This is a genomic window from Isoptericola sp. NPDC060185 (genome assembly GCF_042728595.1).
GTDB lineage: Bacteria > Actinomycetota > Actinomycetes > Actinomycetales > Cellulomonadaceae > Isoptericola.
On the sequence record NZ_JBHWYY010000003.1, the window covers coordinates 1 to 110,991 of the forward strand.

General features: G+C 74.7%; 110 protein-coding genes, 1 pseudogene and 1 riboswitch (1 of these 112 only partly in view). Of the genes and pseudogenes, 44 read left to right on the top strand and 67 right to left on the bottom strand.

All coding sequences use genetic code 11. The features are described from left to right. Positions 1-60: 60 nt before the first annotated feature. Complete coding sequence (locus tag ACFWDO_RS01580; RefSeq protein WP_380320475.1) at positions 61-3,669, bottom strand: ATP-binding cassette domain-containing protein; 3,609 nt, start codon at positions 3,667-3,669, stop codon at positions 61-63. A 50-nt stretch (positions 3,670-3,719) separates the two neighbouring features. Beyond that, entirely contained in the window at positions 3,720-4,709 is a 990-nt protein-coding gene (locus ACFWDO_RS01585) for a malate dehydrogenase (protein ID WP_380320472.1), read from the bottom strand. A 244-nt stretch (positions 4,710-4,953) separates the two neighbouring features. On the opposite strand from ACFWDO_RS01585, the gene ACFWDO_RS01590 reads away from it, so the two are divergent. Next, positions 4,954-5,982 carry an MIP/aquaporin family protein gene (locus ACFWDO_RS01590; RefSeq protein ID WP_380320469.1) on the top strand — a complete coding sequence of 343 codons (1,029 nt, stop codon included), beginning with the start codon at positions 4,954-4,956 and terminating at the stop codon, positions 5,980-5,982. A gap of 102 nt (positions 5,983-6,084) precedes the next feature. Here the strand turns inward: ACFWDO_RS01590 and ACFWDO_RS01595 are convergent, their stop codons facing one another. Beyond that, on the bottom strand, positions 6,085-6,438 hold the full coding sequence (locus ACFWDO_RS01595; protein ID WP_380320466.1) for a DUF3017 domain-containing protein: 354 nt from the start codon (positions 6,436-6,438) through the stop codon (positions 6,085-6,087). Between the two features lie 73 nt (positions 6,439-6,511). Between ACFWDO_RS01595 and ACFWDO_RS01600 the strand changes: the two genes are divergently transcribed. Then, positions 6,512-7,810 carry an NAD(P)/FAD-dependent oxidoreductase gene (locus ACFWDO_RS01600; protein WP_380320463.1) on the top strand — a complete coding sequence of 433 codons (1,299 nt, stop codon included), beginning with the start codon at positions 6,512-6,514 and terminating at the stop codon, positions 7,808-7,810. A gap of 76 nt (positions 7,811-7,886) precedes the next feature. Here the strand turns inward: ACFWDO_RS01600 and purH are convergent, their stop codons facing one another. Both purH and ACFWDO_RS01610 read right to left on the bottom strand, forming a co-directional pair. Then, positions 7,887-9,521 carry a bifunctional phosphoribosylaminoimidazolecarboxamide formyltransferase/IMP cyclohydrolase gene (gene purH, locus ACFWDO_RS01605; RefSeq protein ID WP_380320460.1) on the bottom strand — a complete coding sequence of 545 codons (1,635 nt, stop codon included), beginning with the start codon at positions 9,519-9,521 and terminating at the stop codon, positions 7,887-7,889. A gap of 175 nt (positions 9,522-9,696) precedes the next feature. Further along, positions 9,697-10,269, bottom strand: coding sequence for a TetR family transcriptional regulator (locus tag ACFWDO_RS01610; RefSeq protein ID WP_380320457.1), 573 nt, complete (start codon positions 10,267-10,269; stop codon positions 9,697-9,699). A gap of 93 nt (positions 10,270-10,362) precedes the next feature. On the opposite strand from ACFWDO_RS01610, the gene ACFWDO_RS01615 reads away from it, so the two are divergent. Next, the gene (locus ACFWDO_RS01615; protein WP_380320454.1) at positions 10,363-11,385 is read left to right on the top strand and encodes an SDR family NAD(P)-dependent oxidoreductase; all 1,023 of its coding nucleotides are present in this window, start codon (positions 10,363-10,365) and stop codon (positions 11,383-11,385) included. Positions 11,386-11,449: 64 nt separating this feature from the next. Here ACFWDO_RS01615 and ACFWDO_RS01620 read toward each other — a convergent pair whose 3' ends face one another. After that, the gene (locus tag ACFWDO_RS01620; protein ID WP_380320451.1) at positions 11,450-12,775 is read right to left on the bottom strand and encodes an MFS transporter; all 1,326 of its coding nucleotides are present in this window, start codon (positions 12,773-12,775) and stop codon (positions 11,450-11,452) included. Between the two features lie 84 nt (positions 12,776-12,859). Between ACFWDO_RS01620 and ACFWDO_RS01625 the strand changes: the two genes are divergently transcribed. Further along, on the top strand, positions 12,860-13,447 hold the full coding sequence (locus ACFWDO_RS01625; protein WP_380320448.1) for an ArsR/SmtB family transcription factor: 588 nt from the start codon (positions 12,860-12,862) through the stop codon (positions 13,445-13,447). A gap of 9 nt (positions 13,448-13,456) precedes the next feature. Here ACFWDO_RS01625 and purN read toward each other — a convergent pair whose 3' ends face one another. From purN to sucC, 4 genes are all read right to left on the bottom strand, one after another. Beyond that, complete coding sequence (purN, locus tag ACFWDO_RS01630) at positions 13,457-14,113, bottom strand: phosphoribosylglycinamide formyltransferase (RefSeq protein ID WP_380320445.1); 657 nt, start codon at positions 14,111-14,113, stop codon at positions 13,457-13,459. 23 nt (positions 14,114-14,136) lie between these two features. Further along, positions 14,137-15,393: a DUF6350 family protein gene (locus ACFWDO_RS01635; RefSeq protein ID WP_380320442.1), complete on the bottom strand. Its 1,257-nt coding sequence runs from the start codon at positions 15,391-15,393 to the stop codon at positions 14,137-14,139. Between the two features lie 124 nt (positions 15,394-15,517). After that, positions 15,518-16,414 (bottom strand): succinate--CoA ligase subunit alpha, encoded by an 897-nt coding sequence (gene sucD / locus ACFWDO_RS01640; RefSeq protein WP_380320439.1) that lies wholly within the window; start codon positions 16,412-16,414, stop codon positions 15,518-15,520. Between the two features lie 38 nt (positions 16,415-16,452). After that, positions 16,453-17,622, bottom strand: coding sequence for an ADP-forming succinate--CoA ligase subunit beta (sucC, locus tag ACFWDO_RS01645; RefSeq protein ID WP_380320436.1), 1,170 nt, complete (start codon positions 17,620-17,622; stop codon positions 16,453-16,455). A gap of 279 nt (positions 17,623-17,901) precedes the next feature. Between sucC and ACFWDO_RS01650 the strand changes: the two genes are divergently transcribed. Together ACFWDO_RS01650 and ACFWDO_RS01655 are read left to right on the top strand one after the other, a co-directional pair. Next, entirely contained in the window at positions 17,902-18,111 is a 210-nt protein-coding gene (locus tag ACFWDO_RS01650; protein WP_380320433.1) for an RNA polymerase subunit sigma-70, read from the top strand. Continuing rightward, positions 18,111-18,662, top strand: coding sequence for a Clp protease N-terminal domain-containing protein (locus tag ACFWDO_RS01655; RefSeq protein WP_380320430.1), 552 nt, complete (start codon positions 18,111-18,113; stop codon positions 18,660-18,662). Before ACFWDO_RS01650 ends, ACFWDO_RS01655 begins: the two co-directional genes overlap by 1 nt. Positions 18,663-18,670: 8 nt before the next feature. Here ACFWDO_RS01655 and ACFWDO_RS01660 read toward each other — a convergent pair whose 3' ends face one another. The 3 genes from ACFWDO_RS01660 to ACFWDO_RS01670 form a co-directional block, all read right to left on the bottom strand. Continuing rightward, positions 18,671-19,249, bottom strand: coding sequence for a hypothetical protein (locus ACFWDO_RS01660; protein ID WP_380320427.1), 579 nt, complete (start codon positions 19,247-19,249; stop codon positions 18,671-18,673). A 51-nt stretch (positions 19,250-19,300) separates the two neighbouring features. Further along, complete coding sequence (locus ACFWDO_RS01665; RefSeq protein ID WP_380320424.1) at positions 19,301-22,018, bottom strand: UvrD-helicase domain-containing protein; 2,718 nt, start codon at positions 22,016-22,018, stop codon at positions 19,301-19,303. A 94-nt stretch (positions 22,019-22,112) separates the two neighbouring features. Continuing rightward, on the bottom strand, positions 22,113-22,610 hold the full coding sequence (locus tag ACFWDO_RS01670; RefSeq protein ID WP_380320421.1) for a GNAT family N-acetyltransferase: 498 nt from the start codon (positions 22,608-22,610) through the stop codon (positions 22,113-22,115). Positions 22,611-22,731: 121 nt separating this feature from the next. Between ACFWDO_RS01670 and ACFWDO_RS01675 the strand changes: the two genes are divergently transcribed. The 4 genes from ACFWDO_RS01675 (at position 22,732) to ACFWDO_RS01690 (ending at position 28,437) form a co-directional block, all read left to right on the top strand. Then, positions 22,732-23,121 carry a VOC family protein gene (locus ACFWDO_RS01675; RefSeq protein ID WP_380320418.1) on the top strand — a complete coding sequence of 130 codons (390 nt, stop codon included), beginning with the start codon at positions 22,732-22,734 and terminating at the stop codon, positions 23,119-23,121. 106 nt (positions 23,122-23,227) lie between these two features. Next, positions 23,228-24,973, top strand: a complete 1,746-nt coding sequence (locus ACFWDO_RS01680; protein ID WP_380346767.1) for a DUF222 domain-containing protein — start codon at positions 23,228-23,230, stop codon at positions 24,971-24,973. A gap of 203 nt (positions 24,974-25,176) precedes the next feature. Beyond that, positions 25,177-28,089 carry an AAA family ATPase gene (locus tag ACFWDO_RS01685; RefSeq protein WP_380323732.1) on the top strand — a complete coding sequence of 971 codons (2,913 nt, stop codon included), beginning with the start codon at positions 25,177-25,179 and terminating at the stop codon, positions 28,087-28,089. A 57-nt stretch (positions 28,090-28,146) separates the two neighbouring features. Next, positions 28,147-28,437, top strand: coding sequence for a hypothetical protein (locus tag ACFWDO_RS01690; protein ID WP_380323729.1), 291 nt, complete (start codon positions 28,147-28,149; stop codon positions 28,435-28,437). A 70-nt stretch (positions 28,438-28,507) separates the two neighbouring features. Here ACFWDO_RS01690 and ACFWDO_RS01695 read toward each other — a convergent pair whose 3' ends face one another. Continuing rightward, positions 28,508-28,990, bottom strand: a complete 483-nt coding sequence (locus ACFWDO_RS01695) for a DUF456 domain-containing protein (protein ID WP_380323726.1) — start codon at positions 28,988-28,990, stop codon at positions 28,508-28,510. Positions 28,991-29,012: 22 nt separating this feature from the next. After that, the gene (locus tag ACFWDO_RS01700) at positions 29,013-29,384 is read right to left on the bottom strand and encodes a hypothetical protein (protein WP_380323723.1); all 372 of its coding nucleotides are present in this window, start codon (positions 29,382-29,384) and stop codon (positions 29,013-29,015) included. Positions 29,385-29,621: 237 nt separating this feature from the next. On the opposite strand from ACFWDO_RS01700, the gene ACFWDO_RS01705 reads away from it, so the two are divergent. From ACFWDO_RS01705 to ACFWDO_RS01725, 5 genes are read left to right on the top strand one after another with little or no spacing between them, the layout of a single operon-like run. Then, entirely contained in the window at positions 29,622-29,750 is a 129-nt protein-coding gene (locus ACFWDO_RS01705; protein WP_380346769.1) for a hypothetical protein, read from the top strand. Positions 29,751-29,802: 52 nt separating this feature from the next. Next, on the top strand, positions 29,803-31,557 hold the full coding sequence (locus ACFWDO_RS01710) for a nitrite/sulfite reductase (RefSeq protein ID WP_380323720.1): 1,755 nt from the start codon (positions 29,803-29,805) through the stop codon (positions 31,555-31,557). Continuing rightward, the gene (locus tag ACFWDO_RS01715) at positions 31,554-32,405 is read left to right on the top strand and encodes a phosphoadenylyl-sulfate reductase (RefSeq protein WP_380323717.1); all 852 of its coding nucleotides are present in this window, start codon (positions 31,554-31,556) and stop codon (positions 32,403-32,405) included. Before ACFWDO_RS01710 ends, ACFWDO_RS01715 begins: the two co-directional genes overlap by 4 nt. Positions 32,406-32,422: 17 nt before the next feature. Continuing rightward, positions 32,423-33,736 carry a uroporphyrinogen-III C-methyltransferase gene (gene cobA, locus ACFWDO_RS01720; protein ID WP_380323714.1) on the top strand — a complete coding sequence of 438 codons (1,314 nt, stop codon included), beginning with the start codon at positions 32,423-32,425 and terminating at the stop codon, positions 33,734-33,736. Between the two features lie 56 nt (positions 33,737-33,792). Continuing rightward, positions 33,793-34,539 carry a sirohydrochlorin chelatase gene (locus ACFWDO_RS01725; RefSeq protein ID WP_380323711.1) on the top strand — a complete coding sequence of 249 codons (747 nt, stop codon included), beginning with the start codon at positions 33,793-33,795 and terminating at the stop codon, positions 34,537-34,539. Here the strand turns inward: ACFWDO_RS01725 and ACFWDO_RS01730 are convergent. Both ACFWDO_RS01730 and ACFWDO_RS01735 read right to left on the bottom strand, forming a co-directional pair. Then, complete coding sequence (locus ACFWDO_RS01730) at positions 34,505-35,191, bottom strand: LuxR C-terminal-related transcriptional regulator (RefSeq protein ID WP_380323708.1); 687 nt, start codon at positions 35,189-35,191, stop codon at positions 34,505-34,507. The genes ACFWDO_RS01725 and ACFWDO_RS01730 overlap by 35 nt on opposite strands. Next, positions 35,188-36,471 carry a PspC domain-containing protein gene (locus tag ACFWDO_RS01735; protein WP_380323705.1) on the bottom strand — a complete coding sequence of 428 codons (1,284 nt, stop codon included), beginning with the start codon at positions 36,469-36,471 and terminating at the stop codon, positions 35,188-35,190. The genes ACFWDO_RS01730 and ACFWDO_RS01735 overlap by 4 nt, the downstream gene beginning before the upstream one ends. A gap of 137 nt (positions 36,472-36,608) precedes the next feature. Here ACFWDO_RS01735 and ACFWDO_RS01740 point away from each other — a divergent pair, with 137 nt between their 5' ends. Then, a complete protein-coding gene (locus tag ACFWDO_RS01740; protein ID WP_380323702.1) occupies positions 36,609-38,114 on the top strand; it encodes a PspC domain-containing protein in 1,506 nt (501 codons plus the stop codon). After that, entirely contained in the window at positions 38,111-38,689 is a 579-nt protein-coding gene (locus ACFWDO_RS01745; protein WP_380323699.1) for a hypothetical protein, read from the top strand. Before ACFWDO_RS01740 ends, ACFWDO_RS01745 begins: the two co-directional genes overlap by 4 nt. A 101-nt stretch (positions 38,690-38,790) precedes the next feature. Here ACFWDO_RS01745 and ACFWDO_RS01750 read toward each other — a convergent pair whose 3' ends face one another. Continuing rightward, positions 38,791-39,576 carry a hypothetical protein gene (locus ACFWDO_RS01750; protein ID WP_380317534.1) on the bottom strand — a complete coding sequence of 262 codons (786 nt, stop codon included), beginning with the start codon at positions 39,574-39,576 and terminating at the stop codon, positions 38,791-38,793. Between the two features lie 134 nt (positions 39,577-39,710). On the opposite strand from ACFWDO_RS01750, the gene ACFWDO_RS01755 reads away from it, so the two are divergent. Both ACFWDO_RS01755 and ACFWDO_RS01760 read left to right on the top strand, forming a co-directional pair. After that, positions 39,711-40,883, top strand: a complete 1,173-nt coding sequence (locus tag ACFWDO_RS01755) for a glycosyltransferase family 4 protein (protein ID WP_380317537.1) — start codon at positions 39,711-39,713, stop codon at positions 40,881-40,883. A gap of 127 nt (positions 40,884-41,010) precedes the next feature. Then, positions 41,011-41,562, top strand: coding sequence for a hypothetical protein (locus tag ACFWDO_RS01760; protein ID WP_380317540.1), 552 nt, complete (start codon positions 41,011-41,013; stop codon positions 41,560-41,562). 72 nt (positions 41,563-41,634) lie between these two features. Here ACFWDO_RS01760 and guaA read toward each other — a convergent pair whose 3' ends face one another. The 4 genes from guaA to thiE all read right to left on the bottom strand — a co-directional run bounded on the left by guaA (position 41,635) and on the right by thiE (position 45,389). Next, on the bottom strand, positions 41,635-43,215 hold the full coding sequence (gene guaA, locus ACFWDO_RS01765; protein ID WP_380317543.1) for a glutamine-hydrolyzing GMP synthase: 1,581 nt from the start codon (positions 43,213-43,215) through the stop codon (positions 41,635-41,637). 49 nt (positions 43,216-43,264) lie between these two features. Further along, complete coding sequence (locus ACFWDO_RS01770) at positions 43,265-43,939, bottom strand: OmpA family protein (RefSeq protein WP_380317546.1); 675 nt, start codon at positions 43,937-43,939, stop codon at positions 43,265-43,267. Then, positions 43,936-44,604, bottom strand: a complete 669-nt coding sequence (locus ACFWDO_RS01775; RefSeq protein ID WP_380317549.1) for a hypothetical protein — start codon at positions 44,602-44,604, stop codon at positions 43,936-43,938. The genes ACFWDO_RS01770 and ACFWDO_RS01775 overlap by 4 nt, the downstream gene beginning before the upstream one ends. A 137-nt stretch (positions 44,605-44,741) precedes the next feature. Then, the gene (thiE, locus tag ACFWDO_RS01780) at positions 44,742-45,389 is read right to left on the bottom strand and encodes a thiamine phosphate synthase (protein ID WP_380317626.1); all 648 of its coding nucleotides are present in this window, start codon (positions 45,387-45,389) and stop codon (positions 44,742-44,744) included. 22 nt (positions 45,390-45,411) lie between these two features. After that, positions 45,412-45,514, top strand: a riboswitch (TPP riboswitch). On the opposite strand from thiE, the gene thiO reads away from it, so the two are divergent. The 3 genes from thiO (at position 45,504) to ACFWDO_RS01795 (ending at position 47,838) form a co-directional block, all read left to right on the top strand. Then, a complete protein-coding gene (gene thiO / locus ACFWDO_RS01785; RefSeq protein WP_380317551.1) occupies positions 45,504-46,739 on the top strand; it encodes a glycine oxidase ThiO in 1,236 nt (411 codons plus the stop codon). It overlaps the preceding riboswitch by 11 nt. Then, positions 46,736-46,981 carry a sulfur carrier protein ThiS gene (gene thiS, locus ACFWDO_RS01790; RefSeq protein WP_380317554.1) on the top strand — a complete coding sequence of 82 codons (246 nt, stop codon included), beginning with the start codon at positions 46,736-46,738 and terminating at the stop codon, positions 46,979-46,981. The genes thiO and thiS overlap by 4 nt, the downstream gene beginning before the upstream one ends. A 20-nt stretch (positions 46,982-47,001) precedes the next feature. Beyond that, positions 47,002-47,838, top strand: coding sequence for a thiazole synthase (locus tag ACFWDO_RS01795; protein ID WP_380317557.1), 837 nt, complete (start codon positions 47,002-47,004; stop codon positions 47,836-47,838). Between the two features lie 124 nt (positions 47,839-47,962). On the opposite strand, the gene ACFWDO_RS01800 is transcribed toward ACFWDO_RS01795, so the two are convergent. Together ACFWDO_RS01800 and ACFWDO_RS01805 are read right to left on the bottom strand one after the other, a co-directional pair. Beyond that, positions 47,963-49,180: a ThiF family adenylyltransferase gene (locus tag ACFWDO_RS01800; RefSeq protein ID WP_380317560.1), complete on the bottom strand. Its 1,218-nt coding sequence runs from the start codon at positions 49,178-49,180 to the stop codon at positions 47,963-47,965. Continuing rightward, positions 49,177-49,572 carry a DUF3817 domain-containing protein gene (locus tag ACFWDO_RS01805; protein WP_380317563.1) on the bottom strand — a complete coding sequence of 132 codons (396 nt, stop codon included), beginning with the start codon at positions 49,570-49,572 and terminating at the stop codon, positions 49,177-49,179. The genes ACFWDO_RS01800 and ACFWDO_RS01805 overlap by 4 nt, the downstream gene beginning before the upstream one ends. A gap of 58 nt (positions 49,573-49,630) precedes the next feature. Here ACFWDO_RS01805 and ACFWDO_RS01810 point away from each other — a divergent pair, with 58 nt between their 5' ends. Continuing rightward, complete coding sequence (locus tag ACFWDO_RS01810; RefSeq protein WP_380317629.1) at positions 49,631-51,445, top strand: ABC transporter ATP-binding protein; 1,815 nt, start codon at positions 49,631-49,633, stop codon at positions 51,443-51,445. Continuing rightward, on the top strand, positions 51,442-53,223 hold the full coding sequence (locus ACFWDO_RS01815) for an ABC transporter ATP-binding protein (protein WP_380317566.1): 1,782 nt from the start codon (positions 51,442-51,444) through the stop codon (positions 53,221-53,223). Before ACFWDO_RS01810 ends, ACFWDO_RS01815 begins: the two co-directional genes overlap by 4 nt. A gap of 63 nt (positions 53,224-53,286) precedes the next feature. Here the strand turns inward: ACFWDO_RS01815 and ACFWDO_RS01820 are convergent, their stop codons facing one another. Next, positions 53,287-53,898, bottom strand: a complete 612-nt coding sequence (locus tag ACFWDO_RS01820) for a GyrI-like domain-containing protein (RefSeq protein ID WP_380317569.1) — start codon at positions 53,896-53,898, stop codon at positions 53,287-53,289. 23 nt (positions 53,899-53,921) lie between these two features. Further along, positions 53,922-54,821, bottom strand: a complete 900-nt coding sequence (locus tag ACFWDO_RS01825) for an SURF1 family protein (protein ID WP_380317572.1) — start codon at positions 54,819-54,821, stop codon at positions 53,922-53,924. Between the two features lie 170 nt (positions 54,822-54,991). Between ACFWDO_RS01825 and ACFWDO_RS01830 the strand changes: the two genes are divergently transcribed. Genes ACFWDO_RS01830 through ACFWDO_RS01840 form a run of 3 tightly spaced genes read left to right on the top strand, consistent with a single transcriptional unit; the run spans position 54,992 to position 60,893 of the window. Next, positions 54,992-57,487 carry a phosphoketolase gene (locus ACFWDO_RS01830; RefSeq protein ID WP_380317575.1) on the top strand — a complete coding sequence of 832 codons (2,496 nt, stop codon included), beginning with the start codon at positions 54,992-54,994 and terminating at the stop codon, positions 57,485-57,487. Further along, entirely contained in the window at positions 57,484-59,625 is a 2,142-nt protein-coding gene (gene pta, locus ACFWDO_RS01835; protein WP_380317578.1) for a phosphate acetyltransferase, read from the top strand. The genes ACFWDO_RS01830 and pta overlap by 4 nt, the downstream gene beginning before the upstream one ends. Further along, the gene (locus ACFWDO_RS01840) at positions 59,622-60,893 is read left to right on the top strand and encodes an acetate/propionate family kinase (protein WP_380317581.1); all 1,272 of its coding nucleotides are present in this window, start codon (positions 59,622-59,624) and stop codon (positions 60,891-60,893) included. The genes pta and ACFWDO_RS01840 overlap by 4 nt, the downstream gene beginning before the upstream one ends. Before the next feature lie 3 nt (positions 60,894-60,896). On the opposite strand, the gene ACFWDO_RS01845 is transcribed toward ACFWDO_RS01840, so the two are convergent. Beyond that, the gene (locus tag ACFWDO_RS01845; protein ID WP_380317584.1) at positions 60,897-61,415 is read right to left on the bottom strand and encodes a gluconokinase; all 519 of its coding nucleotides are present in this window, start codon (positions 61,413-61,415) and stop codon (positions 60,897-60,899) included. Positions 61,416-61,492: 77 nt separating this feature from the next. Here ACFWDO_RS01845 and ACFWDO_RS01850 point away from each other — a divergent pair, with 77 nt between their 5' ends. The 3 genes from ACFWDO_RS01850 to ACFWDO_RS01860 are packed head-to-tail and all read left to right on the top strand — an operon-like array spanning position 61,493 to position 64,425. Further along, positions 61,493-62,833: a carboxylesterase family protein gene (locus ACFWDO_RS01850; RefSeq protein ID WP_380317587.1), complete on the top strand. Its 1,341-nt coding sequence runs from the start codon at positions 61,493-61,495 to the stop codon at positions 62,831-62,833. Beyond that, a complete protein-coding gene (locus tag ACFWDO_RS01855) occupies positions 62,830-63,768 on the top strand; it encodes a DUF4031 domain-containing protein (RefSeq protein ID WP_380317590.1) in 939 nt (312 codons plus the stop codon). The genes ACFWDO_RS01850 and ACFWDO_RS01855 overlap by 4 nt, the downstream gene beginning before the upstream one ends. 9 nt (positions 63,769-63,777) lie before the next feature. After that, a complete protein-coding gene (locus tag ACFWDO_RS01860; RefSeq protein ID WP_380317593.1) occupies positions 63,778-64,425 on the top strand; it encodes a vancomycin high temperature exclusion protein in 648 nt (215 codons plus the stop codon). Here the strand turns inward: ACFWDO_RS01860 and ACFWDO_RS01865 are convergent. The 3 genes from ACFWDO_RS01865 to ACFWDO_RS01875 all read right to left on the bottom strand — a co-directional run bounded on the left by ACFWDO_RS01865 (position 64,422) and on the right by ACFWDO_RS01875 (position 67,703). After that, positions 64,422-66,044, bottom strand: coding sequence for a succinic semialdehyde dehydrogenase (locus tag ACFWDO_RS01865; protein ID WP_380317596.1), 1,623 nt, complete (start codon positions 66,042-66,044; stop codon positions 64,422-64,424). The genes ACFWDO_RS01860 and ACFWDO_RS01865 overlap by 4 nt on opposite strands. 70 nt (positions 66,045-66,114) lie before the next feature. Next, the gene (locus tag ACFWDO_RS01870) at positions 66,115-66,582 is read right to left on the bottom strand and encodes a GNAT family acetyltransferase (protein ID WP_380317599.1); all 468 of its coding nucleotides are present in this window, start codon (positions 66,580-66,582) and stop codon (positions 66,115-66,117) included. Further along, a complete protein-coding gene (locus ACFWDO_RS01875) occupies positions 66,579-67,703 on the bottom strand; it encodes a GuaB3 family IMP dehydrogenase-related protein (protein WP_380317602.1) in 1,125 nt (374 codons plus the stop codon). Before ACFWDO_RS01875 ends, ACFWDO_RS01870 begins: the two co-directional genes overlap by 4 nt. Before the next feature lie 54 nt (positions 67,704-67,757). Between ACFWDO_RS01875 and ACFWDO_RS01880 the strand changes: the two genes are divergently transcribed. Continuing rightward, a complete protein-coding gene (locus ACFWDO_RS01880) occupies positions 67,758-68,525 on the top strand; it encodes an exonuclease domain-containing protein (protein ID WP_380317605.1) in 768 nt (255 codons plus the stop codon). Positions 68,526-68,635: 110 nt separating this feature from the next. Beyond that, positions 68,636-70,171, top strand: a complete 1,536-nt coding sequence (locus tag ACFWDO_RS01885; RefSeq protein WP_380317608.1) for a helix-turn-helix domain-containing protein — start codon at positions 68,636-68,638, stop codon at positions 70,169-70,171. Between the two features lie 70 nt (positions 70,172-70,241). On the opposite strand, the gene ACFWDO_RS01890 is transcribed toward ACFWDO_RS01885, so the two are convergent. Next, on the bottom strand, positions 70,242-70,880 hold the full coding sequence (locus ACFWDO_RS01890) for a Rid family hydrolase (protein WP_380317611.1): 639 nt from the start codon (positions 70,878-70,880) through the stop codon (positions 70,242-70,244). Between the two features lie 242 nt (positions 70,881-71,122). On the opposite strand from ACFWDO_RS01890, the gene ACFWDO_RS01895 reads away from it, so the two are divergent. Next, a complete protein-coding gene (locus ACFWDO_RS01895; protein ID WP_380317614.1) occupies positions 71,123-72,748 on the top strand; it encodes a flavin monoamine oxidase family protein in 1,626 nt (541 codons plus the stop codon). Positions 72,749-72,854: 106 nt separating this feature from the next. Here ACFWDO_RS01895 and guaB read toward each other — a convergent pair whose 3' ends face one another. Together guaB and ACFWDO_RS01905 are read right to left on the bottom strand one after the other, a co-directional pair. Further along, on the bottom strand, positions 72,855-74,372 hold the full coding sequence (gene guaB, locus ACFWDO_RS01900) for an IMP dehydrogenase (protein ID WP_380317618.1): 1,518 nt from the start codon (positions 74,370-74,372) through the stop codon (positions 72,855-72,857). A 97-nt stretch (positions 74,373-74,469) separates the two neighbouring features. Beyond that, positions 74,470-75,594 (bottom strand): MerR family transcriptional regulator, encoded by a 1,125-nt coding sequence (locus ACFWDO_RS01905; protein WP_380317621.1) that lies wholly within the window; start codon positions 75,592-75,594, stop codon positions 74,470-74,472. A gap of 203 nt (positions 75,595-75,797) precedes the next feature. On the opposite strand from ACFWDO_RS01905, the gene ACFWDO_RS01910 reads away from it, so the two are divergent. Beyond that, positions 75,798-76,088 carry a WhiB family transcriptional regulator gene (locus ACFWDO_RS01910; RefSeq protein WP_380317624.1) on the top strand — a complete coding sequence of 97 codons (291 nt, stop codon included), beginning with the start codon at positions 75,798-75,800 and terminating at the stop codon, positions 76,086-76,088. Positions 76,089-76,145: 57 nt separating this feature from the next. Here ACFWDO_RS01910 and groES read toward each other — a convergent pair whose 3' ends face one another. Then, positions 76,146-76,442, bottom strand: coding sequence for a co-chaperone GroES (gene groES / locus ACFWDO_RS01915; RefSeq protein ID WP_079572552.1), 297 nt, complete (start codon positions 76,440-76,442; stop codon positions 76,146-76,148). Positions 76,443-76,662: 220 nt separating this feature from the next. Here groES and ACFWDO_RS01920 point away from each other — a divergent pair, with 220 nt between their 5' ends. Then, positions 76,663-77,886: an SAM-dependent methyltransferase gene (locus tag ACFWDO_RS01920; protein WP_380319418.1), complete on the top strand. Its 1,224-nt coding sequence runs from the start codon at positions 76,663-76,665 to the stop codon at positions 77,884-77,886. A gap of 69 nt (positions 77,887-77,955) precedes the next feature. Next, the gene (locus tag ACFWDO_RS01925; protein ID WP_380319415.1) at positions 77,956-79,107 is read left to right on the top strand and encodes a glutamate--cysteine ligase; all 1,152 of its coding nucleotides are present in this window, start codon (positions 77,956-77,958) and stop codon (positions 79,105-79,107) included. Positions 79,108-79,170: 63 nt separating this feature from the next. Here ACFWDO_RS01925 and ACFWDO_RS01930 read toward each other — a convergent pair whose 3' ends face one another. The 3 genes from ACFWDO_RS01930 to tsaD form a co-directional block, all read right to left on the bottom strand. Then, on the bottom strand, positions 79,171-79,830 hold the full coding sequence (locus ACFWDO_RS01930; protein ID WP_380319412.1) for a maleylpyruvate isomerase N-terminal domain-containing protein: 660 nt from the start codon (positions 79,828-79,830) through the stop codon (positions 79,171-79,173). A 92-nt stretch (positions 79,831-79,922) separates the two neighbouring features. Then, a complete protein-coding gene (locus ACFWDO_RS01935) occupies positions 79,923-80,876 on the bottom strand; it encodes a class I SAM-dependent methyltransferase (protein ID WP_380319409.1) in 954 nt (317 codons plus the stop codon). An 85-nt stretch (positions 80,877-80,961) separates the two neighbouring features. Continuing rightward, the gene (gene tsaD / locus ACFWDO_RS01940; protein ID WP_380319406.1) at positions 80,962-82,023 is read right to left on the bottom strand and encodes a tRNA (adenosine(37)-N6)-threonylcarbamoyltransferase complex transferase subunit TsaD; all 1,062 of its coding nucleotides are present in this window, start codon (positions 82,021-82,023) and stop codon (positions 80,962-80,964) included. A gap of 99 nt (positions 82,024-82,122) precedes the next feature. Between tsaD and ACFWDO_RS01945 the strand changes: the two genes are divergently transcribed. After that, complete coding sequence (locus tag ACFWDO_RS01945) at positions 82,123-82,746, top strand: malonic semialdehyde reductase (protein ID WP_380319403.1); 624 nt, start codon at positions 82,123-82,125, stop codon at positions 82,744-82,746. Positions 82,747-82,827: 81 nt separating this feature from the next. Here ACFWDO_RS01945 and ACFWDO_RS01950 read toward each other — a convergent pair whose 3' ends face one another. The 6 genes from ACFWDO_RS01950 to ACFWDO_RS01975 are packed head-to-tail and all read right to left on the bottom strand — an operon-like array spanning position 82,828 to position 88,001. Beyond that, positions 82,828-83,733, bottom strand: a complete 906-nt coding sequence (locus ACFWDO_RS01950; RefSeq protein WP_380319400.1) for a sulfurtransferase — start codon at positions 83,731-83,733, stop codon at positions 82,828-82,830. Next, a complete protein-coding gene (gene rimI / locus ACFWDO_RS01955; RefSeq protein ID WP_380319427.1) occupies positions 83,730-84,251 on the bottom strand; it encodes a ribosomal protein S18-alanine N-acetyltransferase in 522 nt (173 codons plus the stop codon). The genes ACFWDO_RS01950 and rimI overlap by 4 nt, the downstream gene beginning before the upstream one ends. 56 nt (positions 84,252-84,307) lie before the next feature. Then, positions 84,308-85,042: a tRNA (adenosine(37)-N6)-threonylcarbamoyltransferase complex dimerization subunit type 1 TsaB gene (gene tsaB / locus ACFWDO_RS01960; RefSeq protein WP_380319397.1), complete on the bottom strand. Its 735-nt coding sequence runs from the start codon at positions 85,040-85,042 to the stop codon at positions 84,308-84,310. A gap of 54 nt (positions 85,043-85,096) precedes the next feature. Continuing rightward, the gene (gene tsaE / locus ACFWDO_RS01965; protein ID WP_380319394.1) at positions 85,097-85,648 is read right to left on the bottom strand and encodes a tRNA (adenosine(37)-N6)-threonylcarbamoyltransferase complex ATPase subunit type 1 TsaE; all 552 of its coding nucleotides are present in this window, start codon (positions 85,646-85,648) and stop codon (positions 85,097-85,099) included. Then, complete coding sequence (gene alr / locus ACFWDO_RS01970) at positions 85,645-86,955, bottom strand: alanine racemase (protein ID WP_380319391.1); 1,311 nt, start codon at positions 86,953-86,955, stop codon at positions 85,645-85,647. Before alr ends, tsaE begins: the two co-directional genes overlap by 4 nt. A gap of 14 nt (positions 86,956-86,969) precedes the next feature. Next, positions 86,970-88,001, bottom strand: a complete 1,032-nt coding sequence (locus tag ACFWDO_RS01975) for a pseudouridine synthase (protein WP_380319388.1) — start codon at positions 87,999-88,001, stop codon at positions 86,970-86,972. A 33-nt stretch (positions 88,002-88,034) separates the two neighbouring features. Here ACFWDO_RS01975 and ACFWDO_RS01980 point away from each other — a divergent pair, with 33 nt between their 5' ends. Then, positions 88,035-88,517 carry a glutathione peroxidase gene (locus ACFWDO_RS01980; RefSeq protein ID WP_380319385.1) on the top strand — a complete coding sequence of 161 codons (483 nt, stop codon included), beginning with the start codon at positions 88,035-88,037 and terminating at the stop codon, positions 88,515-88,517. Here the strand turns inward: ACFWDO_RS01980 and ACFWDO_RS01985 are convergent. Next, the gene (locus ACFWDO_RS01985) at positions 88,514-89,080 is read right to left on the bottom strand and encodes a MarR family winged helix-turn-helix transcriptional regulator (protein WP_380319382.1); all 567 of its coding nucleotides are present in this window, start codon (positions 89,078-89,080) and stop codon (positions 88,514-88,516) included. The two genes, ACFWDO_RS01980 and ACFWDO_RS01985, sit on opposite strands and share 4 nt — an antisense overlap. 50 nt (positions 89,081-89,130) lie before the next feature. Between ACFWDO_RS01985 and ACFWDO_RS01990 the strand changes: the two genes are divergently transcribed. Continuing rightward, positions 89,131-89,856, top strand: a complete 726-nt coding sequence (locus ACFWDO_RS01990) for an SDR family NAD(P)-dependent oxidoreductase (protein WP_380319379.1) — start codon at positions 89,131-89,133, stop codon at positions 89,854-89,856. On the opposite strand, the gene ACFWDO_RS01995 is transcribed toward ACFWDO_RS01990, so the two are convergent. Together ACFWDO_RS01995 and ACFWDO_RS02000 are read right to left on the bottom strand one after the other, a co-directional pair. Then, the gene (locus tag ACFWDO_RS01995) at positions 89,843-90,490 is read right to left on the bottom strand and encodes an acetyltransferase (RefSeq protein ID WP_380319376.1); all 648 of its coding nucleotides are present in this window, start codon (positions 90,488-90,490) and stop codon (positions 89,843-89,845) included. The genes ACFWDO_RS01990 and ACFWDO_RS01995 overlap by 14 nt on opposite strands. Before the next feature lie 34 nt (positions 90,491-90,524). Further along, the gene (locus ACFWDO_RS02000) at positions 90,525-92,093 is read right to left on the bottom strand and encodes a bifunctional ADP-dependent NAD(P)H-hydrate dehydratase/NAD(P)H-hydrate epimerase (protein WP_380319373.1); all 1,569 of its coding nucleotides are present in this window, start codon (positions 92,091-92,093) and stop codon (positions 90,525-90,527) included. Between the two features lie 69 nt (positions 92,094-92,162). Between ACFWDO_RS02000 and ACFWDO_RS02005 the strand changes: the two genes are divergently transcribed. Together ACFWDO_RS02005 and ACFWDO_RS02010 are read left to right on the top strand one after the other, a co-directional pair. Beyond that, on the top strand, positions 92,163-93,218 hold the full coding sequence (locus ACFWDO_RS02005) for an LLM class F420-dependent oxidoreductase (protein ID WP_380319370.1): 1,056 nt from the start codon (positions 92,163-92,165) through the stop codon (positions 93,216-93,218). A gap of 3 nt (positions 93,219-93,221) precedes the next feature. Continuing rightward, positions 93,222-94,055, top strand: coding sequence for an alpha/beta fold hydrolase (locus ACFWDO_RS02010; protein WP_380319367.1), 834 nt, complete (start codon positions 93,222-93,224; stop codon positions 94,053-94,055). Positions 94,056-94,061: 6 nt separating this feature from the next. Here ACFWDO_RS02010 and ACFWDO_RS02015 read toward each other — a convergent pair whose 3' ends face one another. Next, the gene (locus ACFWDO_RS02015; protein WP_380319364.1) at positions 94,062-94,412 is read right to left on the bottom strand and encodes a holo-ACP synthase; all 351 of its coding nucleotides are present in this window, start codon (positions 94,410-94,412) and stop codon (positions 94,062-94,064) included. Between the two features lie 40 nt (positions 94,413-94,452). After that, a complete protein-coding gene (locus ACFWDO_RS02020) occupies positions 94,453-94,800 on the bottom strand; it encodes a pyrophosphatase (protein WP_380319361.1) in 348 nt (115 codons plus the stop codon). Between the two features lie 149 nt (positions 94,801-94,949). Here ACFWDO_RS02020 and coaA point away from each other — a divergent pair, with 149 nt between their 5' ends. Then, entirely contained in the window at positions 94,950-95,909 is a 960-nt protein-coding gene (gene coaA, locus ACFWDO_RS02025; RefSeq protein ID WP_380319424.1) for a type I pantothenate kinase, read from the top strand. 24 nt (positions 95,910-95,933) lie between these two features. Here the strand turns inward: coaA and ACFWDO_RS02030 are convergent, their stop codons facing one another. The 5 genes from ACFWDO_RS02030 to rplM all read right to left on the bottom strand — a co-directional run bounded on the left by ACFWDO_RS02030 (position 95,934) and on the right by rplM (position 99,948). Beyond that, positions 95,934-96,614, bottom strand: coding sequence for a DedA family protein (locus ACFWDO_RS02030; protein WP_380319358.1), 681 nt, complete (start codon positions 96,612-96,614; stop codon positions 95,934-95,936). Positions 96,615-96,757: 143 nt separating this feature from the next. Next, positions 96,758-97,459 (bottom strand): peptide deformylase, encoded by a 702-nt coding sequence (locus ACFWDO_RS02035; protein ID WP_380319355.1) that lies wholly within the window; start codon positions 97,457-97,459, stop codon positions 96,758-96,760. After that, positions 97,456-98,820, bottom strand: coding sequence for a phosphoglucosamine mutase (gene glmM, locus ACFWDO_RS02040; RefSeq protein WP_380319421.1), 1,365 nt, complete (start codon positions 98,818-98,820; stop codon positions 97,456-97,458). Before glmM ends, ACFWDO_RS02035 begins: the two co-directional genes overlap by 4 nt. Positions 98,821-98,977: 157 nt before the next feature. After that, positions 98,978-99,466 (bottom strand): 30S ribosomal protein S9, encoded by a 489-nt coding sequence (gene rpsI, locus ACFWDO_RS02045; protein ID WP_380319352.1) that lies wholly within the window; start codon positions 99,464-99,466, stop codon positions 98,978-98,980. Between the two features lie 32 nt (positions 99,467-99,498). Then, a complete protein-coding gene (gene rplM, locus ACFWDO_RS02050; protein WP_380319349.1) occupies positions 99,499-99,948 on the bottom strand; it encodes a 50S ribosomal protein L13 in 450 nt (149 codons plus the stop codon). A gap of 257 nt (positions 99,949-100,205) precedes the next feature. On the opposite strand from rplM, the gene ACFWDO_RS02055 reads away from it, so the two are divergent. Continuing rightward, positions 100,206-100,619, top strand: a complete 414-nt coding sequence (locus ACFWDO_RS02055) for a DUF5709 domain-containing protein (protein WP_380319346.1) — start codon at positions 100,206-100,208, stop codon at positions 100,617-100,619. Between the two features lie 10 nt (positions 100,620-100,629). Here the strand turns inward: ACFWDO_RS02055 and truA are convergent, their stop codons facing one another. Further along, positions 100,630-101,559, bottom strand: a complete 930-nt coding sequence (truA, locus tag ACFWDO_RS02060) for a tRNA pseudouridine(38-40) synthase TruA (RefSeq protein WP_380319343.1) — start codon at positions 101,557-101,559, stop codon at positions 100,630-100,632. Between the two features lie 30 nt (positions 101,560-101,589). Here truA and ACFWDO_RS02065 point away from each other — a divergent pair, with 30 nt between their 5' ends. Further along, a complete protein-coding gene (locus tag ACFWDO_RS02065) occupies positions 101,590-102,402 on the top strand; it encodes an ROK family protein (protein ID WP_380319340.1) in 813 nt (270 codons plus the stop codon). A gap of 96 nt (positions 102,403-102,498) precedes the next feature. Here ACFWDO_RS02065 and ACFWDO_RS02070 read toward each other — a convergent pair. The 13 genes and pseudogenes from ACFWDO_RS02070 to rpsE all read right to left on the bottom strand — a co-directional run. Then, positions 102,499-103,131, bottom strand: a pseudogene (locus tag ACFWDO_RS02070) (alpha/beta fold hydrolase); the annotation flags it as partial. Positions 103,132-103,237: 106 nt separating this feature from the next. After that, complete coding sequence (gene rplQ, locus ACFWDO_RS02075; protein WP_380327141.1) at positions 103,238-103,759, bottom strand: 50S ribosomal protein L17; 522 nt, start codon at positions 103,757-103,759, stop codon at positions 103,238-103,240. A 76-nt stretch (positions 103,760-103,835) separates the two neighbouring features. Then, positions 103,836-104,852: a DNA-directed RNA polymerase subunit alpha gene (locus ACFWDO_RS02080; protein ID WP_380243303.1), complete on the bottom strand. Its 1,017-nt coding sequence runs from the start codon at positions 104,850-104,852 to the stop codon at positions 103,836-103,838. Positions 104,853-105,014: 162 nt separating this feature from the next. Then, positions 105,015-105,419, bottom strand: a complete 405-nt coding sequence (rpsK, locus tag ACFWDO_RS02085) for a 30S ribosomal protein S11 (protein WP_380321664.1) — start codon at positions 105,417-105,419, stop codon at positions 105,015-105,017. Between the two features lie 74 nt (positions 105,420-105,493). Continuing rightward, positions 105,494-105,868 carry a 30S ribosomal protein S13 gene (rpsM, locus tag ACFWDO_RS02090; RefSeq protein WP_380321661.1) on the bottom strand — a complete coding sequence of 125 codons (375 nt, stop codon included), beginning with the start codon at positions 105,866-105,868 and terminating at the stop codon, positions 105,494-105,496. A gap of 189 nt (positions 105,869-106,057) precedes the next feature. Next, the gene (gene rpmJ / locus ACFWDO_RS02095) at positions 106,058-106,171 is read right to left on the bottom strand and encodes a 50S ribosomal protein L36 (RefSeq protein WP_009740505.1); all 114 of its coding nucleotides are present in this window, start codon (positions 106,169-106,171) and stop codon (positions 106,058-106,060) included. A gap of 71 nt (positions 106,172-106,242) precedes the next feature. Next, a complete protein-coding gene (gene infA / locus ACFWDO_RS02100; protein WP_012867920.1) occupies positions 106,243-106,464 on the bottom strand; it encodes a translation initiation factor IF-1 in 222 nt (73 codons plus the stop codon). A 254-nt stretch (positions 106,465-106,718) separates the two neighbouring features. After that, positions 106,719-107,603: a type I methionyl aminopeptidase gene (gene map, locus ACFWDO_RS02105; protein ID WP_380321658.1), complete on the bottom strand. Its 885-nt coding sequence runs from the start codon at positions 107,601-107,603 to the stop codon at positions 106,719-106,721. 13 nt (positions 107,604-107,616) lie between these two features. Next, positions 107,617-108,174 carry an adenylate kinase gene (locus ACFWDO_RS02110; protein WP_380321667.1) on the bottom strand — a complete coding sequence of 186 codons (558 nt, stop codon included), beginning with the start codon at positions 108,172-108,174 and terminating at the stop codon, positions 107,617-107,619. A gap of 101 nt (positions 108,175-108,275) precedes the next feature. Continuing rightward, positions 108,276-109,574, bottom strand: coding sequence for a preprotein translocase subunit SecY (gene secY, locus ACFWDO_RS02115; RefSeq protein ID WP_380321655.1), 1,299 nt, complete (start codon positions 109,572-109,574; stop codon positions 108,276-108,278). Positions 109,575-109,877: 303 nt separating this feature from the next. Next, the gene (gene rplO / locus ACFWDO_RS02120; RefSeq protein WP_380321652.1) at positions 109,878-110,342 is read right to left on the bottom strand and encodes a 50S ribosomal protein L15; all 465 of its coding nucleotides are present in this window, start codon (positions 110,340-110,342) and stop codon (positions 109,878-109,880) included. Positions 110,343-110,344: 2 nt separating this feature from the next. Continuing rightward, complete coding sequence (rpmD, locus tag ACFWDO_RS02125) at positions 110,345-110,527, bottom strand: 50S ribosomal protein L30 (RefSeq protein ID WP_079573239.1); 183 nt, start codon at positions 110,525-110,527, stop codon at positions 110,345-110,347. Continuing rightward, a protein-coding gene (gene rpsE, locus ACFWDO_RS02130) for a 30S ribosomal protein S5 (protein ID WP_380321649.1) crosses the window boundary here: on the bottom strand, positions 110,527-110,991 show its 3' portion. The gene runs 207 nt beyond the window's last position; only the last 465 of its 672 coding nucleotides appear in the window; the start codon falls outside the window, past its right edge; it ends in the stop codon at positions 110,527-110,529. The genes rpmD and rpsE overlap by 1 nt, the downstream gene beginning before the upstream one ends.

Here is a 110,991-nt window from a genome sequence, read left to right on the forward strand (position 1 = left end):
GTTTGGCCCTGTTCGCACCGCGAAACAGGGCCAAACGTCCGCTCACAACACCGTCCCGGGTCAGCCGGCCAGGTGCCCCCACCGCGGTGCGAGCTCGTGCCACGGCCCGACCTCCGCGACCTCGCCGTCGGCGAGGACGACGACGCGGTCCGCGCGCGACAGGGCCGCGCGCTTCGACGTCGCGCCCACCACCGTGGTGCCCCGCTCGCGCAGCGACGCCCACAGCTCGATCTCGGTGGTGGCGTCGAGGGCGGACGAGACGTCGTCGGCGAGCAGCAGCTCGGCGTCGGTCGCGAGCGCGCGGGCGAGCGCCAGTCGCTGCACCTGCCCGCCCGACAGCCGCACCCCGCGGTGCCCGACCAGCGCGTCCGGGCCGCCGGCCTCCGCGACGTCCTGCCCCAGGCGCGCGGCCGCGACCGGCCCGTCGACGTCCCGCTCGTGGTCCAGGCGCACGTTCTCGGTGAAGGTGCCCGAGAGCACCCGCGGCACCTGCGCGACGTGGGCCACCTGCCCGGGGCGCAGGAACGTCTGGGCGTCGGCGACATCCTGCCCGTTCCAGCGGATGGTCCCCGTGTGCTCCATGAGGCCGCTCAGCGCCGACAGCAGGCTCGACTTGCCCGACCCCACCTGCCCGAGCAGCAGCACGAGCTCGCCGCGCCGCACCTCCAGGTCGACGTCGGACACCCCGATGGTGCCGTCGTCGTGCACGGCCGTGACGCCCTCGAGGCGCAGCCGCTCCAGCGCCCGGCGCGGTCCCGGCGCCGGCAGCGGCGCCTCGCCCGTGAGCAGGTCGACGCCGGCCGGCAGGTCCATGAGGTCCGTGCCCGCCGCGAAGCGGCCCGTGGCGCGCTGCCACGACCGGGTGCCCGGCGCCTCCGTGACGACCGCACCCGCGACCACGCCGAACCAGCCGAACCCGTTCACCGCGTTCGCGACCAGCAGCGCCGTCGCGAGCCCCCACGTGCCGGTGAGCAGGCCCGCCCACGCGGCGACGACGCCGAGCTGCACCATGATCATCGGCACCCCGTCGAGCGCGGCCTGCACCCGGTGCTCGAAGATCGCGGCGCGCACGCGCCCGCCGTCCACGTGCCGCAGGTGCGCGTGCACCTCGGGCGTGCGCGCGGCGAGCTTCACCGTGCGCGCGGAGTCGAGCGTCGAGACCAGGGCGCGGCCGAAGCGGGCGCGCGCCGCCGACGACCGGGTGGCCGAGCGGCCCGCGATGGGGCGGCCGATCGCCGACGCCGCGGCCGAGACGACCATGACGGCGAGCAGCACGCCGCCCGCGAGCCACGACCCGGACAGCAGCGCCGTCACGCCGGCGATGACGAGGCCGTTGACGAAGTCGACCCAGCGGTCCGCGTACCGCACGAACCGGTCCGCGTCCATCGACCGGGCCACGACCTCGCCGGGCGGGGTGGCACGCAGCCGCTCCTGGCGCGTCTGGCCGGCCATGACCGCCATCCGCACGCGCAGCAGCACCTCCACCCACCAGCGCGGGTACACGAACAGCGCCCAGGCGAGGGCGAGCGGCGCGACGACGAGCAGCACGGCGAACGACACCATGAGCACGGTGGGGAAGCCGTCGTCGAGCCCCTCGACCGCCTGCCCCCACAGGAACCCGGTGAGCGCGCCCTGCGCGGAGACGAGGCTGGCCACGAGGAACAGCAGCGCACCGACGACGCCCCACGCGGGCCGCACGAACAGCGCGTGCAGCACGCCGCGCGCGAGGCTCGGCCCCTCGCCGGGGTCGGCGAGGTCCGGCGCCGCGCCCCGGCGGCGCTTGCCGCCCACGTGGTGCTCGGCCCCGTGCCCGGCCCCCTGCTCGACCTGCTGCTCGGCGGCCTCCGGGGTCGCCCCCGGCGCGGCCTCGTGCGCGGTGAGCGCCGCGGCCACCTCCTCGGCGGCCCCGGCGCTCGCCACGGGCGCCTCGGCGGCGTCGCTCGCCAGGAGCAGGTCGCGGTAGGGGCCGTCCTCGCGCGCGAGCCGGGCCCGCGGGCCCTGCTGCACGACGCGCCCGTGGTCGAGCGCCGCGAGCAGGTCCGCCCGCTCGATGGTGGTGAGCCGGTGGGCGACGAGCACGCCCGTGCGGCCGGCGAGCAGCCGCTCCGACGCAGCGACGACGCGCGCCTCGGTGAGCGGGTCCATGCGCGCGGTCGCCTCGTCGAGCACGACCACCTGGACGTCGCGGACCAGCAGACGGGCGAACGCGACGAGCTGCTCCTCCCCCGCCGACAGCGAGGTGCCGCCCGGCCCGAGCAGCGTGTCCAGCCCGTCGGGCAGGCCGGACACCCAGGCGTCCAGGCGCAGCTCGCGCACGGCCGCCTCGATGTCGTCGCGCGGGACGTCGGCGAACAGGGCGATGTTCTCGGCCAGGGTGCCGGCGAGGATCTCGGTGCGCTGCGTCACGACGCCCACCGCGGCGCGCAGCTTCTGCAGGTCGAGGTCGCGGACGTCCACGCCGCCCAGGAGCACTGTGCCGGGCTCCGGCTCGACGGCGCGCGACAGCAGCGACGCGAGCGTCGACTTGCCCGACCCGGTGCGCCCGACGAGCGCCACCGTCTGGCCCGCCGGGACGTGCAGGTTCACGCCCTGCAGCGCGAAGGTGCCCTCGGCGTAGGAGAAGTGCAGGTCGCGCAGCTCGATGCCGACGGGGCCCTCGGGCAGGTCGCGCCCGCCCGTGGGCTCGGGCTCGACGCCGAGCATCTGCTTGATGCGCGTGATCGCGCCCAGGCCCTCCTGGATGTCCGGCAGGTGGTGGATGAGGTTGTCCACCTGGCCCACGAACATGGCCGTCACGAGGAACAGCGTGACGAGCTCCTGGACGGCGAGGGCGCCACCGGAGGCCAGGGCCGCGCCGGCCACGGCCACGCCGGCGAGCAGGGACGCCAGCACCAGCCCGGCGCGCCGCAGCATCCGCGACTCGACCGTCACCACGTCGCGGAACTTGCGGTGCACGTCCGCCGAGCGCTGCGCCAGGCGGCGGATCGCGAACGGCTGACCGAGGCTCGTGCGCAGGTCGTCGCGGGCGGCGACCGACTCCTCGAACGCGGCCGCGTGGTCGGTCCAGGCCGCCTCCTCGGTCACCTTGCGGCGGGCGATCTCGCCCAGCATCGGCCGCACGAGGAGCCCGGCCAGCGCGCCGAGCACGGGGAACAGCACCCACGCGGGCCACCAGGTGATGCCCGCGACCACGTACATGGGCACGACGCCCACGACGGTGCGGCCCGCGCCCCACAGCTGCCGGCGCACCAGCGTGCCGACGGCGTGCGTGTCGTCGTCGACGCGGTCGAGCACCTCGCCCACCGCCTGCTCCGTGAGCGTGGCGAGGGGCTGGTGCAGCGCGGCGGTGAGCAGGTCGCCGCGCAGGCGGCCCTCGGCCCGGTCGACGACGCCCGCCCACACGACCTGCCCGGCCGTGTCGAACAGGGCGGCGCCCACCACGCAGAGGGTCAGCAGCAGGAGCAGGCCACCCGTCGGGTCCTCCGCGAGGCGGCCCGCGACGACCGTGCCGAGCGCGGCGCCCACCGCCCCGAGCGTGAGCGCGACCAGCGCGACCGCGGCGACGGGGCCGCGCAGGCGGCGCCAGTCGAGACGACGGGACGGGTCGTCCGGGGTGGGGGCGGCGGTGGGGCTGGCGTGGTCCGCGCGCGCGGCAGGGGCGTCGATCATGGCCCGGAAATCCTACGTGGGCCCACCGACGCCCCGCCCGTGATTTTCGGCTAGATCAGCCCCAGCGCCCGCACCGCGTCCCGCTCCTCCGCGAGCTCCGCCACGCTGGCGGTCATCCGCTCCCGGGAGAAGTCGTCGAGCTCGAGGCCCTCGACGACCTCCCAGGCGCCGCCCGACGACGTCACCGGGAACGACGACACGAGGCCCTCGGGCACGCCGTACTGCCCCGTCGACCACAGGCCGGCGCTGGTCCAGTCGCCGGCGGGCGTGCCCAGCACCCAGTCGTGCACGTGGTCGATCGCCGCGTTCGCCGCCGACGCGGCCGACGACGCGCCCCGCGCGTCGATGATCGCCGCACCGCGCTTGGCGACCGTCGGGATGAAGTCGTCCGTCAGCCAGAGCCGGTCCTCGTCCGCGTACCGGGAGCCGGGGGTGCCGGCCACGTCGGCGCGGAACACGTCCGGGTACTGGCTGGCCGAGTGGTTGCCCCAGATCGTGACCCGGCGCACCTGCGACACCGGCACGTCGGCCCGCTTCGCGAGCTGCGACAGGGCGCGGTTGTGGTCCAGGCGCGTCATCGCCGTGAACCGGTCCTTCGGCACGTCGGGCGCGTTCGACGCCGCGATCAGCGCGTTCGTGTTCGCCGGGTTGCCCACCACGAGCACCCGCACGTCGTCCGCCGCACCCGCGTTAATGGCCCGGCCCTGCGGCCCGAAGATGCCGCCGTTCGCCTCGAGCAGGTCCGCCCGCTCCATGCCCGGGCCGCGGGGCCGCGCGCCCACCAGCAGGGCGATGTTGGTGCCCGCGAAGCCGGCCGTCGGGTCGTCGTGGATGTCGATCCCGTCGAGCAGCGGGAAGGCGCAGTCGTCGAGCTCCATGGCCGTGCCCTCGGCCGCCTTCACCGCCTGCGGGATCTCCAGCAGCCGCAGCCGCACGGGGGTGTCGGGGCCGAGCATCGCGCCCGACGCGATCCGGAAGAGCAGCGCGTACCCGATCTGGCCCGCCGCCCCGGTGACGGTGACGTTCACTGGTGTGGTCATGCCCCCACTCTGGCGCAGCCCGGCTCCCGGGTCGACCGGCACGCCGACCGCCGTGGCGGAACGCGACCTGGGACGACGCGCGGTACGGTGCGAGCAGCGCCACCGTCGGCCCGCGCTCAGCAACCGTTCAGACCACGGTGGAAGCATGCCCGCGCTGCCGGCCTGCGAGGTCGGTCACGCACGACCGGCCCTCCGAGCGGGGGGCGAACCGAGACGCCCGTCTCCCGAACAGAGAAGGACCCTCATGTCCCAGGACATCGCCGCCGAGGGCGGTACGGCTTCGGTCGAGGTCGACACCGCGGCCGCGCCCGTCGAGCACGGCCTGTTCCAGCGCCTCGCCGCCGAGGCGTTCGGCACGTTCGTGCTGGTGCTCGGCATCGTCGGCACCGCCACGTTCAACGCCGTGAACAACAACCAGATCCTTCCCGTGGCGCTCGCGGCCGCGCTCCTCCTCATGGGCGCGATCGCGGCGGTCGGCGCCGTGTCCGGCGGCCACTTCAACCCGGCGGTGACGCTCGGCGCGGCGCTCGCTGGCCGCACCCCGTGGCGCGACCTCGCGCCGTACTGGGTGGCGCAGCTCGTCGGCGGCACCGCCGCCGCCGCGGTCGTGTTCTCCCTCGTCCCGACCGGGTACCCGGCCCTCGTGGGCGCCGAGGACAAGGCCGGCGTCCTCGCGGGGACGGCCAACGGCTTCGGCAGCCACTCGCCGCTGGCGAACCTCACCGCGGCGTCGGGCAGCCCCGTCCAGTTCTCGCAGTGGTCGGCGATCCTCGTCGAGGTGATCGTCACCGCCGTCTTCGTCGGGATCATCCTCGCCGTGACGAGCAAGCGCTCGAAGTCCGCCTTCGCCCCCGCCGTCATCGGCCTGGCCCTCGGCGCCCTGATCATCGTCGCCTGGCCGGTCACCAACGCGTCGCTCAACCCGGCGCGGTCGTTCGCCTCGGCCGTGTTCGCCGGCGGGTGGACCTGGGGCCAGCTGTGGGTCTTCGTCGTCGCCCCGCTGGTCGGCGCGGCGCTCGCCGCGCTGTTCGTCCGCGCGTTCCAGCCGGTGCCAGCCGTCGCGCTGACCGAGTTCGAGTACGCGGCCGTGACCGTCGAGGAGCGCACCGAGGAGGCCGACACCGCGCGGACCGGCGCCGAGCACGACGTCGTCGACGACGGCGCCCTCCCGGCCGTTCCCGAGGCCGAAGCCGAGGAGCGCGCGGCCGACGCCTCGGACGCCGCACAGGACGCGTCGGGCGACGAGCCGAAGGGCGACGCACCCCGCGCCTGACCCGGCTCAGCACGGCACGAGGGCCGGCATCCCCGCGGGGTGCCGGCCCTCGTCCTGTCCAGCGTCCCGTCCAGACGGGTCGTCGTGCCGGCGGGGCGCCGCTCAGCTCAGGCCGGGCGCGGTGACCGCGAGGACGCCGATCACGACCGCCGCCGCCCAGCACAGGAAGACGTCGAAGCCGCGGCTGCGCACGACGAGGCCGACCGGCCCGGTCCGGGAGGTGGCCCGCCACGTGCCCGCGACGGCCAGCGTGAGGGCGATCACGCCGACCCCGAGGCGGGCGCCGACCAGCACGCCGAGCAGCACGGCCAGGACGATCCCGCTCAGCACCGTGACGATCGCGCGCTCCGGGCCGGGCACGGCGCGGGCGGCCTCCTCGTGCTCGGCCTCCACGGAGTGCCAGGTGGGCGCGGGCTTGCGCCCTCCGGGAGGGTCGGGCAGTGCACGGGGATCCACGGCAGACGAGCCTACCGTCGTCGGGAGGGCGCCCGTCCCTGGTGCCCGTCCCACCCGGGTTACGGTGAGCAACGTGCCCGAGCCCACGACCCCCACCTCCCAGCCCGTCCCCCGGCCCCGCACGGTCGTCGTGGTCGGCGCGGGCCTCGCGGGAGCGCAGACGGTCGCGGCGCTGCGCGCGCACGGCTTCGACGGCCGCGTCACCCTGCTCGGCGCGGAGGGCGTGCCGCCCTACGACCGCCCGCCGCTGTCCAAGGAGCTCCTCACGCGCCCCGAGCCCGTCTGGCTGAGCGCGGACCTCGGCGTCGACGTCGAGACGCTCGCCGACGACGTCCGCCTGGCGGAGCCCGCGCGGGCGCTGGAGACCGGTCCGGACGGCGTGGTCGTCGTGACGGGCGCCGACCGCGTCGAGGCCGACGCCGTCGTGCTGGCCATGGGCTCGGTGCCCGTGGTGCCGCCCGGCTTCGACGCCTCCGCCCTGCTGCACACGGCGGCCGACGCCGAGCGGCTGCGGTCGGCGCTGCGCCCGGGCCTGCGGCTCGTCATCGTGGGGGCGGGCTGGATCGGGGCCGAGCTCGCGGGCGTGGCCGCCGGGGCGGGCGCCGACGTCACGGTGCTCGAGGCCGCGGACGCGCCCCTGTCCCGCCAGCTCGGCCGCGAGATCGGCGCGCGCCTCGCGGGCTGGTACGACGACGCGGGGGTCCACCTGCGCACCGGGTCCGCGGTGGCTGCCGTCGACGACACCGGGGTGCGCCTGGCCGGCGGCGAGCACGTCCCGGCGGACCTCGTGCTCACCGCCGTCGGGGCCCGCCCCGCGACGGGCTGGCTCGCGGGCGCGCTGCCGCTGGACCCGCGGGGCGCGCTGGAGGTGGACGCCGACGGCCGCGTCCCCGGCCACCCGCGGGTGTGGGCGGTCGGGGACGTCGCCTCGCGCGCGCACCCGGTGTTCGGCACGGTGCCCGGCGGGCACTGGTCGGCCGCCCTGCACGACCCGGACCCGACCGTCCGCGCCCTGCTCGGCATCGAGGGCGCCGGTGGCGACCACGGCGCCGGCCACGCGCCGTACGTCTTCTCCCAGCAGCTCGGCCACGACCTGGCCCTGCTCGGGCTGCCCGCCGAGGGCTCCCCCGTGGTGCTGCGGGGCGCCCCCGGCGAGGGCCCGTGGGCGGCGCTCTACCTGGACCCGGCGGAGGCCCCGGACGTCGACGGCCCGCTCGACGGCGTCGCGACCGTCCGCGCCGTGCTGCTCGTCGACTCCCCGCGCGACGTCGGCGGCGTGCGCCGTCTCATGAGCCGCGGCGAGCCGCTCCGGCTCGACCTGGCGCGCGCCCTCGACCCCGCCGTCCGGCTCAAGGCCGCCGTCGCCCCCTGACGCCGAATAGGCGGTTGACACCGTTGTGGGGCGTCGACGCGCCCCATCACGGTGTCAACCGCCTGTTCGGCACTCCTCAGTGCGCGAAGTGGCGCGTGCCGGTGAGGTACATCGTGACGCCGGCGGCCTGCGCGGCCTCGATCACCTCGGCGTCGCGGATGGAGCCGCCCGGCTGCACGACGGCGCGCACGCCGGCGTCGAGCAGCACCTGCAGGCCGTCGGCGAAGGGGAAGAACGCGTCGGACGCGGCGACGGAGCCGCGCGCCCGCTCGACCGGGCCGGACTCGCCCTCGGCGAGCGTGTTGGCCCGCTCGACGGACAGGCGGCAGGAGTCCACGCGGTTGACCTGGCCCATGCCGATGCCGACGGCGGCACCCCGGTCGGCGAGCAGGATGGCGTTCGACTTCGCCGCGCGCACCGACCGCCACGCGAAGGCCAGGTCGGCGAGGGTGGCCTCGTCGGCGGCCTCGCCCGCGGCGAGGGTCCACGATGCGGGGTCGTCGCCCTCGGCCTGGAACCGGTCGACCTCCTGGACCAGCATGCCGCCGGAGATCGGGCGGTTCTCGGCGACGGCGTGCGGCGGGGTGTCGACGACGAGCAGCCGCACGTTCTTCTTCTTCTGGAGGATCTCGAGCGCCTCGGGCTCGAAGCCCGGTGCGACGACGACCTCGGTGAAGATCGGCGCGATCCCCTCGGCCGCGGCCCGGGTGATGACGCGGTTGGCCGCGATGACGCCGCCGTACGCCGAGACCGGGTCGGTGGCGTGCGCGCGGGCGTGCGCCTGCGCGATGTCCTCGCCGACGGCGATGCCGCAGGGGTTGGCGTGCTTGATGATCGCGACCGCCGGGCCCTCGTGGTCGTGCGCGGCGCGCCACGCGGCGTCGGCGTCGACGTAGTTGTTGTAGCTCATCGCCTTGCCATGCAGCTGCGCGGCCTGGGCGAGGCCGGTGGCGCCGTCGGTCCGCGTGTACAGGGCGGCCTTCTGGTGCGGGTTCTCGCCGTAGCGCAGCACCTCCGCACGCTCGAAGGCGGCGCCGGTGACGTCGGGCATGTGCGACTCGAGCGCGACCGCGTCGGGCGCGTACGAGCTGGCGAACCAGGAGGCGACCGCGACGTCGTACTGCGCGGTGTGCGCGAACGCGGCGGCGGCGAGGCGCTTGCGCTGCGCGAAGGTGAAGCCGCCGCCCTGCACGGCCGCGACGACGTCGTCGTAGCGTGCCGGGTCGACGACGACGGCCACGCTCGGGTGGTTCTTGGCCGCGGCGCGGACCATGGACGGGCCGCCGATGTCGATCTGCTCGACGACCTCGTCGGGGCCGGCGCCGGACGCGACGGTCGCCGCGAACGGGTAGAGGTTCACCACGACCAGCTCGAACGTCTCGATGCCGAGGTCGGCGAGCTGGGCGAGGTGGTCGGCCTTGCGGGTGTCGGCGAGGATGCCGGCGTGCACGCGCGGGTGCAGCGTCTTGACGCGACCCTCGAGGCACTCCGGGAAGCCGGTGAGCTCCTCGACTCGCGTGACAGGGATGCCGGCGTCGGCGATCTTCGAGGCCGTGGAGCCGGTCGAGACGAGCTCCACGCCCGCGGCGTGCAGGGCGGTGGCGAGCTCGGTCAGGCCGGTCTTGTCGTAGACGCTGAGCAGCGCGCGGCGCACGGGGCGCTGGGCGTCGTCGGCGAGCTGGACGTCGGGAGCGGTGGGGGCGCCGGTCATGAAGGTCTCCTCGAAAGTCGTCTCTCAAGGACCCTGGCACCCAGGCGGGCGGCGCGCACAGCGGGTCGATCTGGGGGTGGCCGCTCCCCGGTGGTGACCCACCCTCGCCAGTCACGGCCGGGGGCGAGTCTATCGAACGCCGTCGGGCCGAGTCACCGCGGGGTCACGGCGGCGGTCACGGCAGCGCCACCTCGACGCCGAGCAGCCGCCAGGCCCGCGACGCCATGGGCCCGCGCTCGGCCGCGGGGCGCCGGGTGAGCGCCCCGGCCACGAGCTCGACGCCGAGCATGAGGTCCTCGACCGTGGACCCCGCGGGCACGTGCCCGGCCGCGAGCGCCGCCTCGAGACGCTCGGCGAGCACGGCGGCGACGCGGTCGCGCAGCTCGAGCATGCGCCCCGGGCGGTCCTCGACCAGCAGGTCGACCACCCCGACGGACTCGATCGCGTGCCGCGTCACGAGGCCGAGGAGCTCCGGCAGCGCGGCGCCGTCCGCCGACGACCGCTCCAGCGCGACGACGTTCTCCTCGACGACGGCGGCGACGAGCGAGACGCGGTCCGGGAAGTGCCGGTAGAGGCTGCCCTGCCCGACGCCGGCACGGCGCGCGACCGCGCTCAGCGGGGCCGCGGTGCCGGACTCGGCGAACACGGCGTGCGCCGCCGCCACCAGCGCCGCACGGTTGCGCGCGGCGGCCGCGGGCCCGGGGTTGCTCCGGGCGGACGGGCGGGGCTTGCTCGGGTCGGTGGGCACCGGAATAGACTAACAACCGGACAGTGTTGTCCGGATAGGTCGTCGAGAGGCGGCGCACCAGCCCGCGAGGGAACGTCCAGCAAGGAGAGCACCATGGCCCTGTCCGCATCCTCGACCGTCGGCGAGTGGCTCGACCACCCCGTCGGAGGCCGCATCATCGGCGCCGTCCTGGAGCAGGCCGGCGCGTCCGCCGAGGCCCTCGCCCCGGCCCGGAGCCTGCCCCTCAAGCAGCTCGTCACCCTGTCGAACGGCCAGTTCCCCGCGGAGATGGTCGACGGCCTCGTCGCCGCCTATCGCGAGCAGGCGCCGGACGACGCCGACGCCCCCGAGCGGACCGGCTCCCCCGCCCCCGCACCCTGGGCCGAGCAGGTCACCCCGGGCCGCTTCGCCGGGCAGACGGTGATCGTCACGGGCGCCGCGTCCGGCATCGGCCGCGCCGTCGCGTCCCGGGTGGCGCGCGAGGGCGGGCGCGTCGTCGCCGTCGACCTGGCGAAGGAGAAGCTGGACGAGCTCGCCGCGTCGCTCCCCGGCGGGGACGTCGTGTCCGTCGCGGGCGACATCACCTCCCCCGCGTCCGTCGAGGAGATCGTCCGCGCCGCGGGCGACCGCGTCGACGCCCTCGCCAACGTCGCCGGGATCATGGACGACATGGGCGCGGTGCACGAGCTCACCGACGCGATGTGGGAGCGCGTGATGCGCGTGAACGTCGACGGCACGATGCGCCTCATGCGCGCCGTCCTGCCCGGGATGCTCGACGCCGGCCGCGGCCGCATCGTCAACGTCGCCTCCGAGGCGGGGCTGCGAGGGTCCGCCGCGGGCGCCGCGTACACCGCCTCCAAGCACGCCGTCGTCGGCCTCACCAAGTCGTCGGCCGTGATGTACGCCGGCACGGGCGTGCAGGTGAACGCCGTCGCGCCGGGCGGGGTCGCCACCGGCATCCAGGTGCCCGGCCAGGCCGAGTTCGGCGGCCCGCGGCTGGGACGGTTCATGGGCAACATCCCCGGGATCGCGACGGCGGAGCACCTCGCCGCGTCGATCACGTTCCTGCTGTCGACGGACGCCGTGAACCTCAACGGCGCGATCGTCGCGTCGGACGGCGGCTGGTCCGCCGTCTGACGCGCGACCTGTCAGGGCCACGTGGACGTCGTTGTCCACGCGGCCCTGACAACTCGCGGACGGGTCATTCCGCGGGCATCGGGAGGGCGTCGTCGGCCCAGGAGTCCGGGGTGCCGACCCGCCACAGGGACCGCACCAGCGCCAGGCCGACGACGGTGGCGGCGAGCAGCGCCACCAGGGTCCACAGCACGACGCCGATGCCGCCCGCCCCGAGGAGGGTGCCGCCGACCAGCGGGGCGAACGGCATCGCCGCCACGCCGCTGAGCCCGAGGACCGAGGCCAGCCGGCCCTGCATCTCCCCCGGCGTGATCGCCGCGGTATAGCCGGCCATCGCCGCGTTCACGGCCGGGACCAGGAGCACGCCGCCGCCGATGAGGACGAGGTACGCGACATACGTCTGCGTGAGGGCCATGCCCGCGAACGCGATCACCAGCAGCCCGAGCGACACGACGGTCACGGCGCCGAGCCGCATCCGCGCGACGAGCGGCGGCGCGACGAACGAGCCCAGCAGCATCGACCCCGCGGCGACCATGTTGAACACGCCGATCAGCACGGGCGGGGTGCCCGTGCGGGCGAGCTCGAGGCTGATGCCGATCATCATGCCGCCGAGCGCGATGTTGACCATGACGAACAGGCCGAGGCAGGCGCGGAACAGGGGCACGGCCCACACGAAGCGCAGCCCCTGCTTGAGGGCGTCCAGCGGGCGGGTGGCGCGGGCCGCGTCGGCGTCGCCGCCCAGGGGCTCCCGGACGAAGAAGGCGCAGACGGCCGTGGCGACCTCGCCGACGACCGCCCCGAGCATCGGCACGACGTGCGCGACGCCGTAGAGCGCGCCGCCCAACGGGCCCCCGAGCATCCCCGCGACGGCGTCGCGCCCCTGGGCCGCGGCGTACGCGGTGGGCAGCTGCGGCTGCGGGACGACGGCGCGGAAGGCGCCGCTGATGGCCGGGTCGAGGAAGGCGGTGGCGACCGCCGCGCCGAAGAGGACCGCGGCGAGGTGCCAGGCGGTGAGCCCGCCGGTGATCCCCGCGACGACGACCGTCGCCCACAGGAGCGCCGCGACGCTCGCGGCGACGACGACCAGCCGGCGGCGGTCCGTGCGGTCGGCGACGACGCCGGCCGGCAGGGCCGCGAGCAGTGCGCCGGTCTGCCCCACCGCCGCCACCACGCCGGCGGCGGTCGGCGAGCCGGTGAGCTGGAGCGCCAGGAGCGGCACGGCGAACTTGGTGATGCTGCCGCCCAGCGACTGGGTCGTGAGCCCCGTCATCAGCAGCATGTACGGCCGGTTGCGGCGCAGGGGCGCGAGCGCCTCGGTCACGTCGACGCCCTCGGTCGGGACGACGGTCTCGCTCACGGTGGACGGCGCTGCGGTCGTCGGGGTCTCGGTCATGAGGACGACGGTAGACCCGCAACGCTTGTTGCGCAATAGTCATTGCGCATTGGGTGTTGCGGAATTCTTGCTAGGCTCGTCCCCGTGCTGGAGTCCATGGAGATCAGCGAGCCCGCGGCGCTGCGCGCCATCGCGAACCCCGTCCGTCAGCGGATCCTCATGCAGATGTCGGTGGTGGGGCACGCGCGCGCCGCCGACCTCGCCGAGGCGATCGGGCAGCCCGCCAACTCGGTGAGCTTCCACCTGCGGGTGCTCGCCAAGGCCGGGCTCATCGTCGAGGCGCCGGAGCACGCGCGCGACAAGCGCGACCGGGTGTGGACCAACGTGGCGGAGACCTACCAGATCAAGTCGAACTCTCCTGCGGCCGGCACCGCGATCCTGCGGCCGGCGCTGCGCTGGGTCTCCGACGTCTTCACGCACGACGAGCGGGACGACGGCGCCGCCCGCCGGCAGTTCCTGCTCACGACGCTTCTTCTGACCAAGGAGGAGGCGGACGGCATGGCGCAGGAGCTCGCCGCGCTGATCGACCGCTGGAGCGAGGAGAACCTCGCGAAGGCCCGCGACAGCCAGGGTGTCGCCCGCGACACCTACCAGGTCGTCACGGTGCTGGGCCCGCGCGACGACACGTCCGCGGACGACGACGAGAAGGCAGCGAGCGACACGAAGGGCTGAGCCCGGGCGTCAGCCGAGGGTCGCCCGGCGCCCGTCGACACGCAGGCCCTCGCGGGCGACGCGCCCCACGGTCTCCACCAGCAGGGCGCGCTCGGCGACCTTGATCCGCTCGTGCAGCGCGGCCTCGTCGTCGCCGTCGAGCACGGGCACGGTGGCCTGGGCGAGGATCGGGCCGGTGTCGACCCCGGCGTCGACGACGTGCACGGTGCAGCCGGTGACCTTCACGCCGTAGGAGAGGGCGTCGCGCACGCCGTGCGCGCCGGGGAACGACGGCAGCAGGGCCGGGTGCGTGTTGACGATCCGCCCGGCGAAGCGCTCGACGAACGACGGCGCGAGGATGCGCATGAAGCCAGCCAGCACCACGAAGTCCGGCCGGAAGACGGCCACGGCCTCGGCGATGCCGACGTTCCAGGCCGCGCGGTCGTCGAAGTCCCGCGGGGCGACGACCACGGACGCCACGCCCGCGTCGCGGGCCAGGTCGAGGGCCCCGGCGTCCGGCTTGTCGGAGACGACGCCGACGGCGCGGGCCCCGTAGGCGGCGTCGTCGTGGGCGGCGAGCAGCGCCGCGAGGTTGGAGCCCCCGCCGGAGGCGAGGACGACGAGCCGGGCCTGGGCCGTCGCCTGGGCGGACGTGGACGCGACGGGGTGGCCGGACGGGGTCTGCACGACGCCCACCCTACCGGCGGCCCCTACCCGCGCCGCAGCCGCGATCCCACGTCCAGGTACCCGCCCGCCAGCACCACCGCCGCGCCGACGCCGACCTCGACCGCCACCACGGCGCCCACGAGCAACGGGTCCGCCCCGACGTCCGCCAGCCGGCCGGCGCCGACCGCACCGCCCGCCCACCACTGCAGCAGCCCCGTCACGACGCCGGCCAGGAGCACCACGCCCACCAGCACCTGCGCGACGTCGGCCCAGCGCACCCGCTCGGGGTCGAGCCGGCGCCACGCGAACCACCCGGCGAGCAGCCCGCAGGCGACGACCGTCAGCGGGCCCGCGACCGTCGCCACGGTGCCCGACCAGTCGGGCCCGGGCAGGGCGCCCAGCAGGGGCACGGCCGGCAGCGGACCGGTCGTCGTCCCACCAGGGGCGAACAGGGTGTCCTGCCCGACGGCGAACCCGGGCCCGGCCAGCCACGCCGTCGCCCACAGCACCAGGTTGGGCAGCAGGGCGAGCTGGGCCACCGCGAACACCACGCCGCCGATCCAGCCCGGGTCGAGGCCCGCCACCACGTCCTCCGACGTGGCGCGCCCGGCCACCCCCCACACCCCCGTGAGCGCGGCGCCGAGGCCCACCAGGGTGACGAGCGCGACGGTGCCCGCCTGCATCCCGAGCCGCACGACGTCGGGCACGGCGCGGTCGAGGAGCCCGCCGGGCGCGACGACGGCGGGCCGGTCCGGCGGCACGAGGATGCCGAGCGCCGCGCCCGCGCCCCCGACGACGAGGCCGCCGAGCGCCGCCAGCGCGAGCCGCGGCCCGGTGGCGGCCAGCCCGTCGCCGCCGGCCACGCCGGCGGTCGCGGCCGCGAGGGCGCACGTCACCACCGCGTAGGCGGCGGCCGCCCCGACCCACGCCGCCAGCGTGGGCAGCGCCGAGCGCTTGACCGAGACGTACGTCGTGAAGACCGCGAGCGCGCCGATCCCGAGCGGGACGAGCGTGACCACGCCGGTCCCGGCGGCCAGCGGCACGCCGTGGCCCAGCAGCCAGAGCCCGGTCGCGAGGCCGACGGCGCCCGTCCACGCGGAGTCGGGCGAGCCGCCGAGCACGCCGACCACGGCGAGCAGCACGACGACCGCCCCGGACAGCACGATCCCCTGCAGGGCGGCCCACGCACCGGACGTCGACGCCGCGAACCGCTCTCCCCCGCGGCCGAGGCGCCGGGCCGAGGAGCCGCCCTCGACCGTGCGGCCGGTGCGGGGGGATCGGGTTCCGGGCGGTGCGCTCACGGGCCCCATCGTCCCCCGGGCACCGGGCGGAACCGCGCAGACACACAGGGCCCCGCGGACACGCGGACGGCGCCCGCCCCCGGAGGGACGGGCGCCGTCGCGCGGTGCGTCAGGACGCTCGCAGTCAGAGCGCCTCGAGGATCTCGCGCATGAGCTCGGCGGTCTCGGACGGCGTCTTGCCGACCTTCACGCCGACGGCCTCGAGGGCCTCCTTCTTGGCCTGCGCGGTGCCCGCCGAGCCGGAGACGATGGCGCCGGCGTGGCCCATGGTCTTGCCCTCGGGGGCGGTGAAGCCCGCGACGTAGCCGACGACCGGCTTCGTCACGTGCTCCTTGATGTAGGCCGCGGCGCGCTCCTCGGCGTCGCCGCCGATCTCGCCGATCATGACGATCGCCTTGGTCTCCGGGTCGTTCTCGAAGGCCTCGAGCGCGTCGATGTGCGTGGTGCCGATGACCGGGTCGCCGCCGATGCCGATGGCGGTCGAGAACCCGAGGTCCTTCAGCTCGTACATCATCTGGTAGGTCAGGGTGCCCGACTTCGACACGAGGCCGATCGGGCCCTTGCCCGTGATGGTGTGCGGCGTGATGCCGGCGAGCGACTCGCCCGGCGTGATGATGCCGGGGCAGTTCGGGCCGATCATGCGCGTCTTCTTGCCCTGGAGGTAGGCGAAGACCTCGGCGGAGTCCTGCACCGGGACGCCCTCGGTGATGACGACGATCAGCGGCATCTCGGCGTCGACGGCCTCGATCGCCGCGTCCTTGGTGAACGCCGGCGGCACGAACAGGACGGACACGTTCGCGCCGGTCTCCGCCATGGCCTCCTTGACGGTGCCGAAGACGGGGAGCGTGACGTCGTTGCCCTCGTGGTCCTTGTGGGTCACGGTGGTGCCGGCCTTGCGGGCGTTGACGCCGCCCACGATCTGTGCGCCGGAGTCGAGCATCAGGGCGGTGTGCTTGGCACCCATCCCGCCGGTGATGCCCTGGACGATGATCTTGCTGTCCTTGTTCAGGTAGATGGACATGTCAGTGAAGTCTCTGCTTTCCGCGTCGTCTCGGGCGATCAGGCGTTGGCCAGCTCGGCAGCCTTGTCGGCGCCGCCGTCCATGGTCTCGGCCAGGGTGACCAGCGGGTGGTTCGCCTCGCGCAGGATGGCGCGGCCGAGATCCACGTTGTTGCCGTCGAGGCGGACGACCAGCGGCTTGCTGGCCTCGTCGCCGAGGATCTCCAGCGCGCCGACGATGCCCTTGGCGACCTCGTCGCAGGCGGTGATGCCGCCGAAGACGTTGACGAACACGCTCTTGACCTGCGGGTCGTTGAGGATGACGTCCAGGCCGTTCGCCATGACGGTGGCGTTCGCGCCGCCGCCGATGTCGAGGAAGTTGGCGGGCTTGACGCCGCCGTGCGCCTCGCCGGCGTACGCGACGACGTCGAGCGTGCTCATCACGAGGCCCGCGCCGTTGCCGATGATGCCGACCTCGCCGTCGAGCTTGACGTAGTTGAGGCCGTTCTCCTTGGCCTTGGCCTCCAGCGGGTCCGCCGCGGCCTTGTCCTCGAGCGCCTCGTGGTCCGGGTGGCGCACCTCGGAGGCGTTGTCGTCCAGCGACACCTTGCCGTCGAGGGCGACGATCGAGCCGTCCTCGGTGCGGACCAGCGGGTTCACCTCGACGAGCGTCGCGTCCTCGGCCGTGAAGACCGTCCAGAGCTTCTGGATGACGTCGGCGACGGGGGCCTTGAGCTCGTCGGCGAAGTTCGCGGCGTCGACGATCTCGCGCGCCTTGGCCTCGTCGATGCCCACGATCGGGTCGACGGCCACCTTGGCGAGGGCGTCGGGGCGCTCGACGGCGAGCTGCTCGATCTCCATGCCGCCCTCGACGGAGCACATGGCGAGGTAGTTGCGGTTCGCGCGGTCCAGGAGCACGGAGAAGTAGAACTCCTCGGCGATCTTGGCGCCCTGCGCGATCATCACGCGGTGGACCGTGTGGCCCTTGATGTCCATCCCGAGGATCTCGGAGGCCTTCTCCTCGGCCTCGGCCGGCGAGTGCGCCAGCTTGACGCCGCCGGCCTTGCCGCGGCCACCGACCTTCACCTGGGCCTTGACGACGACGGTCCCGCCGCCGAGCTCCTCTGCACCTGCGCGAGCCTCTTCGGGCGTCGTCGCGACGACGCCGCCGAGCACGGGCACGCCGTGCTTCTCGAAGATGTCGCGAGCCTGGTATTCGAACAGGTCCACCCTGCTGCGTCCTTCCATCGGTGGTGCCCCTGGGTCGGCAGAGGCCGGCACGAACGATGTCTCGACATCAAGACATCCCCGAACAGGGTAGTCCGACCCGCGCGACGCCGGGAACCGCGGCCCTGCAATCCCCCGCCGCAGGTGACCGATCCCACAGCCGCCCGCCCGAGTTGTCAGGCTCAGGACCATCCATGCCTTCGCGTGGCCCTGACAGCTCCGCCGGACAGTTGCGTCAACACGGGTTGACAGAGCTCAAGGACGTCAACCATAGTTGACGGCATGACGGAGAAGACGCTCGTCGGCGCCGCCGCCGGCGACGACCCAGGAGAGGGCCTGCGGGCCGTCCGCGCGCTGCGGGACCTGGCCGACCGCCTCGAGACGCTCCAGGTGGAGCGGGCCCGGACGCTCGGCTGGTCGTGGCAGGACGTCGCCGACGCGCTCGGCGTGACCAAGCAGGCCGTCCACAAGAAGCACGGCAGGAGGATCTGATGTTCGAGAGGTTCACGAAGGACGCACGCGCCGCCGTCGTCGACGCCCAGGAGGTGGCGGTCGACCTGCGCACCGAGACGATCGACACGCGTCACCTGGTCGTCGCGCTCGCCCGCCGCGGAGGCTCAGCGGCCGCCACCCTCCGGGCCGCCGGGCTCGACCCGGCGGACGTCGAGGCGCGCTGCCGGCAGGCCGTCGAGGCCGACGACACCCTCGACGGCGCCGCGCTGGCCTCGGTCGGGGTCGACCTCGACGAGGTCCGCAGGCGCACCGACGAGGTCTTCGGGCGCGGCGCCCTCGAGCGCGCCGCGAAGCCGCGCCGGCAGCGCTCGCACCACCCGTTCGCCCCGGACGCGAAGAAGGCGCTCGAGCTCGCGCTGCGCGAGGCGGTGCGCCTCGGCGACAAGGGCATCGACGACCGGCACCTGCTGCTCGGCGTGCTGCGCGCCGACTGCCCCGGCGGCCGCGTCCTGGAGGCCGCGCTGCGCGACGCGGGCACCGACGTCGCGGCCCTGCGCGCCGCCGCCGTGAGCGAGGGCCGCGCAGCCTGACACCGTGCTTATTCGCGCGTCCGGGCGAGGTAGGCGCGCCCGCGGGGCGACAGCCGGTAGCCGACGTCGAGGCTCTCGGTGAGGCCCAGCTCCTTGAGCCGCCGCACCCGGATCTTGAACGGGTCGCGCTCCATGCCCAGCCCCTCGGCGAGGGTGCGCGCGACGACGGCGGGCCGCGCCTCGACGAGCTCCAGGTAGTCGAGGGTCCACGGCACGGGGGCGGCGCGGTCCATGCGCGCGAGCCGGGTGCGGATCGCGTCCACGGCGGCGTCGTCCAGGTCGTCGTCCTCCCGCAGCGCGACGCGCGGGTCCGGGCCCGCCAGGCGCAGGCCCACCCGGTACAGCTCGCCCTCGCCGCGCCGTTCGATCCAGGCGCGGGCGGTCGACGCCGAGCGGAAGCCCGCCCCGCGCGCGTCCGTGTCGTCGACGGCCTCCAGCGCCACCGGGTCCACGGCCGTCACCTCGACCACGCCCACCCGGGTGCGCATCGTCGACCCGGGTTGCACGCGCACCACGGCCCACCGACGGTAGGTGTGGGTCACCGTCCCGTCGGCGAGCCCGCGCAGCGTCCTCGCGTCCAGCAGCACACGGTCACGATGCCGGATCCCGGCCCCGGTCGCTCGGCGGTTCGCCCGACGTCAGAGCTTCGTGACTGGCGAGTACCGCAGCAGCAGCCGCTTGGTGCCGTCCGCGCCGAAGTCGATCCGCGCGACGGAGTTCGGCCCGCTGCCCTCCAGGGACACGACGGTGCCGACGCCGTACGCGTCGTGCGTGACCTTGTCCCCCACGTCGAGCGACGGGACGTCCGCGTCCTTGCGCGGCGTGGCCGAGCCGAACGTCGCGCCGGTCCCCGTCGTCGTGCCCGCGTCCTTGGGACGGCCGATCCGGCCGCCGACGCCCTCGGACGGCGACTTCCGCTGCGGCGACCACGTGCTGCCCGACGACGCGCCGCGGGACGTCCCCGACCGTGCCGACCCGCCCCGTGCCGACCCGCCCCACGCCGACCCGCCGCGCCGCAGGTACTGCGTGGACGACTCGCGCCGCCGCCAGTCCCACAGCTCCTCGGGGACCTCCTCGAGGAACCTGCTGGGCGGGAACTCGTTCGCCATGCCCCACGCCGACCGCACGGCCGAGCGCGTGATGTACAGCCGCTGGCGCGCGCGGGTGATCCCGACGTACGCGAGCCGGCGCTCCTCGGCGAGCTCCGAGTCGTCGTGCAGGGAGCGCATGTGCGGGAACGTGCCGTCCTCCATGCCCGTGAGGAAGACGACGGGGAACTCGAGGCCCTTGGCGGTGTGCAGCGTCATGAGCGTGACGACGCCCTGGTCCTCCTTGGGCTCCTGCTCCGCCTCCCCGTCGGCCACGTCCTCGTCGGGGATCTGGTCGGCGTCGGCCACCAGGGACACGCGCTCGAGGAAGTCGGTGAGGTCGCCCTCGGGGTCCAGCTCGCTGAACTCGGCCGCGACCGCGTGCAGCTCGGCGAGGTTCTCCACGCGCGACGCGTCCTGCGGGTCGTCCGACGCGCGCAGCTCGGCGAGGTAGCCGGTGCGGTCCAGCACCGCGCCCAGGATCGTGGCGGGCGGCTCTCCGTCGTCGACCAGCGCGCGCAGGTCGCGCATCATGTCGCGGAACGCCAGGAGGGGCTTGGAGGTGCGGGTGGTCATGCCGCCGATCTCGTCGGCGCGCTCCAGCGCCGCCCCGAACGACAGCCGCTCGCGGTCGGCGAACGACGCGACGAGCGACTCGGCCTTGTCGCCCAGCCCGCGCTTGGGCACGTTGAGCACGCGGCGCAGGTTGACGTCGTCGTCCGGGTTCGCCAGCGCGCGCAGGTAGGCGATGGCGTCCTTGATCTCGCGGCGCTCGTAGAACCGCGTGCCGCCCACCACCTTGTAGGGCAGGCCGACGCGGATCAGCACCTCCTCCAGCGCCCGCGACTGGGCGTTGGTGCGGTAGAACACCGCGACGTCCCCGGGGCGCACGCCGTCGGCGTCGCCGAGCCGGTCGATCTCCTCCGCGACGAACCGCGCCTCGCCGTGCTCGTCGTCGGCCACGTAGCCGACGATCTTCTCCCCCGCGCCCGCGTCGGTCCACAGCCGCTTGGGCTTGCGGTCCGGGTTGCGCGAGATGACGGCGTTGGCGGCCGTCAGGATCGTCTGCGTGGAGCGGTAGTTCTGTTCCAGCAGGATGGTCGTGGCGTCCGGGTAGTCCTCCTCGAACTCCACGATGTTGCGGATCGTGGCGCCGCGGAACGCATAGATGGACTGGTCGGCGTCGCCCACCACCGTCAGTTCGGCCGGGTCCAGGCCGTCGACGCCGGGGCCGTCCGCGGTGGCGCCCGCGAGCTCGCGCACCAGCATGTACTGCGCATGGTTCGTGTCCTGGTACTCGTCCACCAGGATGTGCCGGAACCGGCGCCGGTAGTGCTCCGCCACGTTCGGGAACGCCTGCAGCAGGTTCACCGTGGTCATGATGATGTCGTCGAAGTCGAGCGCGCTGGCCTGCGCGAGGCGCTGCTGGTAGCGGCGGTAGACGTCGGCCAGCACGGTGTCGAACTCGGGCGCCCCGCCGTCGGCCAGCCCGCCTCCCGCAGCCCGCGCGCGCCAGCCCGCGGCGGGCGGCTCGGCGGCGTCGGCGTGATCCGCGGTGTCCGCGCCCGACTGCCGCGCGTACGTGTCCGGGTCGATCAGCTCGTTCTTCAGGTCGCTGATCTTGTGCGCCAGGGAGCGCGCCGGGTACTTCTTCGGGTCCAGGTCCAGCTCGCGCGTCACCAGCGTGATGAGGCGCTGGCTGTCCGCGGCGTCGTAGATGGAGAAGCTGGAGCGCAGGCCGAGGGTCTTGGCCTCCTTGCGCAGGATCCGCACGCACGCGGAATGGAACGTCGAGACCCACATCCGCCCGCCGGCGGGGCCCACGAGATGCTCGACCCGCTCGCGCATCTCCGCGGCGGCCTTGTTGGTGAACGTGATCGCGAGAATCTCCCCCGGCCGCGCCCGCCCCGTGGCCAGCAGGTAGGCGATGCGGTGCGTGAGCACGCGCGTCTTGCCCGACCCCGCCCCCGCCACGATGAGCAGCGGGGAGCCCGCATGCTCGACGGCGGCCCGCTGCTGGGGATTGAGCCCCTCCACCAGCGCGTCCGGGTCCAGGTGCGCGAACGCCCCTCGCGACCGCGGCCGGCCCGGCTCGCCCCCGCCGTCGTGGGCCACCGACGCCGCGTCGCGCACCCAGGCGGGCGCGCCGGACGACGGGTCTGCGGCGTCGTCGTCCCAGCGCGGGGCGACCGGCGGCAGGCGTGCGGTGTCGTCCTTCGCGGCGTGGTCGAACCCGGGCAGGGACAGGCTGTCGAACAGGGAGGTCATCGTGGACCAAGCCTAGGCTCCGGGGCCGACATCCCGGACCCGCCCGGCCGTGGCGTCCCGGGGTGGTCGGCTTGTCGACCCGCCTCGCCGGACGTCACAGCGAGCGGTGCAACCGCATCGGCGTGTGCGGGATGCCGTCCTCGAGGTACTCCGGCCCGTCCGGCGCGAAGCCGAACCGTCCGTAGAAGCCGGTCAGCGGCGACTGCGCGCCGAGCACGACGTCCGCCGACGGTGCGGCCGCGGTGGCCACGTCCAGCGCGGCCTGCATGAGGACGCCGGAGGCCCCGGTGCCGCGCACGGCGGGGTGGCACACGACGCGGCCGATGCGTTGCACGTCGCCGTCGTCGAGGACGCGGGCCGTCGCGACCACGCGGCCGCCTCGCTCCCCGTCGAGCAGCACCACGTGCCGGGTCCCGGGTTCCGCGTCCCGGCCGTCCAGGTCGGGGTACGCACACTCCTGCTCGACGACGAACACGTCCTGGCGCAGCCGCCACGCCTCGTACGCGGTCCGCACGTCCAGCTCGTCGAGGGCGGCGACGCGCACCGCCCAGCGGCCGTCGTCCCGTCGTACCGCGGCGTCCTGCGTCGTCATGGTTCCTCCGTCGTGCCGTGCTGCCGTCGGACACCCTAAGCCGCTCGCCGATGAGACCGTGCCCGTTCGGCGGTCGACCCAGGAGACCGGCCGTCCGGGCCGGACCGACGAAAGGCCCCTCATGCCCACAGCAGCGCGCGTCACCGGCGTCCTCACCGTCGCCGTACCCGTCCGCGACCAGGACGCCGCCCTCGAGTTCTACACGTCGATGCTCGGCATGGAGGTCCGCTTCGACGCGGAGCTGCAGCCAGGGTTCCGCTGGATCGACATCGCCCCCGGCGGGGGCGGCGGCGCGTCCCTCTCGCTCGTCCGCGCCGGGGACGGCCTCCCGTCGGGGGTCGACACCGGGATCCGCCTGGGCACGCGGGACGCCGGCGCGGACCACGCGGCCCTCGCGGCCGCCGGCGTCGACGTGGGTGAGCTCCTCCTCTGGGGCTCCGCCCCACCGATGTTCACCTTCCGCGACCCCGACGGGAACCTGCTCTACGTCACGGAGAACGCCGAGGGCTGAGCGGGGTCGGGCCACGTCACGTCCTGTCGCGAGCGGCGGCGCGCGGTTGTCCACAGATTGCCGGGAAGGCATAGAACAGGTGTTCGAACGTCGCTAGGCTGGGGGCATGACGACGACGCTCCCCGACTCCGCGACCGGCACCTCCGCCGGAACGCCTGCGGGTCGCGCGAGCGGGCCGGTGGGCCTGAATGCGGCGGCGGAGCGGCTCGCTGCGATGCCACGGTCGTGGACCCCGTCGATCAGCGAGCTGCTGGAGGAAGAAGCACCACCCCAGCAAGCGGCCGCGCCGCTGCAACATCCGACCCTGGCCGACCTGGACCGGGTGCTCGACCAGCTCGCCGCGAACGACGCCGAGATCGCTACCCTGCACGCCCACCGCGCGGTCCTCCTCGCCCAGGCCACGAGCCTGGCCGAGGCCCTGGAGTCCGACCTCCTGGACCCCGCCGACCCCACCGCCCGCCGGGCACCCTCCGCCCGCCGCCTCGAGCTCGCCAGACGCGCCGTCACCACCGAGATCGCCACCACCCTGCACCAGGGCGAGCACGCCACCGGCACGCTGGTCGACCACGCCGTGACGCTGGCCAGCAAGGCCCCCGCGACCCTGGCCGCCCTGCACCAGGGCCGCCTGTCCTGGGCGCACGCCACCGCCATCACCACACACCTCGCCGACCTGACCTCCGACGAGGCCGCACATGTCGAGCACACCGTCCTCGCCGCCGTCATGACAGCCGAGGTCAACCCCGACGACGCCCCCGGCACCACCGCCGGCACGGTCTCGTGCACGCCCACCCAGGTCGCCCGCCGCGCCCGCCGAGCCCGCGAGACCGCCCACCCCACCCCGCTCGACGTCCGCCACCACGAGGCCGCCCAACACCGCACCGTCTTCCTCGACGACGACCACGACGGCATGTCCTGGCTCGTCGCCCACCTCCCCGCACCCCTCGCGCACGCCGCCTACGACCGCCTCACCCGCACCGCCCGCCACCTCACCACCAACAACGACGCTGGCAACGGCGCCGGCCGCGCTGGTGGCACTGGCGGCGGAGACGGCATGGGCGGCGGCCGCACCCTCGCCCAAGCCCGCGCCGACACCCTCACCGCGCTCCTGCTGGACGACGGCACCCTCGACCACACCACCGCGCCGGGCGGGACCCATGAGACGACCCATGACACAAGGCCAGGCGACGGCCGTCCGCACGACGACCCGAGCCCCGATCCCCCAGACGAAGCGCCCGACCTGAAAAGCACTCAGTCGGCGATCGCGGCCCTGGCGCGCTCCATCCGCCCCCAGGTCACCGTCACCGTCCCCGTCCTGACCCTCCTCGGCATCACCGACGCCCCGGCCACCATGAACGGGCACATCCCCATCGACCCCGACACCGCCCAACAGCTCACCGCCCTTGCCCCGTCGCTGCGGCGGATCCTCACCCACCCCGAGACCGGCACCGTCCTGTCCGCCGGCCGCGACACCTACACCACCCCCGCCGACCTCAAGAACCTCATCCGCCACCGCGACACCACCTGCCGCTTCCCCGGCTGCACCCACCCCGCCGTCGGCAGCGACCTCGACCACACCGTCCCGTGGGCCGCCGGCGGCACCACCAACGCCAACAACCTCGCCGCGCTCTGCCGCCGACACCACGTCCTGAAACATCAAACGACATGGCAGGTCAGACAGACCGATCCGACCAAGCCCGTCGACGAAAGAACACGCCCAGAACCCACCGATTGGGGCGGCACCCTCGAATGGACCTCCCCCACCGGCCGCCGCCACACCACCCATCCGGAACCCCTCGACACCACCCGACACCGCTCCCTGCCACACGGCCACCAGCTCGAACCACCGTTCTGAGCAACCGTGATGACACGCGCCGCGCGACGGACCACCGCCACAACACGGCGCCGAGCGACCCGTCGCCCGCCCTCCTCGCCATCGACCCGCTGTCACGACGCGGCGGGGGCAGGCACGGCGAGGCAGGCACAGCGACGCAGTACCGCGGGTGAATCGTCGGCCCGTCGCGGGTGGGCTGGCGGCAGCGGTGCGATAGTCGGCTCGTGGCGGACCCCGGGGTCGTGGGGAGGTCGGAGGTGCTCGCCGCCGTCGAGCACCTCCTCGACGCGGCGGACCGGGCACCGGCGGCGCTGGCGCTCAGCGGGCCTCCCGGTATCGGCAAGACGACGGTGTGGCTCGCGGCGCTGGACCGGGCACGCGAGCGGGACGTGCTCGTCCTCGCGGCCCGGCCGACCGCTGCCGAGGTGCAGCTGGAGCACGCCGGGCTCGCCGAGGTCCTGGCGCCCCTTTCGGGGACGGCGAGACGCCTCCCTCGGGCGCAGAGACGCGCGCTCGGGGCCGCGCTCGGGGCAGAGCGCTCCGGGCCCGACGGCGGGGCTCAGCTGGTCGCGGCGGCGACGCGGACCCTCCTTCAGGAGGCAGCGTCGCGCGGCCCGGTGCTGGTCGCGGTGGACGACCTCCAGTGGCTGGACCCGTCGAGCCGCCGGGCGCTCGCGTTCGCCTGCCGGCGGGTGTCCGGAAGGGTTGCGGTCCTGACCTGCGCGCGCACCGAGGACGGCCCCGCGCCGGGCAACCACGACCCCGCGCCCGGCGACAACGGCCCCGCCCCTGGTAGTGCCCCTGATGGTGCCCCCGACGGGCGACCGGAGACCGTCGTCGAGCTGGAGCCGTCCGACCCGCGCCGGTTGGTCCGCCTCCCCCTCGGCCCGCTTCCCGACGCCGACCTGCTGGCGGTCGTCCGCGGCGTCGAGGGAGACGCGTTCGCGCCGCTCGATGCTGCCCGCCTCGTCGCCTCCGCGGGCGGGAGCCCGCTGTTCGCGCTCCAGCTCGCCGAGCACCGGCGCTCGAACGGCGCCCCCGACGGGCTGCCGCCCACCCTTCGTGCGCTCGTCGGCGCACGCCTCGCGGACCTCGCCCCGGCGACCCGCGACGCGCTCCTGACCGCTGCCTGCCTGTCCGACCCGCACCTCGACCTCCTCGGCGAGGTGCACGGGGGCCTGACCGCGGTGTCCGCGGCGCTCGCCCCCGCCGAGGACGCCGGCGTGGTCAGGCTCGACGACGGCCACGCCCGCTTCACGCACCCGCTGTTCGCCGCCGGGGTGCTCGACGGCGCCCCGCCGAGCACCCGCCGCGCGCGGCACCGCAGTCTCGCCGAGGTGGTCGCGGGACCCGAGGCGCGTGCCCGGCACCTGGCGCACGCGTCGACCGGGCCCGACCCCGCCGCCGTCGCCGCCCTCGACGCGGCCGCCGCCGGCGCGCGACGACGAGGTGCGACCACGGTGGCGGTGGAGCTGGAGGAGCTCGCGCTGGCGCTGGGCGACCGGTCGCCCGACCGTCTCGTCCGCGCGGCCGCCGACCATCTGCGGGTCGACAGCTACGGTCGCGCGCTCGGCCTCGCGACCGAAGCACTGACGACCGAAGCACCGACGACCGAAGTCCCCGCGACCGAAGTCCCCGCGACCGCCGCCGCGGACGTCGCGCGAGCCCGCGCCCTCGGCGTCGTGGGCCAGGCTCGCTTCCGCCTCGGCGACCTGGCAGGGTCGATCGCCGCCCTCGAGGAGGCGGTGCCCCTGGCGGCGACGGACCCCGGCCTGCGGGCCTCGCTCGTGGGCGACCTCGCGACAGGCCTCCTCAACGCCGGCCAGGTGGAGCGCGCCCGCGAGCGGATGATCGCGGGCGCCCCGGCAGCCGGCCCCGCCCTGCCACACAGCCCCGGCCCGCCCCGCGGCCCGGCAGACGCGGAGCTGCTCGCGGCGCGCGTCGTCTTCGACCAGCTGTCCGGCCGCGGCCTCGACGAGGAGGCGGCCCGGCTCGCCCTCGACGCCGAGGACCCCGACCGTGCCGTGCCCGCGATCCGCTGGCCCAGCGTGAACGTCGCGTCCGCCCTGTACTTCGCGGGCCGGCCCGGCGCCGCGCTCCCGCTGCTGCTGGCGGCGGAGCGCCGCTGCGTCGAGCGCGGCCAGGAGGCCGACCTCTGGTACGTGCAGTTCTACGCCGCACGCGCCGCGGTGCTGGTGGGCGAGCTCGCGACGGCCGAAGGCGCCGTCCGACGGCTCGAGGACCGCGCCCGCGGCACCGACGGCCCCGTCCTCGCCCTCATGGCGGCGACCGCCCGAGCACACCTCCTCGCGTGGACGGGCGACACCGCGGGAGCGGAGCCGCGGGCGCGGGACGCCGTCGCGCAGTTCACGGCCTACGACGCCCCGCACGTCAGCGCCCTGCCGGCATCCACGCTCGCCTCGGTCCTCCTCGCCTCGGCCGACGCCGCCGCCGTCGTGACACTCCTGCGCCCGCTGGAGCGCACGGTCGTCGCCGCCGGCTACCGCCATCCGGGGTTCGCGGGCTTCGTGCCCGACCTGGTGGACGCGCTCGTCGCGACGGGGGACACCGCCGGGGCGAGCGAGGTGCTCGACGGCTACGAGGCGGCCGGCGCGCTCCCGGGCGGGGTGTGGCTGCAGGGCGTGCTGGCGCGGGGGCGCGCGGCCGTGGCGGCGGCGACCGGCGACGTCACGACGGCCCGGCGCCTCCTGGACGAAGCCCTCGACGACTTCGCCGCCCCGGACCTCGGTTACGAGCGCGGGCGCACCCGGCTCGCTCAGGCCCGGATCGAACGCCGGGCCCGCCGACGGGCGGCCGCGGCCGATGCCGCCCGGCGCGCCGTGACCGAGCTGGATGCGGTCGGTTGTGCGCTCTGGGCCGGCGTGGCCGCGGCGGAGCGCGACCGGCTGACCGGGCCCCGCGCCGGGTCGCCGCTCACGGCGATGGAGACGCGGGTCTGTGAGCTCGCGGCCACCGGCCGCACGAACCGTGAGGTGGCGGCCGCCCTGTCGATGAGCGCGAAGACCGTCGAGGCGCACCTGTCCCGGGCGTACGCGAAGCTCGCCATCCGCTCCCGCGCGGAGCTCGGGGCGCGGATGGCGCGGATGGCGCCGCCGGGAGGCAAGGGAGTCGCCTGATGCGCGCCCGCCGCCGAGGGCTGCACGCTCGGGTGGCGGGGGCGGAGGGAGGCGGCCATGTCCTGGACCATCGAGCTCTCCCCGCCCGACGACGCCCCTCCCTCTTCCCCCGCCCCGGCGAGCGCCCGGCCCCGAGCCCCGGGCGGCGTCACTGCGCTGGTCTGCGGGGCGCTGGTGTGCGGGGCCCTGGCAGGCGCGGCGGCACTCACCGTCGTCGACCATGCGGGGGCCGGAGCGTCGGGCGATGCGGCGACGCTCGAGAGCCACGATCCCGGACGGTCCGCCCCCGTCCCTGCGCAGCGGATCGGGCGTGGCGACTTCGGCACGCCGCCGGCGGCAGGTCGCTGAGCGGCCGGGTCGGGGCGGGTCGGGTCCAGGGCGGGCCAGGTCGGTTCAGACCAGGTTGGGTCAGGTCAGGTCAGGTCAGGACGAGCCCGACCACCCACACGACGGTGGCGACCAGGCCGCCCGCGAGCTGCACGCCGATGGTGATCAGGGTGGCCTTGAGCGCAGCGCGGGTGGCGGTCCAGGCGACGGCGGCGTCGCGCCGGCGGGCCAGCTCGACGAGGAAGACCGCGGCGGCGAAGAAGAGGAAGAGCCCGACCACGGGGACCACGAAGAACCCGACGACCCCCGCGAGCCCGGCGACGGCGAGCGTGCCCCACGGCACCTCCGCGCGGCGCATGTGGCGGCCGGCCAGCAGCCACTGCCCGGTCTCGGCGAGCAGGACCGCCACCGCGGCGACGGCGAAGCACACCCACGCCGTCGTGCCGCCCGTGACCCACGCCCACACGAGGATGCTCCCCAGCACGAGCACGTTGCCGGGGAGCACCTGGACGACGATGCCGACCAGGCCGACGGCGATCGCCAGCCCGACCAGCACCTCCCCCAGGACGCTCATCGCGGGGACACGAGGGCGGAGGTCACCAGAAGACGGCGACCAGGATGTTGACCAGCGTCAGTGCGCCGATCGAGTGCTTCAGCGCCGGGCTGACGGCACCCGTGCCGTTGTCGCCCTTGGCGCCCTGGCGCTTGGCGAGGAAGGCGAGCACGGCGATGATCAGCGCGATCACGAGCTTGACGCCGATCTTGGCCATGCTCGGGCCGCCGTCCGCCCAGAGGTCGCCCATCTCGGCGACACCGACCATGACGACGCCCGCGACGAGGGCCGTCGCGGCGCCGTGGAAGACCCCGCGGTAGAGGCCGGGGCTCTTCATCGACGCGATGTAGCCGCCGAGGACGATCGCCCAGCCCACGAAGTGGAGCGCGACAAAGACGTGGTAGAGAAACTCCATGCCGTCACCCTATCCGCGCGCGGACAGGGATCTGACGCCGGTGTCCGCAACCGGTCACATGTCACACCCGGGCACCGCCCGACGGCGCCTCGCGCGACCGTCCCGGAACGCCGTCCCACAATGTGGTCCCACGATGTGGAACAGCTCTCGCGCTCCCTGTCCCCGACCGGTTACCGTCGTCGCCATGACCACGGCCGCGCACCGCCTCCTCGTGACGACGCGTCACGAGATGCCGGCGTGCGTGCGTCGCAGCATGCGCAGCTGTCTGTGCTGCTGTCGCTGATCGCGCCCTACCTCAGCCCCGCCGCCACCCCGCGGCTCCTGAGCACCGGCGCGCGCCGTCGGTCCTCGGCCCACCCCTGCTGAGTCGCTCGTCGTCGCGCGTCCCCGCCCCCCGAGGACCGAGGAACTCCCCCAGATGACGACGCAGACCACCGCCCCCGCACCCTCCGCCACCAGCGAGAACGCCGCCACGCCCCGAGAGACCGCCGCCCGCGTGCGTCCGCCGCGCGCCACCCGCCCGAACGGGCAGTGGAAGGTGGACGGCACCGAGCCGCTCAACCACAACGAGGTGTTCAAGCAGGAGGCGGCGCCGCTCGGGGTCCGCGAGCGCATCGAGACGATCTACGCGCGCGACGGCTTCGACTCCATCGCCGACGACGACCTGCACGGTCGCTTCCGCTGGTGGGGCCTGTACACGCAGCGCAAGCCCGGGATCGACGGCGGCCGCACCGCCACGCTCGAGCCGCACGAGCTGGAGGACCGCTACTTCATGCTGCGCGTCCGGTCGGACGGGCAGCTGCTCGACCCGGCGGCGCTGCGGGTACTGGGGGGCATCTCCGCGGACTTCGGGCGGGGCTCGGCGGACATCACCGACCGGCAGAACATCCAGTACCACTGGATCGAGATCGAGAGCATGCCGGAGATCTGGCGCCGGTTGGACACGGTGGGCCTGGAGACGACGACGGCGTGCGGCGACTCTCCCCGCGGCTTCCTCGGCAGCCCGGTGGCGGGCGTCGCGGCGGACGAGATCATCGACCCGACCCCGGTGATCCACGAGATCAAGCGGCGCTACATCGGTGACCCGGAGCTGGCGAACCTGCCCCGCAAGTTCAAGACGGCGATCACCGGGCACCCGAGCCTCGACGTCGTGCACGAGATCAACGACATCTCGCTGGTCGGCGTGGTGCACCCCGAGCTCGGCCCGGGCTACGACCTGTGGGTGGGCGGGGCGCTGTCGACGACGCCGCGGCTCGGCGAGCGGCTCGGCGTCTTCGTCACGCAGGAGCAGGCTCCCGACGTCTGGCACGGCGTCATCCGCATCTTCCGCGACTACGGCTACCGGCGGCTGCGCAACAAGGCCCGCCTGAAGTTCCTGCTCGCGGACTGGGGCACCGCGAAGTTCCGCGAGGTGCTGGAGACCGAGTACCTCGGGTACGCGCTGCCCGACGGCCCGGCCCCCGCGCCGGCCACCCGCCCCGGCGACCACGTCGGCGTGCACGCGCAGAAGGACGGCCGGTTCTACGTGGGCGCGGCGCCCGTCGTCGGGCGGGTGGGCGGCAACACGCTCACCGGGCTCGCGGACCTGGTCGAGCGGGTCGGCGCGGACGGGGCGCGGCTCACCGCGCACCAGAAGGTCGTGATCCTCGGCGTCCCGGCCGACCGCGTGGACGAGCTCGTCGCGGGCCTGGAGCCGCTGGGCCTCACCGCCCGCCCGAGCCTCTTCCGCCGCTCGACGATCGCCTGCACGGGCATCGAGTTCTGCAAGCTCGCGATCGTCGACACCAAGGACACCGCGGCCCGCGTGATCGGCGAGCTGGAGGACCGGCTCGGCGACGTCACCGCCCGCCTCGAGCGGCCCATCGAGCTCAACGTCAACGGCTGCCCCAACTCGTGCGCCCGGATCCAGACCGCCGACATCGGGCTCAAGGGCCAGATCATCACCGTCGACGGCGAGCAGATGCCTGGCTTCCAGGTGCACCTGGGCGGCGGCCTCGTGGGCGCCGGCCGCGACGCCGGGGAGCTGGGCCGCACGGTGCGCGGCCTCAAGGTCCCGGCGGCGGAGGTCGGTGACTACGTGGAGCGCGTCGTGCGGCGGTACGACGCCGAGCACACCGGCGACGAGACGTTCGCGCAGTGGGCGCACCGGGCCGACGAGGAGGCCTTGCGGTGACCGCCGTCGAGGAGTCCGCCGCGGTGACGCTGCTCGCCTCGCCGGCGGGCGGCGGCCGCCTCGCCGAGGTCCGGGCCCGGGCCCGGGCGCGCGAGACGTCGCGGGAGGCCCGGCAGCACGCCCGCGCGGCGCGGCACCGCCGCTCCCCCGAGGAGCTGCGGCACGTCGTCGAGCGCGGGCGGGCCCAGCTCCACGCCGACGGCGACCGTCCCGAGGCGACGGCCGCGGAGGTCGTCGCGTGGGCGGTGCGGGAGTTCGGCCCGTACCTCGCCGTCGCCTCCTCGATGCAGGACCTCGTGCTGGCGCACCTGGTGTCCCGGCAGCTGCCGTTCGTCGACGTCCTGTTCGGCGACACCGGCTACCACTTCGCGGAGACGCTCGGCACGCGCGGCGCCGTCGAGATCGAGATGGACGTCGACGTCGTGGACGTGCGCCCCGAGCTCACCGTCGCGCAGCAGGACGCCGCGCACGGCCCTCGCCTGCACGACCGCGACCCCGAGGCCTGCTGCGCGATGCGCAAGGTCGCCCCCATGCGGCAGGCGCTGCAGGGCTACGAGGCATGGGCCACCGGCGTGCGTCGCGGCGAGACCGCGGCCCGCGCGAACGCGCCGCTCGTCGCCTGGGACGAGAAGAACGGCGTCGTGAAGATCAACCCCCTCGCGGCCTGGACCGACGAGGACGTCGAGGAGTACGCGCGGGAGCACGGCGTCGTCGTCAACCCCCTGCTCAGCGACGGCTACCCGTCGGTGGGCTGCGAGCCCTGCACCCAGCGCGTGGAGGCCGGGCAGGACGCCCGTGCCGGGCGCTGGGCCGGCCGCGACAAGACCGAGTGCGGGCTGCACGTATGAAGAGGAAGGTGGCCCCCGTGCACGACACGTACCCCCTGGGCCTGCGCGTCGCCGGCCGGCTCGTCATCGTGGTGGGCGGTGGACCCGTGGCCCTGCGCCGCGTGCGCGGCCTGCTCGCCGCGGGCGCCCGCGTGCGCGTGATCGCGCCCGATGTCGTCCCCGACCTGGCGGCGCTCGTCGCCGCGGGCGCGATCGAGCGGGTCACGCGCGGGTACTGCGACGGCGACCTCGACGGCGCGTGGCTCGTGCACACGGCCACCGGCGACCCCGAGGTCGACGCCCGCGTGGCCGGCGACGCCGAGCTGCTGCGCACCTTCTGCGTCACCGCCGGGGACGCCGGCCTCGGCAGCGCCTGGGTGCCTGCGGTGGCCCGCACTCCCGTCACCGACGCCGCCGGCCGGCCGGCGGGCGACCTCACCGTCGCCGTCACGGCGGCGCGCGACCCGCGGCGCGCCGTGCGGGTGCGCGACGCCGTCGTCGCCGGGCTCGACGACGGCAGCCTGCCCCTGCGCGCGGTGCGGCCCGCCGGCGACCCGGACCCCACCGACCCCGCCGCCGACGGCGCTCCCCCGCGGCGCGGGCGCGTCGCCCTCGTGGGCGGCGGGCCCGGCGCGGCCGGCCTGGTCACGGTACGCGGCCGTCGCCTGCTCGCGACCGCGGACGTCGTCGTCGTGGACCGCCTCGCCCCGCGGTCCCTCCTCGCCGGCCTGGGCGACGACGTCGAGGTGGTCGACGTTGGCAAGACGCCCGGCCACCACCCCGTGCCGCAGGAGGAGATCTCCGCCCTGCTGGTGCGCCACGCCCTGGCCGGACGGGACGTGGTGCGCCTCAAGGGCGGCGACCCGTACGTCTTCGGCCGCGGCGGCGAGGAGCTGGACGAGTGCCTCGCGGCGGGCGTCGAGGTGGAGGTCGTGCCCGGGGTCACCTCCGCGGTGTCCGTCCCCGCCGCCGCCGGCATCCCCGTCACCCACCGCGGCCTGGCGCGCGGGTTCAGCGTGCTCACCGGGCACGACGACGTCGGGCAGGTGCCCGGCGGCACCGACCACACCGTCGTGCTGCTCATGGGCGTCACCCGGCTCGCCGAGACCGCCCGCGCGCTCGTCGCGGCCGGACGGCCCGCGGCCACGCCGGTCGCCGTGGTGGAGGACGGGTTCGGCCCGCGCCAGCGGACCACGGTGGGCACGCTCGCGGACATCGCGGACCGGGCGCGCGCCGTCGGCGTGCAGGCGCCCGCGGTGACCGTCGTCGGCGACGTCGTGCGCCGCAGCCCCGCGTGGGCGGGGCCGACCTCGGCTCACGCCGGGGCCCGGCCCGCGGTGAGGTCGTCGTGACGGCGGTTCACGCGGACGAAACGGCGCCGGTCGGTGCCGGTCGTAGGGTCGCGCGCATGACCGCTCCCGCGCTCCTTGCCGTCTCGCACGGGACGGCGTCCGCCACCGGCGCGGGCGCCGTCGCGACCCTGGTCGACGCGGTCGCCGCGCGCGTGCCCGACGTCCCCGTGCACGCGGGCTTCGTCGACGTGCAGCAGCCGGACGTGCCCACCTGCCTCGCGGGGCTGCGGGAGCACCCGGCCGTCGCGTCCACGGTCGTCGTGCCGCTGCTCCTGTCCGCCGGGTACCACGTGCACGTGGACCTGCGCGAGGACGTCGACGCCGCCGTGGCGGGCGGCGGCGACGTGGCCCTCGGCGGCGCGCTCGGCCCGGACGACCGGCTCGTCGACGTGCTGGTGCGACGCCTGGACGAGGCCGGCCTGCGCCCCGACGACACGGTGGTGCTGGCCGCCGCCGGGTCCAGCGACCCGCGCGCCGTCGCCGACTGCGAGACCACCGCGGGCCGGCTCGCGGCGCGGGTCGGCAGGCCCGTCACCGTCGGGTACATCGCGAACGCGACCCCGCGGGTGCACGAGGTGGTCGCCGCCGCCCGGGCGGAGCGCCCGGGGCGCCGCGTCGTCGTCGCCACCTACCTGCTCGCGCCGGGGTTCTTCGCCGACCTCGCCGCACGGGCGGGCGGCGACGTCACGACCGCGCCGCTGCTGGTCGCGGGCGCCGAGGCGCCCGACGAGCTGGTCGAGGTCGTGGCCGAGCGCTACGGTGCCGTGGTCAGAGCAGGCGGCGCGCCGCGGCCCACCGCGTGAGCTCGTAGCGGCTGGACAGCTGCAGCTTGCGCAGCACGGCGGACACGTGGGTCTCGACCGTCTTGATGGAGATGAACAGCTCGCTCGCCACCTCGCGGTAGGAGTACCCGCGCGCGATGAGGCGCATGACCTCCTGCTCGCGCTTGGACAGCCGGTCCAGCTCGTCGTCGGCCACCGCGACGTCGCCCGCCGCCGTGCCGAACGCGTCGAGCACGAAGCCCGCCAGCCGCGGCGAGAACACCGCGTCGCCGCCCGCGACCCGCACCACCGCGCCGGACAGGTCGGACGCCGAGATGTTCTTCGTGACGTAGCCGCGCGCCCCGGCGCGGATGACGGCCACCACGTCCTCGGCCGCGTCGGACACGGACAGCGCGAGGAACTTCGTCCCGCCCAGCAGGTCGGCGCACCTCCGCACGACCTCGGCCCCGCCCCCGCCGTTGCCTCCCGGCAGGTGCACGTCGAGCAGCACCACCGGGGGCCGCAGCTCGTGCACGACGGCGACCGCCTGGTCGACGTCGGCCGCCTCGCCGACCACGTCCACGCGCCCGTCCAGGCTGGCGCGCACCCCCGTGCGGAACATGTGGTGGTCGTCGACGAGGACCACCGGCACGGGCCGGTTCGGCTGCTCGGGGGCGTCGGGCGTCGTGGTCACGTGCGTGCTCCTTCGTCGATGGGCCTGCTGCTGTCGTTCGTCGGGGACCTCGGCATCCGCAGCCGCACCTCGGTGCCCCAGCCCGGGCGGCTCGTCACGTCGGCGGTGCCGCCGCGCCGGTGCACGCGGCCCAGGATCGACTCGCGCACGCCGAACCGGTCGGGGGCGATGTCGTCCATCTCGAAGCCGTCGCCGCGGTCGCGGACGAACACCTCGACCGCCGCGTCGGTCACCTCGAGGTACACCGTCACGGGCGGGCGGCCGTGCGCGACGGCGTTGACCAGCGCCTCGCGGGACGCCTGCAGCAACGCCGACGTCTCCTCCGTGGGGACGCAGTCGCCCACCATCACGGACTCGATCTCGACGGCGCGGCCGTCCTCGACCTCGGCCACCAGCGCCCGCAGCTCGGCCGCGAGCGACGTGCCGGGGGCCGTGCGGTCGGTGTAGAGCCACTCGCGCAGCTCGCGCTCCTGGGCGCGGGCCATGCGCGCCACGGCCTCCGGGTCGTCCGCGCGCGAACGGATCAGCGCGAGCGTCTGCAGCACCGAGTCGTGCAGGTGGGCGGCGATGTCCGCGCGCTCCGCCTCCCGGGCGCGGGCCGCCCGCTCGTCGCCCAGCTCGCGCACCAGGCGCAGCCACCACGGCGCCAGCATCAGGGCCGCGCCCGCCAGCACCGCCAGCGACGCCGCACCCGCCTGGAGCAGCACCGGCACCGGGGCGTCCTGGCCGATGAGGAGCAGCACGCCGACCATGACGAGGACGACGCCGCCGACCAGGCGCAGCACGAGCGTCGAGCGGCTGGTGGCGCCGCCGTCGCCCGAGCGGCGACCGCGCTGCGCGGCGTCGAGCTGGCTCCACGCGAGCGCGAGGCCGCCGACGGCGACCAGCGCGGGCAGCACCCACGACGCCCCGACGTCCCAGCCCGCGCGGACCGCGACCAGGATGAACGCGCCCGCGATGAGGGCGGCGCCGATGAGGACGTCGCGCACGGGCAGCGCCGCCACCGGGCCCTGCAGCCGCAGCCGCGGCGCCAGGCGCTGCAGCGCCGTGGGGGCGGCCGCCGCGGCCGCCTGCCGCGGGTCGCCCGACGGGACCGTCACCCACCAGAACACGTACGCGACCGCGCCCGCCCCGCCCGCGAAGGCGAGGAGCACGAACGCGAGCCGCACCAGCAGGACCGACAGGCCCAGGTGCGCGGCGAGGCCCGCGGCGACACCACCGAGGATCCGGCCCTGCGGGGGCCGGCGCAGCGGGAGGCGCGGGGGTCGGGGGGTGCTCACGCTCCCGATCCTGGCACGTCGGGGGCGTCCCCGGCCGCGGGATCCCGAGGTTTCAGGGTGGCCGACCCCGGTGTTTCAGGGTCGCGTCAGGGCAGCACCCGATGCCGCGGCGCCGCCGCGCTCGTCAGGATGGAGCCATGAGCACCGACGACCTCCCCCAGCCGCCCGGGTCGCAGCCCGGCACCGGCGGCACCACCGCCGCGGGCGGCCCCGTGCCGCCCCGCCGCACCGGCGACGGCTTCTTCGACTCCATCCGCCGCCTCGGGATCACCCGGTCCGACAACCGGTGGGTCGGCGGCGTCGCGGGCGGGGTCGCCGAGCGGTTCGGGCTCGACCCCCTGCTGGTGCGCGGCCTGCTGATCCTCAGCTTCTTCCTCACCGGCGCCGGCATCGTCGTCTACGCGATCGCGTGGGCGCTGCTGCCGGAGCGCGACGGCCGCATCCACCTGCAGCAGGCGTTCCGCGGCGACTTCGACGTCGCCCTGCTCGGCGCCGTCGTCGCGCTGATCGTCGGGTTCGCGTTGGACGACGGCCTCGGCTGGTGGGGCTTCGGCGTCGAGTGGATCCGCGGCGTCCTGTGGGTGGCCGTCTGGGTCGGGATCGTCTGGCTGATCGTCAAGCTGGTCCGCGACCGCAAGCCGCGGTCCGGCGGCCCCACCGTGGCGCCCACCCCGCCGTACCCCGCCACGCCCTCCCCCGCCACGCCCTCCCCCGCCACGTCCTACCCCGGCACGCCGGGCTCCGCGCCCTCCCCCGGCAGCCCCGCCGGCCCCGCCGCGGACGTGCCCACGGACTCGTTCACGCCGGCGCCGCCCGCGCCGTACCTGGCCGCGCCCGCGGCGCCGCAACCGACCCCGCCGTCCACCGGCACCTGGTCCGCGGCGCCCGCCCCGGCGCCGCTCCCCGCCCCCGCCCCGCTCGCGCCCCCGGCTCCCCCGCGGCCGCCGCGTCCGCCGCGCCGCGGCCCCGGAGCGGGCGCCGTCGGCATCGTCGTCGGGATCGTCCTGCTGGTCGGCGCGCTCCTGCTCGTCGCCGACCGCGTGGGCGACCTCGGCGTCCCCCTGGGCGCCACGTGGCTGGGCACCTCGATCGTGGTCCTCGGTCTCGGCCTCGTCGTGACCGGGCTGCGCGGACGCCGCGGCGGCACGCTGACCTTCCTCGCGATCCTCGCCCTGATCGCCGGCGTCATCACCTGGCCGTTCGCCGGGGGCCGCGACTCCTGGGACTTCTGGGACGCCGGCCCGCAGGACAGCGGCGCCGTCGTCAGCGACGGCACCCTGACCCCCCGCACCGTGGCCGAGGCCGAGGAGGGCATGCACGTGCGCTTCGGCAGCGCGGTCGTCGACCTCACCGCGCTGGACCTCGGCGACGTCACCCCGGGCGACCCCGTCGTCGTACCGATCTCCATGACCGCGGGCAGCGCGCAGGTGCTGATCCCCGACGACCAGGCCGTCGCGGCCGACGTCGAGGTCATCGCCGGCAGCGCCACCTGGCGCGTCGACGGGCAGGACAACTCCGTGAACACGTACACCAACGGCCCGGCGCACTTCAGCAGCGACGAGGTCGCCGGCGCCGACGGCGCCCGCCTCCTGCTCGACGTCGACGTCCGCGCCGGCGACCTGACCATCGAGGAGTCCCGATGAGCGACGACAAGCCCACGACCCCCGTCCCCGAGCCTGAGGACCGCGGCGACGAGACGCAGGCCCTGCCCGCCACGGACGAGACGCAGGCCCTGCCCGCCACGGACGAGACGCAGGCCCTGCCCGCAGCGGACGAGACCCGCGCGCTGCCCGTGGCCGGCGACCAGGACCCGCTGTCGATCTTCGACCAGCCCGACCGGCCGACGTACGAGCAGCCCGCGTACGACCAGCCCGCCTACGGGCAACCTGTCTACGGGCAACCTGGCTACGCACAGCCTGCCCACGACGAGCCCGCCGCAGCTGCGGCCGCCCCGGAGCCTGTCGCGGGCACGGCGGCGTACGGGACGGCCACCTCCTCCGACGACCGCCACGTGCCGGCCCCGGGCCCGCGGGCCAGCACGATCGTGTGGGGGTTCCTCGTGGTGGCGTTCGGCGTCGGCCTGGTCGCCAACGGCGCGGGCATGCACATCGACGTCGAGCTGGCCGCCATCGTGCTGCTCGCCGCGGCGGGAGTGCTGCTCGTCATCGGCTCCGTGGTGAGCGCGGTGCGGCGCCGGCGTCGCACGACGGCCCGCTGACGCACGGTCGCGACACGCCCCGCACGACGACGCGGCGGTGACCCCTCAGGATCACCGCCGCGTCGTCGTGCTGATACCGGCTTGTCGGGTGCCGTCGCGCCTCAGGCGGACGGGGATCCGCTGCCGCTCGACGGCGGCGTGGCGGGCGGGTTCTCCGGCGGCGTCGACGGGGCTGCCGGCGGCGCCGACGGGGGCGTCGTCGACGGAGGCGTCGTCGAGGTCGGCGGCGGCGTCCCGCCGGCGGGCGCCTCGGGGGCGGTGCGCGTGCTCGGTCGCTCGGGCGGCGGCGCCGGGGCCTCGGTGCGCGCAGGTCTGGTGGGCTCGGGCGTGGTGGGTTCAGGCTTGCCGGGCGCCGGCCTCGCGGGCTCGGCGGGCTCCGCGCGGTGCGCGGCGTGCGACAGGTCGCCGCCCGAGCTGAGCGCCGGCGTGTCGACCACCACCTGGGGCCCGCCGGCGAGCTTGCGCAGCGCGCTCCCCAGCAGGATGAACACGATCCCGAGGCCGATGACGAGGGCGCAGACGCCGAACGCCACCACGGACGTGAACAGCGACGCCCGCAGGAAGGACGCGTCCATCACGCTCTCGCGGACGGGGTCGTCCTGGGGCAGCTCCGCGTACGTCTTGCCGCCGGCCATCTCGGTGGCGTGCATGTCGATGACGTCGGCCTGCGCGTACGCGGTCAACGGGCCGGCGACGTGCTGCCCCGCGAACGTGCCGTTCATGAAGGTGGAGTCGTCGGACACGGTGATCTGCTCGTCGGAGAGGGTCTGGGAGACGACCACCCACACCCCCAGGCCGAGCACGATCATGACGATGCCCGCGATGACGGTGATCATCCCGATCCCGCGGACGCCCTTGGTCGGATGAACGGTGACAGTGCTCGACATGTCGCACCTCTCCTCAGGTGTGTGCCGTGATGCATGCGCTGGAGGTACCGCTTCTCGCACGGTAGCGCCCTGGCACGCCATCGGCTCGGCGAACCCGCAGGTGACCGGGCCGTGCCCGATGGCAGGATGACCCGGTGCGCATCGTCCACGTCTCCGACTCCTACCTGCCGCTGCTGGGCGGCATCGAGACCCAGGTCGCCCGGCTGGCCCGCCGGCAGGCGGAGGCGGGGCACCAGGTCGAGGTGATCACGACGACCCCCGCGGCCCCCGGCGCCCACGGCGTCAGCACCGCGCCGGACGAGGACCGCGTCGTCGTCCACCGTGTCGCGGCGCGGGTGCCCGGCGGCTACCCCGTGCACCCGCGCGCCACGCGGCACGTCGTGTCGCGGCTGCGCGCGCTGGAGGCGGACGGCCGGCGGCCCGACGCCGTGCACCTGCACATGGGCGTGCTCGCCCCGACCGTGGAGCTGTCGCTGCGCGCCGTCACCCGCCTCGGCCTGCCCGCGCTGCTCACGGTGCACAGCGTGTGGGACGGCTGGGAGCGCGCGTTCGCCGGGTTCGACAGGCTGACCGGCTGGTCCGCGTGGCCGGTGCAGTGGTCCGCGGTGAGCGAGATGACCGCCGCCCCCCTGCGCCGCGTCGTCGGGCGCAGGCTCGGCCCGGACGCCGCCGCGGCGCGCGTGTCCGTGCTGGGCAACGGCATCGACGTCGACGCGTGGCGTCTGCCCCGCGTCGAGCGCGGCGAGCGGGCGGAGGGGCGCGAGGTGCACGTCGTCTCCGCCACGCGCTTCGCGCCGCGCAAGCGGGTGCTGCCCATGCTCGAGGCGATCGCCGCGGCCCACGACCGCGCTCCCGGACGGCTCGTCGCGACGATCGGCGGGGACGGCCCCCAGCTGGCGGAGGCGCGCCGGTGGGTGCGCGAGCGCGGGCTCGCGGACGTGGTGCGCCTGGTCGGCCGGCTCACGCCCACCGAGCTCAAGCGGCTGTACATCCGCGCCGACGTGTTCGTCGCCCCGGCCGTGCAGGACGCGTTCGGCATCGCCGCCCTGGAGGCGCAGGCCGCGGGCCTGGCCGTCGTGAGCCGGTCGCAGTCGGGCGTCGCGGAGCGCCTCGTCGACGGCCGCGACGCGCTCCTCGTGGACGACGACGCGGCCCTCGCCGACGCGCTCGTGCGCCTGGCCGACGAACCCGCCCTGCTCGACGCGATCATCGCGCACAACCGCACGGCCGAGCTCGCGACGTCGTGGCCGCGCGTGCTCGCCGACGTCGACGCCGCGTACCGTAAGGCCGCCGCGCTCGCGCGCTGACCCGGCTCCGCCGTCGGCCCAGGTCACCGCACGATCGGTGCCCCGGCGTATCACCCGCGGGCGCGGACGCCTCCATCACTCGCAGACCGGCGACAGAGGGGATCGCCGGCTGACGTGAGGAGCGACGATGACCATCACGACCCGCACCCGCACCCGCCGCGCCCGGCTCGCCGCCGTGGCCGGCGGCATCGCGGCGATCGCAGCCCTGGGCCTCACCGGCCCGGCCGCCACGGCGGCGCCCGACGACGGCGCCGCGCCCGTCCAGGTCCAGAAGGTGACCGGCGACAGGCCCGTCACCGTGCAGGACGTCGCCGCCACCGCGGCATCGGGCACGCTCTACTGCGCCGTCCTCGACGGCACGTTCGGCTGCAAGCCCTACGCCTACGGCAAGGGGCTCGTCGTGGCGCGGCTCTGGGACGGGGCGGGATACACCGGCCGCCAGGTCGTGATCTTCAACCCGAAGTACAAGGTGGGCTGTACGGCCAAGACCACGGACAACGAGGGCGGCTCCGTCCTCGGCGCGATGTCGAACAGGGTGACGTCGGTCAAGACCTACAACCACTGCGACATCAAGCTGTTCGACGGGGCGTCGAAGAACGGCGCCCACACCGGCTGGGTCGACCGCAGCAGCAAGCTCGGCTCGCTCAACAACCGGGCGAGCTCGTTCGCGATCTCCTGACCCGCTCCCGCGCCGCGACGCCCGGGACGACCGCGACCCCGCTCCCCTTCCGGGGGGCGGGGCCGCGGGTCGTCACTCCCACTCGATGGTGCCCGGCGGCTTGCTCGTCACGTCGAGCACCACGCGGTTGACCTCGCTCACCTCGTTGGTGATGCGGGTCGAGATGACGGACAGCACGTCGTAGGGCAGGCGCGTCCAGTCGGCCGTCATGGCGTCCTCCGACGACACCGGGCGCAGCACGATCGGGTGGCCGTAGGTGCGGCCGTCGCCCTGCACGCCGACGGAGCGGACGTCCGCCAGCAGCACCACGGGGCACTGCCAGATCTCGTCGTCCAGGCCGGCCCTGGTGAGCTCCTCGCGGGCGATGGCGTCCGCCTTGCGCAGGGTCTCCAGGCGCTCGGCCGTGACCTCGCCGACGATGCGGATGCCCAGGCCGGGGCCCGGGAACGGCTGGCGGGAGACGATCTCCTCCGGCACGCCGAGCTCGCGGCCCACCGCGCGGACCTCGTCCTTGAACAGCGTGCGCAGCGGCTCGACCAGCTCGAACTGCAGGTCGTCCGGCAGGCCGCCCACGTTGTGGTGGCTCTTGATGTTGGCCGCGCCCTCGCCACCGCCCGACTCCACGACGTCCGGGTACAGCGTGCCCTGCACGAGGAACTTGACCTCCTCGCCGTGGGCGCCTGCCTCGGCGACGATGTCGCGCTGCGCGTCCTCGAAGACGCGGATGAACTCGCGGCCGATGATCTTGCGCTTCGTCTCGGGGTCGCTCACGCCCGCGAGGGCGGACAGGAACCGCTCCTTCTCGTCGCGGATGATGAGCTTCACGCCCGTGGACGCGACGAAGTCGCGCTCGATCTGCTCGACCTCGCCCTCGCGCAGCAGGCCGTGGTCCACGTGCACGCAGGTGAGCTGGTCGCCGACGGCGCGCTGGACCAGCGCGGCCGCGACGGCGGAGTCCACGCCGCCCGACAGGGCGCAGATGACGCGCGCGTCGCCGACCTGCGCGCGGATCGCGGCGACCTGGTCGGCGATGACGTTGCCGGGCGTCCAGTCGGGCTTCAGGCCGGCGCCCTCGTAGAGGAACTTCTCCAGCACGGCCTGGCCGTGCGCGGAGTGCTTGACCTCGGGGTGCCACTGCACGCCGTACAGGCGGCGACCGGTGTCCTCGATCGCCGCGACGGGCGAGCCGGAGGAGGTCGCGAGGACGGTGAAGCCCTCGGGCGCCGCGTGCACGGAGTCGCCGTGGCTCATCCACGTGGTCTGGTGGTCGGGCGTGCCGGCCAGCAGCACGCCGGCCTCGCAGACCTCGACCTCGGTGCCGCCGTACTCGCGCTGCCCCGTCTGGGCGACGGTGCCGCCGAGAGCCTGCGCCATCGCCTGGAAGCCGTAGCAGATGCCGAGCACCGGCACGCCGGCCTCGAACAGCGCCGGGTCCACGAACGGCGCGCCGGCGGCGTACACCGACGAGGGTCCGCCCGAGAGGATGATCGCCGCCGGGTTCTTGGCGAGCATCTGCTCCGTGGTGAACGTGTGCGGCACGATCTCGGAGTACACGCTGGCCTCGCGCACGCGGCGCGCGATGAGCTGGGCGTACTGGGCGCCGAAGTCGACGACCAGGACCGGGCGGGGGGAGTCGGTGGCGGGAGACGTCACCGAGCCATCGTAGCCGTCGGACGCACCCCCTCCCGGCCCCTCGCGCCGGTCACGCGGTGGGGTAGGTCACCTCGACCCGGCGGTTCAGCGCGCGGCCGGCGGGGTTGTCGTCACCGCTCACCTCGTTGTCCGCGACCGGGTCCGCCTCGCCGTGGCCCTGCACCTTCAGCGTGAGGTCCGGACGCTCCGCCGCGAGCACGTCGGCGACGGCGTGCGCGCGCTTCGTCGACAGGCGCCGGTTGAACGCGTCCGAGCCCACGGAGTCCGTGTAGCCGTCCACGTGCACCGCCGCGTCCTGCGGGACGTCGTCGGCCAGCGCCGCGACGGCGGCCTCCGCCTCCGGCGTCAGCGTCGCCTTGCCGAAGTCGAACAGCAGGTCGGAGGTCAGCGTGACGACCGTGTCGTCCGCCTTCTCCTGCGTCTTCTCCAGCACGGTCGTGGAGTCGTCGGGCCGGAGGTCGAACGTCGAGTCCGGCGCTCGCAGGTCGAGCGTCGAGTCCGCGCGCATCGCGTCGGTGACCTCGGCAGCCTCGATCGCCGCGTCCTGCTCCGCGAGCGCCTCGTGCGCCGTCGTCATCAGCTCCGGGTCCGCCGACGGCGTGCCGGACGACGACGCCGACGACGATGGGCTCGCCTCCTCGGCGTCGGCCGATGGCGCGAAAGCCGTCACGAGCAGCGCCGCGAGCGCCGCGGCGGCGAGCGTCCGCGGACGGCGGGGTGTCACTGCGCGGCCCCGTCGCCGTAGGTGACCGTCGCGTCCGTGAACAGCGGCAGCCCCTCCGCGGGCAGCACGTCCACGGTCGCGGGCTCGCCGTCGGGAGCAGGCAGCACGGCGGACGCCTCGATCGTGCCGTGGTTGGGGAACTTGAACGTGATGTTCTCGAGCGGCGAGACCAGCATCGACTCCCTGCACCTGAGCTGGGCCAGCGACACCTGCGACGCGTCGTCGCTGTCCAGCTGCCAGGCCCCCTCGGTGCAGTAGGGCTTGTAGGCCTTGAGCGCCGCGCGGTCCGTCACGGTCGTCGCGGGCACGACGCCCATGTCGTAGTAGCTGGCGCCGGCGTCGGCGGGCGACTCGTCGTCGTCCCAGCGCAGCGCCCATCGCACGGTCATGTTCTCGGCGCCGACCTCCACGGAGCGGAGCGTCACCGTGAGCTCTCCGCCGTGGGCGTCACCGCCCCCGTGCGGCGTGGCGATCTTCTGCTCCGCCATCACCTGGTCGGCGACGGTGGCGGTGCCCGGGTCGGCGGCGGCCTGCTCCGCGGGGGCGGCCTCGCCCTTCGTACCGGCCCCGTCGTCGCCGGAGCTGCCGGTGCAGCCGGCGAGCAGGAGCGTGCCGGCGAGGGCGAGGGTCGCGGTGGTGCGGGCGCGTGCGGTCCGTGCGGACATGCGTCCTCCAGGGTCGGGGCGCACGGCCGGTCCCGGCCGTGGTGGGGGGCAGGTGCCCACTGTGGCACGCGTCGGCGGGGCCCGCCCGAGGCATCCATGGGGAGAACTCCCCAGGTCACAGACCTCGGGCGCCCGTGTCAGCCCAGCCGCTCGCGCAGCTCGCGGGCGGCCCGCTCGGGGTCGGGCGCCTGGGTGATCGCGCGCACGACGACGACGCGCGACGCGCCGGCGTCGAGCACGGCGTCCAGCCGCTCGGCGTCGACCCCGCCGATGGCGAACCACGGCGTCGCCGGGCGGGTCGCCGCGACCTCGCGCAGCAGGTCGAGGCCGACGGCCGCACGACCGGGCTTGGTGGGCGTGGCCCACAGCGGGCCCACGCAGAAGTAGTCGACGTCCGGGTCGGCCTCGGCCTCCGCGGCCTGGTCGGCGGAGTGCGTGGAACGGCCCAGGACCGGCTCCGCGCCGAGCAGCTCGCGCACGGCCGGCACGGGCAGGTCCCGCTGCCCCATGTGCACGACGGGAGCGCCGGTGAGCTGCGCGACGTCGGCCCGGTCGTTCACCGCCCAGAGCGCGCCGTGCTCCGCGGCGACGCGGGCCACGACCGCCTGGATCTCCAGCTCGCGCGCCACGTCGAGGGACTTGTCGCGCAGCTGCACGACGTCGACCCCGCCCGCGAGCGCCGCGTGCAGGAAGTCCTCCAGGTCGCCGCGGTCCTCGCGGGCGTCGGTGCACAGGTACAGGCGGGCGTCGGCGAGGCGGGCACGGGTCGTGGTCACGCCAGTCAGGGTAACCACGGCCCGGGTTACAGTGGCCGCGCACGGGAGCCCCGCTCGGGGCTGAGAGGGCGCAGGAGCCGACCGTCGAACCTGATCTGGGTCATGCCAGCGAAGGGAGCGCACATGCTTACGTCCACACCCACGTCCGCACCTGAGTCCGCCCGCGACGTCGTCGACCTCGTCGTGGTCGGAGGTGGCATCGTCGGCCTCGCCGTCGCGTGGCGCGCCGCCACGGCCGGGCTGTCCGTCACGGTCCTCGACCCGTCCCCCGGCGACGGCGCCACCCGCGCGGCCGCGGGGATGCTCGCGGCGGTCAGCGAGGCCGACTTCGGCGAGCGGGACCTCGCCCGCCTCAACCTCGCGTCCGCCGCCCGCTGGCCGTCGTACGCCGCCGACCTCGCCGCCGCGACCGGCCGCGACGTCCCCCTGCTGCGCGCCGGCTCGCTCGCCGTCGCGTACGACGCCGACGACGCCGCCCTGCTGCGCCGCGTGCTGGCGCTGCACCGGGAGTGGGGGCTCGCGTCCGCGGAGGTCCCGGTGGCCGACGCGCGGCGCCGGGAGCCGTACCTCGGGCCGCGGCTGGCCGGGGCCGCCGTCGTCGAGGGCGACCTCGCCGTCGACCCGCGCGGGGTGCACGCGGCGCTCGTCGACGTGCTGGGCGGCGCGGTCGTGCGGCGTGCGGCGGTGCGGCTGGAGCGCGACGGCGCGGGCCGGGTGGTCGCGGCGCACGACGACGCCGGCGCGCGCCACGCCGCGGGCGCCGTCGTGCTCGCGACCGGCGTCGTACCGCCGGTGGGGCTGCTCGACGGGGTGCCGGAGGCCAGGGTGCCGGTGCGGCCCGTCAAGGGGATCACCCTGCGGCTGGACGCCGGCCCCGAGCTCGCGCTGGAGCACGTGGTGCGCGGCACCGTGCAGGGGCGGCCGGTGTATCTCGTGCCGCGGGCGCCGGGCACCCGGTCGGGACCCGGCGGCGGGCCGGGGCACCGGGAGATCGTCGTGGGGGCCACCAGCGACGAGCGCCCGGACGACCGTCGGGCCGAGGCCGGGGGCGTGTTCGCCCTCCTGCGCGACGCGCGCGCCCTCGTGCCCGGCATCGACGAGGCGGCGCTCGTCGACGTCACGCCGCGCGCCCGCCCCGCCACCCCCGACAACCTGCCGCTCGTCGGGAGCACCGCCGCGCCCGGGCTGCTGGCCGCCGTCGGGCACGGGCGCAACGGCGTGCTGCTCGCGCCGCTCACGGCCGACGCGGTCGTGGCAGAGCTGACCGGCGGGGCGCCGCCCGACGACTCGCTCGCCGCGGCCGATCCGCGGCGCTTCGCGCCTGCCGCCCGCCCCGACCCTGAAGGAGCACACCCATGAGCCCGAGCACGAGCACCGCCACCGCCGTCGTGAACGGCGAGCCCTACCCCCTCGACGGGCCGCACGGCGACGGCGTCGAGGCGCTCGTCGCAGCCCTCGTCCCGGCGTTCGTCGCCGACGGTACGGCGCAGGGCATCGCCGTCGCCGTCAACGACGCCGTCGTCCCCCGCGGCCTGTGGGCGGGCACCCGCATCGCGCCCGGCGACCGGGTCGAGATCGTCACCGCCGTCCAGGGCGGCTGACCACGAAGCACGGAGGAACCATGACCAGCACCACGACCCTCACCGACCCGTCGGCCGACCCGCTCGCCGACCCGTTCGAGATCGCCGGCACCACGATCGGCTCGCGCCTCGTCATGGGCACGGGCGGCGCGTCGAACCTCATGACGCTCGAGGACGCGCTGGTCGCGTCGGGCACCGGCCTCACCACCGTGGCGATGCGCCGCGTCGCCGTGCGGCCCGGCGGGGCGGGCGCCGAGGACGGCGGCATCTGGGGACTCCTGGAGCGGCTCGGCATCCGCGCCCTGCCCAACACGGCCGGCTGCTTCTCCGCCCGGGAGGCCGTGCTCACCGCGCAGCTCGCCCGTGAGGCGTGCGGCACCGACTGGGTCAAGCTCGAGGTGATCGCCGACGACGTCACCCTGCTGCCCGACCCGATCGGCCTCGTCGAGGCGGCCGACGCGCTGGTGCGCGACGGGTTCGTCGTGCTGCCGTACACCAACGACGACCCGATCCTGGCGCGGCGGCTGGAGGACGTCGGGTGCGCCGCCGTCATGCCGCTCGGCGCGCCCATCGGCACCGGCCTGGGCGTGCTCAACCCGCGCAACATCGAGGCGATCGCGGCCGCCGCGCGGGTGCCGGTCATCCTCGACGCCGGGGTCGGCACGGCGTCCGACGCCGCGCTGGCGATGGAGCTCGGCTGCGCCGGTGTCCTCCTCGCCACGGCCGTCACGCGGGCCGCCGACCCGGTCCGCATGGCGCACGCCATGCGCCTCGCCGTGCAGGCCGGCCGGCTGGCCGCCGGCGCGGGGCGCATCCCGCGCCGCGAGGGCGCCCTGGCCAGCTCCTCCCCCGACGGGCGCCTCGACCTCGCCCTCTGACGGGGGCACCCGCCCGCTGAGGTAGTCCCAGATCTGCCGAGGTAGTTCCGTTCTTGCCGAGGTAGTGGACCAGACCACTACCTCGGCGGGAACGGGACTCGCGGGGTTTCGGACTACCTCGGCGTCAGACGGCGAGGAGGAGCGCCGGGGCGCCGCCCTCGACGGAGCGGGCGTCGACGCCGGCGGCGCGGGCGACGTCGGCCACGCGGGCCGAGCGCGCGCCGGCCGCGCAGACCAGCAGCACGGGGCGGTCGGCGGGCAGCGCTGCGACCGCCGCCGCGGCGTCGTCCCCTCCGCCCAGGAACGTGCCGCTCGGCGCCACGGTCGCGCCCGCGACCGGCAGCGCCTGGACCTCCCAGTCCTCGCGCACGTCCACGAGCGCGACGGGCGCGTCGCCCGCGAGCAGCGCGGCGGCGTCCTGCGCGCTCACGCTGGCGGGGCCCAGCCCCGCGACCGTGGCGCGGGCGTCGGCCGACCCGCCCGACGGCGCGGGCAGGCCGCAGAACGCGGCGTACGCGGCGTCGTCGGCGAGCAGGGCCGCGACGGGCTCGCGGGTCGGGTCCGGGCGGACGGCGAGCTGGCGCCACGTGAGGTCGAGGGCGTCGTAGACGGCGATGCGGCCGAGCAGCGTGGTGCCCGCGCCGGTGATCAGCTTGACGGCCTCGGTGGCCATGACCGAACCGACGGTGCCGCACAGCGCGCCCAGCACGCCGCCCGTCGCGCAGTCCGGCACGGTGCCGGGCGGCGGGGGGACGGGGAAGACGTCGCGGTAGGTGGCGCCGCGCTCGCGGGTACCGTCCTCGCGCACCGGCGCGCCCCAGAACACGGCCACCTGGCCGTCGAACTGGTGGATCGCGCCCCACACGACCGGCACGCCGAGGATCTCCGCGGCGTCGGACACGAGGTAGCGCGTCGGGAAGTTGTCGGCCCCGTCGAGCACGAGGTCGTACCCGCGCAGGATGTCGAGCACGTTCTCGGGGGTCAGCCGCTCCGCGTGGGCCACGACCTCGACGTCGGGCGCCAGGTCCGCGAGGCGGTCCCGGACCGAGTCCACCTTGGGCCGGCCGACGTAGGCGGTGCCGTGCACCACCTGGCGCTGCAGGTTCGAGACGTCCACGACGTCGTCGTCGACGACGCCGAGCGTGCCCACGCCCGCGGCCGCGAGGTACTGCAGGGCCGGGCTGCCCAGGCCGCCCGCCCCCACGACCAGCACGCGCGCCGCGGCGAGCCGACGCTGCCCCTGGGCGCCGACGCCCGGCAGCGGCAGGTGCCGGGCGTACCGGGCGAGGCGTCCGGCGTCGAGCGGCGGGCCCGGCGCGACGAGCGGGGCGAGCGACGTCATGCCGAGTACCGCTCCGCGAGGGCGCCGAGCTTCGCGTCGGCCCCCGCGTGCACGCGCTTCTCGAGGATGAACGACATCACCGGCACGACGCCGGCGAAGACCATCGTGGCCAGGCGGCCGAAGCCCCAGCGCATCTTGGACCACAGGTCCAGGACGGTCACGAGGTAGACCACGTAGATCCAGCCGTGGGCGAACGGGACCCAGCCCATGTAGTCGACGACGACCTCGACCGGGACCACGTACTTGAAGAACATCTCGACGCACAGCACCAGCAGCATGCAGCCGGTGAGGATCGCCATGAACCGGTAGCGCTTCAGCGACCCACGGGCCTTGCGGATGGCGGTCTCGGCCTGGGCCTGGGTGGCGGCGGGGGTCTGCTGCGGCGTGCTCACCCCAGCATCGTAGGCGCGATAAACCGTCGCCCGGTGTCGGTACGCGTCCGTACGCTTGATCCCCGTGCGACCCCTCCCCCTGCCCGACGTGGGCAACCCTCCTCTGACCTCCCCGGCCAAGCTCCTCGCGTGGCAGGGGTGGCGCCAGCGCGACGTGCTGGCGAAGTCCCTGGTGGCGGGCGTGGTGGCGATGCTCGCGTCGGCCGCGGCCCCGCTGCTGATCGGCCGCGCCATCGACGAGGGCCTGTCGCAGGGCTTCGGCGGCCCGCTGTTCCTGTGGTGCGGCGCGATGCTCGGCGCCGCGCTCGTCATCGTCGTCGCCGGCATCTTCAACCACATCTGGGACGTCGAGAACTGGGTCCGGGCGTCGCTGTCGTTCTCCCAGCTCGTCGGCTACAAGGCGTCGCGCGCGGGGCACGCGATCACGCGCAAGCTGCCCACCGGCGAGGTCGTGTCCGCCGTCGCGAACGACGCGCTGCGCGTCGGCGACATGTTCTCCATGGCCGGCCGGTTCACCGGCGGCGTGCTGGCGTACGTCGTGGTCGTCGCGATCATGCTGTCCCAGCACGTGCAGCTCGGACTGGTCCTGGCGCTCGGCATCCCCGCGGTCGCCGTCGTGCTCGGCCTGCTGGTCAAGCCGCTGCAGTCCCGCCAGACCACGCAGCGCGAGGCCACCGGCCGGCTCACCTCGCTCGGCGCGGACACCGTCTCCGGGCTGCGCATCCTGCGCGGCATCGGCGGCGAGGACGAGTTCGCCGCCCGCTACGCGCGCCAGTCGCAGGAGGTGCGCCACCAGGGCGTGCGCGTCGCCGTGCTGCAGTCGGTGCTCGACGGCCTGCAGGTGCTGCTGCCCGGGCTGCTCGCCGCGCTCGTGCTGTGGCTGGGCGCCCGTGCCGCCGTCCGCGGCGAGATCACCAGCGGTCAGCTCGTGACGTTCTACGGCTACGCCGCGTTCCTCGCCTGGCCGGTGCAGATGGCCACGCAGATGCTGCAGATGGTCATCCGCGCCGTGATCTCGTCACGCAAGATCCTCGACGTGCTGCGCGTCGCCGAGGCGACGCCGTCCTCGGAGACCCCCGCCGACGCGCCCGGCGCCGGCGCCGACCTGGTCGACGAGACCAGCGGCCTGGTGCTGCGCGACGGCCGCGTGGTCGGCCTCGTCAGCGCCGACCCGGACGCCTCGGCGCGCATCGCGACGCGGCTGGGGCGGCTCGACGACGAGGCCGAGGCCGGCACGCCGGTCCGCCTCGGCGGGGTGCTGCTGGCCGACCTCGACAAGGATGCGCTGCGCCACCGCGTCGTGGTCTCCGAGGCGACGCCGCACCTGTTCTCGGGCGTGCTCGGCGAGGCGCTCGACGCCCGCGGCCGCGCCACCGAGGCCGACCTGCTGGCCGCGATGGTCACCGCCGACGCGCACGACGTGCTCGACAGCGTGCCCGGCGGGCTCGCCGGCGAGCTGCCGGAGAAGGGCCGGTCCCTGTCGGGCGGGCAGCGGCAGCGCGTCGCGCTGGCGCGCGCCCTGCTCACCGAGCCGGAGATCCTCGTGCTCGTGGAGCCCACCAGCGCGGTGGACGCCCACACCGAGGCGCGGATCGCCGAGCGCGTGAGCGAGGTCCGCCGCGGCCGCACCACCCTGGTGGTCACCGCGAGCCCGCTCGTGCTCGACCACGTCGACGAGGTCGTCCTGCTGGACGCCGACGCGACCGTGGCCGCCAGCGGCACGCACGCCGAGCTGCTCGCGCGCCGGGACGAGCACGGTGCGGCGTACCGCGCCGTCGTCGGCCGGAGCATGGCCGAGGACGAGGCCGAGGACGAGGCCGAGAACGAGTCCGACGAGATCAGCGACACCGACCTGGAAGGAGCCGCGCGATGAGCGCCCCCGCCGCCGCACCCCCGTCGTCCGGCACCCCCAACCCGAACCTGCTGCCGATCGCCGACCAGGCCGAGGTCAACCGCACCGTCGGCCGCCTGTTCCGGCGCCACCGCGGCCAGCTCGGCGGTGTCGCGGTGCTGCACACGCTCGCCGCGCTCGCCGGCCTCGCGGGCCCGTTCCTGCTGGGCCGGATCATCGACAAGGTCGCCGCCGGCACCACCCTGTCGGCCGTCGACTCCCTGGCGATGATCCTCGTGGGCGCCGTCGTCGCGCAGGCCGTCATCACGCGGTACGCGCAGCGGCTGTCCATGGTGTTCGGGGAGCGGGTCTTCGCGGACCTGCGCGAGGAGTTCATGGACGCCGTGACGCGGCTGCCGCTGTCCACGGTCGAGAAGGCCGGCACCGGCGACCTCGTCGCGCGCACCACCAACGACGTGAACAAGCTGCAGCACGCCGTCCGGTTCGGCGTGCCCCGCGTGCTCGTCTGCATCGTGACGATCGCGCTGACCCTCGTCGCGTCGTTCCTCGCCAGCCCGCTGGTCGCGATCGGCCTGCTGACGGGCGTGCCGCTGATCGTCGTGGCCACCCGCTGGTACCTCAAGCGGGCCACGCCGGGCTACCTGCGGGAGTCGGCCGCGTACGCCACCATCAACGGCTCCATCACGGAGGCCGTGGAGGGCGCCCGCACCACCGACGCGCTGCACCTCGGCGGGCGGGTGCGCCGGCGGATTGACCGCGACCTGCGCGAGGCGTTCGACGCCGAGTCGTACACCCTGGGCCTGCGGCTGCGGCTCATCCCGTCGCTGGACGCCGCGGTCGCGATCGCGCCGATCGTCGTCATCCTGTGGGGCGGCTGGCTCGTCTCGCAGGACGTCACCACGGTGGGCACCGTCGCCACGATCGCGATGTACGGCCACCAGATGGGCGGCCCGGTGTTCGACCTCGTGTTCTGGCTCGACGAGCTGCAGGTCGCGGCCGTCGCGCTGGCGCGCGTCGTCGGCGTCGGCCTCGTCGGCCCGGACCGCACCGCCGGCACCGCCGTCCCGACGTCGGAGGACGTGCGCGCCCGGTCGGTGCGGTACGCGTACCGCGAGGGTCACGACGTGCTGCACGGCATCGACCTCGACCTCGCTCCCGGCGAGCGGCTGGCCGTCGTCGGGCCGTCCGGTGCGGGCAAGTCGACCCTGGGCCGCATGCTCGCGGGCATCCACCCGCCCACGGGCGGGTCGGTCACCGTGGGCGAGGTGCCGCTCGTCGAGCTGCCGCTGGAGGACCTGCGCCACCACGTCGCGCTGGTGACGCAGGAGCACCACGTGTTCGTCGGGTCGCTGGCGGAGAACCTGCGCCTCGCGGACACGTCGGCCACCGACGACGCCCTCTGGGGCGCGCTGGGCGCCGTCGACGCGGCGAGCTGGGCGTCCGCGCTGCCCGAGGGGCTCGAGACGGCCGTCGGGTCGGGCGGGCACACCCTCACCCCGGCGCAGGCGCAGCAGGTCGCGCTCGCGCGGCTGGTGCTGCTCGACCCGCACACGCTCGTCCTCGACGAGGCGACGTCGCTGCTCGACCCGCGCGCCGCCCGCCACCTCGAGCGGTCGCTCAACGCCGTGCTCACCGGCCGCACCGTGGTCGCCATCGCACACCGCCTGCACACGGCGCACGACGCGGACCGCGTCGCCGTCGTCGACGGCGGCCGCATCACCGAGATCGGCCCGCACGACGACCTCGTCGCCGCCGGCGGCGACTACGCCAAGCTCTGGCACAGCTGGCAGCACGAGTGACCGCGAGGTAGTCCGGATCTCGCCGAAGTAGTGGACCAGACCACTACCTCGGCGGGTTCGGAACTACCTCGGCGCGACGGGCTGACGGATCACGGTGCACAGACGCTCGGGGGCGGTGCGACGCAGGTCGGACAGGTAGATCTCGTGGTGCACGCCGCGCAGCGCCCGTCCCTCGGCGGCGACGAACGCGTGCAGCCGCTCGACGGTCTCCGGCTCGGTGGCGAACGGGCCGCGGTGCAGCACCTGCGCGGCCGCGCCCTCGTCGTAGACCTCCAGGCGGACGCGGTCGCCGGCGGGCGGCCGCTTCGCGGCGACGGCGCGGGCCAGCACGTCGGCGGCGTCGACCTGCTCGACGGCGTCCGGCAGGCCGATCATCAGCGTCCAGCGCCACTCGTCCTTGGCGTCCACGCTGAACCGGCTCATGTCCTCGGCCCACCACAGGCCCTCGAGCGGCAGGACCGTGTACGCGTCGCCCGTCGCCTCCTTGATCGCCGCCCGCAGCGCGTACGCGAGCGGGTACAGCGTCGCGACCGCCTCGCGGTACGCGGGGGCCGTGTTCGGGTCGCCCTCGCCGTCGATCATGAGGAACGAGCGGGCGGGCAGCGTCACGAGCGCCGGCGCCGTCGCCGCGCGGTAGTGGAGCCCCGGGTCTCGCTTGAGGTCGATGCTCGCCATGCGTCGATGATGGCGGAGCGGTCTCAGCCCGGCAGGCCGGCGATGCCGGTGCCCACGGGGTCGTCGGTGTCGTCGTGGCCGCGGCCGCGCTTCGTGCCGGCGGCCTCGTCGCGCACCAGGCGCACCCACAACAGCACGGCGAAGAGGCCGAAGACCCACCACTGCAGCGCGTAGAACAGGTTCTGCAGGTTGACGCCGTCGCTGCCCTCGAGCACCGGGCGCGGCAGCAGCGCGGGCCCACCTTCTGCGGCGGTCGCCTGCGCGGGGTCCGACGTCGTGAGCACGACGTACCCGGAGTAGATCGGGCCGCCCCACGTGTTGACCAGCGACCCGGTGGAGATGGAGTCGACGAGGGGCGGCCCGTCCGGGTTGTCGGGCAGCGGCGCGCCGCCCTCCTGGAGCGACTCCGACGCCTGCAGCCACCCGGTGACGCGCACCTCGCCGTCGGGCACCTCGAGCGCGGCCGCGTCGGGGTTAGGCGAGTCCACCCAGCCGCGGACGACGGGCAGCACGGGCGGGCCGGACAGGTCCGCCCACGACGCGCCGCCCGTGCCGTCGTCGGTGACGCGCAGCGGCGTGAGGACGAGGTAGCCGGTGCGGCCGTCGAGCGCGCGCCCGGCGACGAGCACCTGGTCCTCGGGCTCGTACGTGCCGGTGACCCACGCCTCGGTGCCGACCAGCTCGCCGGGGAACGACGTCTGCGGCTCCAGGAGGTCGCCGAGCGCCTCCGGGCCGTGGGCCGCCTGCTCCGCGGCCTCCTGCTGGGCGGCGACCGCGGCGCGCTGGTAGGCGCGGTCGAGCTGCCACACCCCGAGGCGGCCGCAGACGGCGGCCGCGAGCAGGAAGAGGAGCAGGATCCCGATCATGCGGGGCTGGAGGGCCACCGCCCAGAACGACCTGCGGGCGGGCTGGGGGCTGGGCACGGCACCACCGTAATCGGCGCGGGGCGCAGCACAGGAATCGGTCCTGCGACGGCACCTGACGCGCCGGCAGATCGACGTCACGCCGCTGACCTCGCGGGTCGTGCTGCGCGGGCCTCCCCGGTGCGGTGGAATGAAGGCGCCGGTCTTCCCCCGAGCCCCAGGAGCGTGTGATGAGCACCACGACCACCCCGACCGTCAGCCCCACCCCGTGGCGTGCCGGCGGCGGCACAGAGATCTCGGCCGAGGCGATCGACCGGATCGACCGGTGGTGGCGAGCGGCGAACTACCTGTCCATCGGGCAGATCTACCTGCTGGACAACCCGCTGATGCGCGAGCCCCTCACGCGCGACCACGTGAAGCCGCGGCTGCTGGGCCACTGGGGCACGACGCCCGGCCTCAACTTCCTGTACGCGCACCTCAACCGGGCGATCAAGGAGCGCGAGCAGTCCACGATCTACGTCGCCGGCCCCGGCCACGGCGGCCCCGGCCTGGTGGCGAACACCTACCTCGAGGGCACGTACTCCGAGACCTACTCGGACATCACGCAGGACGACGAGGGCCTGCGGCGGCTCTTCCGCCAGTTCTCGTTCCCTGGCGGTATCCCGTCGCACGTGGCGCCGGAGACGCCGGGATCCATCCACGAGGGCGGCGAGCTGGGCTACGCGCTCAGCCACGCGTACGGCGCCGCGTTCGACAACCCGGACCTGCTGGTCGCGGCCGTCGTCGGCGACGGCGAGGCCGAGACGGGGCCGCTCGCCACGAGCTGGCACTCCAACAAGTTCGTCAACGCGCGGACCGACGGCGTCGTGCTGCCGATCCTGCACCTCAACGGCTACAAGATCGCCAACCCGACGGTGCTGGGCCGCATCAGCGACGACGAGCTGCGCGACCTCATGATCGGCTACGGCCACACCCCGTACTTCTTCGTCGGCGGGTTCGACGGCGAGGACCATGCAGCCGCGCACGCCCGCTTCGCGCGCCTCCTCGACGAGGTTCTCGACCACATCGCGCGGATCAAGGCGGAGGCCGCGGCGGGCAACGACGAGCGCCCCGCGTGGCCGATGATCGTCTTCCGCACGCCGAAGGGCTGGACCTGCCCTCCCGTCATCGACGGCAAGAAGACCGAGGACTCGTGGCGCGCCCACCAGGTGCCGCTCGCGAGCGCCAGGGACACCCCGGAGCACCTGGAGGTGCTGCGCGGCTGGCTCGAGTCGTACCGCGCGCACGAGCTGTTCGACACCACGGGCCGGCTGCTCCCGGAGATCGCCGAGCAGGCGCCCGAGGGCGAGCTGCGCATGAGCGCCAACCCGCACACCAACGGCGGCCTGCTGCTCAAGGACCTGCGCCTGCCGGACTTCCGCGACTACGGGGTGGAGGTCGAGGCGCCCGGCGGCTCGGTCGCCGAGGCGACGCGCGTCCTCGGGCAGTGGCTCACCGACGTCGTGCGCCTCAACCCGGACAATTTCCGGATCTTCGGCCCCGACGAGACGGCGTCCAACCGCCTCCAGGCGGTCTACGAGGTCACGGACAAGCAGTGGAACGCGGAGTTCTTCGGGCCCGACGTCGACGAGCACCTCGCCCGCGCCGGCCGCGTCATGGAGATGCTGAGCGAGCACCAGTGCCAGGGCTGGCTGGAGGGCTACCTGCTCACCGGGCGGCACGGCCTGTTCACCAGCTACGAGGCCTTCATCCACATCGTCGACTCGATGTTCAACCAGCACGCCAAGTGGCTCAAGGTCACGAACGACATCCCGTGGCGGCGCCCGGTCGCGAGCCTCAACTACCTGCTCTCCAGCCACGTGTGGCGCCAGGACCACAACGGCTTCAGCCACCAGGACCCGGGCTTCATCGACCACGTCGTGAACAAGAAGGCCGAGATCGTCCGGGTGTACCTGCCGCCGGACGCGAACACCCTGCTCAGCACCTACAGCCACTGCCTGCAGAGCCGCCAGTACGTGAACGTCGTGGTGGCGGGCAAGCAGCCGGCGCCGCAGTTCCTCTCGATGGAGCAGGCCGTCGCGCACTGCACGCGCGGTCTGGGCATCTGGGAGTGGGCGGGCACGGAGGTGGAGGGCACGGAGCCCGACGTCGTGCTGGGCGCGGCGGGCGACGTCCCGACGCTCGAGGTGCTCGCCGCGGCCGACATCCTGCGCCGCCGCATCCCGGACCTCAAGGTCCGCGTGGTCAACGTCGTCGACCTCATGCGGCTCCAGGACGAGAAGGAGCACCCGCACGGCCTGTCGGACAAGGACTTCGACACGCTGTTCACCGCTGACCGGCCGGTGATCTTCAACTACCACGGCTACCCGTGGCTCATCCACCGCCTCACCTACCGCCGCACCAACCACGCCAACATCCACGTGCGCGGCTTCAAGGAGGAGGGCACCACGACGACGCCCTTCGACATGGCGATGCTCAACGACATCGACCGCTACCACCTGGTGGTCGACGTCATCGACCGGGTGCCGTCGCTGCGCTCGAAGTACGCCGGCCTGCGCCAGGAGATGGTGGACGCGCGCCTCGCGGCACGGCAGTACACCCGCGAGCACGGCGAGGACATCCCCGAGGTGCGCGACTGGGTGTGGCCGGACGCCGGCGACACCGCCACCGAGCAGGGCGGCCCGCAGTACGACGCCGCGACGGCGACGGGTGGCGACAACGAGTGACCGGTACGTCTCGCAGCATCTACATCGCCTCCCCCGAGGGCGAGACCGGCAAGTCGACGGTCGCGCTGGGCGTGCTGGACCTGCTGGTCCGGCAGGTCTCCCGCGTCGGGGTGTTCCGCGCCGTCTCCCGCGTCCCGTCGCCGCCGGCGTCGGACGCGGGGGGCGACGCCCCGCGCGACCACGTGCTGGAGATGCTGCTCGCGCACGACGGCGTGGACCTCTCCTACGAGGACGCGGTCGGCGTCACGTACGACGACGTGCACGCCGACCCCGAGGCGGCGCTGGCCAGGATCCTCGACCGCTACCACGCGGTGGCGGAGCGGTGCGACGCGGTGGTCGTGGTCGGGACGGACTACACGGACGTCGCGGGCGCCACCGAGCTGGCGTTCAACGCCCGCGTCGCGGCCAACCTGGGCGCCCCGGTGCTGCTCGTGGCGTCCGGGCGGGGTCGCACGGCGGAGGACGTCCGCGCCCTGGTGCGGCTGAGCGTCGTCGAGCTGCGCGCCAACCACGCCCAGCCCGTCGGCGTGGTCGTGAACCGGAGCACGCCGGCCGTCCTCGCCTCGGGGCCGACGGCGCTCGTCGGCGACCTCGACCTGCCCGTGTGGACGATCCCCGAGGAGCCGTTCCTCCACGCGCCCACGGTGGGCCGGCTCACCGAGGCGGTCGAGGGCACGCTGATGCTCGGCGACCCCGACCTGCTGGGCCGCGAGGCGCTGGAGGTCATCGTCGGGGCGATGTCGTTCGAGCACGTGCTCGACCACCTGTCCGACGGCGCGGTGGTCATCCTGCCGGGCGACCGGTCGGACGTGCTGCTCGGGCTGCTGTCCGCCCACGCCGCCGCGACGTTCCCGTCGCTGGCGGGCATCATGCTCACCGGCGGCTACGTGCCGCGCGGGGTGATCGCGCAGCTCCTCGCGGCGCTCGGCCCGCGCGTGCCGGTGGTCGCGACCCGGCTGGACACGTTCCACGCCGCCCGTCGCGCGGCCGAGACGCACGGCTACGTGACCGTCTCCTCGACGCGCAAGATCGACGTGGCGCGGGCCCTGTTCGAGCAGCACGTGGACGGGGCCGCGCTGCTGGCCCGCCTCGACCTGCCGCGCACGCGCGTCGTGACGCCGCTGATGTTCGAGTACGAGCTCATCGAACGCGCCCGCGGCGACCGCCGCCGGGTGGTGCTGCCCGAGGGCGACGACGACCGCATCCTGCGCGCCGCGTCCACCGTGCTGGCCCGCGGCATCGCGGACCTCGTGATCCTGGGCGACGAGACGTCGATCCGGGCGCGGGCCGCCGAGCTCGGGCTCGACATCGCCGCGGCCACGGTCCTGGCCCCCACCGACCCCGAGCACGTCGAGCTCTTCGCGACCGAGTACGCGAAGCTGCGCGCGCACAAGGGCATGACGGTGGAGCGGGCCCGCGAGATCGTCACCGACGTGTCGTACTTCGGCACGATGATGGTGCACCTCGGCCTCGCCGACGGGATGGTCTCGGGCGCCGCGCACACGACGGCGCACACCATCCGGCCGTCGTTCGAGATCGTCAAGACCCAGCCCGGCGTCTCGGTGGTGTCGTCGGTGTTCCTCATGTGCCTGACGGACCGGGTGCTCGTGTACGGCGACTGCGCCGTCATCCCCGACCCGACGGCGGAGCAGCTCGCGGACATCGCCATCTCCTCGTCGGCCACGGCCGCGCAGTTCGGCGTGGACCCGAAGGTCGCGATGCTGTCGTACTCGACGGGCACGTCCGGCTCGGGTGCCGACGTCGACAAGGTGCGCACGGCCACCGGCCTGGTCCGCGAGCGTCGCCCCGACCTGTCCGTGGAGGGCCCGATCCAGTACGACGCCGCTGTCGACGCGTCGGTCGCGAAGTCCAAGCTGCCGGAGTCGTCGGTGGCCGGGCAGGCGACGGTGTTCGTCTTCCCCGACCTCAACACGGGCAACAACACCTACAAGGCGGTGCAGCGCTCCGCGGGCGCGGTGGCCGTCGGCCCCGTGCTGCAGGGCCTGAACAAGCCGGTGAACGACCTGTCGCGCGGCGCGCTCGTGGCCGACATCGTCAACACCGTCGCCATCACCGCGATCCAGGCCCAGGCACAGGACAAGGACCGGGCCGAGGACCACCAGGAGGCCACCGCATGAGCATCGTCCCCGAGGCCGAGCGCCCCACCCCGTACAGCGCGTACGGGGCGCACGGGTCGGTGCTGGTCCTCAACTCGGGCTCGTCGTCGCTCAAGTACCAGCTCGTCAACCCCGTGGGCGGGGAGGCGATCGCGGCGGGCACGATCGAGCGCATCGGCGAGCCGTCGGGCATCGTCACGCACACGTTCGCGGGCAACCGGACGCGCCGCGAGCTCGAGGTGCCCGACCACGGCGAGGCGCTGCGCCTCGCCCTCGGCATGTTCGACGAGATCGGCCCCCGCCTCGCGGACGCCGGCATCTACGCGGTCGGGCACCGGGTGGTGCACGGGGGCGCGGAGTTCTCGGGGCCGGTCGTGGTGGACGACGACGTCGTGGCGCGCATCGACGCGCTGGTCCCCCTCGCCCCCCTGCACAACCCGGCCAACGTGCAGGGCATCCGGGTGGCGCGGGAGCTGCTGTCCGACGTCCCCCACGTCGCCGTCTTCGACACGGCGTTCTTCCAGGGGCTGCCCGCGGAGGCGTACACCTACGCCATCGACCGGGGGGTCGCGAAGGAGTACGACGTGCGCCGGTACGGGTTCCACGGCACCAGCCACCAGTACGTGGCCGGCAAGGTGGCGCGGGTGCTGGGCCGCCGGGTCCAGGACCTGCACACGATCGTGCTGCACCTGGGCAACGGGGCGTCGGCGTCGGCGGTGGCCGGCGGCGTCCCGATCGACACGTCCATGGGCCTGACGCCGCTGGAGGGGCTGGTGATGGGCACGCGGTCGGGCGACGTCGACCCGGCCGTCGTCTTCCACCTCGCCCGCAACGCCGGGATGAGCATCGACGAGCTGGACACCCTGCTGAACAAGCGCTCGGGGATGCTCGGGCTCTCGGGCGTCAACGACTTCCGCGAGCTGCGCCGGCTCATCGACGGGGGCGACGAGGCCGCGGCGCTCGCGTTCGACGTCTACGTCCACCGGCTGAAGAAGTACGTGGGCGCCTACGCCGCCCTGCTGGGCCGGGTGGACGTCCTCGCGTTCACGGCGGGAGTCGGGGAGAACGACGCGCGCGTGCGGGCCGCGGTCTGCGAGGGGCTGGAGGGCATGGGTATCGCGGTCGACCCGGAGCGCAACGAGCGCCCGGGTGCGGAGCGCATCATCTCCCCGGACTGGACGTCCACGCTGGTCATGGTGATCCCGACGATGGAGGAGCTGGCGATCGCGCGGCAGTGCGTGGAGGCCGTGGAGCACCTGGGCCCCACGTCGTCGGTCACGTCCGGCTGAGCGTCACCCCAGGCCGAGGCGCGCCACGATCTCGTCGACGATCTCCTCGGGCGCCGGCCCGATCCCGACGGTGAAGCCGTCCTCGTCGGGGTCGAGCGGCTCGAGGGTCTCGAGCTGGGAGTCGAGCAGGGACGGCGGCATGAAGTGCCCCTTGCGGGCGGCCAGCCGCTCGGCGAGCAGCTCGCGCGGGCCGTCCAGGTGGACGAACCGGACGGGGCTGTGGGCGGTGCGCAGCACGTCGCGGTAGGCCCGCTTCAGCGCGGAGCAGGTGACGACGGCGTGCCGCCCGCCGCCCGAGTGACCGTCCAGCCAGTCGCGGATCGCCAGGAGCCACGGGGCCCGGTCCTCGTCGGTCAGCGGGTGGCCGGCGTGCATCTTGGCGACGTTCGCGGCCGGGTGGAAGTCGTCGGCCTCCGCGAGCTCCAGGCCGAGACGGTCGGCGAGCAGGGCCGCCACCGTCGTCTTGCCGGACCCCGCGACGCCCATGACGACGAGATGGGCGCCGTCCCCCGTGGCAGTCATGCGCCGAGCATTCCCGGCGGGGCGGGCCCGCCGCAAGCCGGGCCCCGCGTCGCGCCCTCCCGCCGTAGTCTCGACGCGTGACGCTGCACTTCAGTCCTCCCTGCGGCCCGGTCCGCGGCTGGGCGGACGGCGACGTCCGCCGCGCCACCGGCATCCCCTACGCGCACGCCGAGCGCTTCCGGCGCCCGGTGCCCGCCCCCGACCGCGCCGAGGTGCTGGAGGCGACGTCCTGGTCGCCCGCGTGCCCGCAGGGGCCGGTGCCGCTCCTCGACGAGGTGCTGGGCCCGGCCGGGTCGGGCGTGCCCGTCGACGAGGACTGCCAGCGCCTGTCGGTGACGATGCCCGCCGACGCGGGCCCCGACGACCGGCTGCCCGTCATGGTGTGGATCCACGGCGGCTCGTACACCGCCGGCGCCGGGGACGTGCCGGTCATGGACCCGCGCCCGCTGGTCGCGGAGCAGCGGGTGGTCGTGGTGACGGTGACCTACCGCCTGGGCCTGTTCGGCTACCTGGGCGACGGCGGCCCGGACCGCCCCGCCAACCTGGGGCTGCTCGACCAGCTCGAGGCGCTGCGCTGGGTGCGGCGCAACATCGCAGCGTTCGGGGGCGACCCGGCGCGCGTCACCCTCTTCGGGCAGTCCGCGGGCGGGGACGCCGTCGCGCACCTCATGGCGGCGCCGGCCGCGGCGGGCCTGTTCTCCCGTGCGATCGTCCAGAGCGCGCCGCTGGGCATCTCCCGCGGCCGGGCGCGGATGAACGCCGCCATGGCGCGCGCCGCGGCCGGCGTGTCGGCGCGTACGCCGGTCGACGACGTCGTGGCCGCGGAGGCGCGGGTCGGCGACGTCGCGCGCGGCTTCGGGCTGCGCGCCGCGATGCCGTTCGGCACCCAGTACGGCCACGACCCGCTGCCGCCCGAGGACGAGGTTGTCGCGGCGTGGGACGCCGCGGCCCCGCAGGTGGCGCTGCTCGTCGGCAGCACCGCCGAGGAGGCGCGGCTCTTCGTGCGCCGCCTGCCCGCCGTGCGCCGGATCGCCGAGCTGCCCGTCGTCGGGCCGTGGGCGCGGCGCGCGATGGTCGCGGCCGTCACCGCCCGGGTCTACGGGCGTCCCGCGCGCCGGTTCGCCGCCCGGCACGCGGCGGCCGGGGGCACCGCGTACCGGTACGTCGTGACGTGGGCGGCGCAGGGCAACCCGTGGGGCGCCGCCCACACGGTGGACCTGCCGCTGCTCTTCGGCGACGAGAAGGCGTGGGCGACGGCGGCCCTCACGGACGGCGCGTCCTGGGAGGACCTGCAGCGCAGCGCCCGCGGGGTGCGGGCGGTGTGGGGCGCCTTCGCGCGGGGCGAGGACCTCGGCGCGCGCGGCGAGGTGCCGGGCGCGCTCGTCTACTCACGCGTCGACCGGGGGGCGGGCCGATGACGCTCTGGCTCGACCCGCCCGCGTGGCCCGCCCACGGCACGCTGTGGTCCCACCTCGTGTCCGACAGCTCCCTGCACGAGCTGCGGGCCTTCGCCCGCGCGCAGGGGGTGCGCGACCGGGCGTTCGACCTCGACCACTACGACGTCCCCGCCGACCTGCACGACGCCCTCGTCGCCGCGGGCGCCGTGCCCGTCACGGGCGGCGAGCTGTCACGGCGGCTCGCCGGCTCGGTGCTGCGGGTGCCGGGGTGGGAGCGCCGGCGGGCCTCCCGCGACGCGCTGCGCGCGCGGTGGGCGCGGCTGTGGGAGCTTCCCGACGCCGGGGTCGACGCCGTGGGGCAGGACCTCGTGGACCGCTGGCGCGAGCCGCACCGCGTCTACCACTCGCGGCTGCACCTGGCCGACTCCCTCGACTCCCTGGACCTGCTGACGGCCGACGGCGCACCGGGGGACGCCTGGCACGCGGCCGTCGCGCTGTGGTTCCACGACGCCGTGCACGACGGCGAGGCGGGCCGCGACGAGGAGCGCTCGGCGGGGCTGGTCGCAACGCTGCTCGGCCCGCTCGCCGGGACCGCGCGCCCGGCCGGGCGCGCCCGCGGGCTGACGACGGGCGACGTCGCCGAGGTCGAGCGCCTCGTCCTCGTCACGACCGACCACGCGCCGGGACCGGGCGACGCGTCGGGCGCGCTCGTCAGCGACGCCGATCTGGCCGTGCTCGGCGCGGACCCCCGCCGCTACGCCCGGTACGCCGCGCAGGTGCGGGCGGAGTACGGGCACGTGCCGGACGACGCCTTCCGCACCGGCCGCGCCGCCGTCCTCGACCAGCTCGCGGGGATGCCGCACCTGTACCGCTCCGCCGCCGCCGCCAGGCGCTGGGACGACGCCGCGCGGCGCAACCTGCGCGGCGAGCGGGACGGGCTGGCCGCCGGGCGCTAGGTTGCCGTCGTGACCGCGACCCCGCCCGGACGTCCCGCCCACCCGCGCCGGCGCCGCCGGACCCTGGTCGCCACCGCCGCGACGCTCGGCGCGCTCGCCGTCGCCCTGGTGGTCCCGGTCGCCTGGGTGCAGCTCACCGGCCAGTCCCGCGTGCGCCCGTCGGTCGAGGCGGTCGAGCCCGTCGACGCGATCCTCGTGCTGGGCGCCGGCCTGCGTCCCGACGGTACCCCGTCCACCTACCTGCGGCGGCGGGTCGACGCGGCGGCCGAGCTCTACCACGCGGGCGTCGCCGACCGCGTGGTGCTCAGCGGCGACGGCCAGCCGCGCCGGGACGGCACGCCCTACGACGAGCCCGCCTCGATGCGCGAGTGGATCCTCGCCCGGGGCGTGCCCGACGAGGCGCTCACCCTGGACCGCGACGGCCTCGACACCACGGCGTCGTGCCGCCGGACGGTCGACCTCACCGGGGCGCGGACCGCCGTCGTCGTCACGCAGGACTACCACCTGCGCCGCGCTCTGTTCAGCTGCGCCCGCGCGGGCCTGGACGCCCAGGGCCTGGGCGTCTCGTCGGCGAGCGCCACCCCGCGCCACTGGCTGTGGTGGCACGTGCGCGAGGTCCCCGCGTCGTGGCGCGCCGCCGTGCGCGAGCTCGGCTAGGGCAGGCGCAGCCGGCGCATGGCGCCGAGCGCCACGGTGAGCAGCCGGCTGGGTGTCTCCCCGCCGAGCGCGTAGAGCGTGTCCATGGACAGGCCCAGGCGGGCGCCCCGCTGCACGGCCACGGTCTGCGCCTCGGTCAGCGCGTCGACGGCCTCGCGGCCGTGCCGCCGCCCCAGCCCGGAGGCCTTGAACCCGCCCATCGGCGCGCCCGGGGAGCCCCACGCGGAGGTGTAGCCGTCGTTGATGTTCACCGTGCCGGCCTCGACGCGCGCCGCGAGGCGGCGGGCGCGGGCGACGTCGCGGGACCAGATGCTCGCGTTGAGGCCGAGGTCCGTGTCGTTCATGACGCGCACGGCCTCGTCGTCCGAGGCGACGCGCGTCACCGCGACCACGGGCCCGAACGTCTCCTCGCGGGCGCACAGCGCGTCCTCGGGGACGTCGTCGAGCACGGTCGGCGCGTAGAAGAAGGGGCCGACGTCGGAGCGGTGCACGCCGCCGACCAGGGCGCGGGCGCCCTTGGCGAGGGCGTCGTCCACGTGCTCGGTGACGCGGTCGAGCTGCGCCGCGGAGACCAGCGAGCCGACGTCGGACGTGTAGTCGAGACCGGTGCCGAGCGTGAGGTCGCGGACGGCGGCCGTGAACCGCTCCAGGAACTCGTCGGCGATCCGCTCGTGCAGCACGAGGCGCTCGATCGACATGCACAGCTGGCCCGCGTTGGCGAAGCACGCCCGCACGACGCCCGGCACCGTGGAGTCCAGGTCGGCGTCGGCCGTGACGTACAGCGGGTTCTTGCCGCCCAGCTCGAGCGTCGCGCCGATGAGCCGCTCCCCCGCCTGCGCGGCCACCTTGCGGCCCGTCGCGGTGGACCCGGTGAACGCGACGTGGTCCACGTGCTGCACGAGGGCGGCACCGATCTCGCCGCCGCCGGTGACGACGAGGAACAGGTCGTCGGGCAGGCCGGCGTCCTGCAGCACCTCGGCGACCCACAGGGCCGAGAGGGTGGTCTGCGGGTCCGGCTTGACCACCACGGCGTTCCCTGCGAGCAGCGCGGGCACCGCCTCGGACAGCACGAGCGTCAGCGGGTAGTTCCACGGCGCGATGGCTCCGACCACCCCCACGGGGCGGCGGTGCACGCGCACCCCGGTGAGCGCCGGCAGCAGCCCCGGCTCGCGCCGGTCGGCCAGGTACCGCGCGCCGCGCACGGCGTAGTGCCGGCACACCTGCGCGACGTCGGCGACCTCCTCGAACGCGCTGCGGCGCGCCTTGCCCGACTCCATCTGGATCAGGTCGAGGATCTCCGACTGCCGCGCGAGCACGAGCGCGCCGAGGCGGTCGAGCACGGCGGCGCGCTCCCGGACGGGCGTGCGGGCCCACTCGGCCTGCGCCGCCCGGCCGCGCCCGACGGCCGTCGCCACGTCGTCCGGCGACGACAGCGGGAACGCCGCGAGCGGGGCTCCCGTGAAGGGCAGCGTCGAGCGGTGCGTCCCGGCGGAGTGGGAGGTGACGATGCGCCGCGTCAGCGGCTCCACGACGTCGGGCTCCAGGACATAGGTGGCGGCGGGCAGCTCGGGGTCCAGAAGTTCCCCGAGAGCGCCTTCGCCCTCGTGCGCGGTGGACATGGCCGACACCCTACGCGGACAGTCTGACCGGTCCGCAACCCCCGTCCCGGTTCGTCCGGGTCGTTCGCTCTCAGCGCGACCCGTCGAGCCACCTCCCGAGCACGACGGTCTCCTGCTCTGCGTACCCCAGGCGGTCGTAGAAGCCCACGACCCGCGTGTTCGTGGCCCGTACCATGAGCTGCACCTTGCGCACGCCCCGGCCCCGCAGCCAGTCCTCCGCGGCGGCCACGGTGGCGCGACCGAGGCCGCTGCCCTGCACCTGCGGGTCGACGGCCACGTAGTACAGCCAGCCGCGGTGCCCGTCGTGGCCGGCGAGCACGGACGACACGACGCGTTCGCCCGCCAGGCCGACGAGGACCGTCGACGTCGGGGTGCGTCGCGCGTCGGCGACGTCGCGGCGCGGGTCGTTCCACGGCCGGGTCAGCCCGCAGGCCTCCCACAGCGCGACGACCCGATCGACGTCGCCGTCCTCGATCTCCCGGAATGCGACGTCCGGCGCGTCCCGGATCGTGGTCGGGGTGGTGGCGCCGGCCGTCACCGCGGCTGGTACGGCGACACGACGACCTCGACCCGCTGGAACTCCTTGAGGTCGGAGTAGCCGGTCGTGGCCATGGCCCGCCGCAGCGCCCCGACGAGGTTGAGCGTGCCGTCGGCGGTGCCGCTGGGCCCGAAGAGGATCTGCTCGAGGGTGCCCGCCGTGCCGACCTCCACGCGCTCGCCACGGGGCAGCACGGAGTGGTGCGCCTCGGGGCCCCAGTGCCAGCCCTGGCCGGGCGCCTCGGACGCCCGCGCGAGCGCCGCGCCCAGCATGACCGCGTCGGCGCCGCAGGCGACGGCCTTGACGATGTCGCCGGAGCGGCCCACGCCGCCGTCGGCGATGACGTGCACGTACCGGCCGCCCGACTCGTCGAGGTAGTCGCGGCGGGCCGCGGCGACGTCGGACACGGCCGTGGCCATGGGGGCGTGGATGCCGAGGCCCACGCGCGTGGTGTGCGCCGCGCCGCCGCCGAAGCCGACGAGGACGCCGGCCGCGCCGGTCCGCATGAGGTGCAGCGCCGCGGTGTAGGTGGACGCGCCGCCCACGACGACGGGCACGTCGAGCTCGTAGATGAACCGCTTGAGGTTCAGCGGCTCGGCGTTGCCGGAGACGTGCTCGGCGGAGACGGTGGTGCCGCGGATGACGAACAGGTCCACGCCCGCGTCGACCACGGTCTGGTAGTGCTCCTGCGTGCGCTGCGGGGACAGGGCGCCGGCGACGGTGACGCCCGCGGCGCGGATCTCCTTGAGGCGCTGCGTGATCAGCTCGGGCTTGATGGGCTCGGCGTAGATCTCCTGCATGCGCCGCGTCGCAGCCCCCGCCGGGAGGTCGCGGATCTCGGCCAGCAGCAGCTCGGGAGACTCGTACCGGGTCCACAGGCCCTCGAGGTCGAGGACGCCGAGGCCGCCGTGGTTGCCGAGCGCGACGGCGGTGGCCGGGCTCATGACGGAGTCCATCGGCGCCGACATGATCGGCAGGTCGAAGTGGTACGCGTCGATCTGCCACTCCACCGAGACGTCCTTCGGGTCGCGCGTGCGCCGCGAGGGCACGATCGCGATGTCGTCGAAGGAGTATGCGCGGCGGCCGCGCTTTCCGCGCCCGATCTCGATCTCGTTGCTCACCAGGACAGCCTACCGGCGCGGTCCTGTCGGTGGCCGGTGGCACAGTCCGTGGACATGACGACGTACGCGGACCACGAGGCAGCGGGGGCGGCGCACGCCGCGGCCCCGCCCGAGCCCGGCTGGTCCCGCGGCCCGCTGCTGGGCTTCGACACGGAGACCACGGGGCTCGACGTCCGGTCCGACCGCATCGTCACCGCGGCGCTCGTGCTGCGCTCCCCCGGCGGCAGCAGCGTGCGCACCTGGCTGCTCGACCCGGGCGTCGAGATCCCGGCCGAGGCCACCGCCATCCACGGCATCACGACCGCCCACGCCCGGGCGCACGGCCGGGAGCCGATCGGCGCGCTCGAGGAGATCGCCGCGATCCTCGTCGCGCAGGTGCGCGACGGTGTGCCCGTCGTCGCGTACAACGCGTCCTTCGACCTGACGCTGCTGGACGTCGAGCTCGCCCGCCACGGCCTGCCCACCGTCCCCCAGCGGCTCGGCCGCCCGGTCGCCCCGGTCCTCGACCCGCTCGTGCTCGACCGGTGGCTCGACGGCGCCCGCGCGGGCAAGCGCCGCCTCGGCGACCTCTGCGCGCTGTACGGGATCGAGGGCGACGGCGACCTGCACACGGCCGACGTCGACGTCCTGGCCACGCTCGACGTCCTGGACGCCCAGCTCGCCGCGCACCCGCACCTGCGCGGCGTCGCGCTCGACGCCCTGCACGCCGCGCAGTCGGGCGCGCACCGCGCGTGGGCCGAGCGGGTCAACGCCGAGCGCGCCGCACAGGCCGACGGGCGCCCGCCCACGTCCACCGCGTGGCCCGCGGCGGGCGCCCGCTGAACGAGGCGCATCTCACCACACGGATGAATCGCCTGCCCTGGAGGGCATTTTCGCGACCTCGGGCGCTGATCGGGTCCCCAATATCTCATCCATGAGATATCGTCGCCGGCATGACGATGATCGACGATGCACCCCTGAGTCAGGTCGGCGCCCTCATCCGCGGCGCCCGCCAGAACCGCGGCCTCACCCAGACCCAGCTCGCGGAACAGCTCGGCACCAGCCAGAGCGCCGTCCACCGGATCGAGCAGGGCGCCCAGAACGTCAGCCTCGAGATGCTCAACCGGATCGGCCTCGCCCTGGACTCCGAGATCATCAGCCTCGGCGGGTCCAAGCACGCACACCTGCGCGTGCGCGGCGGCCAGACCCTCTCCGGCCGCATCGACGTCAACTCCTCCAAGAACGGCGCGGTCGCGCTGCTGTGCGCCTCGCTGCTCAACCGCGGCAGGACGACGCTGCGCGGCGTCGCCCGCATCGTCGAGGTCGACCGGATCGTCGACGTGCTGCGCTCCGTCGGCGTCCGCGCGACGTGGACCACCGGCGGCCGCGACCTCGAGATCGTGGTGCCCGACCAGCTCGACCTCGCCGCCATCGACGTCGACGCCGCGCGCCGCACCCGCTCGATCATCATGTTCCTGGGCCCGCTGCTCGGGCTGCGCGACACCTTCGAGCTCCCGTACGCGGGGGGCTGCGACCTCGGCACCCGCACCGTCGAGCCGCACATGATCGCGCTGCGCCCGTTCGGCCTGGCCGTCACCGCGACCGGCGGCAACTACCACGCGACGGTCGCGCCCGCCTCGGGCGCCGACCTGTCCGTCGTGCTCACCGAGCGCGGCGACACCGTCACCGAGAACGCGCTCATGGCCGCGGCCCGCCGCGACGGCGTGACGACGATCCGCAACGCCAGCCCCAACTACATGGTCCAGGACCTGTGCTTCTACCTGGAGCTGCTGGGCGTCCGGGTGGAGGGCATCGGGACGACGACGCTGCGCGTCCACGGGCGCACGGACATCGACGTCGACGTGGAGTACGCGGTCTCGGAGGACCCGGTCGAGGCGATGAGCCTGCTCACCGCCGGCATCGTCACCGGGTCGGAGATCACGGTGGCCCGCGTCCCGATCGAGTTCATGGAGATCGAGCTCGCGACCCTTGCCGAGATGGGGCTGCGCTACACGCAGAGCGAGGAGTACGTCGCGCGCAACGGGCGCACGCGCCTCGTCGACGTCACCGTGCACCCGAGCGAGCTGCACGCCCCGATCGACAAGATCCACCCCATGCCGTTCCCCGGCCTGAACATCGACAACCTGCCGTTCTTCGCCGTCATCGCCGCGAACGCGCAGGGCACCACGCTGATCCACGACTGGGTCTACGAGGGCCGCGCCATCCACCTCACGGACCTCACGCGCCTCGGCGCCGACGTGCGGCTCCTCGACTCCCACCGCCTCCAGATCACCGGGCCCACCCGCTGGTCCGGCGCCGAGGTGAGCTGCCCGCCTGCCCTGCGCCCCGCCGTCGTCATCCTGCTGGCGATGCTCGCCGCCAAGGGCACGTCCGTGCTGCGCGGCGTCGACATCATCGCCCGCGGCTACGAGGGCCTCACCGAGCGCCTGCGCGAGCTCGGCGCCAACATCGAGACCTTCAAGGACTGATCCACCCGACCTCCCGGGCGGCGCGCCGGAACGCCCCGCCGCCGCCCGGGAGGCCGCGTCCGTCGGCGGCCTAGCGGTCGTAGACCGCGTCGACCTCCACCTCGACGAGCCAGCCGTCCACGGGCAGGTTCTCGATCTCCAGCGCGAAGCGCGAGGGCCGGGCCGCATTGACCACCATCGGCGCACCGGTCGTCGAGCCCAGCGCGACGTCGAGCGTCGCGCCCGTCGCGAGGTTCGTGTTGGCGAAGAACTGGCGGTAGGCGCGGTTCCAGCCCGCGAAGTCCATCGCCTCCGCACCGTCCGGGTTCTGCAGGAACACGCGCATCGAGACGACGTCGTCGTACGACAGCCCCGCCCGCTCCAGGTTCTCCCCGATGCGCATCAGCGCGTTGATCCCCTGGGCCTCGGTGAGGGTCACGCCGTCGGGCAGCTCGCCGCCCGGGAACACGTCGGTGGGGATGTACCGCTCCTCCGCGGTCGCGCCCGGTGCCTTGTTCAGTGCGGACGGGCCGAGCCCGGACGACTTGTACCAGGCCACGTTCTTGCCGATGGCGACGCCGTCGGCGATCGACGGGGTGGCGCCCGTGACGAACGAGTGCGCCTCGGTGGGCCGGGGCTCGAAGAGGCGCCCGCCCGCGACGGCGGTGGCGGGCACGGCGACGGCGGTCGAGACGACGACCGCGAGGACGACCTTCGTGGTGTTCTTCATGCCGGGGAACGTAGGGGTGCGCCGTTTCGGCGCGATGACGGCCGGTGGTCCATCAGAAGTCTCCGACCTGCGGCGACGCCGGCGAAACGCACTCGTTACCGCGGGCGACGGCCCGGAAACGCCCCCGACCCCGTGCCGTGACCTGCCCCTCCTACCGTCGGCCGCGGTGCTGACGGCGGCGCCCGGCATCGAGGGCCGCCCGCGTCCGTCCGTCAGACCTGTCGACACGAGAGGTAGTGCCCATGGTCACTGACACCGTCACCGACGGCCGCCCGTCCGGCGTCTCCCGCCGCAACTTCCTCCAGGCCGTCGGCGTGGGCTCCAGCGCCGGCGTCATGTTCGCCACGATGGGGGCGATGGGCCTCGCCCCCACGGCAGCCGCCCAGCCCACCGCCGCGGCCTGGACCCCGCCCCGCGGCAGCGACTTCACGCTCACCGGCCGCTCCGCGAAGAAGGTCGTGGTCGTCGGCGCCGGGCCGGCGGGGCTCGCGTCGGCCTACGAGCTGCAGAAGGCGGGGTACCGGGTCACCGTGCTCGAGGCGCGGCACCGGCCCGGCGGCCGCACACTGACGATCCGCGGCGGCGACTCCGAGACCGACGTCGACGGGGTCACGCAGACGGCGCGGTTCGACGACGGCATCTACATGAACGCGGGCGCCGGCCGCATCGCGCAGTGGATGGTGACCATGGACTACCTGCGCGAGCTCGGCGTGCCGTACGAGGTGTTCACCAACGCGAACGCGGACGCCTACCTCTACAACGAGAAGAGCGGCGCGACGCCCGGCAACCCGGTCCGCTACCGCACGGCCAAGGCGGACGTCTTCGGGTACACCTCGGAGCTGCTGACCTACGCCACCGACCAGGGCGCGCTGGACCAGAAGCTCACCGCGGCCGACAAGGAGAACCTGCGCTCCTTCCTGCGCAGCTGGGGCTCGCTGAAGTCGGACGGCACGTACGCGGGCGGCGACAACCGCGGGTTCGCGACGTACCCGTCGGCGTGGAACGAGCACGGCACGCCGCTCGCCGGGCCCGGCACGGTCTCGGAGGTGCTGGCCTCGAAGGTGGGGCAGTACTTCCCGTTCGAGATCAACTGGGAGCAGTCGATGCTCATGTTCCAGCCGAAGGGCGGCATGGACACCACGTACCGGTACTTCGTGAAGGCGATCGGCTCGCAGAACGTGCACTTCAGCTCGCCGGTGACGGGGGTCGAGAACACGCCCGGCGGCGTGCGCGTCACCTACACGCCGGCGCACGGCCCCGCGCGCCAGATCGAGGCGGACTTCGCCGTCGTGGCCGCGCCGGCCGGGCAGATGCGGAAGTGGGACACGAACTGGGGCGCCGGGATCGACGCCGCCCTGGGCGAGTTCGCCGTCGGCTCGCCGGCGGGCAAGATCGGCCTGCAGTACCGGTCCCGGTGGTGGGAGGACGACCACCGCATCTTCGGCGGCATCACGGAGACCGACATGGACCTGGCGCACATCTGGTACCCGTCGTACGGGTACGGGGAGCGCAAGGGCCTCGTGGTCGGCTACTACAACACCGGGACGAACGCCCGCACGTACGCCGACCTCACGCCCCGCGAGCGGGAGCGGCGCGCCGTGGCCCAGGGCGTGAAGATCCACGGCGAGAAGTACCGCAGCGAGCTCGAGTCCTCGTTCTCGATCGCCTGGCACAAGGTGCCGTACATCGAGGGCGCCTGGGCGTACCCGGACACGTCGTCGACGGGTTTCAAGATGCTCCAGCAGGGCGCCGGCCGCGTCTTCTTCGCGGGCGACTGGATGTCCGAGGTGTCCGCCTGGCAGCACGGCGCGTTCTGGTCCGCGCGGTACGCCGTGCAGGCGCTGCACGCGCGCGTGATGGCGTCCTGACCCTCCACGCCCGGGAACGACGACGGCCCGGGTCCTCCGCGAGGGAGGGCACGGGCCGTCGTCGTGGCGTGGTTCGTGGCCGCTCGTGGCCGCCGGGGGCCGCGGCTCAGAAGCCGGCGTAGTTCGGCGCCTCGACGGTCATCTGCACGTCGTGCGGGTGGCTCTCCTTGAGCGACGCCGACGTGATGCGCACGAAGCGGCCCTTGGCCTGCAGCTCGGGGATGGTGCGGGCTCCGACGTAGAACATCGACTGGTGCAGCCCGCCGACCAGCTGGTGGGCGACGGTGTGCAGCGTGCCCTTGTACGGCACCTGCCCCTCGATGCCCTCGGGCACGATCATGTCGTCGCTGGTGACCTCGGCCTGGAAGTAGCGGTCCTTGGAGTAGGACTTCTTGCCGCGCGAGGACATGGCGCCCATCGAGCCCATGCCGCGGTACGCCTTGTACTGCTTGCCGTTCACGAGGATGGTCTCGCCGGGCGCCTCCTCGGTGCCGGCCAGCATCGAGCCGAGCATCACGGCCTCCGCGCCCGCGACGATCGCCTTGCCGATCTCGCCCGAGTGGCGCATGCCGCCGTCGGCGATGACCGGGATACCCGCGGCCCGAGCGGCCAGCGACGCCTCGTACACGGCGGTGATCTGCGGGACGCCGACGCCGGTGACGATGCGCGTGGTGCAGATGGAGCCCGGTCCGACGCCGACCTTGATCGCGTCCGCGCCCGCGTCGACGAACGACTGCGCGCCCTCCTTCGTCGCGACGTTGCCGCCGATCACCTGCACGTGGCGGGTCGCGGGGTCCGTCTTGAGCTTGCGGACCATCTCGATGAGCATCGCGACGTTGCCGTGCGCGGTGTCCGCGACGAGCATGTCGACGCCGGCGTCGACCAGCGTGGTCGCCCGCTGCCACGCGTCGCCGAAGTAGCCGATGGCCGCGCCGACGAGCAGGCGGCCCTGGCCGTCCTTGGAGGCGTTCGGGAACTGCTCGGACTTCACAAAGTCCTTGACGGTGATGAGCCCCGCGAGCCGGCCCTCGTCGTCGACCAGCGGCAGGCGCTCGAGCTTGTGCTTGCGCAGCAGCAGCGTGGCGTCCTCGCGCGAGATCCCGGCCGGGCCCGTGATGAGCGGGGCGGGCGTCATGACCTCGGAGACCTTGGTGGTGCCCCACTCGGCGACGGGCGTGAAGCGCAGGTCGCGGTTGGTGACGATGCCGGTGAGGTGCCCGCCCGCGTCCACGACCGGGAAGCCGGAGATGCGGTACTCCCCCGCGCGCTTGTCGAGCTCCTCGAGGGTGGCGTCCGGGCCGATCGTCACCGGGTTGGAGATGATGCCGGTCTGCGTCCGCTTGACCAGGTCCACCTGGTACGCCTGGTCCTCGATGGAGAGGTTGCGGTGCAGGACGCCGATGCCGCCCTGGCGGGCCATCGCGATCGCCATCCGCGACTCCGTGACGGTGTCCATCGCGGCCGAGACGAGCGGCACCCGCAGGGAGATCTCGCGCGTGAGGCGCGACGTGGTGTCGATGTCCGACGGGGCGAGGTCGGAGTACCCCGGCAGCAGCAGGACGTCGTCGTAGGTGAGGCCGAGGAATCCGAACGGGTCGTGCGCGGGCGAGGTCGAGTCCGTCATGACAGGAGTCTACGTTCTGAGGCCCTCGGTTATTCCGGCCGTCCGCCCCTGCGGGGGCCGCCCGTGGCGGACCTCACGTCGCGGCTCCCGTCGCGGCTCACGCCACGACGGCGAGGGCCTCGTGCAGCATCGCGGTGAACGACCGCACGCGCTGCACGGTCGCGGCCAGGGGCAGCTCGCTCGCGGCGTCGTCGCGGCGCAGGCTGACGATGATCGGCAGCTCCGCGAACCCCTCGTGCACGGCGTGCACGAGGTCGAGGTCCGGGCGCCGCTGCGACGTGGCGAGCACGAGGGCGGCGGGCCGCACCATCGTCACGAGCTCGAGCGAGCGGTGCGTGCTGGCCGGGCCGGTGACGATCCGCGCGGTCGCGCCCTTCGCGGTCAGCGCGGCGGCGAGGGCGTGCGCCGACAACGGCACCACCTCGTCGGGCGCGGCGAAGATGAGGACGATCTTGCGCATCCGGCTCGGGTGGTTGGCCGGCGGCGCGCCCCCGGCGACCATGGCCCGCTCGAACGCCTCGGTGAAGTCGCGCAGCGCACGCAGGGCGGCGGTCGCGAGCACCACCTCCGGCACGGCGCCCGGTCCGGCGAGCACCGTCCGCTGGGCGACCCGCTGCCACGCGGGCTCGGCGATCTCCGTCCACCATGCCGCGGGGTCGCCCTGCGCCGGGATGGCCAGGATCTCGTCGCAGGCCTGCTGGTCGTACGCGAGGGCGGCGTCGACGACGGCGGACACCCGGCCGGAAGCGCTCCCACCCGGGACGTGGCTGCTGGCCGCAGGGCTTCCTTCGCCGCCGCCGGGCAGGGCCCTCAGGTGCGCGCGTCCCGGCCGCGGCGGCTCGTCGCCGGCCGCTGGCGCGGGCCGCTCGCCCGCACCCTCCGAGGAGTCCTGGCCATCCTCGCCGGACGCCGAGGACGCGGCCTGCTCCGTCGCCTCCTCCAGCTCCTGGACGCCGGCCTCGAGCGCGGCCCGCGCGGCGTCGACCGGCGCGACCCCCTCCAGGGTGAGCCGGCGCATGACGAGCAGCCGCGCCACGTCCTCGGGCGTGTAGCGACGGTGCGAGCCTGCGGTGCGGGCGGACGGGCCGAGCCCGTAGCGGCGGTCCCACGTGCGCAGGGTGGCGGGGGCCACCCCGAGGCGCCTGGCGACCGCGGCGACGGCGAGGCCAGGGCTCGACGCGCGAGACCCGCCCCCGTGAGGGGCGGGCCGGGATGAGGTCATGGCGTCGATTCTGCCGAGAGGATCGGAGGGTCGCCACCGCGCCACCGGGCGCGCCGCGGAACATCTCGTCGACGCAGGTCAAAGCAGTTCAGAACCCGGTCGAACCCGTTCAGCGCGCACCGGAAAGTTGAACACTGAATCATCGAACCCGGTCACAAAACCGGACCTTGAACAACTTCTGCACAACTTGTAGGTTGTTCGCCATGACGGAGATCTCGAGGCTTCCCGGTCCGGTGATGGAGCTGTGGGAGTGGCAGTACCAGGGCTCCTGCCGCGACGCGGACGACACGCTGTTCTTCCACCCCGAGGGTGAGCGCGGCTCGACGCGTCGACGCCGCGCCGAGGCGGCCAAGGCGATCTGCCGCTCGTGCCCCGTGATGATGCAGTGCCGCGAGCAGTCGCTCCGGGTCCGCGAGCCCTACGGGGTGTGGGGCGGCCTCAGCGAGGACGAGCGGTCCGCGATCCTCGCCGGCGGAGCACGCAAGACCGGTTGAGCAAAGCACGAAGGCCTCGCACCGACGACGGTGCGAGGCCTTCTGCGTTCGGCGTCGTCAGGCGACGACGACCGCGAGGATGTCACGGGCCGACAGGACGAGGTAGTCCTCGCCGGCGTACTTGACCTCGGTGCCGCCGTACTTGCTGTAGATGACCTTGTCACCGACCTTGACGTCGACGGGGACGCGGTTGCCCTTGTCGTCGAAGCGACCCTCGCCCACGGCCAGGACCTCGCCCTCCTGGGGCTTCTCCTTGGCGGTGTCCGGGATGACCAGGCCGGAAGCGGTCGTGGTCTCGGCCTCGATGGCCTTGACGACGATCCGGTCCTCGAGCGGCTTGATGGGGACCGACACGTCGGACCTCCTTGATTCGCGATGCGTGGATGGACTTGCTGATTGACCAGGTCGCGTCCGAGGGCCGGCCGTCGTCGCGGGTGCCGGCACAGCCTTGCGGTCGCTGACGACAAATCTAGGCAGGCGTTAGCACTCTGACAAGTCGAGTGCCAGCAGTTCGCCGAGGGCGTCACGCCCGGGCCGCGCCCGAGAGCCCCGGCGCGCCTGAGACGATGGCCCGATGGACGCCGCCTCCGTGAGCAAGCTGCTGAGCCCGGACGGGTGGGCGCTGCTCAACTCGCTCCCCCCGTACGACGAGAAGCAGGCCATGACGCTCGCGACGCGGCTGCGGGCCGACGGGGTCGACCCCGACCTCGCCGCCGCCGCGCTCACCCAGTCGCGGCTGCGCGCCAAGGCCCGCGCCAAGCTCGGCGACTTCGCGGACGGGATGCTCTTCACGCCCGACGGCGTCGAGCAGGCGACCCGCCTCGTGGTGGCCGCCCTGCACGCCCGGCGCTACCTCGCGGCCGGCGTCACGAAGGTCGCCGACCTCACCAGCGGGATCGGCGCCGACGCGCTCGCGTTCGCGGGCGTGGGCCTGCGGGTGCTCGCCACGGACGTCGACGAGATGACGGCCGCGCTCGCCACCGTGAACCTGCGCCACTTCCCCGAGGCGGAGGTGCGGCACGCCGACGGGCTCGCGCTCGACCTCGCCGCCGAGGGCGTGGACGGCGTGTACGCCGACCCGGCCCGGCGCACGCGTGGCGGGCGCCGCGTCTTCGACCCCGCCGCCTACGCGCCCCCGCTCGACGCCGTCTGGGCGCTGCGCGACCAGGTCCCCGCCCTCGGGATCAAGGTCGGGCCCGGCATCCCGCACCAGGGGCTCCCGGAGGACGCGGAGACGCAGTGGGTGTCCGTGGACGGGGACGTCGTCGAGGCGGGCCTGTGGTTCGGCCCGCTCGCCCCGGCCGGGCCGGGCCGCTCCGCCCTCGTGCTCACGACGCGCGACGGCGCGACGGCGTCCCGCACCCTGCGCACCGACGGCGACGGCTCGGACCTCGTTCCCGACGTCGGGCCCGCCGGCGCCTACCTGTACGAGCCTGACGGCGCCGTGATCCGGGCCGGGCTCGTGGCGCACGCCGCCGCGGAGCTCGGCGGGCGCCTGCTCGACCGGACCATCGCGTACGTCACGACCGACCAGCCCGCGGCGCCGCAGGCCGCCGGGGTCGCACCCCTCGCCACCGGCTACCGGGTGCTCGACCTCATGCCGTTCAACCTGAAGCGCCTCAAGGCGTACCTGCGCGAGCGCGGCGTCGGGCGCCTCACGATCAAGAAGCGGGGCACCGCCGTGACGCCGGAGCAGCTGCGCGCCCAGCTCTCGCCGAAGGGCGACGCGGAGGCGACGCTCGTGCTCACGCGCGTCGGCGGGGCGCAGCACGTGCTGGTCGTCGAGCCGCTGCGCTGATCCCGCGCGGACCGGGACGCCGCCGGACCGGCGCGCGGCCCGCCGTCCCCCCGTGGAAGCATGGCCCGCATGGTGCTGGACTTCGCCGCCTCCGACCGGTCGAGCGTCGGCCTCGAGTGGGAGCTCGCGCTGGTCGACGCCGACTCCGGCAACCTCCGGCAGGTGGCCCCCGCGGTCATCGAGGCGGTGGCCGACGACGTGCGCCACCGCTACGTCAAGCCCGAGTTCCTGCGGAACACCGTCGAGGTGATCAGCGGTGTGCGGCGCACCGTCCCCGACGCGATCGCGGACCTCGAGCGGGGGATCGCCGCGATCCACGACGCGACCGGCCCGATGCGCGTCGACCTCATGGGCGCGGGCACGCACCCGTTCGCGCACTGGTCGCAGCAGAAGGTCACCGACAAGGAGCGGTACGCCACCGTCGTCGACCGGGCGCAGGTGGTGGGGCGCCAGCAGATCGTCTACGGCGTGCACGCGCACGTGGGCATCGAGGACCGGGCCAAGGTGCTGCCCATCGTGAACTCGCTGCTCGTGTACCTGCCGTACCTTCAGGTGCTGTCGGCGTCGTCGCCGTTCTTCGGGGGCGACGACACCGGGTACGCCTCGATGCGGACGATGATCTTCCAGCAGCTCCCGACAGCGGGGCTGCCGTACCAGTTCGGCGCCTGGGCCGAGCTGGAGCGGTACGTCGCGGACATGCTGCACACCGGCGTCATCGACGACTTCACCGAGGTGCGCTGGGACGTGCGGCCGGCCCCGCACTTCGGCACCGTCGAGGTGCGCATCTGCGACGGCACGTCCAACACCCTCGAGCTGGCCGCGCTCGGCGCGCTGGTGCACTGCCTGGTCGAGCACCTGTCGACGATGCTCGACGAGGGCCGACGCCTGCCCACCCTGCCGCCGTGGTTCGTGCACGAGAACAAGTGGCGCGCCGCCCGCTACGGGACCGACGCGATCATCATCCTCGACGACGCCGGCGAGGAGGAGCTCGTCACGGACGCGCTCCCCCGCCTGCTGGCGACCCTGGAGCCCGTCGCCGAGCGGCTGGGCTGCGCCGCCGAGCTCGACGGCGCGCGCGAGATCGTGCGCGGCGGCGCGTCGTACCAGCGGCAGCGGGCGGTGGCCCGCGCCCACGGCGGCGGGCAGGACGCGCTCGAGGCCGTCGTCGCGTCGCTCGTCGCCGAGCTGCACGCGGGCCGGCCCCTGCCCGCGACGGTGTGACGAGCCGGGAGACCGCGAGCGGACCGGTCCGCCCGTGCTGCAGGTGCGGCCGTCGGGCCTGACTCAGAGCACGCGCAGCGCCCCGACATCGTCTCGCTCACGCCGGGTGAGGGCACGCAGGACGGCGAGCCGGCCGTGCCGCTCGGCGCCAGCGGCGACAAGGAGGTCGATCGCGACCCCCGTCGCAGCGTCGGGCGCGCGCATGTCCGCCCCGACGCTGAGGGCGAGGTCGTCGGTGTGCACGGCCAGCTCGACGCACCGGGTGCGGAGGTACTCGTCGAGGAGCATCTCCTCGCCAGGCCGGTGCAGGATCGCCACGCGGCGGTCGGCAGGCTCCTGCGGGAGCCGGGCGCGCAGCCGGTCGAGCGCCTCCGCGGTGTCGCTCGCCACGGCCCCAGCGCCCGCCAGCGCGGACTCCTGGCTGCGCGCTCGCACGCCACGGTTGAGCGCCGAGCCCGGGTCCGGGGCGTCCACGATGCGGGCGTAGTAGGTCACCGCGGTCGTGGGTTCGATGCCTTGGCCGAGCGGCCCGTCGAGGAACCACTCGACCTGGAGGATGCTGCGCGCCAGGTGGCCGGCGAGCGCGCCGAGCGTCATGCCGTCCAGGATCGATCCTTCGTCCCACGCGCCCGCCACACGTGGGTCGTGCAGCAGGGCAGCGGCCCTGGCGGCCGCCTCGAGGTACGGGGCGCGGACGGCGCCCGGGCTGGTCAGAGGGCTCATCGCGCCGAGTCTGGCACGACACGAACCGAGCATGAGCCTGCGTCCACGGACGGCAGCCTCGTGACAAATCGTGTGTCGCGATCCGAGTGCGGCTACTCCTTCTCGAAGTCCCACACGACAAGCGAGGGCGTGCCGGCGTACGCCGCGCGGGAGGCCGCCTCGACCCACGGCATCATCTCCCAGATGTTCGGCGGCCTCGTCGGGTCCTCGAACGCCGGGTCGGCGGCGGGGTCGAACCCGCCGGTGCCGGCGTCCGGGGCCGCCGTGTACTCGGGGCCGCCGTCGGCATCGTCGGCGCCCCCGCCCGCGTACTCGCGGCAGAACCGGGGCACGAACCCGACCGGCAGCGCCGCCTGCAGGTACTCGCTCGTGGCGTGCCTCCAGTTCGGGATGTACCCGAACTCGCCGTCCGCCCCCTCGACCAGCGGGTAGAGCGGCGAGCCCACGAAGTACCCGCGCGTGTCGGAGACGACCAGGTGCCCGCCGGGCCGCAGCACGCGCGCCAGCTCGGCGAACACCGGCCCCAGGTCCCGCACGTGGCACAGCGCGAGGGTGACGAGGACGAGGTCCGCGGAGGCGTCGGGCACCGGCAGGTGGTGCAGGTCCCCCTCGGCGAACCGAGCCCCGGGGACCTTGGCGCGGGCGATCTCGAGCATGTCGGGCGACGAGTCGACGCCGAGCACGTCGTGCCCCTGCTCGACCAGCCACTCCGCGTGCCGGCCCGTACCGCACGCCGCGTCGATCGCGACACCCCGGGGCAGGCGCTCCATCAGCGGCCGGACGAGCGGCTCCTCCATGCCCCAGAACCCGTTCGGGCCGTCATAGCGGGGCGCCCAGTGCCGGTAGCCGTCCTGGGTGCTGATCGGCGGGACGTCATGACCGTCGAACTTCTCGGCAGCGTCCAGCAGGGCGCGCACGTCCGCGAGCCGGGCCTCGACGAACGCGCGGTCGTGCTCGCCGGCGAACGCCCGCAGCAGCGCCACCCCCTCGAGCCCGACGAGGTAGGCGAGCGGGTGCTGGTAGATGCTCGGGCGCGCGGTGTCCACGCGTCGCGACGCTACCGACGCTCACCGGCCGCGACGAGGCCTTTTCGGGTGGTGCCGGTCGGACGGTGCCGGTCAGACGGTCCCGTCAGACCGTGATGGTGCTCATCGGCATCGACGAGTCGACGGGGAAGTCGAGGGTCGACGGCGCCACGCCGGCGCGGACGACGGCGGAGCCCAGCGCGGCGATCATCGCGCCGTTGTCGGTGCAGTAGCGGATCGGCGGGATGCGCAGGTCGATGCCGGCCTCCGCGCAGCGCGCGGCCGCCATCTCGCGCAGCTGGCTGTTCGCGGAGAAGCCGCCCCCCACGACGAGCGTGTCGACGTCGTGCCGGCGGCACGCGGCGATGGTCTTGGCGGTGAGCACGTCGGCGACGGCGGCGGCGAACGACGCGGCGACGTCGGCCGCCGGCACCTCGCGCCCGGAGTCCACGCAGGCCTCGATCCAGCGCGCCACGGCGGTCTTGAGCCCCGAGAAGGAGAAGTCGTAGGCGTGCTTCTCCTGGTCCTTGGCGGCCGTGAGGCCGCGCGGGAAGCGGATGGCCTCGGGGTCGCCCTCGCGCGCCAGGCGGTCCACGTGCGGGCCGCCCGGGTACGGCAGGCCGAGCAGGCGGCCGACCTTGTCGAACGCCTCCCCCGCCGCGTCGTCGAGGGTGGAGCCGAGCTCGGTCACGCCGGTCGCGACGTCCTCCACGAGCATCAGGGTGCTGTGACCGCCCGAGACGACCAGCGCCATCGTGCGCCCCGTGAACGGCCCGTCCACGAGCTGGTTCACCGCCGCGTGCCCGATGACGTGGTTGACGCCGTAGAGCGGCTTGTCCAGGCCGATCGCGAGCGCCTTCGCGGCCGACGCCCCGATGGTCAGGGGGCCGACGAGCCCGGGCCCCGCGGTGACGGCGATCGCGTCGAGCTCCGACAGGTCGACGTCCGCCTCGCCCAGCGCCCGCGTGATGGTGGGGACCATCGCCTCGAGGTGGGCGCGGCTCGCGACCTCCGGGATGATCCCGCCGTAGCGCGCGTGCTCGTCCATGGAGCTCGCGACGGCGTCGACCAGCAGCTCGTCGCCGCGGACGAGCGCGACGCCCGTCTCGTCGCAGGAGGTCTCGATGCCGAGGACGAGCGGGCCGGAGCCCGCGAGCGATGCAGCCATGCCGACATCTTCCCCCATCACCGCCCCCGGCACGGCCGCGTGACCGGCGTCACGGCGGATCCGGGAATCATGATTCTGCATCGATCGGTTAGGGCAACCATGACCGAGACCCTCACGCACCCGTCCACGTCGCTCGCCGTCGGCGACGACGTGGCGGACCTCCTGTTCCGCGCCGCCCGCACCACCTCGCTCTGGACCGACGAGCCCGTCACCGACGAGCAGCTCACCTCGGCCTGGGACCTCGCCAAGTTCGGCCCGACCGCGATGAACACGCTGCCGCTGCGCGTGCTCGTGCTGCGCTCGGGCGAGGCGCGCGAGCGCCTCGTGACCCACATGGGCGGCAACAACAAGGACCGCGTCGCGAACGCGCCCGTCTCGCTCGTGCTCGCCGCCGACCCGGCGTTCCACCAGCACCTCGACACCCTGTTCCCCGCCTACCCGGGCATGAAGGACCAGCTGGAGCCCGCCGCGGACGTCCGCGAGCAGATGGCCCGCAACAACGCCCTCATCCAGGCCGGCTACCTCATCGTCGGCCTGCGCGCCGCCGGCCTCGCCGCCGGCCCGATGAACGGCATGGACTTCGACGGCGTGGACGCCGAGTTCTTCGCCGAGTCCGGCTGGAAGTCGTTCCTGGTCATCAACGTCGGCCACGCCGAGGGCGAGGGCTCCCCGTACCCGCGCGCCCCGCGTCTGTCCTTCGACGAGGTCGCGCAGGTCCTCTGACCGTCGCGCCCCCGACGCGAACGGCCCGGTCCCCTGGAGGGGGCCGGGCCGTCGTCGTCGGAGCGTGTCGCCGCGGGGTCGCTACGGGCGGTCCCCGACCGCCGCGGGGCGGGTGTCGTCGTTCGACCACTGCGACCACGACCCGGCGTACAGGGCCGCGGGGATGCCGGCGCACGCCAGGGCCGCGATCTCGTGCGCCGCGGTCACGCCGGACCCGCAGTACACGCCCACGGCCAGCACGCCGTCGTCCCCCACGGCGTCCGCCGCGGTCAGGCCGAGGTCGGCGAACCGGGCCTCGAGCGCCTCGTCGTCGAGGAACCTCCCGTCGTCGCCGAGATTGGCCGCGGTCGGCGCGCTGAGCGCGCCGGGGACGTGCCCCGCCCGCGGGTCCACGGGCTCCGTCTCACCGCGGTACCGCTCGGCGGCGCGCGCGTCCAGCAGGGTGCCGGCCTCCGCCAGCTCCGCCGCGTCGTCGGCGTCGAGCACGGGCAGGTGTCCCGGCCGGACCACGAGGTCGCCGGGCGCGCGGGTGACGTCGCCGCTCTCCAGCGCGTAGCCCGCGCGCACCCAGGCCGGCAGGCCGCCGTCCAGGATGCGCACGTCGTGGACGCCGAAGTAGCGCAGCAGCCACCAGGCGCGAGCCGCGGACAGGCCGCCGACGGTGTCGTAGACGACGACGCGCGTCCCCGCCCGCAGGCCCCAGGCCCGTGCGCTGCGCTGGAACGACGACGCAGACGGCAGCGGGTGGCGGCCCTCCTGGGGTGACGCCTCGGCGGCCAGCTCGGACTCCAGGTCCACGTACACGGCGTCGGGCAGGTGGCCCTCGAGGTAGCGCTCGCGGCCGTCGGTCATGCCGAGCGCCCAGCGTACGTCGAGCAGCACGGGCGCCCCGTCCGACGGGTCGGGCCCGGCGCTGAGGCGCAGGTCCGCCGCGAGCTCGGCGACGGACACCAGCACGCGGGCGCGGTGCGTCCCGGCGGCGCTCACGCCGCGCTCCCCAGGTCCAGGCGCATGGTGAAGGCGTCCTTGTCCTCCGGCTGGTAGTACCGCTTGCGCAGCCCGATCCGCTCGAAGCCGAGCCGCTCGTACAGCGCGAGGGCGGGGTCGTTGTCCACGCGCACCTCGAGCAGGACGGCGGTGGCCCGCAGCGTGCGCGCGCGCTCCACGAGCGCCTCGAGGAGCGCCCGCCCGACGCCGTGCCGCTGGTAGCGCGGGTCCACACCGATCGTCATGACCTGCACGACGTCGCCGTCGAACCACAGGCCCGCGTACCCCACCACCGGCTTCGGCCCCGCGCCGTACACGGCCACGGCGTCCGGCCCCGTGGGCTCGGCGACGACGTACCAGCGGCCGAGGCCGGCCAGCTCGTCGGTGAGCATCCCGTAGGTCCACGCCCCGGCGCCGAAGAGCACGCGCTCCAGCTCCAGCACCCGGTCGAAGTCGGTGCTGCGCAGCGGGCGCAGACGGCAGGTCGGCGCGTAGACGTGCTGGACCGTGCGGGGCAGCTCCGGCCGCTCGGGCTGCTCGGCCGTCGGACCACCGACCGTGGGCTGGTCCGTGGTCACGCCGGGCTCCCCGTGGCGGGCACGAGGCGTGCGGGCGCCGGCTCCTGCACGTCGGGGCGGCGCAGGTACAGCGGCTCCGTGGGCAGGTCCTCGCCCGCGGCGCGGCGGGCGAGCGCGAGCCGGGCCAGGACCGCGGCGTCCGGCACGAGCGGTGCGTCCTCGTCGGCCGGCAGGTGCTCCGGGTACAGCGTGGCGCCCTCCCCCACGACGACCAGCCGCCCGCCGTCGGCGGGCGCGTCCGCGAGCCGGGCGGCGACCTCGACGGCCTTGTCCACGCCGGGTCCCGCCAGCGTCTCGACGACGGGGACGCCGTGCGGGCCCTCGTGCGCGACGACGCGGTAGTGCGCCCAGTAGACCTCCTTGCGGCGGGCGTCGGTCGCGACGAGCACCTCGTCGCCCGGCGTGAGGCCGAGGTCGGCGACCGCCTGCACGGCCACCGCGTCGATGCTCGGTACGCCGAGCACCTCGATGCCCAGGCTCAGGGCGAGGGTGCGCGCGGTGACGAGCCCCACGCGCAGGCCGGTGAACGGGGCGGGCCCGGTGCCGGCGACCACGGCGGTGAGCGCCGAGCGGTCGAGGCCGGCGTCGTCGAGCACCTCGGCGACGAGCGGGCCGAGCGACTCGGCGTGCCGGCGACGCTCGTCGGCCGAGCGCGAGGCGAGCCGGGCGCCCGCCTCGTCGACGAGCGCGACGGCGACGGCTGCGGACGTGTCAAGAGCGAGAACTGCCACGGCCCCAGCCTACGGTTCCCCCGACCGGACCGGGGGACGCGTCGAGCGGCAGGGTCAGCGCGCGGCGAGGGCGGCCAGGTCGACGCCGGACCAGCGCGCGCCGACGCCCCGCAGGGTGGCGTGCCGGGTACCGGCGCCCGGGTCGGTGTCGTCGTCCGCCGGGTCCGGAACGTCGCCGGCCTGCCCGCGCGGACGCTCCAGGTCGATCTCCAGGCGGTCCTCGGTGAGCGCCTCGGCCAGACCGCGGCCCCACTCGACGACCGTCACCGACTCCTCGAGCGAGGAGTCGAGGTCGAGGGCGTCCAGCTCGCCGAGGCTGCCGAGGCGGTAGGCGTCCACGTGCACGAGGGCGGGCCCGCGCGAGCCGTCCTCCCGCGGCAGCGGCGGGTGCTCGCGCGCCACGATGAACGTGGGCGACGCCACCTGGCCCCGCACGCCCAGCGCAGCCCCCAGGCCCTGCGTGAGCGTCGTCTTTCCCGCCCCCAGGTCCCCCGTGAGGATCACCAGGTCCCCCGCCCGGAGCACGTCCGCCAGGGCCGCCCCGAGCGCGCGGGTGGCCTCCGCGTCCGGCAGGTCCGTCTCCGTCCGCACGACGACGTCGCTCACCGCTGCACTTCCTTCCTGGTCGGGGTGTCGAGGCCCGTGTACACGCGCGCGGCGCGCGCCCCGATGCCCGTGACGATCTCGTAGCTGATGGTGCCCGCGGCGCGGGCCCAGTCCTCGGCGTTCGGCCGCGTGATACCGCCGACGACGCCGCGCTCGACGCCGTCCGACTCCCCGAACAGCGTCACGACGTCCCCCGCGCGCTCCGGCGCGCCCGGGCCGAGGTCGAGGACGAACTGGTCCATGCAGACCCGGCCCGCTACCCGCAGCACCCGAGCGTCCCCCGTCCCCGCGGGGCCGCCCCCGCCGACGGCCACCGGCCCGCCGACGCCGAGGTCCCCGCCCGACGCGTGCCGCTGGATGCCGTCCGCGTAGCCCAGGGGCACGACGCCGAGGCGGGTGGCCCGCGGCGTCGTGTAGTGATGCCCGTACGACACGCCGTGGCCGGCCGGCACGTCCTTGACCGTGGCGAGTCGTGCCTGCAGCGTCATCGCGCCCCGCAGCCCGTAGTCGCCCGGCGCGCCGAGCTGCGGCACCGGCGAGTGCCCGTAGACGGCGATGCCGGGCCGCACGAGGTCGTGGTGCAGGCGCGGGTCGGTGAGCACGGCCGCCGAGTTCGCCAGGTGCCGCACCTCCAGGCTCAGCCCGGCGCGCTCGACGCGCCGCACGGCGTCGTCGAAGGCCGCGGCCTGCAGCGCGATCGACGGGTGGCCCGGCTCGTCCGCGCACGCCAGGTGGGACATCACCCCGACGACGCGCAGCACGCCCTCGGCCTCCAGCGCGGCCGCGCGCCGCACGACGTCCGGCAGGTCCGCGGGCGTGATCCCGCTGCGCCCGAGGCCCGTGTCGACCTTGAGGTGCACCCGCGCGGTCTCGCCCGCGGCGCGTGCCCCGGCGGCCACCTCGGCGAGCGCCCAGGGCGCCGCGACGCCCACGTCCACGCCCGCGGCGACCAGCCGGTCGAACGGCGCGCCGGGCGTCGCGAGCCAGGTGAGCACCCGGGCGTCGGCGGGGGTGATCCCGCCGGCGCGCAGCGCGAGCGCCTCGGCGGGCACGGCGGTGCCGAGCCACGTGGCCCCGCCCGTGAGCGCGGCCCGCGCCACCGGCAGCATCCCGTGCCCGTAGCCGTCCGCCTTGACCACGGCCATCACCGCGGCGGTCGGCGCGTGCCCGGCCAGCGCGCGGACGTTGTCGCGCACGGCGGACAGGTCGACGACGGCGCGGGCGAGGGAGTCGTCGGGGAAGGGCAGGTCGGCGGCGGCAGCGCCCGTGGGGGCGGTCGGGACCTCGGAGGGGACCTCGGTGCTCACGGTCACCGATTCTCTCACCGCCCGCCCGGGGTCCCGTCGTCGCCGACGTCCCCGGGCAGCTCCGCGGGCCATTCCGCGAGCCGTCGCCGGGAGCGGAACGCGCGCCGCTCGCCGCTGAGGGGGTCGACGAACGCCAGCGAGCGCGAGAGCAGCTGCAGCGGGCGCGCCGGGTCGTCGGGCGCGTCCTCGCGCAGCCGGGGCCAGAACGTGTCGTGCAGCAGCGGCAGCCCCAGGGACGCCATGTGCAGGCGCAGCTGGTGCGTCTTGCCGGTGCGCGGCTCCAGTCGGTACAGCCCGAGGCCGCGCGCGGCGTCGCGCGCGACGAGCGTCACCCGCGACTCCGCGTTCGGCTCCCCCGGCTCCTGACGGGCCCGCACCACGCCGCGATGCTTGACGATGCGCGAGCGGACCGTCGTCGTGCCGTGGACGTCGAGCTCGCTGCCCGGCGCGGGCAGGGCGGCGACCGCCTCGTACACCTTGCGCACGGCGCGGTCCTGGAACGCCGTCTGGTACGGGCCGCGCGCCTCGGGACGCACGGTGAGCACGAGCACGCCGGCGGTGGGCCGGTCGAGCCGGTGCGCGGGCACCAGCTCGGGCAGGTCGAGGGTGGCGCGCAGGTGCACCAGCACGGTGCGCGTCACCCACCGGCCGCGCGGCATCGTCGCGACGAGGTGCGGCTTGTCCACCACCAGCAGGTCGTCGTCGCGGTGCAGCACCTCGAGCTCCGCGAGCGCCGGGACCTCGGGCTCGTCGGCGGGCGGGTCGCGGTAGAGGTAGAGGAAACCGCGCGGGTCGTACGGCGTGGCGTCGTCGACGACGGCGCCTGCGCCCGTCACCACCTCGCCCGCGGCGAGCTTCTCCCGCAGGCGCGCGGCGTCGCCCGCGTCATGGCCGAACCGCTCCAGCAGGTACTGCGCCGCCGTCGCGTACCGGGCGACGCTGGCCGCGTCGTGGGGCAGCACCAGGCGCGTGGGGTTGAGGCCGTCGCGCACGGGCAGGGGCGGGACGTGCTTGCGCGGGCGGTCCTCGCGCGATCCGGGGGGCACCGGACCATTGTCGCGCGCGGCATGATGGGCCGTATGAGCCTCTACGACATCCCGTTCGAGCGCATGGACGGCACGACGACCACGCTCGCGGAGCACCGCGACGACGTCGTGCTGGTGGTCAACGTCGCCTCGCGGTGCGGGCTCACCCCGCAGTACGAGGCGCTGGAGCGGCTGCAGAAGACGTACGCCGACCGCGGGTTCACCGTGATCGGCTTCCCGTCCAACCAGTTCCTGCAGGAGCTGTCCACCGACGAGAAGATCGCCGAGTTCTGCTCCACCACCTACGGGGTCACCTTCCCCGTGCTCTCCAAGATCCGGGTCAACGGGCGGCACGCGCACCCGCTGTACGCCGAGCTGAAGAAGATGCCCGACGCCGGCGGGCACGACGGACGGATCCGCTGGAACTTCGAGAAGTTCCTCGTGCTGCCGGGCGCCGACGTGCACCGCTTCTCCCCGCAGACCGTGCCCGACGCCCCGGAGATCGTCGCCCTCATCGAGAAGGCGCTGCCCCGCTAGTCGCCCGCCGGGCCCTCCGCGGCGGCCCTCGGGAGCGACGCGAGCAGGGTCTCGAGCGCGTCGGCCACGCGGGCCTGGTCCGCGTGGCTCAGCACGTCGAGCAGCCGCTCCTCGTGGTCGAGCAGCTCTCGCACGACCCGCTCCACCGTCGCGTGCCCGGCGCCCGTCAGCGTGACGGCGACCGCGCGCGGCCCGGTGGACGACGACGACCGGGCCACCAGGCCGGCGGCCTCGGCCCGGGCCACCCGCTGGGAGATCGCCCCCGCCGTGACGAGGCAGCGCGCGGCGAGCTCCCTCGTGGTGAGCGTCCAGGGATCGCCGGCACGCCGCAGCGTGCTCAGCAGGTCCAGCGTGGCCGTGTCGACCCCGAGCCGGGCGAGGGTGCGTCGACGCTCGTCGGCGAGCAGCTTCGCGACGCGCCACAGCGGGGTGATGACACCGATCGACGACGTCGGGACCCCGGGCAGCTCCCGCTCCCACGCCTCGGCGATCCGGGCGGACGCGAGCGAGGCGACGTCGTCCAGCGGGCCGGGTTCCGGGGAGCTCCCGTCGGGAACGGCCATGGGTCCTCCTGTAGGGTTGACGTTTAGGTCTAAACATACGGGAGAGAACCATGCACCGCACCATCCTCGTCACCGGAGGCACAGGTGGCATCGGCCGCGCCGTGGCACGGACCTTCGCCGCCGCGGGAGACGACGTCGTCCTGTCCGGCCGTCGGCCGGGCCCGCTGGCGGACGCCGCCGACGACATCGGGGCGCGCGGGGTCCGCTGCGACCCCGCAGACCCCGTGGACGTCGAGCGACTGGTGGCGGAGATCGGCCGGCCCGTCGACGTGCTCGTGGCCCTGTCCGGCGGCAACACCGACTTCGACGCCCCCGCAGGTCGCGACCCGTCGCTCGCGGAGACCGCCGCGGCGTGGCGGGCGAACCTCGACGCCAACCTGCTGTCGACGGTGCTCGTCGTGACCGCGGTGCTCCGCGAGATGCCGTCCGGCGGTGCCGTCGTCACCGTGGGTTCGATCGGCGCGGAGTACGCCGGCACGTCGTACGGCGTCGCCAAGGCCGCCGTCCAGGCGTGGACCGCGGGCCTGTCCGCCGAGGTGGGCCCGCGCGGCATCACGGCGAACTGCGTGGCGCCCGGCTACGTCGAGGACACGGGCTACTTCAAGAGCCGGCTCACGCCCGAGCGGCGGGACTCCCTCGTCGCCGCGGCGCACGACCGACGTCCGGGCCGCCCGGACGACGTCGCCGCGCTCGTGGCCTACCTCGCCTCCCCGGGCGGCCGCCACGTGACGGGACAGACCCTGCACGTGAACGGGGGCGCGTTCACCACGCGGTGAGTGGCCGTCCCCCCGGCGTCGTCCCCGCGGTGGGCACCCGCAGGTGCAACCAGCGCTCGGTGACCACGTAGCCCAGCGCCTCGTTGGCACGGCGCGAGCCCACGTTGTCCCCGGCGCCGCCGGTGCCGAACAGGGTGTGCCCGGCCTCGGCGAGCGCCAGGACGGCGGCGCCCTTGACGGCGGTCGCCAACCCGCGGCGTCGAGCGGCCGCACGCGTCACCGTGAGGTCGATGTCGACCCGGTCGCCCTCCGGGTACAGCACCGTCGCGGCGTCCAGGCGCCCGTCCGCGGCGAACGCCCCGAACGCCCACCGCTCCCCGGCCGCGAGCGCGGCCGCGAGCGCCGCGGCGTCGGGCACGTCGTGGGAGGTCGCCGCCGTCACCGGGTAGTCCGCGGCGGCCGTGGCATCGAGCGCGACGAGCGCCGCGGCCTCCTCCGGCGCGAGGGCGCGGACCACCCAGCCTGCCGACCGGGCGACCTCGACGGCCGTGCAGCAGGTGGCGAGTACCTCCGCGGTGACGGTGAGGCGCGCGCCCCACGACTCGGACACCACGCGTGCGCCGGCGTCGAGCAGGCGGGCGGCCTCGGGGTCGTCGGAGCGCAGCACCCGTACGGCGTTCTGGTTCGTCGTCATCGGGGCGCAGCGTAGCGGCAGGCACGTGGCCGGCTCACCGGGCGGCGAGCAGCGCCGCGATCTCGGCGGGGACGGCGTCGGCGACGTCGAGGGCGGCCACCGGGCCGCCGGGGTTCGCGCGGTGCGCGGCGCGCCCGTGCACGAGCGCCGCGGCGGCGGCCACCTCGGCCGCGAGCGCCGGGCGCTCGACCACCTCGGCGGACCGGGCAGCAAGCATCGCGCCGAGCACGCCCGCGAGGACGTCGCCCGCTCCCGCGGTCGCGAGCCACGCCGGGCCGTCCGCCTGCGCGTAGGCGACGCCGTGCCCGACGACCACCGTCACCCCGCCCTTGAGGAGCACCGTCGCGCCGGTCAGCTCGTGGGCCCGGCGGGCCCAGCGCAGCGGCTCGGCCTCGACGTCGGCGCGCCGCACGTCCTCGCCTCGGGAGCGCAGCAGCGACGTCAGCTCGCCCGCGTGCGGGGTGAGCACGAACCACGGCGGCGCGACGTCGTCCAGCAGGCCCAGGCCCCCGGCGTCGACGACGGCGGGCACCGGCCCGCCCGCGGTCCCGGCGAGGCGGCCGGCGGCCGCCGCGAGCCCCGCCCGTCCGCGCTCGTGCTGCCCGTCGTCCTGGCCGGTGTCCTCGCCCTCGTGGGCTGCCTCCGGCCCGCCCGGCACGCCCGGCCCGACCACCCACGCCTGCACCCTCCCGGGCGCCGTGACGACCTCGGGGCGCGCGGTCAGCACGCGCCCGGACACCGGCCCCGACCCGCGGTAGCGCACCATGCCCGCGCCCGCCCGCACCGCGGCGCTCGTGGCGAGGACGGCGGCCCCGGGGTAGGTGGCGGTCCCCGCCACCACGCCGACGACGCCCCGCGTGTACTTGTGGTCGGCGGGTCCCGGCACCGGCCACGACCGCGCGACGTCCCCCGGCTCGAGGCGGCGGACCGCGGGTTCACCCGGCAGGCTCAGGCCGAGGTCGACCACGCTGACCTCCCCCGCGAGCGCGGCCCCCGGCGGCAGCAGCAGCCCGGGCTTCGCGGCGCCGAACGTCACGGTCCGGTCCGCCGCGAGCACCGGGCCCGTCACCGCACCGTCGCCCACCCCGACGCCCGACGGCACGTCGACCGCCACCACCCACGGCCGTCCGGGCCCGCTGCCGGCCACCGCCACGAGCGCCCCCACGACGTCGGCGGCGAGGCCTCGCAGGGGGCCGCTGGCGCCGATGCCCACCAGGCCGTCGAGGACGACGTCGGCGCGCGCGGCCTCGTCGGCCATGGCGCCCAGGCGCCCGGGGTCGGCGAACAGCTCGACGACGCGGCCGCCGGCCCGCTCCAGCGCCGCATGCCCGCCCGCGTGGAACCGCTCGGCCACCAGCACCGCCGTGACCGCCAGCCCGCGCCGCGCCAGCACCGCCCCCGCGTGCAGCGCGTCCCCGCCGTTGTTCCCGGCGCCCACCAGCAGCACGACCCGCGCGCCGCGCACCGGACCGCGGCGCGCCGCCACGTCCTGCACGACCTGCGTCGCCAGCGCGAACGACGCCCGCTCCATCAGCGGGACCCCCGCCGCCAGCAGCGGCTCCTCGGCGGCACGGACGGCGGCGGCGGGCCAGGCGGAGATCATGAGACGCATCCTGCCGCGCGTCGCCGAGCCCCGCAGCGTTGCCGCAGGTCGAGGCATAGGCTCGGGGCCATGCGATTCGGACTCTTCATCCCGCAGGGCTGGCGCCACTCGCTCACCGACGTCCCCCCGGAGCAGCACTGGGAGACGATGCTGTCTCTCCTCCACTACGCCGACAACGCCGCGGCCGGGGAGCCGATCCCGGGCGGCCCGTGGGCCTGGGACTCGGTCTGGGTGTACGACCATTTTCACACCGTCCCGGTCCCCAGCACCGAGGCGACGCACGAGGCGTGGACGCTCATGGCGGCGTTCGCGGCCGCGTCCCAGCGGGTGAAGCTGGGGCAGATGTGCACGTGCATGTCGTACCGGAACCCCGCGTATCTGGCGAAGGTCGCCTCCACGGTGGACGCGATCTCCGGCGGCCGGGCCCAGCTGGGCATCGGGGCCGGCTGGTACGAGCACGAGTGGCGGGCGTACGGCTACGGCTTCCCCCGCGCGGGCGAGCGGCTGCGCGCCCTGGACGAGGGCCTGCAGATCATCACGCAGATGTGGCGCACCGGGTCGTCCGGAAGGTTCGACGGCGAGACGTACCAGGTGGACGGCGCGCTCTGCTACCCGCAGCCCTTGCAGCGGCTCGCCGTGGGCGAGGGCGGTGCCGAGGTGCCGTCCATCCCGGTGTGGGTCGCGGGCGGCGGCGAGAAGAAGACCCTGCGGATCGCGGCGCGGTTCGCGCAGTACACCAACTTCGACGGCTCGCCCGAGGGCTTCACGCACAAGTCGTCGGTGCTGGAGCAGCACTGCCGCGACCTGGGCCGCGACTTCGGCGAGATCACCCGCTCGGCCGACTACAACGTGGTCATCGGGGAGAACCAGGCCGAGATCGACGACCGGTTCGCCTGGATCGAGTCCCACTTCCGCAAGTACGCCCCCGGGGAGCGCGGCGAGGGCGAGATCGCGAGCTGGCGCAACGGCCCGCTCGTCGGGACGCCCGAGCAGATCGTCGAGAAGCTGACGGACCTCAAGGCCCGCGGTATGACGTACGCGATCACGTACTTCCCGAACGCTGCGGCCGACCGCGACGGGATCGAGCTGTTCCAGCGGCAGGTCATCCCCGAGCTGCAGGACTGAGCGGTGGGCTCACGGCACGAGCTCGACCTCCCGGACGGTCGGCGGCTGGTCGCGTACGACGACGGTCCGTCGTCCGCCGACGCCGTCGTCTGGCACCACGGGTCGCCCCAGTCGGGCGAGCTGCTCGCACCGGTCGTGTCCGCCGCCCGTGCGCGCGGGCTGCGGGTGGTCTCCGTGGCGCGCGCCGGGTACGGAGGGTCCACCCGCCGTCCCGGGCGCACCGTGGCCCTGGCCGCGGCGGACGTGGCGCACGCCCTGGGCGCCCTCGGCGTGACCCGGTGCGTCGCGGTGGGCGCCTCAGGCGGCGGGCCGCACGCCCTGGCCCTCGCCGCGCTCCGGCCGGACCTGGTGTCCGGCGCGATCACCCTCGCGGGGGTCGCGCCGTACCCCGGGCGCGGCGCCGACGAGCGCTGGTTCGCCGGCATCGCCGACGACGGCGGCCTGCGCGCGGCGCTCGAGGGCCCCGCCGCCCGCGAGCGGCACGCCGAGACGGCCGAGTTCGACGAGTCGAGCTTCACCGCCGACGACTACGCGACGCTCGCGGGGACGTGGGCGTCCCTCGGCGCCGACGCGTCGCGGTCCGGGGAGGCCTGGCCCGGCGGGCAGGTCGACGACGACCTCGCGTTCGTGCAGTCGTGGGGCGTGGCGCTGGCCGACGTCGCGGCCCCGACCCTGGTCGTGCAGGGCGGCGCCGACCGCGTGGTGCCCCGCCACCACGCCGACCTGCTCGTCGAGGCGCTGCCCGCGGCGGAGCTGTGGTTGCGCCCCCGCGCCGGCCACGTCAGCGTGCTCACCGCGCTGCCGGTCACCCTCGACTGGTGGCGGTCCGTCGCCTGACCGTCGTCAGCCCTCCGCCACCACCATGGCGGAGGCGATGCCGGCGTCGTGAGAGATGGACAGGTGCCAGGCCTTCACGCCGAGCTCGTCGGCCCGCGCCTGCACGGTGCCGCGCAGCTCGACCTCGGGCGGCCCCCCGATCACGCGGTGCACGGTGGCGTCGTGCCAGTGCAGGTCGCCGGGGGCGCCCAGCGCCTTGGCGATGGCCTCCTTCGCAGCGAACCGCGCCGCCAGGGACGACGCGGGGAGGTCGCGCTCCGCCTCGGTGAAGAGCTTCTCCCGCAGGCGCGGCACCCGCTCGACGGTCGCCATGAACCGGGCGACGTCCACCACGTCGATGCCCACGCCGATGATCATGCGCCCAGCCTAGGTCCGTCGCGGCCGACGTCGGTGCCGCTCAGCCCGGCGCCCGGACGCCCGCCTCGTCCTGCGGCTCCACGAGGTGGCGCCAGCGGAACCACTTGCGCTCCACCTCCGCCTCGAGGTCGACGTCGAACCGGCGGGCGACGAGCAGCAGCTGCGCCAGCACGTCGGCGAGCTCCGCCCGGAACGCCGCGTCGACCTCGCCGTCGCGCTCGCCGCGGTCCCGCGACCGGCCCGAGCGGGCGAGGTAGGCCTGCGTGAGCTCGCCGACCTCCTCGTGCAGCTTCAGCACGAGCCAGTCGTCGGTGCGCGCGATGCCGAACCGGCGCTCGTACACCCGCGAGATGATCTCGACCTCGTCGCCCAGCTCCGTGAGTTCCACGCCCCCACCCTAGGGACGACGGGCGCCGGCGGGCCCGGTCGGCGTACCGGTCGACCGCCCGAGTTGCGGGACGAACCGGTGACTCGGGCAGAATCGTGCAGGTGGCACCGCAGTCCTCCGACACCGCACCCGGCACCGCACCGCAGCCGCTGGGCGAGCACCTGACCCGGCTCGCGCCGGCGTCGCCGTACGTCGACCTCGATCGCGCGGCGTGGAGCCGCCTGTCGGCGTCGACCCCGCTCCCGCTGACCGACGCCGACGTCGAACGGCTGCGCGGCCTCGGCGACCCGATCGACCTCGCCGAGGTGGACGCCGTGTTCCGGCCCCTGTCGCGGCTGCTGAACCTGTACGTCGCCGCGAGCGCCGGGCTGCACCGCGCCACCTCGACGTTCCTGCACGAGGAGCCGCCCCGCACGCCGTACGTCATCGGCGTCGCGGGCTCGGTGGCGGTCGGCAAGTCGACGACGGCGCGCATCCTGCGCGAGATGATGGCGCGCTGGCCGGACACCCCGCACGTCGAGCTGGTGACGACGGACGGCTTCCTGTACCCGAACGCGGAGCTGCAGCGCCGCGGGATCATGGACCGCAAGGGCTTCCCGGAGTCCTACGACCGGCGGGCGCTCATCCGCTTCCTGTCCCGCGTCAAGGCGGGGCAGGCCGAGGTGCGCGCCCCCGTGTACTCGCACGTCGTGTACGACATCGTGCCGGGCGAGGAGGTCGTGGTCCGCAAGCCCGACGTCCTCATCGTGGAGGGGCTGAACGTGCTGCAGCCGGCGCGCCCGTCGGCCGTCGACGAGTCGACGGTCGCGGTGAGCGACTTCTTCGACTTCTCGATCTACGTCGACGCCCGCACCCGCAACATCCGCCAGTGGTACGTGGAGCGCTTCCTGCAGCTGCGCAGGACGGCGTTCAGCAAGCCGGAGTCCTACTTCCGGCGCTACGCGGACCTGTCGGACTCGGAGGCGACGGAGCGGGCCCTGTCCATCTGGGAGTCGATCAACGCGCCGAACCTGGAGCACAACGTGCTGCCGACGCGCGGGCGGGCCACGCTGGTGCTGACGAAGGGGTCGGACCACTCGGTGCAGCGGGTGCGGCTGCGCAAGCTCTGACGCGCCGCCGCCGACGCCGGACCGTCAGGCGGCGCGGCTGGTCGGCTCGGCCTCGGCGTCGTCGTCCTCGTCGGCGGGCACCGGCACGACCTTCGCGGGGCCGGCGACGCGCTGCACCACCTGGTCCACGACGATGCCGAGCACGATGCCGGCGACCACCCCGGCCACCATCGCGAGCAGCGGGTTGTGGCCGAGCCACGACGCGGCGGCCAGCCCGATGAGCATCGAGTAGATGCCCCACGTGACGGCGGCGATCCCGGAGTAGATCATGAACCGACGGCGCGGGTAGCCCACGGCGCCGGCGGTCATGTTGACGGCGACGCGGCCGATGGGCACGTAGCGGGCGGCGAGGATGAACGACGCGCCGCGGTGGTCGAGCGCGTGCCGCGCCCACTCGACGGCCTTGCGGCCGCGCGCGGAGCGCAGGAAGGCGAAGCGCTCGGTGCCGACGGAGCGGCCGATCTGGTAGGCGATCTGGTCGCCCGTCCACGCGCCGGCGATGGCGAGCGCGAGCACGCCGGGGAGCCACGGCACGCCCTCGGTGTGCGCCAGGACCGTGAGGGTGATGACCACCGACTCGCTGGGGATCGGCGGGAAGAACCCGTCGATCGTCGCGAAGACGTACATGGCCGGGTAGATCCACAGCGACGCGCCCAGGTCGAGGACCCAGCCCTCCAGCTGCGCCAGCATCGTCGACAGGTTCACCAGGTCGGTCCTCGGTTCGTCGGCCGGGAGGAAGGCTCCGGCGGTCGCACGACGCCGGGTGGCGTCACAGGTCCCAGCCTAGGCAGAACCAGGGCACCGGCTGCATAGGGAATTCCCCCGGTTCCACCCTGAGCGCGGAATGTTCACCCCTGGTCCACGAACCCCGGGTCCGCGACCGCCCCGTAGCGCACGAGGTTCTCGTTCGACGTCAGCGTGCGCAGCCGCGCGCGGTCCAGGTAGAGCTCGCCCGCCAGGTGGTCGGTCTCGTGCTGCGCGATGCGCGCCGGCCAGCCCGTCAGGACCTCGTCGATCGGTGCGCCGGTCTCGTCGCGGCCGGTGAGGCGCACGCTGCGGTACCGCGCGACGACGGCCTGCCAGCCGTGCACCGACAGGCACCCCTCGTGGAACGCCGCGCGCTCCGGCTCGCCGTCCGGGCCGGGCACGGGCTCGTACCACGGGTCGACGAGCACGCGGAACGGCAGCGGCGTCCGCTCGCGCGGGTCGTCGGCCGCGGCCCCCGCGTCCTCGACGACGGCGATCGCCAGGCCGAGGCCGATCTGCGGGGCGGCGAGCCCGACGCCGGGCGCGGCGTGCATGGTGCGCCGCATCGCCTCGACGAGGCGCGGCAGCACGTCGCCGAGCTGCCCCGTGTACGGGGCGGCGACGGCGCGCAGCACGGGCGCGCCGGCCTGCACGATCGGGAGGATGCCGGTGCCCGGCCCGCCCGCGGCCGCGTCGGCCCGGTCCAGCAGGTCGACGACGGCGGCGCGCAGCGCCTCGTCGACCGACCCGCCGTGGGCGGGACCGGACGGGCCGGTCGCCGGGCCGGTCACCGGGTCCGTCACAGCGCCAGGCGGTCGCGCACGACGGCGGCGAGCGTGTCCGCCACGCCGTCGGCCTGCTTCTGGCTGGCGGCCTCGACCATCACCCGCACGAGCGGCTCGGTGCCCGACGGGCGCAGCAGCACGCGGCCGGTCTCGCCGAGCAGGGTCTCGGCGCTCTCGACCGCGGCACGCACGCCCTCGTCCTCGGCGGCGCGCGCCTTGTCCACGCCCTTGACGTTGACGAGGGTCTGCGGCAGCCGCGGGACGTCCCCGGCGAGGTCGGCCAGGCGACGCCCGGTCGCCTTCACGCGGGCCGCCAGGTGCAGGGCGGTGAGGACGCCGTCGCCGGTCGTGGCGTGGTCGGCCAGGATGATGTGGCCGGACTGCTCGCCGCCGAGGCCGTAGCCGTGCGCGCGCATCTCCTCGAGCACGTACCGGTCGCCCACGCCCGTCTGGACGGTGGCGATGCCGGCGTCGCGCATCGCGAGCAGCAGGCCCAGGTTGCTCATCACCGTGACGACGAGGGTGTCCGAGGGCAGGCGGCCCTCGTCCTTGAGCGCGCGGGCGAGGATGCCGAGGATCTGGTCGCCGTCGACGAGCACGCCGCCGTGGTCGACCGCGAGGCAGCGGTCCGCGTCGCCGTCGAACGCGACACCGAAGTCGGCCTCCGCGGCCACGACCACGGCCTGCAGCTGCTCGGGGTGCGTGGAGCCGGCCTTCTCGTTGATGTTGCGCCCGTCGGGGCTGGCGTTGATGACGACGACGTCCGCGCCGGCCTCGCGCAGCGCCTCGGGGCCTACCTGGCTCGCGGCGCCGTTGGCCGCGTCGACGGCGATGCGCAGACCCTCCAGGGGGCGCACGTCGGGCGTCGTGCCGATGCTCGCGACGAGGTGCTCCACGTACTGCTCCGCCGCGCTGCCGCTGTCGGAGCGCATGCGCCCGACGTCGGCGCCGATCGGGCGGTCCCACTCCTGGCCGAGGCGTGCCTCGATCTCGTCCTCGACATGGTCGGCCAGCTTGTGGCCGCCGCGGGCGAAGAACTTGATGCCGTTGTCGGGCATGGCGTTGTGCGACGCCGAGATCATCACGCCGAGGTCCATGTCCATCGCCCCGACGAGGTGCGCGAGGGCGGGCGTGGGCAGCACGCCGAGGTTGACCACGTCCACGCCGGAGCTGGCGAGGCCGGCACCCACCGCGGCGGACAGGAACTCCCCCGACGCCCGCGGGTCGCGACCCACGACGGCGCGCGGGCGGTGCCCCGCGAAGTCCCCGGACGTGCCGAGGACGTGCGCCGCCGCGCTCCCGAGCCCGAGGGCCAGGTCGGCGGTGACGTCCCTGTTGGCGAGGCCACGGACCCCGTCGGTGCCGAACAGTCGCACGATGTCTCCTCCTCCGGGCGCGGCGGGAGCTCCGCTCTGGCGCCCACGGCGTCCACGTCCGGACGCCGCACCGATCGTAGCCGGACGTGCGGACGGCCCCGCCGGAGAGTTCCGACGGGGCCGTCCTTGCGCTGACGCTCCTGTCGACAGGAGCGCTCGATCAGCGCTTCGAGTACTGCGGCGCCTTGCGGGCCTTCTTGAGACCGGCCTTCTTGGACTCGACCGCACGCGGGTCACGCGTGAGGTAGCCGGCCTTCTTCAGCGCGGGGCGGTTCGCCTCGGAGTCGATCGCGTTGAGCGCGCGGGCGATGCCCAGGCGCACCGCACCGGCCTGGCCCGAGGGGCCACCACCGGAGATGCGGACGATGACGTCGAAGCGGCCCTCGACCTCGACCAGCTTCAGCGGCGAGTTGACGAGCTGCTGGTGCACCTTGTTCGGGAAGTAGTCCTCGAGGGTGCGACCGTTGATCTTCCACGACCCGGTGCCGGGGACGAGGCGCACGCGCGCCACGGCCTCCTTGCGGCGACCGACAGCGGCGCCGGGAGCGGTGATGGACTGGCCGCCGTCCGCGACGGGCGCGGCGGACTCAGAGGTGTAGGTGCTGGGCGTGTTCTCGTCCAGCTCGGTGTCGACGGTGGTCTCGGCCACAGTGAATCCTTCGCTTTGCATCCGGCAGCGGCTCAGGCCTGCTGCGAAACCTGGGTGATCTCGAACGGCTTGGGCTGCTGCGCCGCGTGCGGGTGCTCCGCGCCGCGGTAGACCTTCAGCTTGCCCAGCTGGTCACGACCGAGGGACGTCTTCGGGAGCATGCCGCGCACGGCCTTCTCCACGGCCCGCTCGGGGTTCTTCTCGAGAAGCTCGCCGTAGTTGACCGAGCGGAGCCCGCCCGGGTAGCCGGAGTGGCGGTAGGCCAGCTTGGTCTCCCGCTTGTTGCCGCTCAGGGCGACCTTGTCCGCGTTGATGATGATGACGAAGTCACCACCGTCGACGTGCGGGGCGAAGGTCGGCTTGTGCTTCCCGCGCAGGAGGGTGGCGACCTGGCTCGCCAGGCGGCCGAGGACGACGTCGGTCGCGTCGACGACGTACCAGTCGCGCTGGACGTCGCCGGGCTTGGGGGTGTACGTACGCACGGTTGCGTCACCTTTTCGTGTTCGGTGTCGTCGGGCGAGAAGCAGCGCCCGATGAGTCAGGTTGTTGTGCGCGGGTGCTCCGGTGGCGTCCTGGCCGGGGCATCGTCGGTGCGAGTGGGCGCGCTGACGACGCGGGACGCCGGAGGCATAGCACAACGACGAGCCAGTTTAGCGGCCGCGCGGTGCCAGGGTCAAAGCGACGCCGGTCACGCCCGCCGGGGATGCGGGGCTCCCCGGCCCGGGGCACCGTGGTGCCCATGACCGACGCGACACCGGGCACGGCCCCGGACCCCGAGACGGGGGCCGAGGGCGACGAGGACCAGCTCTCCAACGAGGACACCCTCGAGGACCCCGACCTCGACGACGTCCTCGACGAGGGGTACTCGCCGCTCGAGCGCTCCCGGTCGAACCACTGGGGCGAGACGGCGTGGGAGGAGTCCGCGGGCGAGCCCCTGGACCGGCGCCTGGCCGAGGAGCAGCCGGACTACTGGGAGGCCGACCCCCTCGACCGCCCGGACACCACCCGCGCCGGCCGGCTGACCGAGGACCGCGACGCGGACCCGGGCGAGGACGGCGGCCGGGACAACGACCTCTACGGCGAGGACGCCGGGATCGACGGCGCGGGAGCCAGCGCGGAGGAGGCCGCCGTGCACTGGGTCGAGGAGCCCTGAGCCCGAGGCGTCAGGAAGCCCCGGGTCCTCCGGGCTCGTCGGCCCCGTCGACCTCGCCCGGGTCCCGCCGCGCACGGACCCTCTCGGCACGGGAGGCGAGCTCGTCGTCCTCCGGGTAGGCGACGCGCTCCAGCACGAGCCCGCGCGCCGCGACGACGCCCGCGGCGGCGGACCGCGACCGGCCCGCCAGGACCGCCGCGGGGTCGCCGACGGGCCGTCGCCCCTCCCCCACGGCCAGGGACATGCCGACCAGCGCCCGCACCATCGAGTGGCAGAACGCGTCCGCCTGCACCGTCGCGACCGCCAGGCCCGCGTCCGGGCCGTCGGTCGGCCGGTCCCACGACAGCTCGGTGAGCTCGCGGATCGTCGTCGCGCCCTCGCGGGGCTTGCAGAAGGACGCGAAGTCGTGCAGGCCGACGAGCGGCTGCATGGCCCGGTGCATCGCCTCGACGTCCAGCGGTCGCCGGTGCCACAGCACCCAGTCCCGGCGCAGCGGGTCGCGCAGGGCCGGGCGGTCCGCCACGCGGTAGGCGTAGCGGCGGTGCAGCGCGGAGAAGCGCGCGTCGAAGCCGTCAGGGGCGGGGGCGGCGCGGTGCACGACGACGTCGGGCGGCAGGACGCCCGCGAGGCGGTCCGCGAGGGCGACACCGGGCTCCCGGTCGGAGCGGCCCGGCATCTCCTCCCAGCGCTCCCGCGGGAGGTCGACGTGCGCGACCTGCCCGCGCGCGTGCACGCCCGCGTCCGTCCGGCCCGCGACGGTCAGGCGCGGCCGGGGCAGGCCGAGCGGCTCCGTGCGCAGGATGGTCGCGAGGGCGTCCTCAAGCGTCCCCTGCACGGTCCGCAGGCGCGGCTGGGCGGCCCAGCCGGCGAAGCGGGTGCCGTCGTAGGCGAGGTCGAGGCGCACCCGCAGGGTGTCGTCGGGAGGTGTCGGCGTGCTCACCGACCCATTGTGGCCGGATGATGTCCGGTGATGGTCGACTCAAGCGCCCCGGCGCACACCCCCGGACCCCGTCCCGACGGCACCCCCGCCGACGTGCTCACCCTCGCCGTCGACTGCGGTGGCGGGGGCATCAAGGCCGCCGTGCTCGACTCCGCGGGCACGGGGCACGCCGCCCCGGTGCGCGTGCCCACGCCCTACCCCCTGCCCCCGCAGCTGCTGCTGGAGACCGTCGCGGACATCGCCGGGCGGCTGCCGACGGCGCACCGGCTGACGCTCGGGATGCCCGGCATGATCCGGCACGGCGTCGTCGTGCACACCCCGCACTACATCACCCGGTCCGGGCCCCGGTCGCGGGTGCTGCCCGAGCTCGTGGAGGCCTGGGCCAGCTTCGACGTCCGCGGCGCCCTCGCGCGCCGCCTCGGGATGCCCGCGCTGGTGCTCAACGACGCCGAGGTGCACGGCGCGGGTGTCGTGGCGGGGTCGGGGGTGGAGCTCGTGCTCACGCTCGGCACCGGGCTCGGGTCCGCGCTGTTCGACGGCGGCCGCCTCGCCCCGCACCTCGAGTGGTCGCACGCGCCGTTCCGCCGGGGCGCGACCTACGACCAGTACATCGGCGAGCCGGAGCGCCGGCGCCTCGGCGACGGCCTGTGGTCGCGCCGCGTCGTCACGATGGTCGACGGGCTACGCCCGGTGTTCCGTTGGGACCGGCTCTACCTCGGCGGCGGCAACTCCCGGCGCATCACGCCCACCGCCCTGGACCGCCTGGGCGACGACGTCGTCGTCGTCCCGAACTCCGCGGCCCTCGTCGGGGGCGCCCGCGCCTGGGACCTCCCGCCCGCCTGACGCGCGAGCGGCCTCCCCCGCCGCCTCCAGCACCGCCCGGGAGAACGCCACGGGCGCGTCGAGGCTCACGAGGTGCCGTGCGTGCGGCACGACGACCAGGCGCACGGGGGCCCCGCCCGCCCGCGCTGCCGCGACGAACGCCCGTTCCTGCGTCCGGAAGTGGTCGTAGCGGCCGTTGACGACCCAGACCGGGCTGTCCGTCGCGGCCAACGCGGCCAGGGAGTCCACCGGGGCCAGCTCGCGCAGCACGTCGCTCATGACCTCGAGCGCGAAGCCGCCCGCCGCCATGTCCTGCGCGCTCTCCGCGTCGAGGGCGAGACGGACGAGGGAGCCGTTGAGGCCCGCCCCGCTGTCGGGCCAGCGCTCGATCCACCGGGCCAGCGACAGCCACGCCGGGCGGACCTGCGACGACGTGACGGTGCTGCACGACGCCGCCAGGAGGCCGGCGCTCTGCTCGGGGTGGCGCGCACGGTGCTCGATCGCGACGTACCCGCCGAGGGAGAGCCCGACGACGAGCGCCCGCCCCCCGACGGCGTCGGCGGCGTCCCGCACCGCACCGACCGCGCCGTCGAGCGTGAACCGCTCGCCGCGCCGCGTGCCGTGCCCCGGCAGGTCGATCGCGACGGCCGGGACGCCCGCGGCGGCGAGGGCCTCGAGCTGGCGCCGCCACATCGTGCGCGAGGTCCGCGAGCCGTGGACGAGGACGACAGGCACGCCGGCTGCTCCCATCACCCCACCGTAGCCACGCCGGTCCCCCGGGGACGACGAAGCCCCGCGCCACCCGGAGGTGGCGCGGGGCTGCGTCGTGCGCTCAGCGAGAGCTAGGGCACCTGGATCAGGCGTCCTTCGACTCCTCGGCCGGGGCCTCGGTGGCCTCGGCGGGGGCGTCGGTCGCCTCGACGGCGGCCTCGTCCTCGACCTTGGCGGGCTTCTCGTCGGCCTTGGCGGCCTTCTCGGCGGCCTTCGTGGCCTCCTTGACGACAGCCTGCTTCGGGCTCACGGGCTCGGTGACGAGCTCGATGACCGCCATGGGCGCGTTGTCGCCCTTGCGGTTGCCGATCTTGGTGATGCGCGTGTAGCCACCGTTGCGCTCGGCCATGGCCGGGGCGATCTCGGTGAACAGCGTGTGCACCACGGACTTGTCGCGGACGACGGTCAGCACCCGGCGACGGGCGTGCAGGTCACCGCGCTTGGCGAAGGTGATGAGGCGCTCGGCCAGGGGGCGCAGGCGCTTCGCCTTCGTCTCCGTGGTGGTGATGCGGCCGTGCTCGAAGAGCGACGTCGACAGGTTCGCGAGGATCAGTCGCTCGTGAGCCGGGCTGCCACCGAGCCGCGGACCCTTGGTGGGGGTAGGCATTTCTGGTTCTCCTTGAGGGTGGTTCCGCGCCGCGCGGCCCGGTCAGGTCGAGCGGGCTGCTGCGGGCGCGGAGACGTCAGTACGACTGCTCGTCGGTGTACGTGGCCTCGTCGTCCCCACCGCTGAAGTACGCGGCGCTGGACGGGTCGAAGTCGAGCGGCGAGTCCTTCAGCGAGAGGCCCAGCTCGGCGAGCTTCTCCTTGACCTCGTTGATGGACTTCGCACCGAAGTTGCGGATGTCGAGCAGGTCGGCCTCGCTGCGCGCCACGAGCTCACCCACCTGGTGGATGCCCTCGCGCTTGAGGCAGTTGTACGAGCGGATCGTGAGGTTGAGCTCCTCGATCGGCAGCGCCAGGTCCGCGGCCAGCGCGGAGTCCGTCGGCGACGGGCCGATCTCGATGCCCTCGGCCTCGACGTTCAGCTCGCGGGCGAGACCGAAGAGCTCGACGAGCGTCTTGCCGGCCGAGGCGAGCGCGTCGCGCGGGGCGATCGCGGCCTTCGTCTCGACGTCGACGATCAGCTTGTCGAAGTCCGTGCGCTGCTCGACACGGGTGGCCTCGACCTTGTACGTGACCTTGAGGACCGGCGAGTAGATCGAGTCGACGGGGATCCGACCGATCTCGGCCTCGTCGTTCTTGTTCTGCGCGGCGGACACGTAGCCACGGCCGCGCTCGACGGTGAGCTCGATCTCGAGCTTGCCCTTGTCGTTGAGCGTGGCGACGTGCAGGTCGGGGTTGTGCACCTCGACGCCCGCCGGCGGGACGATGTCCGCGGCGGTGACCACGCCCGCGCCCGTCTTGCGCAGGTACATCACGACGGGCTCGTCGTTCTCCGAGGAGACGACGAGGTTCTTGATGTTGAGGATGATCTCGGTGACGTCCTCCTTCACACCCGGCACGGTGGAGAACTCGTGGAGCACCCCGTCGATGCGGATGGAGGTGACGGCCGCGCCCGGGATGGACGACAGGAGGGTCCGGCGCAGGGAGTTGCCGAGCGTGTAGCCGAAGCCAGGCTCGAGCGGCTCGATGGAGAAGCGCGAACGGTACTCCGAGATGACCTCTTCGGTCAGGGAGGGGCGCTGTGCGATCAGCACGGTCAGGTCCTTTCAGTGTGCGTCCGCCATATGACGCATCACGGATCCGCGAGAGCTCGCGGCCCCGGGGCGGGACTCGGTCCACCCGCCCGGGCAGGCTGCGGCGTCGTACGGGGCCCGGGGCCGATCACTCGGCCCCGGGCCTCGACGACGTCGGGAAAGTCAGACGCGGCGACGCTTCGGGGGGCGGCAGCCGTTGTGCGCCTGGGGCGTCACGTCCTGGATCGAGCCGACCTCGAGGCCGGTCGCCTGCAGGGAGCGGATGGCGGTCTCACGACCGGAACCCGGGCCCTTGACGAAGACGTCGACCTTCTTGACGCCGTGCTCCTGGGCGCGGCGGGCGGCCGACTCGGCGGCGAGCTGCGCGGCGTACGGCGTGGACTTGCGGGAGCCCTTGAAGCCGACGTGGCCGGCGGACGCCCACGAGATCACGGCGCCCGACGGGTCCGTGATCGAGACGATCGTGTTGTTGAAGGTGCTCTTGATGTGCGCCTGGCCGAGCGGGACGTTCTTCTTGTCCTTGCGGCGCGGCTTGCGCGCGGCCGTGGCACGAGTCTTGGGAGGCATGTGTTCTCTGATCTCCTGGTCTGATCGGACCGGGGCGGTTCAGCTCGGGGAGCCGACCGCACCACGGACTGCTATCAGCGGGCCTTCTTCTTGCCCGCCACGGTGCGCTTCGGACCCTTGCGGGTACGCGCGTTGGTCTTGGTGCGCTGACCGCGCACCGGGAGGCCGCGGCGGTGGCGCAGGCCCTGGTAGGTGCCGATCTCGACCTTGCGGCGGATGTCGGCGGCGACCTCGCGGCGCAGGTCGCCCTCGAGCTGGAAGTTGCCCTCCAGGTAGTCGCGCAGGGCGACGAGCTGGTCGTCACCGAGGTCCTTGACCCGCAGGTCCGGGTTGATCCCGGTCGCGGCCAGCGTCTGCTGGGCGCGGGTACGGCCGACGCCGTAGATGTACGTGAGCGCAACCTCGAGCCGCTTCTCGCGGGGGAGGTCGACGCCGATCAGACGTGCCATGTGCCTTCCGGCTCCTGTACTTCGTCCAGAGGTCTGCCGCACCGCCCTCCCGCAGACTGCGGGCCCCGGCCCCTGGACCGAGGGTTCCCCTCGCCCGTGTCCCGGGAGCTTCGCTCCGGGAGAGGGTCGAGGTTCGTGGTGGTGCGCTGTTGCCGACGGCGAGCGCGTGCCGTCAGCGGGTGGCTGCGATCAGCCCTGGCGCTGCTTGTGGCGCAGGTTCTCGCAGATCACCATGACGCGACCGTGCCGGCGGATCACCTTGCACTTGTCGCAGATCTTCTTGACGCTCGGCTTGACCTTCATCTGTGTTCCTCCGCCGCCGCACGCGCGCCGGCAGGTGCCGGCGCCCCAGACGGCGCTCGATGGGGTGGTGGTTACTTGTAGCGGTAGACGATCCGACCGCGGGACAGGTCGTACGGGCTGAGCTCGACCACGACACGGTCCTCCGGGAGGATCCGGATGTAGTGCTGACGCATCTTGCCCGAGATGTGCGCGAGGACCTTGTGGCCGTTCGCGAGCTCCACACGGAACATCGCGTTCGGCAGGGCCTCGACCACGCTGCCCTCGATCTCGATGACGCCGTCCTTCTTTGCCATGTCCTCCGCTAACTCTCGTCTGGCCCCGGGCGCCCGTCAGCAACGTGACGGAGGTCCGGATGTCGTGCGTGCCGCCTGCTCACCCTCGTCCCGACCGACCGACGTTCACGCCGGTGCGATGCTGGTCTGCAGCGCCAGAGTGAGGGGCTGCATCGAGGAACTGCCGAACGGACTACACCCGACAGAACATCGTACCTGATCGCACCAGTGGCTGCGAACGCGGTCCGGGAGGTGGTGGGTCACAGGGTGGTGGGTCACACCTCGAGGCTCACGGGCTCGACCTCGAACGGCGCGAGGCCGGCCCGGCCCCCGTCGACCGCGGTCAGGACGCTGATGCCGTCCTCCAGGAGGGCGACGGTGTGCTCCCAGTGCGCGGCCCGCGAGCCGTCCTCGGTCACGACCGTCCAGTCGTCCTCGAGCACGCGCGTCGCCCCGCTCCCCCGCGTCACCATCGGCTCCACCGCCAGGCACATGCCCGGGCGGAGCCGCGGCCCGCGGTCCGAGGTGCGGAAGTTCACGATGTCCGGCGGCTGGTGCATCGCGGTGCCGATGCCATGCCCGACGTAGTCCTCGACGATGCCGTACTCCACGCCCGAGGCCCCGCCCGCCAGCTCGACGGCGGTCTCGACCGCCGTCCCGACGTCGTTGAGCTTCTTGCCGCCCGCCAGGGCGGCGATCCCGGCCCACATCGCGGTCCGCGTGGCGCGGACCAGGTCGAGGTCGGCGGCGTCGACCCCGGCGGCGTCCGCCGGGGCGTCGACGTCGAGGGCGCCGTCCGGGCCGAGCACCAGGCTCAGCGCGGAGTCGCCGTGCCAGCCGTCCACGATCGCGCCGCAGTCGACCGAGACGACGTCCCCGACCTCCAGGACGCGCGCACCCGGGATGCCGTGGATGACCTCGTCGCCGACGGACACGCAGATCGTCGCCGGGTAGCCCTGGTAGCCGAGGAACGAGGGCGTGGCCCCCGCGTCGGCGATGGCGCGCGCGGCGACCTCGTCGAGGTCGGCCGTCGTCATGCCGGGCCGGGCGGCCGCGCGCACGGCGTCCAGCGCCGACGCGACGACCAGGCCGGCGCGCCGCATGACGCGCACCTGCTCGAGCGTCTTGAGCTCGACGCGCTCGCGCGAACCGAAGATCATGGCGGGTGGGACCTCAGCCGAGCTCGGCGGCCAGCGCCTGGACGATGCGCTCGGTGACCTCGGAGACCTCGCCGATGCCGTCCACCTGGGCCAGCAGCCCGCGCTCCGAGTAGGCCGCCGTGAGGGGCGCCGTCTGCTCGTCGTAGATGTCGAGGCGGCGCGCGATGGCGTCCGGGGTGTCGTCGTCGCGGCCCTCGATCTCGGCGCGCTTGGCGATCCGGGCCAGGAGCTCGTCGCGCGCGGCGGTGAGCTCGATGACGCCGTCCAGCTCCCAGCCCAGGTCGGCGAGGATCGCGTCGAGCGCCTCGACCTGGTGGGCGTTGCGCGGGTAGCCGTCGAGCAGGAACCCGGCCTTCACGTCGTCCTCGCCGAGGCGGGAGCGCACCATCTGGTCGGTGACCTCGTCCGGGACGAGCTCGCCCTTGGCGCTGTACTCCTGCGCGAGCTTGCCCAGGTCCGTGCCGCCCTTGATGTTGGCGCGGAAGATGTCGCCCGTCGAGATGGCGGGGATGCCGAACAGCTCGGCGAGGCGCGCGGCCTGCGTGCCCTTGCCCGCGCCCTGCGGCCCCATGATCACCAGGCGCGTCACCCGCGCCTCGGCGCTGGGGGCGCCGTGGAGCTCGCGGCGGGTGGTCGGCGTGGCACCGGTGGTGCCGCCTTCGTTCGTCTCGGTCAACGGAGGAACCCTTCGTAATGACGCTGCTGGAGCTGGGAGTCGATCTGCTTCACGGTCTCGAGACCCACACCGACGATGATCAGGATCGAGGTACCGCCGAACGGGATGTTCGTGGTGACCCCCAGCACGACGAGCACGATCGTGGGGATCAGCGCCACGATCGCGAGGTAGATGGAGCCCGCGGACGTGATGCGCGTGATCACGTAGTCCAGGTACTCGGCCGTGGGCCGGCCGGCGCGGATGCCCGGGATGAAGCCGCCGTACTTCTTCATGTTGTCCGCGACCTCGTCCGGGTTGAACGTGATCGACGTGTAGAAGAACGCGAAGAAGATGACCATCAGCACGTACAGCACGATGTACAGCGGGTCGGACTGCTGGACCAGGTTGTTGGAGATCCACACCACCCAGCCCGCGCTCTGGTCGCCGAACTGCGCGAGCAGCCCGGGGATCGCGAGGATCGACGCCGCGAAGATGACCGGGATGACGCCGGCCATGTTGATCTTGATCGGGATGTAGGTGCTGGTGCCGCCATACATGCGGCGGCCCACCATGCGCTTCGCGTACTGCACCGGGATGCGGCGCTGCGACTGCTCGACGAAGACGACGAGGCCGACCACGATCACGATCACCGCGATCATCACGATGAAGTTCAGCGGGCCGTTGGAGCCGCCGGCGATCGACCACAGGGCGGACGGGAAGTTCGCCGCGATCGAGGTGAAGATCAGCAGCGACATGCCGTTGCCGACGCCGCGCTCGGTGATCATCTCGCCCAGCCACATGACCAGGCCCGTACCGGCCGTCATCGTGATGACCATCAGCGTGGCCGTCATGAAGCTGTCGTCGGCGATGACGTCGACGCCGCAGCCCGGGAACAGCATCCCCGTGCGGGCGGTCGTGATGATCGTCGTCGACTGCAGGATCGCGAGCGCGATGGTCAGGTAGCGCGTGTACTGCGTGAGCTTCGACTGCCCCGACTGGCCCTCCTTGTGCAGGGCCTCGAAGCGAGGGATGACCACGCGCAGCAGCTGCACGATGATGCTCGCGGTGATGTACGGCATGATGCCGAGCGCGAAGATCGAGAGCTGCAGCAGCGCGCCGCCGCTGAAGACGTTGACGAGCCCGAGCAGCGACGTGCTGCCCTCGAGGGCTGCCACGCACTGCTGCACGTTGCCGTAGTCGACACCGGGTGTGGGCACGAGGGACCCCACCCGGAAGAGCGCCATGATCGCGATCGTGAACAGCAGCTTGCGCCGCAGGTCCGGTGTCCGGAAAGCCCGGCCGAATGCGCTGAGCACCTATCCTCCTGGCCCGCCGCGGCGGGTTGTCGTGTCGCCGGGGACCGGCGAGGTGTGGCGCGAACTCCCGACGCCGCGGCCCGGGGGCCACGTCGCCGTCACGCCGACTCGGTCATGGTCCGGCCGGGGAGCCCCCGACCTCGTCGGCACCCTGAGCGGGTGCGCGGCGCGGACCGTGACGGATTCTACGTGCCCGGGACGAGTGATCCAGACCACACGCCGCCCCGGCGGCCTCGCGGCCGCGCACGCCGAGAGCACACAGGGCCGGCAGCGCGTGTGCGCCGCCGGCCCTGTGAGCGGATGTCAGTCCTCGGAGACCGTGCCGCCGGCCGCCAGGATCTTGTCCTTGGCGGAGCCGGAGACGCGGTCGACCGTGACGTCCAGCTTGACGGTGATCTCGCCCGTGCCGAGCACCTTCACCGGCTGACCCTTGCGGACCGCGCCCTTGGCGACGAGGCCCTCGACGGTGACGGAGCCACCCTCGGGGTACAGCGCGGCGAGCTTGTCCAGGTTGACGACCTGGTACTCGACGCGGAACGGGTTCTTGAACCCGCGCAGCTTCGGGAGGCGCATGTGCAGAGGCATCTGCCCACCCTCGAAGCGTGCGGGAACCTGGTAGCGAGCCTTCGTGCCCTTGGTACCGCGACCCGCCGTCTTGCCCTTCGACGCCTCACCGCGACCCACACGGGTCTTCGCGGTCTTGGCGCCCTCGGCCGGACGCAGGTGGTGGACCTTGAGCGGCTGCACCTTCTCGGTGTTGTCGGCCATGATCACTCGACCTCCTCGACGGTGACGAGGTGCGCCACCGTGGTGACCATGCCACGGATCTCCGGACGGTCCTCCTTCACGGCGGTGTCGCCGATCCGCTTGAGGCCGAGGGTCCGCAGCGTGTCACGCTGGTTCTGCTTGCCGCCGATGGCGGACTTGACCTGGGTGACCTTCAGACGAGGCATCACGCACCCACCTTCTCGTCCGCCTTGGCCGCCTTGGCGGCGAGGCCGGCAGCCTGCGCACGCAGGAGCGCGGCCGGGGCCACGTCCTCGAGCGGCAGGCCACGACGAGCGGCCACGGCCGCCGGCTCCTCGAGGCCCTTGAGGGCCGCGACGGTGGCGTGCACGATGTTGATCGAGTTGGACGAGCCGAGCGACTTGCTCAGCACGTCGTGGATGCCGGCGCACTCCAGCACGGCGCGCACCGGACCACCGGCGATCACACCGGTACCCGGCGAGGCCGGACGCAGGAACACGACGCCGGCGGCCTCCTCACCCTGGACGGGGTGCGGGATGGTGCCCTGGATGCGGGGGACGCGGAAGAAGTTCTTCTTCGCCTCCTCGACACCCTTGGCGATCGCCGCGGGCACCTCCTTGGCCTTGCCGTAGCCGACACCGACGGTGCCGTCGCCGTCGCCCACCACGAC

Coding starts and splice junctions, on each gene's coding strand:
- ACFWDO_RS01580 (WP_380320475.1), bottom strand. CDS start 3,669: ATGATCGACGCCCCTGCCGCGCGCGCGGACCACGCCAGCCCCACCGCC.
- ACFWDO_RS01585 (WP_380320472.1), bottom strand. CDS start 4,709: ATGACCACACCAGTGAACGTCACCGTCACCGGGGCGGCGGGCCAGATC.
- ACFWDO_RS01590 (WP_380320469.1), top strand. CDS start 4,954: ATGTCCCAGGACATCGCCGCCGAGGGCGGTACGGCTTCGGTCGAGGTC.
- purH (WP_380320460.1), bottom strand. CDS start 9,521: ATGACCGGCGCCCCCACCGCTCCCGACGTCCAGCTCGCCGACGACGCC.
- ACFWDO_RS01615 (WP_380320454.1), top strand. CDS start 10,363: ATGGCCCTGTCCGCATCCTCGACCGTCGGCGAGTGGCTCGACCACCCC.
- ACFWDO_RS01620 (WP_380320451.1), bottom strand. CDS start 12,775: ATGACCGAGACCCCGACGACCGCAGCGCCGTCCACCGTGAGCGAGACC.
- sucD (WP_380320439.1), bottom strand. CDS start 16,414: ATGTCCATCTACCTGAACAAGGACAGCAAGATCATCGTCCAGGGCATC.
- ACFWDO_RS01650 (WP_380320433.1), top strand. CDS start 17,902: ATGACGGAGAAGACGCTCGTCGGCGCCGCCGCCGGCGACGACCCAGGA.
- ACFWDO_RS01655 (WP_380320430.1), top strand. CDS start 18,111: ATGTTCGAGAGGTTCACGAAGGACGCACGCGCCGCCGTCGTCGACGCC.
- ACFWDO_RS01665 (WP_380320424.1), bottom strand. CDS start 22,018: ATGACCTCCCTGTTCGACAGCCTGTCCCTGCCCGGGTTCGACCACGCC.
- ACFWDO_RS01670 (WP_380320421.1), bottom strand. CDS start 22,610: ATGACGACGCAGGACGCCGCGGTACGACGGGACGACGGCCGCTGGGCG.
- ACFWDO_RS01675 (WP_380320418.1), top strand. CDS start 22,732: ATGCCCACAGCAGCGCGCGTCACCGGCGTCCTCACCGTCGCCGTACCC.
- ACFWDO_RS01680 (WP_380346767.1), top strand. CDS start 23,228: ATGACGACGACGCTCCCCGACTCCGCGACCGGCACCTCCGCCGGAACG.
- ACFWDO_RS01690 (WP_380323729.1), top strand. CDS start 28,147: ATGTCCTGGACCATCGAGCTCTCCCCGCCCGACGACGCCCCTCCCTCT.
- ACFWDO_RS01695 (WP_380323726.1), bottom strand. CDS start 28,990: ATGAGCGTCCTGGGGGAGGTGCTGGTCGGGCTGGCGATCGCCGTCGGC.
- ACFWDO_RS01700 (WP_380323723.1), bottom strand. CDS start 29,384: ATGGAGTTTCTCTACCACGTCTTTGTCGCGCTCCACTTCGTGGGCTGG.
- ACFWDO_RS01710 (WP_380323720.1), top strand. CDS start 29,803: ATGACGACGCAGACCACCGCCCCCGCACCCTCCGCCACCAGCGAGAAC.
- ACFWDO_RS01725 (WP_380323711.1), top strand. CDS start 33,793: ATGACCGCTCCCGCGCTCCTTGCCGTCTCGCACGGGACGGCGTCCGCC.
- ACFWDO_RS01740 (WP_380323702.1), top strand. CDS start 36,609: ATGAGCACCGACGACCTCCCCCAGCCGCCCGGGTCGCAGCCCGGCACC.
- ACFWDO_RS01745 (WP_380323699.1), top strand. CDS start 38,111: ATGAGCGACGACAAGCCCACGACCCCCGTCCCCGAGCCTGAGGACCGC.
- ACFWDO_RS01750 (WP_380317534.1), bottom strand. CDS start 39,576: ATGTCGAGCACTGTCACCGTTCATCCGACCAAGGGCGTCCGCGGGATC.
- ACFWDO_RS01760 (WP_380317540.1), top strand. CDS start 41,011: ATGACCATCACGACCCGCACCCGCACCCGCCGCGCCCGGCTCGCCGCC.
- ACFWDO_RS01775 (WP_380317549.1), bottom strand. CDS start 44,604: ATGTCCGCACGGACCGCACGCGCCCGCACCACCGCGACCCTCGCCCTC.
- thiO (WP_380317551.1), top strand. CDS start 45,504: ATGCTTACGTCCACACCCACGTCCGCACCTGAGTCCGCCCGCGACGTC.
- thiS (WP_380317554.1), top strand. CDS start 46,736: ATGAGCCCGAGCACGAGCACCGCCACCGCCGTCGTGAACGGCGAGCCC.
- ACFWDO_RS01795 (WP_380317557.1), top strand. CDS start 47,002: ATGACCAGCACCACGACCCTCACCGACCCGTCGGCCGACCCGCTCGCC.
- ACFWDO_RS01800 (WP_380317560.1), bottom strand. CDS start 49,180: ATGACGTCGCTCGCCCCGCTCGTCGCGCCGGGCCCGCCGCTCGACGCC.
- ACFWDO_RS01815 (WP_380317566.1), top strand. CDS start 51,442: ATGAGCGCCCCCGCCGCCGCACCCCCGTCGTCCGGCACCCCCAACCCG.
- ACFWDO_RS01820 (WP_380317569.1), bottom strand. CDS start 53,898: ATGGCGAGCATCGACCTCAAGCGAGACCCGGGGCTCCACTACCGCGCG.
- ACFWDO_RS01830 (WP_380317575.1), top strand. CDS start 54,992: ATGAGCACCACGACCACCCCGACCGTCAGCCCCACCCCGTGGCGTGCC.
- ACFWDO_RS01840 (WP_380317581.1), top strand. CDS start 59,622: ATGAGCATCGTCCCCGAGGCCGAGCGCCCCACCCCGTACAGCGCGTAC.
- ACFWDO_RS01845 (WP_380317584.1), bottom strand. CDS start 61,415: ATGACTGCCACGGGGGACGGCGCCCATCTCGTCGTCATGGGCGTCGCG.
- ACFWDO_RS01855 (WP_380317590.1), top strand. CDS start 62,830: ATGACGCTCTGGCTCGACCCGCCCGCGTGGCCCGCCCACGGCACGCTG.
- ACFWDO_RS01865 (WP_380317596.1), bottom strand. CDS start 66,044: ATGTCCACCGCGCACGAGGGCGAAGGCGCTCTCGGGGAACTTCTGGAC.
- ACFWDO_RS01880 (WP_380317605.1), top strand. CDS start 67,758: ATGACGACGTACGCGGACCACGAGGCAGCGGGGGCGGCGCACGCCGCG.
- ACFWDO_RS01885 (WP_380317608.1), top strand. CDS start 68,636: ATGACGATGATCGACGATGCACCCCTGAGTCAGGTCGGCGCCCTCATC.
- ACFWDO_RS01890 (WP_380317611.1), bottom strand. CDS start 70,880: ATGAAGAACACCACGAAGGTCGTCCTCGCGGTCGTCGTCTCGACCGCC.
- ACFWDO_RS01895 (WP_380317614.1), top strand. CDS start 71,123: ATGGTCACTGACACCGTCACCGACGGCCGCCCGTCCGGCGTCTCCCGC.
- guaB (WP_380317618.1), bottom strand. CDS start 74,372: ATGACGGACTCGACCTCGCCCGCGCACGACCCGTTCGGATTCCTCGGC.
- ACFWDO_RS01905 (WP_380317621.1), bottom strand. CDS start 75,594: ATGACCTCATCCCGGCCCGCCCCTCACGGGGGCGGGTCTCGCGCGTCG.
- ACFWDO_RS01910 (WP_380317624.1), top strand. CDS start 75,798: ATGACGGAGATCTCGAGGCTTCCCGGTCCGGTGATGGAGCTGTGGGAG.
- ACFWDO_RS01920 (WP_380319418.1), top strand. CDS start 76,663: ATGGACGCCGCCTCCGTGAGCAAGCTGCTGAGCCCGGACGGGTGGGCG.
- ACFWDO_RS01925 (WP_380319415.1), top strand. CDS start 77,956: ATGGTGCTGGACTTCGCCGCCTCCGACCGGTCGAGCGTCGGCCTCGAG.
- ACFWDO_RS01930 (WP_380319412.1), bottom strand. CDS start 79,830: ATGAGCCCTCTGACCAGCCCGGGCGCCGTCCGCGCCCCGTACCTCGAG.
- tsaD (WP_380319406.1), bottom strand. CDS start 82,023: ATGGCTGCATCGCTCGCGGGCTCCGGCCCGCTCGTCCTCGGCATCGAG.
- ACFWDO_RS01945 (WP_380319403.1), top strand. CDS start 82,123: ATGACCGAGACCCTCACGCACCCGTCCACGTCGCTCGCCGTCGGCGAC.
- ACFWDO_RS01980 (WP_380319385.1), top strand. CDS start 88,035: ATGAGCCTCTACGACATCCCGTTCGAGCGCATGGACGGCACGACGACC.
- ACFWDO_RS01985 (WP_380319382.1), bottom strand. CDS start 89,080: ATGGCCGTTCCCGACGGGAGCTCCCCGGAACCCGGCCCGCTGGACGAC.
- ACFWDO_RS01990 (WP_380319379.1), top strand. CDS start 89,131: ATGCACCGCACCATCCTCGTCACCGGAGGCACAGGTGGCATCGGCCGC.
- ACFWDO_RS01995 (WP_380319376.1), bottom strand. CDS start 90,490: ATGACGACGAACCAGAACGCCGTACGGGTGCTGCGCTCCGACGACCCC.
- ACFWDO_RS02000 (WP_380319373.1), bottom strand. CDS start 92,093: ATGATCTCCGCCTGGCCCGCCGCCGCCGTCCGTGCCGCCGAGGAGCCG.
- ACFWDO_RS02005 (WP_380319370.1), top strand. CDS start 92,163: ATGCGATTCGGACTCTTCATCCCGCAGGGCTGGCGCCACTCGCTCACC.
- ACFWDO_RS02015 (WP_380319364.1), bottom strand. CDS start 94,412: ATGATCATCGGCGTGGGCATCGACGTGGTGGACGTCGCCCGGTTCATG.
- ACFWDO_RS02055 (WP_380319346.1), top strand. CDS start 100,206: ATGACCGACGCGACACCGGGCACGGCCCCGGACCCCGAGACGGGGGCC.
- ACFWDO_RS02065 (WP_380319340.1), top strand. CDS start 101,590: ATGGTCGACTCAAGCGCCCCGGCGCACACCCCCGGACCCCGTCCCGAC.
- rplQ (WP_380327141.1), bottom strand. CDS start 103,759: ATGCCTACCCCCACCAAGGGTCCGCGGCTCGGTGGCAGCCCGGCTCAC.
- rpsK (WP_380321664.1), bottom strand. CDS start 105,419: ATGCCTCCCAAGACTCGTGCCACGGCCGCGCGCAAGCCGCGCCGCAAG.
- rpsM (WP_380321661.1), bottom strand. CDS start 105,868: ATGGCACGTCTGATCGGCGTCGACCTCCCCCGCGAGAAGCGGCTCGAG.
- rpmJ (WP_009740505.1), bottom strand. CDS start 106,171: ATGAAGGTCAAGCCGAGCGTCAAGAAGATCTGCGACAAGTGCAAGGTG.
- infA (WP_012867920.1), bottom strand. CDS start 106,464: ATGGCAAAGAAGGACGGCGTCATCGAGATCGAGGGCAGCGTGGTCGAG.
- map (WP_380321658.1), bottom strand. CDS start 107,603: ATGATCTTCGGTTCGCGCGAGCGCGTCGAGCTCAAGACGCTCGAGCAG.
- ACFWDO_RS02110 (WP_380321667.1), bottom strand. CDS start 108,174: ATGGGGCCGCAGGGCGCGGGCAAGGGCACGCAGGCCGCGCGCCTCGCC.
- rplO (WP_380321652.1), bottom strand. CDS start 110,342: ATGGCCGACAACACCGAGAAGGTGCAGCCGCTCAAGGTCCACCACCTG.
- rpmD (WP_079573239.1), bottom strand. CDS start 110,527: ATGCCTCGTCTGAAGGTCACCCAGGTCAAGTCCGCCATCGGCGGCAAG.